The sequence below is a fragment of the Micromonospora sp. NPDC049374 genome, from assembly GCF_040677165.1.
In the GTDB taxonomy this organism is placed as follows: domain Bacteria; phylum Actinomycetota; class Actinomycetes; order Mycobacteriales; family Micromonosporaceae; genus Micromonospora.
Map to the genome: position 1 here is coordinate 1 of NZ_JBFAQH010000020.1, position 95,841 is coordinate 95,841.

Sequence of the window (95,841 nt, forward strand, 5' to 3'; positions counted from 1 at the left end):
CCTGCAACTGCTCTACCAAGGCCGCTCCCCCAACTCCGGCGGCGACTACGGCCTCCTGCCCTACCGCCCAGGAGTACTGACCCTGCAACGCTGACCGACTCTGGGGATTGGTCCGGACCCGACATGGTGTCCGGACCAATTCTCGTCCTGCCGGCTTTGACCTGGCCCGGTGTCGCCGGGCATCGCGATCTGCGCCGCGCCTGCCCTCCGGCCGTCATCAGAAGTCCGCCCAGTCCGGTCACGAACGCCAGACCGTCGGAGGCCCGTCCCGATCGCGCGGCCAGCCGGATTTCGGTACGCCTCCGGCGTGTCCGCCGGCCGCTGGTCGAACAGAACCAGAGCACGCGCCGCGGGTGTCGGATCAGGGCCTCGACCGGTCACCGGTGGGCACGCCAAGCGGCGGGGTGCGGATCGATCCGCACCCCACCGCCGGGTCGTCGAAGGGTCAGGGGTTGGTGATGCCCAGCGAGTAGCTGCCGGAGCCGCTGTACGCGTGCACCTCGAAGCGGTAGTAGCCCGCCGTGCCGTTGTAGGTCAGCGACTCATCCGGCCCGGCGCTGTAGGAGCCGGCCACGTCGACCCAGGCCGATCCGCTCCACTTCTGCAGGTAGAGGTCGAAGTCCACGCCGGTCGGTCCGTCCAGGCAGCCGCGGTGGGTGCCCGAGGTGGACGAGTAGTAGTAGCTGCCGTTCGGCTGGTACCGACTCTGGCCGGAGGAGATGCTGCCGGTGTAGGTCGACTCGTAGCCGCTGCACCCGGTGGGCGGCGGCGGTTCGTTGCCGCCGCCACTGGTGCGCAGCGTCAGGCCGTACGCCGAGAGGATCTCGTTGACCGGCTGGAAGTAGGTGGTCCCGCCGGAGGAGCAGTTGCCGGAGCCGCCCGAGGTCACACCCTGGGCCTGCTGGCCGGACAGCCACGAACCGCCCGAGTCGCCCGGCTCGGCGCAGGCGTTGGTGCGGGTCAGCCCGCTGACCGAGCCCTCGGCGTAGTTGACGGTCTGGTTCTTGGCCTGGATGGTGCCGCACCGCCAGCCGGTGGTCGAGCCGGAGCGGCAGACCGCCGCACCGACGGCGGCTTCGGTGGAACCGGCCACCGTCACGTTGCCACCGGAGTAGTTGTTGACCCACGGCTGCGGCGTCCAGTTCGAGTTGGTCTGGACCCAGCCGTAGTCGTTGCCCGGGAACGACGAGCCGCGGAAGGTGCCCTGGGCCACCTGGTTGTAGCCCTGGGTGGCGGTGCCGGTGCGGCCGCAGTGCCCGGCGGTGACGAAGCCACCGGTCACCGAGAACCCGACCGAGCAGCGCCCGCCCATGTAGTAGGCGTCGCCGCCACGGACGTCGTAGAGCACTCGGGGAGCCTCGGTGGTGCTGACCACCCGGACCGCGGTGGCGTCGACGCGGCTCGTGCGGACGAACTCCGCAGCCGTAGCGGTGTTCCCGCTGGCGAGGACCACGACGGTGTTGGTCGTGACGTCGACGTACCAGCCGGGAACCGCGCCGGCCGGCGCCTTGGCGGCGTGCCGGTCCAGGGTCGCCTTGATCCGGTCCAGCTCGACGCCGCTGCGCTCGACGATCGTCGCCCGCGCACCGGCGGCCTTGACCCGGTTGGCTGCGGCCTTTCCGGTGACGGCGACGACCAGGCCGTCGGCGGTCATCCAGCCACCGGCGTACGACGATCCCAGGGACCGGCGCAGGCTGGCGTCCGTCCTGGTTCCCTTGTCGTCCCGGGCGATCCGGGTGCGCGCCTCGGTCGGGCTCAGGTCCAGGTCACGCTGCATCGCGGCGAGCATCTCCGACGATGCGGCCGCCACGGTGGCGGTGGCGGTGTCGGGGGTGGGCAGCGGGGCCGCTGCGGCGGGGGTTACCGCGACGGCGATGGCACCGACGGGCAGCAGGATCGCTGCTGCCGCGAGGGTGAAGACTCGTCTCATCTAGTTGCCTCCTGTGGAAACGGCGGCGCGGATCGGGGGTGCGCCGCGATCGGGGCGGGGTTGTCCCGCCGCGCTCCGCCCTCGGGGTTTGGGCGACGGTGCTGCGGGTGTCGCAGCCCGTTGACCTGGCCGGTGCCGCTGCCGGGCGCCTCGGTGGGGCGCCAGCCGGATCAGGTGGGCCACCGCCAACCTAACCGGAATCCATAGGATTTGATCTATATCAGTTAACTCATATTAAGGCGAGTAATGCTCGACTCTCTGGCGGACGCCGGCTACTCAGTCGGACCTCACCGCGTGTACGCGTTCGACGGTGCCGGCCTTCGACCGCTCGGCCTCGACGATCGTGAACCCTGCCGCCCGTACCAGTGGCAGCTGGCGGCGGGTGAAGTGCTCGCCGGCCGCGCGTATGGTGAGCCGTTCAAGGAGCCACTGCGCGGCGCGAACCGCTGGCCACGTACTACCGATGTGATCCAACAGGAGCAGCCGGCCGCCGGGCACGAGGACGCGTTTCATGTCGTCGATCGCCCGCGCCGGGTGCGGGATGCTGCAGAGTGAGAGGGTGCAGACCACGGTGTCGAACGATGCGGGTGCGAAGGGCAACTCCTCCGCGTCGCCCTCGCGCAGGTCGACCGCGCGGCCGAGGTCTGCGGCACGCCGCCGCGCGATGTCCAGCATCGCCGGGCTCAGATCGACGCCCACTACCGTCGCGTCCTGGGGGTAGTACGGCAGGTTCCGACCGGTGCCGATGGCGACCTCCAGCACCCGCCCACGCGCGCGGGCACCCAGCCATTCGCGGCCACCAGCGAACTGGACCCGCTCGAAGAACGCGATCTGCTTGTCGTAGCTGGGTGCGGACCTGTCCCACACCCGCCGCTGCTTGGCCGTCGGCGTCTCGGCAATATTCCTCTTGGCGGGGCTGTTCATGATGATGGTCCTACCTGCTCGGCGGGATGGGGAAGGGCGCAGTCCACATCGGAGTTAGCCGCGGCACCGATCACCCCCATGACCGCCTTGCGGACTCGGGTGGCAGCTCTCGCGGGATCGGGCTGACCGGCGTCGAGCCAGGCGATGATGGCCTCGATGGCCACCACCGGTGCAAGCTGCGCAGCCCAGCCCGCCAGTGCCTCGTCCGGTACGACCGCCGAGATCTGCGGGTACGCGGCGACGGTGATGTCGGAGTGGAACTTCTCGATGCGTTCGTTGAACTCTGGCTCGCGTAGGGCGTGCTGAAACAGCAGTCGGAATCCGGCGGGGCACTCGACCGCTGCCCGGATGAGGCCGTCGATGCTGGCGTCGCTGAACCCACCGACCGGCTCGTCGACGTGAGCCTCCAGCCGGGCGCACATCTGGTCAAGGACCGCCTGGTAAAGATCGGTCTTGGAGTCGAAATGCCGGTAGAGGATCACTCGCGTGATCCCGGCCTCGGTGGCGATCTCGTCCAAGCCGGTGGCCGCGAACCCGTTGCGCGCGAACGCCTCGGTCGCGGCGGCCAGGATCTGCTCGCGGCGCTGAGCGCGAGGCAGGCGGCCTACCCGCTCTGGTTGTTCACCGGCCACCTCGACCTCCACCGTTGTCGATGCTCGCGTGTACTTAAGCACGTGTGTACTTGAAAGTACACAACGTGGCGGTGGCCGGTCGTGCCGGCTCCTGTTCGGCGGCGGCGCGCGAAGAAATTCAGCATCTGCTATATATGGGAACGCTTCCAAGCGTGACGCGGTGGGGGCGAGGTGGATCGGGGCTTTCGCGGCCAACCCGGGCTGCCAGGTCTTCCGCCGCTGCCCGTAGCCCTTGGAACGTCACCTGTCCGGCGTCGGACGCCGTAGCCCTGCCACGTCGCCGTGGTGGGAATCAGCTCCTGGAGGAGAACATGCGCAGCCTTCTTGCCACGTTGACCGCCCTGATGGTCGGCGTCACGGTCGGCAGTGTCCCGTCCGACGCCGCGGGTGCCTCCCACCGAGGCTCCTGCGCCCGGCACATGCTCTTCTGCGAGGACTTCGAGCGCCTGCCGCCTGGCGGCGCCAGCACCCTGGACTGGGGCATCGACACACGCAACGGCACGCTCACTGTGGAGCGTGCCCGCCGTGGCAACCAGGTGTTGCACATCCACACGGTCGACAACGGACGTGCCTTCCTGCGCGTCGAAGATTTCGCCGCGCCCGGCAATCGCTTCTACGGCCGGATGCGGCTGCGCGTCGACGCCTTCCCCACCGGCCCCGACTGGGCGCACTTCACCCTCGTGGAGGCGACCGGCACCGGCAGTTCGGAGATCGTCCGTCCGATCGGCGGGCAGTACGCACCCACGGTCCCCGGAATCTTCTGGGGGGTCGGCGCAGACGGCGGGCCGACCGGCGACTGGACCAACTGGCGCGAGTCCGCCCCGGTCGTCGAGGACACCTGGCAGTGCTTCGAGTGGCAGCTCGACCCTGCGGACAACCGCGTCGCGGTGTGGATCGACGGGGTGGCGAACCCGGAGCTGACCGCCTCCACCACCGAACACGGCGGCAACGACGTGCCGTTCATCCTGCCGACGGTGAACACCGTGAAGATCGGTTGGCAGCTCTACCAGGGTGGCACGACCCCGGGCGAGTTCGACCTCTGGATCGACGACATCGCCCTGTCCACCAGGCGTCTCGGCTGCTGACCCGCAGGGCGGGTGAAAGCGTGGTACGGGCCAGCGGATTTTCATCGCCGCTGGCGATCGCGCAGGCTCGCCGAATATTCGGCTGTGCCCGGCACCACGCTTTCTTACGCTGCACCCGGACGGGCGACGAATGGCGCGCTGGCGAGTGCGGTCAGCCGACGATCGGGGGATGCAGTGACGTGTCAGCTGACAGCGGTCTGTTTCGATGCGAGCGGGCCGCTGCGGCTGGCGCAGTTCTGGGCCGGGCTGCTCGGCCGGGAGGTCGTCCACGACGCCGGCGGCGCGTTTCTCCCGGGCACGGACACGCAGCTCGGCCTCCGGTTCGTGGCGAGTCGCGCGGAGCGGGTGGGGGAGAACCGCTTGCACCTGCATCTCACCAGCGCCAGCCTGGCCGACCAGCAGCAGACCGCGGCCAGGGCGCTCGCCCTCGGCGCCGGCCACATCGACCTCGGGCAGCGCCCGGAGGAGGGGCACATCGTGCTGGCCGACCCCGAAGGTAACGAGTTCTGCGTGATCGAGCCGGGCAACAAGTTCCTCGCCGGTTGCGGATTTCTCGGTGAGATCGCCTGCGACGGCACCCGGGAGGTCGGCCTGTTCTGGAGCGCGGCGCTGCGTTGGCCGCTCGTGTGGGATCAGGACCAGGAGACCGCCGTGCAGTCACCGCGTGGCGGCACGAAGGTCGCCTGGGGTGGTCCGCCCGTGGCACCGAAGCAGGGAAGGAACCGGCAGCGCTTCGACCTTGCTCCACCCGCCCACGGTGCTCGGCGGTCGGAGGTCGACCGGCTGGTGTCCCTCGGCGCCACGCGGCTCGAGGTCGGCGAGGACGGCACGGTCATGCTGGCCGATCCCGACGGCAACGAGTTCGGTGTGCTGACGCCCCGATAACCCACCGGGCGGGCGTCGACCGGTTCCTGCCGGCCCAGGCCGCACGGCTGCGGACGGTGGGTCGAATGTCGACAGGGATATCGTCGGTGAGTGGCAGGCCAACTACCGGACGGCGGCGTCGAGGTGTCGCTCGACGAGATCGAGGCCCGCTGGGCCGCCTGCTGGACACCGCAAGAGGTAGCACGGCGCCTGGCCGGGACCGCCGTGCCCTGGTACGTCGCGGGCGGCTGGGCCCTGGACCTGTTCCGTGGCGAGCAGACCCGCGAGCACCACGACATCGAGATCGGTGTGCCAGCCGGAGCGTTCCCGAGCATCCGCGAACACTTTGCCGACTTCACCTTCGACGCCGTCGGTGCGGGGCGGATCTGGGAAGCGGCGACGCCGCAGGTGCTCAGCGCCACCCGACAGACGTGGCTGCGCGAGCCGGCAACGGGACGTTACCTGCTTGACGTCATGCGTGAGCCACACGACGGCGAGGTGTGGATCTGCCGGCGAGACGCGACGATCCGGCTGCCCTATCCCGAGATCATCCGGCGCGGCCCGGACCGGATTCCGTACCTGCGCCCTGAGCTGGTCCTCCTCTTCAAGGCCAAGCACGTACGCCCCAAGGATCAGGCGGACTTCGACGGTGTCGTTTCACTGCTGACCCGTACCCAACGCGACACGCTGTCCCGGCTGCTGGGGCGGGTACATCCGGGACATGCCTGGCTGGCGGCCCTGCGGGTGGGCGACAGCCGGTGAGACGGCGGTCCGGCCGACCGCACCGGGTTGCGCCGGTCAGGAGTGGGAGGCGGACTTCTCGGCGGGATCGGCGGGGCCGGCGCCGTGGGCGGGACGGCGGGTCAGGACCCGGGGGCCGGAGTCCGTGACGGCGACCGTGTGCTCCGAATGGGCGGTGCGGGAACCGTCGGCCGACCGGATCGTCCAGCCGTCCTTGTCGTACCTGATTTTGTCGGTGGACCGGCAGAGCCAGGGCTCGATGGCGATGGTCAGGCCGGGGTCGAGTTTCAGGCCGCGACGGGGGAGGCCGCTGTTGGCCACGTGCGGGGCCTCGTGCATGGTGCGACCGATGCCGTGACCGCCGAACTCGGCGTTGACCCGATAGCCGTAGGAGTGGGCGACCTCGCCGATCGCGGCGGAGACATCGCCCAGGCGGCCGCCGGGCTGGGCGGCCGTTATGGCGGCTTCCAGTGCGACCTCGGTGGCCTCGATCAGCCTCAGGTCGGCCGGGTCGGGGGTGCCGACGATGACGGAGAGCGCGGAGTCGGCGACCCAGCCGTCGATGCCGACCGCCATGTCGATGCTGAGCAGGTCGCCGTCCCGCAGGACGTAGTCGTGGGGGAGACCGTGCAGCACCGCGTCGTTGACCGACAGGCAGAGCACGTTGCGGAACGGACCACGGCCGAACGAGGGGGCGTAATCCCAGTAGCAGGACTCGGCACCGCGTTCGTTGATGCGGCGGCGCGCATGGTGCTCAAGGTCCATCAGGTTGACGCCGACCGCGGCGACACCGCTCAGCTCGGCCAGCAACTCGCCGACGAACTGGCCGGTCACCGCCATCCGATCGATTTCCTCGGCCGACTTGAGCTCGATCATGAAAGCCTCCCTCTTCCCTGCGGTATTTTTATACCACGTCGCGCTGGGGCTGCTCGGGAGGGGATATCCTGCTGGCATGGTTCGCCAACCACTGACCGCCGAACAGATCGCCGCGGGCCAGCGCCTCGGAGCCGCCCTGCGGGCCGCCCGGGCCGGCCGCAGCCTCGTCGACGTGGCCCTGGCAGCCGGCATCTCCCCCGAGACGCTGCGCAAGATCGAGGCGGGCCGGCTACCCGCGCCGGCGTTCGGCACCGTGGTCTGCCTCAGCCAAGCCCTCGATGTCCCCCTCAGCGACCTGGCCGAGGTCTGGCGGGCCGACATGCCCGTCCGGCAGGCGTCCTAGGGTCCCTGCCGACCTTGTGCGTCCGTTGAATCCCCACCGCGCGGGACGGCCCGACGTACCCGTCATCTTCCTGGACCTCGACGGCGTACTGAATCCCTTCGCGGCACCGACCTGCCCTGACGGCTACCAGGAACGTGTCCTCTTCGACGGGGAAGACCCGCAGCGCTACTGCGTGGCGCATGCCGACTGGATCCGGGAACTGGCCGTCGCCGGGGAGCTGTGGTGGGCGACGGGTTGGGGCGAGGACGCCAACGAGCTCTACCTGCCGCTGCTCGGCGTCGGGCCGCTGCCGGTGGTCGGCTTCCCACCGGTGCCGTTCGATCCTGAACTCAAGGTGCCGGCCGTGGATGCCGTGGCCGCCGATCGACCGGCAGCGTGGCTCGATGACAACCACACCGCCGTCGGCCAGCGGTGGGCCGCTGCCCGTTCGGTACCGACCTTGCTCGTGTCGATCGATCCCGCGATCGGTTGGACCCGCGCGGACGTCGAGCGCGTGCTCACCTGGGTGGCATCCCTGCCCAGGTGAGCACGGATCGCACGGATTCCCGAGAGGCCCCCGTCCTACCTCATCGAGCCGTGATTTAGTCGACCGCAGACCCACCCGTCCCGGATCAGGCCGTCAGTGTCCGGCGCAGCTCACGGACGGTGTCGAAGGCCCGGTTGTCGTCATCGGCGAATGCCTCCTGCCACAGGTCGTGCCATTCGGAATTCGCGGACATGATCCGGTCGAGCGCGCTCGCGGCCAGCGCGGGCAGGTCGGCGGGCAGGTCGAGTCGGCCACCGTCGCGGAGGACCTCCGGCGCGTACGGTGAGCTGATGGGTTGCCCACCGGGCAGGTGCGCGGCCACGATCGCGGCCGCGGCAATCGCCTCGCAGGCGATGTCGGCGTCGAGGTAGTCCTGCTCGACGGCGGCCTCGTTCAGGGCCTTGCGGACCAGCGCCGGACGCTGGGTGGCGTCGGCCTTATCGAGGTCGCCACACCAGTCGGCGGCGGTGTCGTTGTCGAACGGTCCGCTGTCCCAGGCACCCATGAAACCTCCCACGATCGGTTGCGCGGCATTCTGGCACCGCCCACCGACAGGCTTCGACACCCGCGATCCGGCACCCGGACGCGGGCAGTCACCCACGGTGCACTTCGTCGTACGCTTCCGTGGCGAGTGACGAACAGGGGGTCGAGGTGGCCGAGACGACGTTGACCGGGACGACGGTGGCGCAGGTGATGGCGGAGCTGGCCGAGCTTGCGGACCCGAGGACGCGCAAGGTGAACGAGAGGCAAGGTGACGACCACGGTGTGAACCTCAGCAAGCTGCGCGCCGTCGCGAAGCGGCTGAAGACGCAGCAGGACCTCGCGTGGCAGCTGTGGCAGACGGGCGACACCGCGGCGCGACTCCTGGCGATCCTGATCTGCCGTCCGAAGGCGTTCGAGCGCGGCCAGTTGGACACCATGCTGCGCCAGGCGCGGCGACCCAAGGTGCACGACTGGCTGGTGAACTACGTGGTGCGGAAGAGCCCGCACTGCGAGGAGCTGCGCCAGACGTGGTTCGTCGATCCGGATCCTGTGGTGGCCAGCGCCGGCTGGGCGTTGACCACCGACCGGGTGGCCGCGAAGCCTGAGGAGCTTGACCTCACCGGGCTGCTCGACATCATCGAGGCGGAGATGAAGGACGCGCCGGACCGTCTGCAGTGGGCGATGAACCACTGCCTGGCGCAGATCGGGATTGCGCACGCCGAGCACCGTGCCCGCGCGATCGACATCGGGGAGCGTCTGGGAGTGCTCAAGGACTATCCGACCTCTCCGGGCTGTACCTCCCCGTACGCGCCCACCTGGATCGCCGAGATGGTGCGCCGACAGCACGGTAGGTGACCAGATCCGCACCATGCGTCGGTCGCCGGATGTTCGGCACACCGCGGTACAGGTCAAGGCTGAGGTGGACCGGCGTGAGCGTGCCGGCAGACATACCACTTAGGATGGTCGGCGGTGTCTGCCGCAGAATGTCGATCACGGTGCGGCGGCGACGCCGACCGAACACGCTTGGGCGCTTGGCTACACTCGGTCCGGCGCTCGGCCCGAGCGGTTCGACCGACTGTGATCCGGTGTGGACGAGGAGACGAACTGTGGCGAATGAAGAGGTGGCACCGTCCGGGGTCGACATGAGCGTGCCGAGCATCGCGCGGGTGTACGACTTCATGCTCGGCGGCAAGGACAACTTCGCGGTGGACCGCGCCGTCGCCGAGCACGCGCTCAGGATCACGCCGGACGGCCCGCAGGCGGGCCAGGCGAATCGGGCCTTCCTGCGTCGGGCGGTGCGCTTCCTCACCGAGCAGGGCATCGGCCAGTTCCTCGATCTCGGTTCCGGTCTGCCCACTCAGGGCAATGTGCACCAGGTGGCCCTGCGCCACGATCCGCAGGCACGGGTGGTCTACGTCGACAACGATCCGATCGTGCTGGCGCACGGTCGGGCGCTGCTGGCCGACGCCGGAACCGCGACGGTGGTCCAGGCCGATATCCGGTCGCCGGAGGCCATCCTGGAACACCCGGAGGTCCGTCGGTTCCTGGACTTCGACCGCCCCGTCGGGCTGTTGCTCTTCGCGATTCTGCACCACCTCACGGACGACGAGGACCCGAAGGCGGTGGCGGCGAGGCTGATCGACGCCCTGCCGTCGGGCAGCTACGTCGCGATCTCCCACTTCCGTGATCCCGGGGACCGGCACCCGGATGCCTCCCGGAAGGCGCGTGAGGTCGAGCGCATCTTCAACGAGTCCCTCGGCACCGGTCGTTGGCGTACCGACGAGGAGATCCTCTCCTTCGTCGAGGGCCTGGAGGTGCTGGAACCGGGCCTGGTGCCGGTGGCCGCGTGGCGACCGGACCCGGAGGAGACCGCACCGGAGCAGAGCGACACCTACCACACCTTCGTCGGGTTGGTCGCCCGCAAGCCGTAGTACCGCGGTGCGGCCGCCTGCGCGGATCCCGTCACCGCCACACGGTAACCTGACTGGCTACCAGTGCCTTCTGTCCTTCGAACGGGCGGTAGGCCGCCGGGTCGGTCAGGTCGTGGCGGGCCGCGAGGCTGCGGTACGAGAAGCGGACCACGGTCCCTTCCACGCTGAGCAACTGCGGCGGGGCCGCCTCCACCGCCTGCCGGGTCAGCACGAGCAGGGTTCCTTCGGTCAGGTCGATGTCTCGTACGATGATCGCGCGCTCGTCGATGATCCGGTCCACCGCCGCGGTCACGGTCAGCGCGGCACCGACCTCGACCCGCGCCAGAGTGTCCGGCGGGCTGGTGCCGGTGGACGGAGGTGGCGGTTCCGCCACCGGCTCGCGGGCGCAGCCGGTGACGGCCAGTACGGCCGCCAGCGCGGTGGCGACCGCCGCGTGCCGGACGCCGTGCGGAACGGCACCTCCTCGGCCGCCCCGCACGACCGGATGGACTGCGAGGTCGCCGGCAGCGCGCACATGTCGCGTGGTCCAGCGGGCAAGAGGTCGGTTGCGCATGTCGTCGCCTCCTCGAGACAGGGCCTTTTCCCAGAGATGCCCTGCGGGATGACGAGTGCCGCGCGAACGTGTGACGGTCGCGTGACATCACGAATCGAGGCTTACCAACTGGTTGACCAGGGGTTTTCCCGCCTCCGGCCGGGGGTAGCGCGATAGTCGACCAGGGCGGTGACCGACGCGATCCGCCGACGGGACACCCCGCCGGGGGTGCGCGACCGGAGCGGGAGGTTGTGGCTCGTGCGTTGTCTGCAGCGGCGTTACCGGCTCGACGAACCGGTCGGCCGGGGCGGCATGGCCACCGTCTGGCGCGGCTACGATCTGCGGTTGCAGCGTACCGTCGCGGTGAAGCTGCTGTCGGCACCGCTGCTGGGCGACCCTGCGGCCCGCGACCGCATCCGCCGCGAGGCGCTGGCCGCCGCCCGGCTGGACCACCCTGGCGTCGCCCGGGTCTACGACTACGGCGAGCAACGGCACCTGACCCGCACACCCACCCCGTTCCTGGTGATGGAGTTCGTCGCCGGATCGACGTTGGCCGCCCGTCTCCGTGCCGCCGGCCCGCTGCCTGCAGACGAGGCGCTGCGGATCGGTCAGCAGGTGGCGGCGGCACTCGCCGCCGCGCACGAGCAGGACATCGTGCACCGGGACGTCAAGCCCGGCAACATCATGCTCACCGACAGCGGCGTGAAGGTGGTCGACTTCGGTATCGCGGCCGGCGCGGGTGACGACCCGGCGGAGCCGGACGGGCAGGTGTGGGGCACCCCGAGCTATCTGCCGCCGGAGTTGACCGCCGGAGCGGAGGCGGTACCGGCGGGTGACGTGTTCGCCCTCGGCGTCGTCCTCGCCGAGTGCCTCACCGGTCAGGCTCCCCAGCGGTCCCCGCACGAACCGGTGTCCGTCCCCAGCGTCGAGGGGCTGTCCGCCTCCCACGCGTACCTGATCGGTCGGTGCCTGGCGACCGATCCGGATCGGCGTCCCGGCGCGGCCGAACTCGCCGAGGCACTGGCCGGAGTGACCGTGACCCTGCGGCCGGCACCGGATTCCGCGCCCAACCCGGTCGCCGCACCCACCCGGGCGGTCGCCGGCCCCACCAGGCCGGCCGACGGCCGGGCCCGGCGGTCGGCCGGCGCCGCGCGGCGTCGCGGGCTGCTGTTCGCCGCGCCTGCCGCAGCGGCGGCAGCGCTGGCCGGGATCCTGCCGGGACTGGTCACCGCCAACGAGGGCTCGGCCGATCCGCAGGCCACCGAGACCGGCTGCGCCGTGCAGTACCGGGCCCAGCAGGCGGCCGACGGTCACTTCATGGCGCAGATCAGGGTGACGGGGACCGGGCAACCCTCAGCCGGGCAACCGGCGCTGACCTTCACCCTGCCGGCCAGCCAACACCTCCTCGACGTGCGGGGCGCTGCCTGGACGCACGACGAGCAGCGGGTGACCCTGCGGCTGGCCGAGCCGTCGGAACCGGGCACGGGCGTGACGGCGACCCTGCACGGCCGCGTCGAATCCGGCGGGCACGAGACACCGGAGCGGTTCAGCCTGGCGGGTGTCGCCTGCGAGCATGCCGACACGCACGTACGGACATCGGTCCTGGCCTCCGCGTCGGCCGAGCCGTCGGCGTCGACGGAGGGGCCTTCCCGGGGCCGGTCGGGTACGCCCGACGGGGACCACCTCTCGCCGAGCGGCGGCGGGGGCGGATCGGGTCGACCCGACGTCCAGCCGTCCGGCGCACCATCGGCGACGCCGTCTGGTACGCCGACCAGCTCGACGCCGACCGCGTCCGGTCCGTCGGACTCGCCGAGCCCGTCGACCACCACCAGCCCCACGTCCAGCCCGTCGGCGACCACCAGCCCCACGCCCAGCCCGTCGGCGACGTCGAGCCCGGCGACGACCTCGCGTCCACCGACGCCGTCCCCGCCGCCGGGCCCGACCTCACCGCCGGCCACGGACCCACCCGAAACCGCAGCTCCGACCCCCGAACAGACATCACCCACCGCCTCGGTGACCTCCGCCACGTCAGCGCCTGCGGACGAGGGTGGGGACACCGGCGACACGAACACCTGATCCCGCGAAAACTTGATTCATTCCAGAAGAGTCGAGTAGGTTCGTGGGCATGACGGCCGACTTCGAGGCGCAGCTGCGGGCGGTCTCGTTGCGCGTGACCCGACCCCGGTTGGCGGTACTCGCGGCGCTTCGCGACCACCCGCACGTCGACACCGACACCGTGATCCGGCTGGTCCGTGCCGATCATCCCACCGTGTCCCACCAGGCGATCTACGATGTGCTGCGGGCACTCACCGACGCCGGTCTGGTCCGGCGCATCCAGCCCACCGGAGCGATCGCCCGCTACGAGTCCCGGGTGGGGGACAACCACCATCATGTCGTCTGCCGCTCCTGCGGCGTGATCGCCGACGTGGACTGCGCCGTCGGCTACGCCCCCTGTCTCACCGCCTCCGACGACCACGGGTTCGTGGTCGACGAGGCGGAGGTCGTCTACTGGGGCACCTGCCCCGACTGCGCGACCGCACGCACCACCAGTGAACCGCCAGGTCGGAAGGAAGCACATTGAGCAACGCAGAGCACGACGCCCCGTCCAGCGCCCAGGGCGTGGACTCCAAGGCGGCGGCCGGCTGCCCGGTCGCGCACGACTCCGTGACCGCCCACGGCAGCGAGAGTGAGAACCCGGCGATCGACTCGCCGACGCCGAAGACCGGCGGTCGTCCGCGTACGAACCGGGACTGGTGGCCCAACCAGCTCGACCTCTCGGTGCTGCACGCCCACTCGTCGAAGGGCAACCCGCTGGGGGAGGACTTCAGCTACGCCAAGGAGTTCGCCAAGCTCGACGTCGAGGCGCTCAAGCGGGACATCGTCGAGGTCCTCACCACCTCGCAGGACTGGTGGCCGGCCGACTTCGGTCACTACGGCGGCCTCATGATCCGGATGAGCTGGCACGCCGCGGGCACCTACCGCATCGAGGACGGTCGCGGTGGCGCCGGTGACGGCGGGCAGCGCTTCGCCCCGCTCAACAGCTGGCCGGACAACGCCAACCTGGACAAGGCACGCCGCCTGCTGTGGCCGGTGAAGCAGAAGTACGGCCAGCAGATCTCCTGGGCCGACCTGCTCGTGCTCGCCGGCAACGTGGCTCTGGAGTCGATGGGCTTCAAGACCTTTGGGTTCGGCTTCGGCCGCGAGGACGTCTGGGAGCCCGAGGAGATCTTCTGGGGTCCGGAGGACACCTGGCTGGGTGACGAGCGCTACGTCTCCGAGAAGGACATGTCGCAGGGCGTCGGCGCGACCGAGATGGGCCTGATCTACGTCAACCCCGAGGGCCCGCGCGGCAACGCCGACCCGCTCGCGGCGGCGCACTTCATCCGGGAGACCTTCGCCCGGATGGCGATGAACGACGAGGAGACCGTCGCGCTGATCGCCGGTGGCCACACCTTCGGCAAGACCCACGGTGCCGGTGTCGCCGACGACCACGTGGGCCCGGAGCCCGAGGGCGCGCCGCTGGAGGCGCAGGGCCTGGGCTGGCTGAGCACGTACGGCAGCGGCAAGGGCGCCGACACCATCACCAGCGGCCTCGAGGTCACCTGGACCGACCGGCCGACGCAGTGGAGCAACCGCTTCTTCGAGATCCTCTTCGGCTACGAGTGGGAACTCACCACCAGCCCCGGCGGTGCCAAGCAGTGGGTCGCCAAGGACGCCGAGGCGATCATCCCGGACGCCCACGACCCGTCGAAGAAGCACAAGCCCACGATGCTCACGACCGACCTGTCGCTGCGCGTCGACCCGACGTACGAGAAGATCTCCCGTCGGTTCCTGGAGAACCCGGACGAGTTCGCCCTGGCCTTCGCCAAGGCGTGGTTCAAGCTGCTGCACCGCGACATGGGTCCGGTCAGCCGGTTCCTCGGACCGTGGGTGCCGGAGCCCCAGCTGTGGCAGGACCCGGTGCCGGCCGTCGACCACGAGCTGGTCGGTGACGCCGACATCGCGGCGCTGAAGGCGAAGGTCCTGGAGTCCGGCCTCACCACCGCCCAACTGGTCTCCACCGCCTGGGCCTCGGCCGCGAGCTTCCGGTACACCGACAAGCGCGGTGGTGCCAACGGCGCCCGGATCCGCCTCGAACCGCAGCGCAGCTGGGAGGTCAACCAGCCCGAGCAGCTCGCGACGGTGCTGAGCACCCTGGAAGGCATCCAGCGGGAGTTCAACTCGGCGGGCGGGGCCAAGATCTCCCTCGCCGACCTGATCGTGCTGGCCGGTTCGGCCGCCGTCGAGAAGGCCGCCCGGGACGCCGGTGTCGAGATCACCGTCCCGTTCCACCCGGGCCGCACCGACGCCAGCCAGGAGCAGACCGACATCGAGTCGTTCCGGGTCATGGAGCCGCGTGCCGACGGGTTCCGCAACTACCTGCGTGCTGGCGAGAAGACCCAGCCGGAGGTGCTGCTGATCGACCGGGCGTACATGCTCAACCTGACCGCGCCCGAGATGACCGCGCTCGTGGGTGGCCTGCGTTCCCTCGGCGCCAACGTCGGCGGCAGCCGGCACGGCGTGCTCACCGACCGGCCCGGCGTGCTCACCAACGACTTCTTCCGCAACCTGCTCTCCCCGGGCACCCGCTGGAAGGCGTCGGAGTCCGACGAGCACGTGTACGAGATCCGTGACGTGGCCACCGAGCAGGTGAAGTGGACCGCGACCGCGGTCGACCTCATCTTCGGCTCCAACTCCCAGCTCCGGGCGTTGGCCGAGGTCTACGCCAGCGACGACGCCCGCGGCAAGTTCGTGGCCGACTTCGTGGCGGCCTGGACCAAGGTGATGGAACTGGACCGGTTCGACCTCGCCTGATCCGACACTCACCCGACGAGCCCCGGGCGATCAGCAACGATCGACCGGGGCTCGTCGCTGCCACGGGACATCACGGCGGGTCGTCTCTATGCTACTAATTGGAGTGACGTTCGTCGCTCCGTCGACTGATCCGTCCCGCAGGCACCGGCATTGAGGGGAGTCACCCGTGGCCCATGCCGCACCCGTCGAGGCCCAGCAGGCGTCAACCGATCTCACTGTCCTTCTGCGCACCCCACTCCGTCAGCTCTCCACCGAGCAGGTCCGGCCCCTCGTACGCCGGATCGTCGAGGACCGCGACCGCGTCGAGGCGGTCGATGTGGCGGCGTTCCAATCGGCGATCTGATGCCTGGTGTCCACCACGCCAGGCGAATCTGATCCGTGGCCGCTTCCACTGGACCAGTACGTCCTCAAGGTGCACAGCCGATGTGACCTGGCCTGCGACCACTGCTACGTCTATGAACACGCCGACCAGAGTTGGCGGGCCCGGCCGCGGGAGATCGCCCCGGAAACCGTGGCGGCCGCCGCCGTCCGCATCGCCGAGCATGCCCGAGAGCACGGGCTGCGCCGGGTTCATCTGGTGTTGCACGGCGGCGAACCGCTGCTGCTGGGGGTGACCGGGTTGGCGATGGTGCTGACCCGCCTGCGTGCCGCCATCGAGCCGGTCGCCGAACTGGACCTCCGGATGCAGTCCAACGGGGTGCTGCTCACTGCGCAACTGTGCGACCTGTTCGTGGAGCACGGCGTGCGGGTCGGCATCTCGCTGGACGGTGACGCCTCGGCGAACGACCGGCACCGACGCTTCGCCAACGGGGCCAGCAGCCACGCGCAGGTACGGCAGGCGTTGGCCCTGCTCCGTCGGCCGGAGTATCGCCGCTGCTACGCGGGCATTCTCTGCACAATCGACGTGCGCAACGACCCCGTCGGGGTCTACCGGGCGCTGCTGGCCGAGGCGCCGCCCCGGATCGACTTCCTGCTTCCACACGCGACCTGGGCCGATCCGCCGCCGCGACCCGACGGTGTCACCTCGTACGCGGACTGGCTGCTACCCATCTACCGACAGTGGGTCCGCGACGGCCGGCCGGTCGACATCCGACTGTTCGACTCGCTGCTGGCCACCGCCGCCGGCGGGCGGAGCGGCACCGAGGCCGTCGGGCTCGATCCGTCGGGTCTCGCGGTGATCGAGACCGACGGCGCCTGGGAACTGGCCGACTCGATGAAGACCGCGTTCGACGGTGCGGCCGGGACAGGTTTGGACGTCTTCGACCACTCGGCGAACGTCGTGACCGCACATCCGGAGTTCGCCCGCAGCCGGCGCGGCCTGGCCGTGCTCTGCCAGACCTGCCGGGACTGTTCCGTCGTCGGCCAGTGCGGCGGTGGGCTGCGGGCGCACCGTTACTCCGCTGCCGGCGGGTTCGACAATCCGTCGGTCTACTGCGCCGACCTGAAGAAGCTGATCGTCACGATGAACCGTGAGTCACCGGAGACCGGCGTGGCCGCCCATCCGACCGACCTTGCCGGGGACCGGCTTCTCGACGGCCTGCCCGCCGGCGACCTGCTGGACGATCTCGGTACCGGCCATGGCTCGGAGGCCAGCCTGCGGCGGCTCGCCGCCGCCCAGCTCGCCTACGTGCGGGGGCTGCTGGTCCAGATCGCCGACCGGGTCTCCGGCACGCCGCTCGCCGCAGCCTGGGAGCTGATCGTCCGGCTCGACGAGGAGGCGACCGACGCGGTCTCGGCCACCTTCGCCCACCCCTACCTGCGGCGGTGGGCCCGGCACTGCCTCGCCCCGGTCACGGGTGAGGCCCCTGACTGGGCGTACCTCGGCGCGCTGGCCGCGGCCGCGGCCGTCCGCGCGGGCGTCGACACGGACATCGAGGTGCCGGTGCGCTCCGGCCTGGTGCATCTACCGGGCCTCGGCGCGCAGGCCATCGACGAGCCGGGTGAACGGAGCGCACGCCTGTCGATCGCTGGCGGCGGATTCACCGCCCGCGCCGGGAAGTCGCTCGTCACGGTGCCACCCGCCGGGGCCACGCCCCCGGCGGGCTGGGCACCCGTACGTCAGGTCGAGCTGGACGGCTGGACGGTCCTGATCGACGACATCGACCCGTACCGGGACTGCTACCAGTGGCCGGTGACCGGCCGGCTCGACCCGGCGCAGCTGACGTCCTGGCGGAGGTCACTGGCTGCCGCCTGGGCCAGGATCGAGCGCACCGTGCCCGGTCAGATCGCGGGGCTGCGGGCCGGGCTGCGGACCGTCACGCCGCTGCGGGTGGATCCGAGCGGCCGGCTGCGCAGTGCCGCCTCCCGGGACGCCTTCGGCGCGCTCGGCACCGTGCCGGCCGCCCCCGACCCGCTGGCGGAGCTGCTGGTGCACGAATTCCAGCACGTCAAACTCGGCGCGGTGCTGGATGTGGGCCAGTTGTACGACCCGGCGTACCGGAAGCGACTCACCGTGCCGTGGCGCGACGATCCGCGACCGCTGGAGGGTGCCCTCCAGGGCACGTACGCACATCTGGCCATCGCCGACATCTGGGGGGCTCGGCCCGGTGCCCTGGCCCGGCAGCGGCACCGCCGATATCGCGGGTGGACGGTGCGCGCCATCGACGAACTGGCCGGCACCGGGGCGCTCACCGAGCACGGGCATCGCTTCGTCCGGCGGATGCGCCAGACCGTGGACTCGTGGTCCGATGACCCGCGTTGACCGAGCGGTCCTTTCCGGCCGCGCCGATCCCGCCGAGGTCGACCGGCTCGCCGCCGACTTGACCGTACTCGGCGTACGGGCCGGGCAGGACCTGTTGGTGCACTGCTCGATGCGGCGGATGGGGCCGGTGGCGGGCGGCCCGGCAACGCTGCTGGCGGCGCTGCGTCGGGTGGCCGGGCCGGAGGCGACGGTCGTCGTCCCGACACAGACGGCCGGCAACTCGCCGACGAGTCCGGCCTTCCGGGCCGCCACCGACGGGCTGGATGCGGCGGGCCGGGCCGCCTACGAGGCTCGGCTACCCGGGTTCGATCCGGCGACCGCACCCGCCGAGGGAATGGGGATCTTCGCCGAGTACCTGCGGCAGCAGCCCCGCGCGGCCCGTAGTGGTCACCCACTCACGTCGTTCGCCGCCCTCGGCCGCCGCGCGGCCGAGTTCACCGCGGTCCACGACCTGGACTGCCACCTCGGGGAGCGCTCGCCACTTGGGCGTCTCTACCGCGCCGGCGCCGCGGTCCTGCTGCTCGGCGTGGGCTACACCAGCTGTACGGCCCTGCATCTGGCGGAGTACCGGCCGGAGGCACGACGGCCGGCGGGCCCACCGCCGGAGCGGGCCTACCGCTGCTATGTGCTGGTGGCCGGGCGTCGGGAGCGGCGCGACTTTCGCGCGCCGTCGCTCGACATGAGTGATTTCTCCACGCTCGGCGCGGCGATCGATGCCGGTCTGCCGGTCGGTCGCGGCCTCGTGGGCAGCGCACCGACCCGGTTGCTCGATCTGCGCGATGCGGTCGACTTCGCGACAACCTGGATGGCCGGGCATCGCCGACCGTAAAGCGGTATAGACCCATCCGTGCCGGTGTGCTTACCTTGGGCGACGGCGCGGTGGCACCTGCGGTCGATGGCGGGGGAGCGACAGTTGGGTGATGACAGGGTGGTGGACGATCCGTTCGCTCCACTGTTCTTTGTCAGCTATGCCGTCATCAAGCCGCCGCTGCGGGCGCCCGGTGGCCGGCGGGAGGCCAACACGAACGCGCTACGTCTCTTCACCGAGCTGTCCATTCACGTGAACGCCCTGGTGAGCCGACCGGCCGGCGCGGATCCCGGCTTCATCAACCGGACCATGCGCGGTGGCGAGAAATGGACCCCGGAGCTACTGGAGGCCGTCGGCACATGCCAGGTCTTCGTCGCCCTGCTGACCCCGGCCTACCTGGACAGCGAGTGGTGCGCGATGGAGTGGGAGTTGTTCGCTCGCCGGACGATCACCCGCCGTGACGGTCGGCCCACCCGCGAGACCTGCATAGTGCCGGTGTGCTGGGCGCCGGAGGATTCGTGCGAGCCGCCCGACGGCCTCGAGTGGTTCTCCCCGGAAGGCACCCCGGACGAGAACGTGGTACCGAGATATCACCAGGAGGGCCTGTACGGGCTGCTCTCCATGAAGGACGACGCCAGCGACGTGGTGATCTGGAAATTGGCCCAGCGCATCGTCGAGTTGACCCGATCGCACTGGGTGGAGCCGCAGGTGCTGACCGCACCCAACCGGCCCCTCAGGAAGTTCTCCGGGAGGGACAGATGAGCGGGATCGGGGCGGCGGCACCGGTGGCGGTCGACCACGGCACCTACTTCTTCCTCAGCTACGCCCATTCCCCGCCCATGCTGGAGGATCCCCGTCTGGATCCCGACAAGTGGGTCAAGGTGTTCTTCGACGATCTGTCGGCGGCGATCCGCGGCCAGATCGCCGCTCCGGACGACCGGCAGGTCGGGTTCTTCGACGCGCAGCTGAGCTCCGGTGCGGACTGGGAAGAGACGCTGACCACGGCGCTCGGCAACACCCAGGTGTTCGTGCCGCTCTACTCGCCCGCCTATCTCAGCAACTCCTGGCCGCTCGGCGAGTTGGAGGCGTTCCGGCGTCGGCTGAAGGCGTCCTCGATAAGTGAGAAGTACCGACACATCGTGCCGGTGCTGTGGATCCCGCTGCCGTCCTGGGACCAGACGGCCGAGACCCGTGAGGCACTCGAACTCGCCGGCGATGTCACCGGGTACGCCGAGAACGGGCTGCGCGCGCTGTGCATGCTCGCCAGCTACCGCTCGGCGTACCGGGAGGTGCTGAGTCGTATCGCGACGGAGGTCACGCAGATCGCGCAGCGGCATCCGCTGCCGGCCTCCGTGGTGCCGAAGGTGGCCGAGGCGCGTCCCACCTCGCGGGCGGACGCCCAGTTCGTGGTGGTCGTCGCCGCACCGACCCGGGCCGAGGTGCCGGCGGAGCGGGCGCCCGGGGTCTACGCCGAGCGCAGCGAGCAGTGGCGCCCGTTCGGGCAGGATCAGGCGTTGCCCGCCGCCAAGTACGTCGCGAGCACGGCCGAGCGGCTCGGGTTGGCCACCCACGTCACCAGCTTCGCCGATGCCGGTGACGTGATGGCCCGCTGCCCCTCGGTGCTACTCGTCGATCCGTGGATCGTCAGTGACAGCGCCGGCGAGCACGATCTGGCGCTCGTGCTGAAGCGGCTGCCGCGGTGGGTGATCCCGTTGGTGGTGCTTGCCAAGGACGATCCGTTGGCCGCGCCCGCAGGCAACCGGTTCGCCGACCGGGTCGCGCGGATGCTGGACCGGGCGAATCGACCGCCGGCGAGGCGGGTCACCCAGCTGTCGGAGTTCGTCCAGATCATGCCGGAGCTGGTGACCGAAGCCCGCCGTCAGTTCCTCAAGAACGCACCCGTCGTGCCGTCGGACCGGCCTCGGGTTCGGCGACCGCAACTGGGTCGGCCCGAAACGTCGGGCGGCAGCAACACTTTTCAGGTACAGAAGAGGACCGATGACTGACGAACGCAGCGGCCAGGTGGTCACGTTCTACTCGTTCAAGGGTGGTACGGGCCGGACCATGGCACTGGCAAACGTGGCGTGGATCCTGGCGGCGAACGGCAAGAAGGTGCTGGTCGCCGACTGGGATCTGGAGTCGCCCGGCCTGCATCGGTTCTACCATCCGTTCATCGACCTGAGTGTCCTGCCCGGCACCGGCGGGGTCATCGACATGATTCGCGATTTCGAGACCCAGGCCTCGGTCAAGGACGACGACGGGCTGCCGAAGAGCCGCCTGCTGCCGAACGGTTGGGAGGCGGAGTTCGCGCGGGTGCAGCGGTTCGCGTTCTCGCTGAACTACACCTTTCCCAACGGGGGCGGTCTCGACTTTCTCTCCGCCGGCCGGCACAACCGGGACTACGCCGCCGGGATCAGTGGCCTGGACTGGGACGTGTTCTACGACGGGCTGGGCGGTGCGGCGTTCATCGACGCGTTGCGCGCGGACATGCGGCGCAACTACGACTACACGCTTATCGACAGCCGGACCGGGCTGAGTGATGTGGCCAGCATCTGCACGATCCACCTGCCGGACGTGCTCGTCGACTGCTTCACATTCAGCGACCAGGGGATCGATGGCGCGGCCCGGGTGGCCCGCGAGGTGACCGAACGGTACTTCAACCACCGGCGGATCCGGGTGCTGCCGGCACCGATGCGGGTCGACCCGGCCGAACAGGACAAGGCCAACGCCGGCCGGGCGCTGGCCATGCACCGCTTTGCCGGACTGCCCGCCGGGATGAGCGAGGGCGACCGTCGCGACTACTGGGCCGAGGTCGAGGTGCCGTACGTGGCCTACTACGCGTACGAGGAGACGCTGGCGACGTTCGGTACCGACCGGGCGATGCTGTCGGCGTACGAGCGACTGACCGCGGCGATCACCGACGGTCAGGTCCGGTCCCTGCCGCGACTGGACGATGCCGTGCGCGGCCAACTGCGGTCGCAGTACGAGCGCAAGAGGTTCCTGCCGCAGGGGGAGATCCTGCTGCGCTACGCCCCGAAGGACGAGGTCTGGGCGGAGTGGGTCGAGCGGATCCTCGGCCTGGTCGGCATCCAGGTCATCGACGGTGGGTCGCCGGCGGCTCGCCGGGAGGTCACGCCGACCCGGACACTTACCGTCGTCTCGACGGCGTACGCGGAGACCACGCCGGGCGCGCTGCCGCCGTCCGAGACCCCCGGCTCGGGCACCCCGCTGGCCGTGTACATCGACGACGTCAAGCCGCTGCCCGAGTTCACGCTTGAGACGTCGGTCTTCCTCAACGGTGTGACAAGGGCGAGTGACGCGGCGGCGAGCCTGCTGCGACTGGTCGGCCGCGTCGAGTTGGCCGGTGAGGACGTGATTGCGGCGACCGGGTCCCGCTATCCGGGTGCCGGTCCGGAGCTACAGCGCACGCCGGTGGCCAACGTCCAGTTCATCGGGCGCGACGAGGAGCTGCGCCGGTTGCGGCGGCTGCTCCAGGCCGGTGCCAGCCGGGGATACTCGCTGGTCGCGCTGCGTGGGATGGGTGGTGTGGGCAAGAGCCAGATCGCCCTGGAGTACGTCCATCGCTTCCGGACGGCGTACGACCTGGTGTTCTGGATCGAGGCCGATCCGAAGGCCCTGGTCGACTCGTCGTTGGTCGATCTCGGTGAACGGATGGGCCTGCCCGAGGCGGTGAACATCCCGGCCGCCATCCGTCAGGTGCACGACACGCTGATCCGCGGCGACCGCTATCCGCGGTGGCTACTGGTCTTCGACAACGTCGCGGACTACCGGGAGATCGAGGAATTCCTGCCGCAGGGCGGTCGGGGCCACATCATCATCACCGCTCGGGAGCGGACCTGGGAGGAGAGCGCGGAGACCATCGAGATCAGCCCGTTCAGTCGGTCCGAGAGCATCGAGCACCTCAAGCGGCAGGTGGCCAGCATCTCTGAGACGGACGCGGACCGCGTCGCCGAGGCGCTCGGTGACCTGCCGATCGCCCTCGCCGTCGGTGGTGCCCTGCTCGCTGTCAGCGGGGGGTCGGTGGACGACTATCTGGTCGCGTTGGCCGAGCACGGCGCGGTCCTGGAGACCTGGGGACCATCGCTGGACCGGCTGAAGCAGGACTCGCCCGGCGCGTACCGCCTGTTGGAGATCTGCTCGGTGCTGTCGGTGAAGGTCTCTATCGAACTGCTCAACAGCAGAGGCATCGCAGACCTGCTGCGGCAGGCCGACCCGTCGGTGCCGACCCGCTCCGGCGCGGCGAGACTGATCCAGCGCATCAACCGGCTGGCGCTGCTGCGGCTCGACACCCGAGCGCAGCAGATCGAGATCCACCGCCTGCTGCGCGACGCCGTCCAGCGTCGGATGACCGAGGAGGAGCGGCAGAGCACCCGCCGGCAGGTGATCAGCGCCCTGGCCGCGGCCCGGCCGGACAGCGACGTGGACGTGGCGGACAGCTGGGAACGGTTCCGGATGCTCTGGCCCCACCTGGAGGAGTCGCAGGTCGCCATGCAGGCGGCGCTCGACTCCGACGATCCGGCCGTGCTGGAGTTGCTTGTCGAGCGGGTGCGTTACATCTGGCTGCGCGGTGTGCTCGGCCAGGCCCGCGAACTCGGCGAGCGGATCCTCAGGGCGTGGACCGACCGGCTCCAGGCGAGCACCGACCCCGACGAGCGTGCGATGCTGCGCCCGCCGCTGCTGCGGCTGCGCTTCAACTTCGGCAACATCCTGCGCTCGCAGGGCCATTTCGAACAGGCCCACGCGTTCGACGAGGAGACCCGCGCGGAGCAGCGGGAACTGCTCGGCGAGACGCACGCCGACGCGCTGATGACCGCGGGTGGGCTCGCCGCCGACCTGCGAGGTCTGGGTCGGTACGCCGAGGCCCTGACCGAGGACGAGCAGACCTACGGGATGTGGTCGCGGGACTTCGGTGAGAACTTCCCGCGTACCTTGACGGCCTTGAACAACCTGGCCGCCTCGATGCGGCTCAACGGCAAGGTTGCGGAGGCACAGCGACTTGATCAGCAGGTTTACGACCAGCGCCGGGTGATGCTCGGCCGCAACAACCACTGGACCCTCGCGTCGGCCGTGAACCTGGCCCGAGACCTGCGGGAGTCCGGCGAGTACGACCGTTCCCTGGTGCAGTCGCAGGAGGCGTTGACCGACTATCAGAACTTGTCCGGCCCCAACGCCCTGGCGACGCTTGGTGCGCAGACGAACCTGGGAGTCGCGCTGCGCACGGTGGGTCGGCCGGCCGAGGCGGCCCAGTTGCTCGACGCCGCGTACGACACGTTGCGGGCGACGTACGGGGAGGACAGCCCGGACACGCTGGCTGCCCGGCTGAGCCGGGCGACCAACCGGCTGGCGCTCGACGACCCCGCCGGGTCCGAGGAGGAACTGCGGGCGGTGCAGGCGCTCTACCGGGCGCTGCTGGGTCCGCGGCACCCGCACACGTTGATCTGCGAGAACAATCTGTCGGTGGCGGCCCGGGCGCTTGGCAACCGGGAGGCCGCTCGGATGTCGGCCCAGGTGGCCGCCAGCGGACTGGGTGAGATGCTGCACCCGGAGCACCCGTTCGTGCTCGCCGCCCAGATGAACCTGGCGATCTGCAAGGCGGACATCGGGGATCTCGCCGGAGCGTTCGAGTTGATGGACGACCTGCGCAAGGTGCTGCGCACCGTGCTCGGGCCGCAGCACCCGGACACCCTGCGGGCCGCGGCCAACCTGGCGTTGATTCGACATCTGCGGGAGCCGGACGCGGCACCGGAGGAACTGGACGCGGCAGTGGCTGAGCTGGTCAAGCGGCTCGGTGGCGGGCATCCGGACGTGCGCGCGCTGGGCCAGCGGAAGCTGCTCGACCGGGTGCTGGATCCGCACCCGTTCTGATCGGTGCGCGGCGACGTTGCCGTGAGTCGTCCGGGCGGTCGGGTCAGACCCGCCCGCCCGGACGGGCGTCGACGAGATCCACCTGGGGGGTGGCGAGCCAGGCGAGGATGTCCGGCAGGATCAGCATCGCGGCGAAATGGCCCACCCCGGGCTGCTCCTCGAACTCCGCGTGCGGGATCTGCGACTTGAGCCAGCGGGCGTGGGAGACCGGCGAGAAGGCGTCGTCGGCACCGTGCCAGAGGCGGACCGGAACGTTTATCGACGACGGGTCGAAGCCCCAGTCCTGGCTGAGCGCCAGCGCGTCGTCGATCCAACCGTCGGCGCCGAAACGGACCGCCTCGGCGAAGCTGGCGGCCAGTTGTCGGCGCATCGCGACGTCCTCGACCACGTTGCGATCGGCGGCGCTCAACTCGCCGTCGAGGAAGCTGACCACGCTCGCCGGATCCCGCCGGGTGCGGTCGGCCCGGATGGTCAGCGACTCGATCAGCCGGCGCTGGTCGGACATCGCTTCGCGGTACGCCTGGACGTTGGAGGGGGCCATGCCGGCGTACCAGTCCAGACCCGGTGCGTCGGTGGGGGCCGGGGAGACCAGCACCGCCGCCCGGGTCAGCCGACCGGTGAACAGGTCACTGGCGGCGCAGGCGAGGGCGTGTGGCCCGCCACCGGAACGGCCGACGACGGCGAAGGCGTCCAGTTCGAGGTGGTCGGCGATCGCGTGGACGTCGCGCACCGCATCGACGACGCGGCGGCGCGGATGGCGGGTCGACCTGCCGTAGCCAGGCCGGTCGTAGCAGATGAGCCGGATGCCGAGCAGGTGCAGGATCATGCTCCGGGGCTTCGGGCCGCTGCGGCTGCCGGGCATTCCGTGCATCAGGAAGATCGGGAAACCGTCCGCCTTGCCCGATGTCTCGACGGCGAGAGTTCGGTCGTCCACCGGGACGTCCCACTCGGTCGGCCGCTCCTGTGACACCCTGTGCCTTCCCTAGGAACCTCGGTGAAGGGTGGCGTCGGCGGGCACACCAGCACACACCGTCTCGGCTGAGGCTCCCCCGTCGATCGCGATGGGGCTGATTACTGAAGAACTCAGGGTATCCCCCGCGAGGCGGGTACACCAGCAGAGCGCAGGATACCCGTCAGATGCCATACCACTGCGGCCGACCCGCCGGTGAACAGTGGCTCTTTCGTGGATTACCGGCGACCGCCGCGACGCGTCGCCAGCAACCGGTGGTGCTCCCGTTTCAACGCGTCGAACGACCTGCGAACGTAATCGACGTACGCGGCACCGGGATGCGTGATCAGGGCCGGTCGTCGGTCGCCCGGTTGGGCCAGCGCGACCTCGTACGCGGCGACGTGGGCGCAGAAGGCCCGCAAGGGTTCCGGCATGCCGTCCTCGATCACCAGGTCGGCGCGGCCGAGGATGAGGTCGCGCATCCGGATGTTCGCCGGCATCAGCGCCTGCTGGACCCACCGCATCCACTGGTCCTGCTGATCCTCGGTCAACGCCGCGTCGGACCTGCGGTGCTGCCGGCCGGGCAGGTTGTCGTCCCGAAGGGCCTGCCAGAGTCGTTCGTTGACGTCGACAAGGGCGTGCAGCGGACCGTAGAGATCACGCAACTGGCTCGCCACCCGGTCGAGGCGGGCGCGCCGACGCTCGGCGCGAACCTGGGCGTACTGGTTGAGCACGAAGACCAGTACCGCGACCACGATGCTGGCGCTGGCTGTGATCACGGCCGCCGTCACGTCACGCTCCCACCCTGGCCCGCGTCCGCTGAGGACTGCCGTCACCACGCAGCATATTGCAGTCGTGCATGGTCGACCCGTCCCGGCGTCCGCGCGGCCCGGCGGATCCGGGCCGCGCGGCGGGGTCAGCCCTTCAGGCCGGTGTGGGCCAGACCTTCGATGAACTGCCGCTGCGCGATCACGAAGATCACCAGGATGGGGATGGCGGTCATCGACGCCGCCGACAGCTGCACGTCCCACATCGGCCCGCCGTACGCGTCGACGAACTGGGTAAGCGCCTGCGGGAGGGTGAACTTCTCCGGCGTGGAGAGGAAGACGATCGGCTCCAGGTACAGGTTCCAACTGTGCAGGAAGGTGAAGATCGCCACCGCGCCGAGCGCCGGGCGGGCCAGCGGCAACGCGATGCGCCAGAAGGTGGCGAAGCGGCCCAGCCCGTCCACCCGTGCCGCCTCTTCCAACTCGGCGGGGAGAGTGATGAAGAACTGCCGCATGATGAAGGTGGCCAGCACGCTCGGCGCGCCGAGGATCGGCACCAGGATCAGCGGCCAGTGGCTGTCCACCATGCCCCACGAGTTGAACATGCGGAACAGCGGGACGATCGTCACCTCGCTGGGGATGAGCAGCCCGACCAGCACCACCACGAACAGCACCTGCTGGCCCCGGAAGCGGATCCGGGCGAAGGCGTACCCGGCCAGCGAGGAGACCGCCAGGGTGCCGACGGTGACCACGGCCGCGATGTACCCGCTGTTGAGGTACTGCTGCGCGAACGGTTGCAGCTCGAAGACCCGACGGTACGCGGAGAGGCTGGCCTCGGTCGGGATCAGCGACGGTGGGAAGGCGAAGATGTCGCCCACCGGCTTCACCGACGAGGTGACCATCCACCAGGTGGGGAAGACGAATGGCAGGGCCAGCAGGCAGAGCACGCCGTAGAGCGCGACCCGGGCCCGTACGGAGAGCCTACTGTTCATGGAAGACCCACTTCCTGCGCATCCGCCACTGCACGACGGTGAGCACCAGCACGATCAGGAAGAGCAGCACCGACAGCGTGGCCCCGTAACCGAACTGGTGGAACTGGAAGGCCCGCTGGTAGAGGTAGTAGACGAGCACCGTGGTCGAGGTGCCCGGCCCGCCCTGGGTGAGCACGGCGATCTGGGCGAACACCTGCAACGACCCGACCACCGTGATGATCGAGGTGAGCAGGATGGTCGGGCTGATCAGCGGGACGGTGATCCGCCGGAACCGGGTCCAGGCGTTGGCGCCCTCGACCCGGGCCGCCTCGTACAGCTCCGCCGGCACGCCCTGCAGCGCGGCCAGGAACAGGACCATGTTCAGGCCGACGTTCTTGACCACCTGCACCACGATCACCGACAGCAGTGCCGTCCAGTCGCCACGCAGCCAGTTCGGCCCGTCCATGCCGACGGTGCCCAGGGCTCCGTTGACGCCACCGTTGTCCTGAAGCAGGAATCCCCACACGATCGTCCAGGCCACAAGCGAGACGACCACCGGGGAGAAGAACAACGTGCGGAACACGACGGTGCCGCGTAGCCGCTGGTTGAGCAGCACCGCGAGCAGCAGGGCCAGGCTCAGGTTGAACACCACCAGGCCGATCGAGAACAGCGCGGTGACCCGCAGCACCGACGGCAGGTTCGGATCGTCGGCCATCGCCTGGTAGTTGCCCGCGCCGACGAACTCGAAGGTGCCGGCGAGCATGTTCCACTCGTGCAGGCTGTACCAGAAGACCAGCCCGAGTGGGATCAGTACGAACAGCACCGAGCCGGCGAGTTGCGGTGCGACGAAGAGCAGCCCGGCGAGCTGGTCGCGGCGGCGGGTCGTCCACCAGCCGCGCCGCCGGTGCGGGGCGGCACCGCCGGGGGCGGACCGGCCACCGGCCCGCCCCACGGTGTCCCTGGTCAGGACCGACATGGCACTGGTCCTACTTCGCCAGCAGCGGGTTGATCGCGGTGCAGACGCCGTCGAGTACGCCCCGCACGTCCGCGTCCGGCCGCCACAGCGGGTCCAGCGCGGCCCGGACCGCCTGGTTCAGCTCGGCCTGGCCGGTGTGGCTGGGCTTGACCACGCCCTCGGCGATCCCGTCGATCACCACCTGTTGCAACTGCTCCGGGCTCAGCAGCGGGCTTGTCTTCGCGAGGGTGTCGGCGGTGAGCAGCGAGGTCCGCGGCGGCGGGAAGAACTGCGCCAGCTTCGCCGAGTTGGCGGGGTTGGTCAGGTAGGCCAGGAAATCGGCGGCGGCCTCGGCGTTGCGGCCCTGCTTGAGCACACCCATGCCGCCCTGGCCGATCACCGCGTACTCACCCTTCGGTCCGGCGGGCAGCGGCACCAGGTCCCAGCCGAACTTCTGCCCCTCCAGCAGGGAGGCGCGGGAGATCTGGGTGATGGTCATGCCGGCGTCGCCGGCGAAGAAGTCGGCGGTGGTACCCGGACCGGGCAGCGCCTTGTCGACGAAGATTCCCCGGTGCAGGGCGGTCATCGCCTCGACCATCTCGGCCGAGTTGAAGCCGCAGGTGCGGCCGTCCTCGCTCCACGCCTGCGCGCCCCAACCGGTCCACACGGTGGACAGGAAGTCCCAACCCTTGTAGTCGAAGTCGCGGACCACCAGACCCGCCTTGCCGGTCTCCGCCTGCACCGCCTTCGCGGTGGTCAGCGCGTTCTGCCAGGTCCACTGGCCGGCGGCGATCAGCTCGGCCGGGCTCTGCGCGCCGGACGCCTTCACCAGGTCGGTGTTGACGAACACCCCGAACGGCGAGGTGGAGAAGGGGTACGCGTACAGCTTGCCGTCGGTCTGCCACAGCTTCGTCGCGGCCGGGGCGAGTTCGTCGAAGCCGTACCCCTCGGTGCCCTTGAGGGTGTCGTCCAGCGGCACCAGCGCGCCGGAGGTGACGAAGTCGGGCGCGGAGTTCTCCAGCACCCAGGCCAGGTCGGGCGGGTTGCCGCCGGCGATCTGGGTGGTCAGGGTGGTGGTGTAGCTCTCGAACGGGATCGGGTCGAAGGTGATCCCGGCGACGTCCGGATTCGCCGCGGTGTACTCGGCGGCGATCTCGTTGAACAGCTTCAGGTGGGCCTCGTTCGCCGACCAGGTGGTCATCCGCAGCGTGACCGGGCCGTCGGATTCGGCGGAGTCGCCGCCGCAGGCGGTCAGGCCGAGCATCGCGGTGAGCGCGACGACAGCCGTCAACCGGTTCCTCATCAGGTCATGTCCTTCCTCAGTAGCCGGCGATGTCGGGCCAGCGCAGCTCGACACCGGATTCGGCGAGGCGGTTCTGGAAGTCGGCCAGCAGGCCGGGGGTGTAGCGCACCGCGCGGGGGGTGACCCGCCGGGCCAGGCAGAAGTCCGCGAGCAGACCGGCGACCTCGCCGACGTTCCACTCCACGGGGTGCAGGCGGTAGGAGCCGTTGGTGATGTGTGTGGTGCCGATGTTCTTGCCGGCGGGCAGCAGGTTCTCCACCCGCCGGGGGATCAGGGCGCCGAGCGGGATCTCGAAGGGGCAGGAGGCCACGTCGATGTAGTTGTCGCCGCCGGTGGAGGGGTGCAGGTCGATGCGGTACATGCCGACCCCGACCGAGTCGGCGTAGCTGACCGCGCCCTTGTCGCCCCGGATCTCCAGCGAGAGGTCCTGCTCGACGACGGTGTACTCGGCGCGGATGCGGCGCGACTCGCGGATGTAGGGGGCCTGGGCCAGGCCGCTGTGGGTGACATCGCCACCGGTGGCGGCGGTGCCGTTGCCGGTGACGTCGCCGCGCAGCCGCAGCCCGGGAAAGCCGGTCCCACCGTCGGTGCGCGGCGCCTCGGTCTGTAACCAGTAGAGCACCGACAGGGACAGCTCCCGGGCCGCCGCGATCCGCGCGTCCGGATCGGGCACGTCGATCACCGGCTGCTCGAAGTAGTCGAGCATCGGCCAGTTGACCAGGCAGATGTCGCTGTCGTAGGAGCCGGGGGCGAAGTTGCGTCGGGCGGCGATCCGGCGGAACGTCCACAGGTTCCCGTCGCCGGGATTGACCCGCTGGTCGGCCTGGACCAGCCAGGGGTCGTCGTCCGGGTTGGGGGTGAAGCTGCGTTCGGAGATCGCCAGGGTGCGCGGGTTGGGGGAGCGGAACGACAGCATCCGGTCGCCCCAGAACGGTGGCCGGTACGCCCGCCAGAAGTCGTACGCCGCCGGCCTGTCGATGGTGTGGTCCCCGTCGACGTGGTCGACCGCGAAGCACACCGACACCGCCTGCATGTTCGCCGGCTGCGCCTGCTCCGGCGCGCTCGGCTCGCCGGTGTCGGCCCGGGACTCGAAGCCGGTGACGTACTCGGTGCCGGTCAGCGGCAGCAGCTCACCGGTCTCGGTGGCGTCCAGCACGTACGGCGCGGTCAGGTGCACCCGCTCACCGGTGTGTCGGTGCGCCACGGTGACACCGGTGACCCGGTCGCCGTCGGTGTCGGCGGCCACCGGCCGGTACGGCTGGAGCACCCGCAGTCGCCCGGATCCCCGGTACGGCCCCAGCATGGCCTCCAGTACCGCCACCGCGACCCGGGGTTCGTGGCAGAGCCGACTGACGTGCCCGGCCCCCGGGTTCAGCGCGGTGGTGCGCCGGGCCCGGTCGGTAAGCGGATACCACCGTCGGTAGTGCTCCCGGATGCCGTCACGCAGCGCTCGGTAGCTGGCGGTGACTCCGAAGTGCTCCACCCAGGAGTGCTCGTCCGGCGGTACGGCCTGGCTGGTGAGCTGCCCGCCGAGCCAGTCGTACTCCTCGGTCAGCAGCACGCTGCGACCGGCGCGCAGCGCGGCCAGGGCGGCGGCCACGCCACCGAGCCCACCGCCGACGATCAGTACTTCGGCCTGCATCTCGGGCACGGTCGGTCCTCCCAGGGGTTGGTCGAGGGTCGCCGGCCGAAGGCGTGGCGACCGGGGGTGAGCTGGTCAGTGTCGGGGCGGCAGGAGGGTGACGCCGTCGACCGGTTGACACGGCAGCAGCCGCTGGGTCGCGGTGCCGGGCACCCCGGCGAGCAGCCCGGTGAGCACCTCCACGGCCTGCCAGCCCATCTCGCGGCGGGGGATCCGGAAGCCGGTGAACTCCAGGTCGCTGGTCGTCGGTCGGGTCGGGTCGCCCAGGGCCAGGATGGACAGGTCGGCGGGCACGGTCAGACCGCGCTCGGCGGCGACGGTGGCCAGGGCGACACCGTCGGCGTACTCCTCCACCATCACGGCGGTGACTCCGGCCGCGAGCAGCGCGTCGAGCAGGTCGGTGGGGGAGCGGTCGGTGGGTTCGTGCCGGGTCGGCAGCCCGGCCGCGTCGAGGGCGGTCCGGTAGCCGGCGAACCGGTCGGTGTGTGATTCCGGGCCGCCCCCTTGGCCGAGGTACGCCAGCCTGGTGTGACCGGCGTCGAGGGCGCGTCGGACCATGTCGGCGGTGGCGGTGGCGTAGTCCGCGCCGACGTACGGCACCGGTCCGCCCGCGTCGTCGCGTCGGCCGACGGAGACGAACGGATGCCCCTCGGCGACCAGCCGGCCCAGCTCGTCGCGGTCGAGCGAGCGGCCGAGCAGGACGCAGCCGTCGGCCAGCCGCAGCCGGTTGTCGTCGTGGAAGATGCGTCGCCGGCCGTCGGTGACCGGGGCGCTGGTGAGCAGCAGCAGGTCGCAGCCGAGTCGCTCGGCGGACTCCTCGATGCCGACCAGGAACGGGTGGTAGAAGTCGCCGGTGCCGGCCGGGAAGACCGGCTCGTAGGTGAAGACGCCGAGGATCCGGTTGTGCCGGGCGGCGAGCCGCCGGGCGACCGGGTCGGCGACGTACCCGGTGGACCGGATGGCGCTCAGCACCCGTTCCCGGGTTTCCGGGGCGATCCGGACGCTGCCGTCGTCGCGGCCGTTGAGCACCAGCGAGACCGTCGCCTGGCTGACGCCTGTCATCCGGGCGATGTCCTGCTGGGTCACCCGCCTGCGCGATCCGGTCACGTTCCGTGTCCAATCGTTTCTTCGCTAATACGCATTAGCTACGTTGGTGTGAAATCCTGCGACCCGCTGCCGCCTGCCGTCAACCCCCGAAGACGGAAAAGTTCTCCGGATTATCGGCGTGATAATTCGTATTAGCGCCTTGACCCGGGCTCGCCGTCGACCGCAGACTCATCGATCACAAGGTTCGCTCCCTCATGGAGCCCGATCTCACGCACGGTCACCGGCATTCGTTGCGGCGGCCGTCTGGCCACGCCTGCCCTCACCGTCCCGTCGCGTCCCAGCCGGCAGCGCGGTCCCACCACCATCCCCAGCTCCGCCATCGACGAGCGTCCCCCTCCCGATCGGAGACCCTCATGAACGACCGACCCCTACCGGAACCCGCCTCGGTGAGCCGCCGTGGCCTGCTGCGCGGCGCGGCCCTGCTCGGTACCGCCACCGCCGCCGGTACCGCCCTCGGCGGCACCCTCGGCACCGCTCCCGCCGTCGCCGGTCCGGCCGGCTTCCCCAGCTACCGGTACGTCCGCGACGCGTTCGCCGGGCCGCTGCGCTACAACCCCACCGGCGAGACGATCTTCCCGTGCGTACGCGGGGTCTACGACAAGATCTCCGGGGCCCGGGGGCGGTACTACCTCTACTACGCCCCGCACGACGCCCCGGGCGGCATCTGCCTGGCCTACGCCGACCGGCTCGAAGGCCCCTACACCGAGCACCCCGCCAACCCGATCGTCGACCGGGTGCTGCCCACCACCACGGTCAGCCACGTCTCCTCGCCGCACGTGGTGTGGAACGCCTCCACCAGGGAGTTCTTTCTCTACTTCCACGGGGAGAACTTCACCACCCGGGTGGCCCGCTCCCGCGACGGCATCACCTTCACCAACGAGACGCCGATCCTGAGCACCCGGCTGGTGCCGAACACCACCGAGACCTCGTACGCCCGGGTCTTCGAACACTCCGTCGCCGGGAAGAACAACAAGTACGTCATGCTCTTCATGGGTGCGCACACCGTGGGCCCCGGCACCCGGAAGATCTTCTGGGGTTGGTCACCGAACGGCTGGGACCAGTGGCAGTTCGCCCCGAATCCGCTGATCTCGCCGGCCGGTGACGGGTTGACCGACATCTCCAGCCCGCACCTGCTCAAGCGCAACGGCACCAGCTACGTCGCCTACCACGGCAACGACGGCCGCATCCGGCTCACCGAGGTCGGCAACAACTTCGACCGGGAGGTGCATCTCGGGGTCTTCCACGCCCCGATCGCCTCGGACAACGGTCGGGTCGCCGCGCCGGCCTTCGGCACCGACGGTGGCGTCTCGTACATGATCTATGAGGCGGGCCCCCGGCTCGACGCCCGCATCTGCATCGCCCGCGCTGTCTGACCGGAGCGGGAAGACCGCCCCGCACCGGTAACTCCGGCCCGCCGCGGGCTGGTCAGTGGCACCGGACGAGGACTTACCCGACGACCGCCACGGCGGCGAAGAGCATGCGGACATGAAGGTGGCGGCCACCGCCCTGAGCGAGCGGTGGCCGCCACCGGAGCTGTCGCACCGTTCGGGCCCGTCGGCTGGGTCAGCCGACAGGCCCGGGCGGGTGTCACAGGTTGGCGCAGTACCCGATGCTGAAGGTGCTGGCGCCGGCGGCCAGGGTCCGGTTCCAGTCGACTCCCCGGATCCGGTAGCTACCGTCGGCCAGCCGCTCCCGCTTGAAGTTCCAGGCGGTGTAGATGTCACCCTCCATATCGAGCACGGCGGTCCACTCGACGGACTTGTCGCCGTTGTTGGTGGCGGTGATGGTGGCGCAGTAGCCACCGCCGCTGTCGGAGTTCCAGCGGGCGATCCGCTCCGTCGTGATCTCCACGTTGGAGCCGGCGACCAGCCGGCCCACACCCCAACGGGCGGTGGTCTGGTAACCCTCGCCGTTCTGCTCGGCCCAGTTGCGGATCGACGTGCGTGCGCCCTCGGCGGCGTCGTTGACCTGGAAGTCCAGGCCGTGGAACGTGCCGAGGCCACCGTATTCGAGCAGGCTGATCGCCGCCTCGACGGTGTAACCGGCGTCGGTACGCACGGCCGCGCTCTCCAGCCGTCCGGCCTGGAACGCCTCGTCGCCGGTGCCGAACGACACGACGTTGTCGGCGTTGATCCGGATCTGCGTGTCGTCGTAGCGGAACGGACCGTTCTTGGCGTTGCCGGCGTCGACGTAGATCTCGACCGAGTCCTGGGTCCACGGGTCGGAGCCGGAGACGTCCACCACCGGGTCGGTGACCTCGGCCAGCACGTACAGTGTCTGGCCCCGCCAGAGGGTACGGACCTCGGCGCTCGCGCCGTCGGTGCCGGAGACCTGCTTGGCGGTGGTGATCGAGGTGGCCTGGGCCCAGCCGGCGTCCACGGTGCCGTCGATGACCGGTGCGGCGGCCGTTTCGCGTACCTCCAGGTACGACAACTCCTCCACCAGGCTCAGGGTGCCCACGGCACCCGGGGTGTTCCAGCCGGAGGTGGTGCCGTTGTCGGTCACCCGCACGTCGAAGGTGCGGGTCTCGCCCTCTGCGGCGTCGGCCAGCGGCAGGTGGGCGACCAGGTGGTAGCCGTCGTCCCGCTCGGCCGCCACGGCCGGCACGTCGCCGCCGCCGTCGCGGGAGACCTGGTAGGTCTCGTCGCCCAGGGTGAAGGTGACCTGGTCGTCGTCGGAGGCCGAAGCGTCGTCGACCGTCACGTACGCGGTCAGGTGGTCCGGCGCCCAGCGCAACTGGAACCGGGCCGAGTCCTCGATCGGGTGCAGTGGCAGTTTGCGCCAGGTCAGGTCCTTCGGCGCGGCGGGCGTGAGGTCCACGTCACCGGCGAAGACGTTGGCGGTACGCAGGCGCGCCGGCAGGTCGCCGTCCACCGCCCCGTAGTAGGCCGGCTTGGCCCGTAGGTTGTCGTCGAACAGCAGCGGCGCGTTGGCCGACCGCCACGAACGGCCGTCGGTGAGGCCCCACACCGTGACCGCGAACAGGTCGTCGGTGTGCTCCCGGAAGATCCGGAAGGCGTCCCGGTAGAAGTAGCCCTGCTCGATCAGCCGCGCCTGGGTCACCGGAGTGCCGGTGGTGACGTCGAGTTCGGTGACGGCCTGGGTCAGCGGCAGGTCGGCGAAGGCATCCAACGTGGCCGCCAGGCTGCTGACCGGCGTGGCCAGCGAGACGTGGAACTGGTGACCCACACCGTCGATCGGCACGTCGCGCTCGACCAGCCGCTGCACAAGCGCCCGGTAGCGGGCCTGCTTGCCACTCTGCTCGGTGTTGTAGTCGTTGATGAAGAGGGGACCGGGTCGCTGCCGGGTACGGCGTGGACGTCGTTGAACGCCTCGTGCGCGTACTCGAACGACAGGTCGATGAAGCTCTCGCCGAGGATCCGATACCACTCGCTACGGCGCAGGCCGTCGGCGTACTCGCCGCTGTCGCTGATGACCTCGTTGACCACGTCCCAGGCGTACAGCGGGTTGGTGGGGGAGCCGAACAGGCCGTAGCGCTCGGACAGTGATTCGGCGACGTCGAAGATGTGGGTGCGTAGCCGGTCCCGCAGCAGCTGCTGGTGTTCCGTCGACGTGGTCAGCGGCTGGCCGTCCGCGTCCTGGAAGAACCAGGCCGGGGTCTGGCTGTGCCAGACCAGCACGTGACCGTAGACGCGCAGGTCGTTGTCGCGGGCGAAGTCCATCACCGTGAGCGCCTGCTCGTGGGGTCGGAAGGTGCGCTCGTCGTCGTACCAGGCCTCGGGCTTCATGTGGTTCTCGTGCGTGACCTGGTTGAAGTGCCGGTTCAGCAACTCGGCGGCGCCGCCGACGGTCTCCCGGGCGTCGATCGCCACGCCGACCGGGAAGTCGGTGGTCTCATGGATGGCGGTGAGATCCTCGATGACCGGCGGCTCGGGCACCCGGACGACGACGTCGTCGACCAGGAAGTCGCTGGTGTTGCCCGCCACGTCCGCGCCCTCCCAGCGGGTCTCGAAGTAGAGCAACGCCTCGTCCGCGGCGGGCATGGTGAACCGGGCGGTCACCTCGGTCCAACCCGTGTTGGTGATGGACTCGAACTGGGCGAGGGTGCTGAACGACTGGCTGTCGCCGGAGGTGCTGGCCAGGCTGAGCCAGATCTGGTCGGTCGGCTGGCCCTCGGCGAACCGCAGCCAGGCGCTGAACTCGTAGGTGACGCCCGCCTCGAACAGGCCGGCCACGTCACGCCCGAGTCCGGCACCCTGGTTGACCCGGTCGGTGACCAGCGCCGCCGCCGTCCCGCCGTGCGCGACGTCGCTGATCTCGACCGTCGGGGCGCCGGGACCGCTGTCGCGCGGGCCCCAGCCGTCCAGCCCGTCCTCGAAGTCGGTGTCGATGACGACGGTGCCGGGCTCGGGTCCGCCCGGTTCGCCGTCCGGTCCGGTGATCAGCACGTCGTCCAGGAGGAACGGGGTGCTCTCCGCCGCCTCGACGTAGAGCGTGGCGGCGCTGAGCTCGTCGGGCAGCGTGTAGGTGCCGCCGATCTGCGCCCAGCCGTCGGCGGTGGTGGGGACGTCGCCGCCGATCCAGGTGTAGGTGTTGTCGCCGCCGTCGGCCGGGGTCGCCTCGACGGTGAAGTGCACCCCGGCGGTGCCCTCGGTGCCGGCCGGCAGCTTCACCCAGGCGGTGACCGAGTACTGCGTACCGGGCCGGAACAGCGCCGTCGCGCTCGTCGCCGGGCCCTGCCAGTTCGCCGTGCGGCCGGTGACCGACAGGCTGCTGTCGCTCTCGTGTCCCTCGTCGGTGATGGCGAGGGTGATGTCGCCGCGCGGTCCCCACGGGGCGTACGAGCCGGACTCGAAGTCGTTTGTGAGAATGACCTCGGCGGCGGCCGCCGGTGCGGGTGCCACGGCGACCGCCGCGACGAGCGTTGCCGAGCAGAGCAGAGCGATGGTTCGGGATCGGCGTCGTGATCGATGGGAGAGGTTCCAGAGGCGCATCGAAATCCCTCTATGTAGTATCGGTGCTGGCGGGTGTGTCTGACGTGGCCCTTCGGACGGATTTAAGCGCGTGCATGCTATGTCGAGACCCTCGCCGTGACCAGAACTTCCGGAAGTTTCCGGTAACGACGCAACGCCGACGGCTGCCGATCGGCGGCGGCCGGCTGCGGTGTTCTTCCTACCGGAGAGGTTGCCCGGCCCGTCGGTGCGTCACCGTGGCGCGGGCAGACGCGCCGACCCGGTACCGGAAGACGTGCCGGTAGGTCTGCGGGTTCATCCCGCTGATCCGACCGAAGTGCTGGCGCAGATTTGCGCCGCTGCCGAAGCCGGTACGGTGGGCGATCCGTTCGACCGGATCGTCGGTGGTCTCCAGCAACTCCTGCGCCAACCGGACCCGCTGCTCCAACAGCCACTGCAACGGCGTGGTGCCGAGGGAGTCGCGGAACCGTCGGGCCAGGGTGCGCGGGCTCAGGTTGGCCGCGCGGGCCAGGTCGTTCACCGCCAGCGGCCGGTCGAGGCGTTGCCGAGCCCACTCAAGCACCGGGCTCAGGTCGGCCGGGGAAACTCCCCGCACCGGCGGCGCCGGATACTGGGTGTGGTCGGCGCCCCGCTGCGGAGCCACCACCATCCGCCGGGCCACCTCGTTGGCAACCGCAGCACCATGGTCCAGCCGCACCAGATGCAGGCACAGATCGATGGCGGCGGCCGTGCCGGCCGAGGTGAAGATGTTGTCCTCCGCCACGTACAGCACCCGGGGGTCGAGGTCGACAAGCGGGAACCGGCCGGCGAAGTCCTGCGCGTTCATCCAATGGGTGGTGGCGCGGCGACCGTCGAGCAGGCCGGCGGCGGCGATCGGGTACGCGCCGGTGCAGATGCCGACGATGCGCCTGCCGCGTGCGTACGCCGTGCGCAGCGCCTCGACCAGCTCTGCCGGGGGATTGACCTGGGCCGGCCGGGCGCAACCGGGCACCAGCACGGTGTCGGCCTCGACCAGATCGTCCAAGTCGTACGCGGGGTCGAGCCACGAGCCACCCGTGGTACGCAGCGGGCCCGGCTCGGCCGCGCACAGTCGCATCTCGTACCACGGGTCGACGATGTCCCGTCGGTCGGTGCCGAACACCTCCTGCGGGACCGCCAGCTCGAAGATCGGCAGGTTGTCGGTCACCGCGACCGCGACGACGTGCGGACGCATGGCAGGAATCTAACGCAGCACGGCGCCAATCCTGCTGTCCCGGTCGGCTGGCCTGGACGACGGTGATCACATGACGCAGACCCGTGCCACGCCGGTGACCGGCGGTCGGCTGACCGCCACCCAGGGCGCCGCGCTATACGTCGGTGCCGTACTGGGTACCGGAGTGATCGCGCTGCCCGCCCTGGCGGCGGAGGTCGCCGGCCCCGCCTCGCTGCTCGCCTGGCTGTTGCTCGTGATCGTCTCCGCTCCTCTGGCGGCCACGTTCGCCGCGCTCGGTTCCCGCCACCCGGACGCCGGTGGCGTCTCGACGTACGCCCGGATGGCCTTCGGACCGCGGGCGGCGGCCGTCGTCGGGTGGTGTTTCTACTTCGCGGCGCCGCCTACGTCGAGGCAGCGATCGGCGGCGGTACGCTCACCGTCGCGGTCACCGCCGTGCTGCTGATGGTCGCGGTCACCGTCACCAACCACTCCGGTGTCCAACTCGCCGGGCGGGTGCAACTCGCGCTCGCCGGGGTGCTTGTCGCGTTCCTGCTGCTGGCGGTGCTGTTGTCGCTGCCGCACGCGGACGCCGCGAACTTCACGCCCTTCGCTCCGTACGGCCTGCCGGCCGTCGGCCCCGCGGCGGCGCTGCTGATGTGGAGCTTCGTCGGGTGGGAGGCGATCACCCATCTGACCGGCGAGTTCCGCCGTCCGGAGCGGGACCTTCCCCGGGCCACCGCCGCCGCAGTCGTCGTGGTCGGTGCGTTGTATCTGGCGGTGGCCTTCGCGACCGTAGCCGTGCTGGGTTCGGCGGCGGCGGGGTCGACGGCACCGCTGGGCGATCTGTTCGCGGTCGCGCTCGGCGGCGACGCCCGCTGGTTGGTCGCCGGGGCGGCGTTGCTGCTCACCTTCGGTGCGATGAACGCCTACTACGCCGGAGCGGCGAAGCTCGGTGCGGCGCTCGGCCGGGACGGTGCGCTGCCCGACTGGCTCGCCCGGGGCAGCGTGGCCGGCGAGGTGCCCCGCCGCAGCCTGGCCGTCACCGCCATCCTGGCGTTCCTCGCGCTGGGCGCGGTACTGGTCACCGGGCTCGGCACCCACCCGCTGGTGCTGCTCGCGACCGGTTCCTTCATCACCGTCTACGTGATCGGTGTCGCGGCGGCGCTGCGGCTGCTACCCCGCCGCAGCGCCGCCTGGTACGCCGCCGCCGCGACCATCGGTGTGGTGCTGTTCCTCCTGGTCATGACCGGCGTCTGGCTGCTCTGGCCGGTGGCGGTGACCGGCGCGGCGCTGCTCTACCTCCGGGTACGCGGCCGAATCCGGTCCTGATCGGCGACACCCGCCGGGGTTCGGGGCTCGGCGGGTGTGTGCCGGTTCGACGCCGACCGGGCCGGCACTTGTTAGGCTTGCCCCTGCGGATCAACCGCCACGTACGGAGCGAGGAGCGCGGCATGCTTTCGGGGGACGACGACATCTCAGGGTGAGCAGCCCTGCCGCCGTGACGGCGGCCTGTCGTGTCGTGGCCCTGTCTGCCTGACCGGGGCGCTGTGTCCCCGGCTTCCCATCCGAGGTCTTCTTCGATGTCCGACGTGTGCGTCGTCTGCACGAATCTGTCCTTTTCCTGGCCCGACGACACCCCGGTGTTCCGGGACCTGTCCTGCACCGTGCCGCCGGGTCGTACCGGCCTGGTCGCGCCGAACGGCGCCGGCAAGTCGACGCTGCTGCGGCTGATCGCCGGTGATCTTGTACCCACCGGCGGTGGCGTGACGGTCGAGGGGGTGCTCGGCTACCTGCCGCAGAACCTTCCGCTGACCGGTGATCTGACCGTGGCGGAAGTGCTGGGTGTCGCCCCGGCCCTGACCGCGTTGCGGGCGATCGAGGCCGGCGACGCCAGCGAGGAGAACTTCGCCGCCGTCGGTGACGACTGGGACGTCGAGGAGCGCAGTCGCGCCGAACTCGACCGGCTGGGTGTGGGCGAGGTGGCGTTGGATCGTCGCCTGCACACCCTCAGTGGCGGGCAGGTGGTCTCCCTCGGCCTGGCCGCGCAGCTGCTCCGGCGTCCCGACGTGTTGCTGCTCGACGAACCGACAAACAACCTCGACATCGACGCCCGGCACCGGCTGTACACGGTGCTGGAAAGCTGGTCCGGCTGCCTGCTGCTGGTCAGCCATGACCGGATGCTGCTGGACCGGATGGACCGCATCGCCGAGCTGGACGGCGGGCAGCTGCGCATGTTCGGCGGGAACTTCACCGCCTACGAGGAGGCGTCACGGGCTGCCCGGGAGCTGGCGGAGCGCCAGGTCCGCAGCGCCGAGTTGGAGGTCAAGCGGGAGAAGCGGGAGATGCAGCAGGCCCGCGAACGCGCCGAGCGGCGGGCCGGCAACGCTGCCCGGAACCTCGGCAACGCGGGCCTGGCCCGGATCGTGGCCGGTGGGCTCAAGCGCAGTGCCCAGGAGTCCGCGGGTCGGGCCCAGCAGGCGCACGCCAGCCGGGTCAGCGACGCACAGTCCCGCCTCGACGAGGCCGGCCGTGCGCTGCGGGAGGATCAGACGTTGGCGTTGGAACTGCCGGAGACCGACGTCCCGGCCGGCCGCACCCTGGTCGAGGGGCAGCGGATGCAGGTCCGGTACGGCGGCCGGGCGCTGTTCGCCGGGGACGGCGTCGACCTGACCATCCGTGGCCCGGAACGGATCGCGCTTACCGGCCCCAACGGCGTCGGCAAGTCCACCCTGCTGCGGCTGCTGCTCGGCGACCTGGATCCGGAGGGCGGGCAGGTGCGTCGAGCCGACGGTCGGGTGGCGTACCTGTCGCAGCGGCTGGACCTGCTCCACGCGGACCGCACCGTGCTGGAGAACCTCACCGCGTACGCCCCGGACCGTCCGCAGTCGGAGCGGATGAACCTGCTGGCCCGGTTCCTGTTCCGGGGTGCCCGTGCCCAGCTACCGGTCGGCGTCCTCTCCGGCGGTGAGCGTCTGCGCGCCACCCTGGCCTGTGTCCTGTACGCCCAGCCGGCACCGCACCTGTTGCTGCTCGACGAGCCCACGAACAACCTCGACCTGGTCAGCGCGGGCCAGTTGGAGAACGCGTTGCACGCCTACCGGGGTGCCTTCGTGGTGGTCAGCCACGACGAACGTTTCCTGCGCGACATCGGCGTCGAGCGGTGGCTGCGCCTCGACGAGGGTGGTCTCCGCGAGATCCCGGCCCCCGAGCCCGACTGAGGGCCGAAGGCGGATCGACTCTGAGGTCTCGTGTCAGTGGGACATATTCATGTCCGAGTGACACGAGACCTCAGAAGGTGAGTGACTCTTCGGAGCTGACTGTCAGTGACTGGCCGGTTCGCCCTCTGCCGGATCACCCTCGGCCGGGCCGTCCCTGGCCTGGGGATCTGCGACGGGCAGCACGAACCGGCGGAGGGTGACCGCCGAGCCGTCCGGGGCGCACCAACTGGCGGTCTCGGTGGCGGCGTGTCGCCAGCCCTCGCGCTCGTACAGCGCGACGGCTGGTGAGCGGCCCTGGTCGACGACCTCCAGGAACAGGCCCAGCCGCCGGTCCGCCGCCCACTCCCGCGCCTGACGAAGCAGGTTGGCACCGACCCGACGGCGGCGGAGGTCGGGCGCGACGAACAGCCGGGCCAGCTCCACCGACGCACGGGCGGGAGCGTCGTGCGCGGTCGGTGGGGTGCGATGGGCGGCAAGGTGCCCCACCAGAGCGCCGTCGTCGGTCGCAGCGACCCACGCATGCCACAGCTCCGGCGGGCACAACCAGCGCGTCGGATCGCTCGGCCAGTTGAGCGGATAGCCGTCGACGCGGTGCACCTCGGCCAGCAGGTCGACGCATCCGGGCAGGTCGGCCGGCTGGCGTTCGCGGATGGTGAGCGAGCTCATCAGGTCATTCTCAGGGATTGCGGTCGCCGGGCCTTGCCGGGTGATTGAACAAGTGTTTAATCTGGTGTTGTGACGTCCTTGGGCGGAGCTTCGGAGGAGCGCGGCGGCGAGTTGGCCACCGCGAGCCGCATCCGTGACGCCGCTATCGTCCGATTCGGCCGCGACGGCTTCCGGGCCGGGCTGCGCACCATCGCCGCGGACGCCGGGGTGACCGCCGGTCTGATCGTTCATCACTTCGGCTCGAAGGACGGGCTGCGCCGCGCCTGCGACGAGCGGGTGCTGGAGTTCATGCGCCGGGAGAAGAAGAAGGCGCTGACCGACGGCACCGGGACGATGCTGCTGGCGCAGATGGCCCAGGTCGAGCAGTTCGCGCCGATGGTGTTGTACCTGCTGCGCAGCATGCAGGCCGGCGGGGAACTGGCGGCCGAGCTGATCGGGCACATGATCAGCGACGCCGAGGCGTACCTGTCCGCGGGGGAGGCGGCCGGGGTCGTGCGGCCCAGCCGTGACCGGGCCGCCCGCACCCGTTACCTGGCCTACCAGGCGACCGGCAGCATGCTGCTCTGGTTCACCCTGCACGGTGGCGACGCGGAACCCGAGAAGTTCCCCGCCCTGTTCCGGCGCTACATGGAAGAGCTCACCCTGCCGGCGCTGGAACTGTTCACCGAGGGGCTGCTCGCCGACCGGTCGATGCTCGACGAATACCTGATGTACGTGCCGGACCCGCCGTCGGCCTCCCCGAACGCCGCCGACCCGGACGGTACGGCGAGCTGAACCGCCACCACGCTGCGGCGTGGCCCACTCATCCGCGTACCACCGCGAACCACAACGGATCCCGTGCGGCGCTGCCCCGGATCCGTCGATCGACCACATCCCACCCCGGGACGCCTCGGGGCTTCCTCGAACGAGGTCAACGACCATGACTGCTGCCATCGACATCCACCACCTCGACAAGTCCTTCGGCCGGGTCAAGGCACTGGACGGGCTCGACCTGCGGGTCGAATCCGGCACCGTGCACGGCTTCCTCGGCCCCAACGGCGCCGGCAAGTCCACCACCATCCGGATCCTGCTCGGGTTGCTGCGCGCCGACGGGGGCCGGGCCCGGCTGCTCGGCGGCGACCCCTGGGCCGACGCGGTCGCCCTGCACCGACGGCTCGCCTACGTGCCCGGCGACGTGGAGCTGTGGCCCAACCTCACCGGCGGCGAGGCGATCGACCTGTTCGCCCGGCTGCGCGGCGGCACCGACCCGGTCCGCCGGGACGAGCTGTGCCAGCGCTTCGACCTCGACCCGAGCAAGAAGGGCCGCACCTACTCCAAGGGCAACCGGCAGAAGGTGGCACTCATCGCGGCACTGGCCAGCGACGTCGAGCTGCTGCTGCTCGACGAGCCGACCGCCGGGCTGGACCCGCTGATGGAGGCGGTCTTCCAGGAGTGCATCCGCGAGGTCAAGGACGCCGGGCGCACCGTGCTGCTGTCCAGTCACATCCTCGCCCAGGTCGAGGTGCTCGCCGACCAGATCTCGATCATCCGACAGGGAAAGATCGTCGAGACCGGCTCGCTGACCGAGCTGCGCCACCTCACCCGTACCTCGGTCGAGGCCGTCACCGACCGGCCGGCCGACGGTCTGGCCAACCTGGCCGGCGTGCACGGCCTGCGCACCGACGACGGTCAGGTCCGCTTCGAGGTCGACGGCGACCAACTCGCCGTCGTGGTACGCGAACTCGGTGACCTCGGTGTACAGGGACTGACCGTCCGGCCGCCGACGCTGGAGCAGCTACTGCTGCGGCACTACGGTGACCAGCTCGTCCACAACGGAGCCGGGGAGGTGGCGTGATGACCGCGACGACGCTCGACCGCGCGGCACCGGCCGGCACCGGCACGGGCACCGCCGTCACCGGGACCGGTGGCCTGCTGCGGTTCATGCTGCGCCGCGACCGGATCCGGCTGCCCGCCTGGACGCTCGGTCTGCCGCTGCTGATGACGTACTTCGCCGCCGCGCTGGACACCATCGCGCAGACTCCGGAGGATCTGGCGGGGCTGACCGCCTTCACCAGCAGCCCCGCCGGAGCCCTGTTCGGTGGACCCGGCTTCGGTTTCGACGACCTGACCATCGAACGTTTCCTCGCCGGTCAGTACGGCCTCTACGTGCTGATCGGTGCCGGTCTGATGGGCCTGCTCACCGTGGTCCGGCACACCCGCACCGAGGAGCGGACCGGCCGCGCCGAACTGGTCCGCGCCAACGTGGTCGGTCGGCACGCCCAACTGACCGCCGCACTGACCCTCACCGCCGTGATGGCGGTGCTGGTGGCCCTGCTGATCGGTGTGATGATGGCGGGCCGCGGCTTCGACGCGGGTGGGTCGATGCTGTTCGGCGCTTCCGTCGGTGCGGTGGCGCTGGCCTTCGCCGGCATCACCGCGGTCACCGTCCAGTTGTCGGAGTACCCGCGCGCGGCCTCCGGCATGGCCGGGGCGGCGCTCGGTGCCGCGTTCGTGCTGCGCGGTCTCGGTGACATGGCGGCGGTGCAGGGCAGCGGGCCGTCCTGGCTGTCCTGGCTGTCGCCGATCGGCTGGTCCCAGCAGACCGCCGCGTACGTCCACGATCGCTGGTGGCCGTTGGCCGTGTCGCTGGCCTTCGCGGCGGCGACCGCCGTCACCGGCTACGTCCTGTCGGCGCGGCGCGACTTCGGCGCCGGCCTGGTGCCGCCCCGCCCGGGTTCGCCACGGGCCGCGAGCTGGCTGGCCGGTCCGTTCGCGTTCGCGTTCCGGCTGCACCGGGCGAGCCTGATCGGCTGGAGCGGGGCGCTGCTGGTGGCCGGCGTGGCCTACGGTTCGTTCACCCAGCCCCTGCTCGACGGCTTCGAGAACGCACCTGAGGATCTGGTCGAAGTCATGGGTGGTGGTTCGGGTGACCTGCTCGCCGGCTACCTCGGCATGATGGGCCTGACCATGGCGCTCGTCGTCGGGGTCTACGCGGTACTCGCCGTGCAGTCGCTGCGTGCCGAGGAGACTGAGGGACGGGCCGAGCCGGTGCTGGCGACCTCGGTCAGCCGGACCGCCTGGATCGGCAGTCACCTCGCCGTCGTGGCGCTCGGCGTACCGTGGCTGCTGCTGGTCGCCGCTGCGGGCATGGGCGTCGGCGCGGCGGCGAGCACCGGCGACGCGGGTCTGCTCGGTGACGTGCTGGTCGGCCATCTCGCGCACACCCCGGCGGTCTGGCTGGTCCTCGCGGCTGCGGCCCTGCTCTACGCGGCGGCACCGAGGACGCTGCCGGTGATCTGGGTGGTGCTCGGCTACGGGCTGATCGCCGGCTACTTCGCCCCGATCCTGGAGCTTCCCGAGAGCGTGCTGCGGCTGTCGCCGTTCGAGCACGTGGGGGAGTACCCGCTGGAGGACGTCAGCGTGGTCGCGGTGGTGGTGCTGACCGTGCTCGCCGGCGCCTTCGCCCAGGTGGCCGTGGCCGCCTTCCGCCGGCGCGACCTGGCCGGCGGCGCCTGACCCGGCACCGGCCTGCCGACGTGGCGTGCGCCGCGTCGGCAGGGCCGCCACGGTGGGTGGGCCGGGCCGCCGAGGGTGGACGGGTGGCTGGTTGTGGTGCTCAGTCCCGGTGCGGCATCGGGAAGCCGGCCACCACGATGCCGTACAGGAGATGGTCGGCGACCAGGGCCAACTGTTCGTGCCAGTCGGTCAGCCGCCGGTCGATGCCGAGGGCCGGCGCGATGGTGGCGTGGAAGCCGAGCAGCAGCACCATGCCGTAGAGCGGGCCGACCCAGATCCGATGACGTAGGCGTTTCGGAAGTGCGCCGAAGGCCAGCCCGGCACCGAGCCCGTAGCTCCAGTGGGCCACCGCCAGGGCCGCCGGGTGCTGATCGCCGGGCAACCGGTCGAGTAGTCCGGGCACCAGCTTTTCCATCACCGACTTCGGCGGCGAACTCTGCACGAGATTCAGGGAGGTGGTGGCCTGGCGTAGCCCGGACATCGCCATCGCGGCGATGACCCCTCGGATACCACTCCGCATGATGATCGTCGTGCGCGCCGACAACTCCATGACCCGTTCCAATCCGTAGCCGCAGTACCGCGGCTACCCGGACCTCGCTGCGGCAAACGTGCCGCTCACCGCCGGACACACGCTGTGGATCGGCCCGGGATACGACGGTCAGAGGTTGTCCCGTACCCAGCCGGCGAGCAGCCGGGCGCAGCCGTCGACGGACTCCCGCCAGCTGCGTTCCGCCCCGGCCCCGGCCTCGTCGCTGACCTGCTTCACCATGCGCACCGGTACGCCGAACGCGTGCGCCGCCGACGCCACCGCGTACCCCTCCATGTCCACCAGGTGGGCACGGCGGCCCAGGGCCGCGCGGGCCTCGTCGTCGGCGATGAACTGGTCACCGGTGGCCAGCGTCGGGCCGTCGCCCAGGGTCAGCGGCGCGCCGACGGTCTGGCCGGTGAGCCGACGGATGAACTCGGTGTCCAGGTCGTGCTGGAGGACGCTGCCGACCTCGTGGGTGCCGGTCCAACCCGGGTGCAGTGCGCCCGCGGTGCCGAGGTTGACCAGTACCGACGGCAGCGGGAAGCGGGCCAGCGTCGCCGCGACCGCGGCTGCGGCGTTGACCTTTCCCATCCCGGTCAGCAGCACCGGAAGCTCCGCTTCGAGGTACGCGGCCTCCTCGGCGATGGCCAGGACGAGCAGCGGACGGTCCGGGCTGATCGTGCCGCGAAGATCCATCGGGCGATGGTAGCCGCTACCCGTGACGGTCCCGTACCGGCGCGGTGCCACCTGCCCCGGCCCGGTCACGTCCGCGCCGACGTACGCTGCCCGGGTGGAGCATGAGGACCGGATCGCCCTGTTTCTGGACTACGAGAACCTGGCACTGGGGGTGCGCGACCACCACGGTGGGGCGATGTTCGACTTTCGACCGATCGCCGACGCGCTGGCCGAGCGTGGCCGGGTGGTGGTGCGTCGGGCGTACGCCGACTGGTCGTACTTCGACGAGGACCGGCGGATGTTGACCCGCTCGCATGTCGAGCTGATCGAGATTCCGCAGCGGATGGGTGCCACCCGTAAGAACGCCGCCGACATCAAGATGGCCGTCGACGCGATCGAGTTGGCCTTCGAACGCGGGTACATCTCGACCTTCGTCCTCTGCACCGGCGACAGCGATTTCACGCCGCTTGTGCACAAGCTCCGCGAACTCAACAAGCAGGTGATCGGTGTGGGGGTGGAGAACTCCACCTCGGCCCTGCTGCCACCGGCGTGCGACGAGTTCCTCTTCTACGACCGCTTGGAGGGCGTCGAGACCCTGCCGACGCGGGGCCGGCGCACCCGCCCGACCCGGCTGGCCGAGCCGGAGCCGCAGCCCGTCGAGCAGGTGGAGATCGAGGCGCCGCCGACCGAGGAGCCGGCCCGCGACGCGGACGCGCTCGCCGTCCTCGTCGCGCAGACCGTCGCGGGTCTGCAGGGCAGTTCCGGTGGGGAGGTGACCGCCTCGCGGTTGAAGCGGACCCTGTTGCGTAAGGATCCCACCTTCAGCGAGTCCGACCACGGGTTCCGCACCTTCGGTGAACTGCTGCGCCACCTGGCCGAACTGCGGGTGATCGAGCTGGCGGAGGGCCCGGCCAAGGGCGACCCGGAGGTCTCCCTGCCGGAACACGGCGACCGGGAGACGGCGTTCGCGCTGCTCGGTTCCGTGGTCCGCGATCTCGGTGGCGAGACCGGCGAGGTGGCCCTGTCCGGCCTGAAGAATCAGCTCCGTCGGGTGCGGCCGGACTTCAGCGAGAAGAAGCTGGGCTACCGAGGCTTTCTGCAGTTCTGCAAGGCCGCCGCCACGGAAGGGGCCGTGGGCCTGCGGTGGAGTACCGAGGCGGACGACTACCTGCTGACCGCTGAGCCGTCCTGACCGACCGGCCCGGCCGTCCGGCCGCCGTCCGGCGGGACCGTGACGGGTCACTCCCACCGGAACAGCAGACCCGCGACCACGGCTCCGACGACGACCGTCGCGCCGAGGCCGATCAGGTTCGCCGCCGGCACCGCGGTGCCGGCCCATGCGGACGACAGGGCCTCGACGGCTGCGCCGAACGGCAGCCAGCCGCCGACCTCGGCGAGCCCCTCGGGCAGGGCGTCGCGGCCGCCGAACATGCCACCGAGGGCGCCGAGGATGAAGAAGGCGACCAGGCCGATGGCGACGGCGGAGTTGGGAGTGGGCGCGACCGCCGCGACGATCATCCCGGTGCTGTACATCGCCGCCATCGCGAGCGCGACCACTCCGACCGCCGTGCCGAGGTTGGCGGGCGGGTCGGCGCCGAAGGCCAGGAACGCCACGACCAGGGCGGCCGTGATGCCGACGAGCGCCTGGAGGACGCTGACGACGGCCTGGGCGGCGAGGACCATGGCCGGCGACGCGGGGGTGACCCCGAGCCGCCGGAGGATCCCGGAGCGTCGGTAGTAGGCGAGAAAGCTCGGCATGTTGATGATGCCGATGATCGCGATGACCATGGCGAACACGAGCGGCAGGACGTAGAGGTCCAGCGCGGTGCGCCCGTTGGCGACGACCGTCCGGCTCGCGGAGGAGGCACTGGTCAGCATGATCAGTAACGGCAGGCAGAGGGGGACCACCAGCCCGGCCGTGTCCCGGACGACCATCTTCGCCTCACACCCGATCAGGGTGACCAGCGAGCGCAGCCCGGGCCGACGGGCCTCGACGAGTGTGCTCATGCGGTTTCCTCCGCCAACTGCCGGCCGGTGAGCGCGACGAACGCGTCGTCGAGGGTGGTGGTGCCGGCGCGTGCGATCAGGCCCGCCGGGGTGTCTAGCGCGACGACCCGGCCGGCGTCGAGCACCACGACCCGGTCGCAGAGCCGCTCGACCTCCTCCATGGTGTGACTGACGAGCAGCACGCTTACCCCTTCGGATCGGAGTCGTTCGACCGTGCCCCACATTCGGCGTCGTGCCGTCGGGTCGAGCCCGGTGGTCAGTTCGTCGAGGATCACCACCCGGGGTCGCCCGGCGATGGCGAGGGCGATGGAGAGTCGCTGCTGTTGCCCGCCGGAGAGCTTGTCGAAGCTGGTCCGGCGCTGTCCGGTCAGCTCGACCAGGTCGAGCAGTTCACCGGTGGGCCGGGGATCGGGGTAGAAGCTGCGGTAGAGGTCGACCAACTCGGTGACCCGGAGCGCGTGATGCAGGTGGGCCTGCTGCAACTGCACGCCGAGGACCTGCCGCAGCCGCGCCCGGTCCCGGCGCGGATCGAGGCCGAGTACGCGTACCCGCCCCCGTTCGGGTACGCGTAGCCCGGCGATCATCTCGACGGTCGTCGTCTTGCCCGCGCCGTTGGCGCCGACCACCCCGACCGCCTCGCCGACCTCGACCCGCAGGCTCACGTCGACGACCGCCCGGGTGCCGCGGTAGCTCTTGGCGAGCTGCTCGGCGAGGATCGCCGGTTCGGTGCTGTTCATGCCTCGACGCTACGAACGGGCCCGGCCGGTGTCGCGTCCCGAAAGTCATCACCTGCGGGCATTACTTTCGGCACAGGTGGGCGCGCCACGGCCCGACCTAGAGTGGGGATCATGCGACGCGTCGGGACAGACGAATGGTCCGGCCTCGCGATGCTCGTGGTCGCGGTCGCCGTCGCCGGCCCCGGGATCTTCGGAGCTCTCGGTACCACAATCCCGCGCGGCTGGTGGATCGCGCTGTTCGCCGCGTACCTGGCTGCCCTGCTCGTCTCGGTCGCCACCCGCGTGTCCCGGGTGGTGCGGTACGCGGCGTTCGCCGTGACCGTCGCCGCCGCCTGGGCCCTACTGCTGACCGCATCGAACCTGGGACTCCTGCCGGTGCTGCTGGTCCTCACCGCCGCGGTGAGTGTGTACGTGGTGCCGCTGCCGGTGGGTCTGGCGGTCGTGGTCGCCAACACTTTGGTGATCACGTTCGGTGCGGCGTCGATGACGCGGGCTCCGGCTGACGCCGTCATGCTCCTGATCTTCTATCTGCTCATCCAGGTGGCGACGTTGCTCAGCTCGGTCACCCTGCTGCGGGAGCAGCGGATGCGCCGTGAGTTGGCCGAGGCGCACGTCGAGTTGCAGGCCGCCAGCGTCCTGCTCTCGGACTCGGCCGCCACGGCGGAACGGCTGCGCATCTCCCGCGAACTGCACGACCTGATCGGCCACCAGTTGACCGTGCTGACCCTGGAGCTGGAGACCGCCCGTCACCTGGAGGGTCCGGCCGTGCGTACCCACCTTGAGCGGGCCGACCAGGTCGCCCGGGACCTGCTCGGCGACGTGCGGGCCACGGTCGGGCGGCTGCGCACCGAAAGCCCCGATCTGGAGCAGGCGTTGCGTCGGGTGACGCAGGACCTGCCCGGTCTCGACGTGACCATCGACGTGTCCCCGGCGATGCGGATCGACGAGGACGACAGCGCGGCGTTCGTCCGGGCCACCCAGGAGATCGTCACGAACACGATCCGGCACGCCGACGCGCGTACCCTGCGGATCTCGGTGACCGGTGACGAACGGGAGACCGTGCTGGACGCCCGCGACGACGGTCGCGGAGCACCGGAACCGGCGCTCGGCAACGGGCTGCGTGGCCTGGGCGAGCGGTTCGCCGCCCTCGGCGGTGAGTTGTCCGTGGACGGGGGCGACGGGTTCCGGGTGACCGCACGGGTGCCGGCGCGATGACCCGGGTGGTGGTGGTCGACGACCAGACCCTCATCCGGCAGGGCATTCGCGGGCTGCTGGAGGTCGCCGGGATCGACGTGGTCGGCGAGGCCGACGACGGCCGGGCCGCGCTCCCGGTCGTCGCGCGTACCGCCCCCGATGTGATCCTGCTCGACCTGCGGATGCCCCGGTTCGACGGGATCTGGGCGCTGGAACGGCTACGCGCGGAGGGCGTCGACATCCCGGTGCTGGTGCTGACCACGTTCGACGACGACGAACTCGTGCTCGCGGCGCTGCGCGCGGGTGCCCGGGGCTACCTGCTGAAGGACGTCACGCTGGACCAGCTCACCCGGGCCATCCGTACGCTCGCCGACGGCGGCACGCTCATCGCCCCGTCGATCACCGACCGGATGCTGCGGGCGATCCGCTCCGGGCCGTCCCCGGCCGGACCGCAGGCGCCGCCGGTGCAGAGCCTCACCGAACGCGAACAGGAGGTGCTGCGGCTCGTGGCGCACGGCTACAGCAACCGGGAGATCGCCGAGGGGCTGTTCCTCGCCGAGGGCACCGTCAAGAACCACGTCTCCACGATTCTCACCAAGCTCGGCGCGCGGGACCGCACGAACGCGGTGCTCCGCGCGCTGCACGAGGGCATCCTCGGGTGAGCGCCCGCCGCCCGACCGCCGCCGGTGCGCGACGGCGGCCGGGGAACGGTACGGCTATCGGGTGGTGAGTCCCAGGCTGATCGTCCTGGTCAGGGTGGCGTGGTCGTCGTCGCCGTCGAGTGACCAGATCATCGCCCCGCCGAGGCCGGCCCGGCGGATGTACAGCGTCTTCTGCAACACGACCACCGGATCGTCGTACGTCCAGAAGGTCGTGCCGTCGAACAGCCAGGCGTGCCCGGCGCGCAGGTCGCGGTGGACGGTGAAGCCGTCCCGGGCCAGGTTCTTGAGTTGCTTGTAGTCCTCGAACCCGGCGGCGTGGGTGGCCGGAGCGGGCCCGGTGGCCGGCTGGAACAGCCCGTTGCCGCCGCCGGTGACGCCGGTCCAGCCCTGGCCGTAGTAGGGGATGCCGAGGACCAGTTTGTGCCGGGGCGCCCCGCGGGCGATCCAGCCGTCGATCGCCACCTCCACGGAGAAGTCCGGGTCGTCCGGTGCGCCCTTCGGTACGCGCAGCGCCGACTGCTGGTTGGTCACCGCCTCCCAGGTGCCGTGGAAGTCGTAGCCCTGCACGGTGGCGAAGTCGAGGTACTTGAAGATCTTGCGTCCCTCGTAGCCGGCGTCCATGGTGGCCGGGTTGGCCGGGAGGAAGGCGGTAAGTGGGTGGTGGCGTCGCGTCTGCCGGCCGTACGCGTCGAGCTGCCGGCGGAACTCGGCGAGCAGCTTGGTGAAGTTCTTCCGGTCCTCGGGGCGGATGACGTTGCCGGGTTCACCGGGCCAGTTGGGCCACTCCCAGTCGAGGTCGATGCCGTCGAACACACCTGCGGCGGCACCGGGGCCGCCGCTGCCACCGTCGAGGATCGGCAGGTTGCCCTTGAGGTAGAGGTCGATGCAGGAGGAGACAAAGGCTCGACGGGAGGCGTCGGTGCGGGCGGCGTTGGAGAAGTACGTGGACCAACTCCACCCACCCAGCGAGATCATCACCTTCAGGTCGGGGCGCTTGGCCTTCAGCTTGGCCAACTGGCCGAAGTTGCCGTTGAGTGGTTCGCCCCAGGCGTCGGCGACCCCGTCGACGCTCTCCTCCGCCGGTACGGGACGCTGGTAGTCGGCCCAGGCGTCGCCCTCACCCGGGCCGCCGTCCACGTAGCACCGGCCGTCCTCGCTGACGTTGCCGAAGGCGTAGTTGACGTGGGTGAGGCGGCTCGCCGCGCCGGAGGTGTCGAGCTTCTTCACCGGGAACGCCCGGCCGTAGATGCCCCACTGGGTGAAGTAGCCGACCCGGTGGTAGCCGCTGCTGCGATCCGGCTTGCCGCTGGCGTTGGCGGCGGCCGGCGGCGCGGCGGTGACGAGCAGGGTGGTCAGGGCGACGAGGGCGGTGAGGCGGCGGGGACGGGATGATCGCATCGGCACTCCCAGGCGGGGTGGGCGAAATCAGTTAAGATACCTTCCTGATCGATGAAGCTAAGCCGACCACGGTCTGCGGTCAAGGGCCACCGCCGGGCGCGTGCGTAGGGCCGACCAGCCCCGGGCGTCCCGGGACGAGGCCGGAAATGCCAGGTCCGAGTCGTACGCGCTCCCGCTTCGCCGGCCTCGGCCCTCCCGTTGCAGGTCAGTCCCGCGCTAACATCCCGCCAACCTCGACCGACGGCGGGAGTCACGTGGTGCTTGGTGTACGGGTCCGGGAACTGCTCGGACGATCGCGTATGTGGGTGCTGATCGAGCTGGTGGTGCTGGCCGTGCTGGCCGTCGGGGTGACGCTGGTTCTCCGGTGGCCGGACGGCGACCCGCAGCCGGCGGCGACGTCGAGCAACCCCGCGCCGATCGAGCTGCCGGGTATCCCGGACGCCACCGCGCCGGTGCTGATGCCTGGACGCCCCGGCGAGCCGGCGAGGTCGCTGCCGGCGAACGAGATGTCGGCGAGGCCGCGCCCACCGCACAACAACGCGGACGTCCGTTTCGTCACTATGATGATCCCGCACCACGAGCAGGCGCTCGTGATGGCCCGGTTGGCACCGGAGCGGGGTGAGAACCCGCAACTGAAGATCATCGCGGATCGGATCCTGGCCGCCCAGGGGCCGGAGATCAAGGTGCTGGAGGCGTGGTTGGCCGACCGGGGCCTCGACCGGGACTCCGGTGGCGACCATCGGCACGGCATGTCCGGCATGCAGTCGGCGGAGGCACTGAACCGGCTCACCGCTGCCCGCGGCGCCGAGTTCGATCGCATGTTCGTCGACATGATGACCGACCATCACCAGGGCGCGATCGACATGGGCAAGGAGGCATTGACGCTCGGCTCCGACGTGACCGTCAACGAACTGGCGGGCAGCGTCGTGGTGGAGCAGGGTGTCGAGATCAACCGGATGCGCCAGGCGCTGGTTGAGGGGACCGCCGGTGGTGGCCGATAGCATCGTCCGGCTCCGGTCCGGTCGGCCGGCGGTTGTATCGAGGAACGTCGACTGAGAGACTCGGCTCATCGACCGCATCTGGGAGCCGATGCGGTCGCTCGACGGGCGTGGGCGCGCCGTTGCTGCCACGCGTCCGGGCAGCCCTGTCGTGCGCGTGCCGTCGCCGTGACGTCTGCTGTCGACGCCGTCAGCGGTCCGGCGGTCGGCGCCCGACAACCTACCGGCCGTCGGCTGGCTCAGCCGATCCTGCCGGTCGCCGTCCCTTCTGGAGGTAACGGATGCTTCGTACGTTCGGCGTGGTGCTGACCGCGGTGACCCTGGCTGCTGTCGCCGGGATCACGGCGGCCGGTGCCGCCGACACCCCGGCCGCCCCGACCTCGGCCCCCCTGTGGACCCCGAGCCCGAGTCCGCCCTCGACTCCGACCCCGAGCTCGAGTCCGCCCTCGCCCCCGACCCCGACCCCGACCCCGACGGTGGCGTGCCCGCCGGCACTGCCGATCACCGGCATGGTCACCGGGACCACCGCCACCACCGTCACGATCAGCTACTCCCTGATGTTCAGTGGCCCACCCTGCGGTTACGACCTGCCGATGACCGTCCTGCTCTTCACCAGCCGTGACGACGCGGCGAAGTGGCAGAACCCGGTGGCCGAGGCGGTCACCGGGCTGGAGCGCAACGGTCAGGTGACGCTCGACGGACTGACCCCGGACACCGAGTACTGGTTCCGGTTCAGTGACGTCGAGGCCCGGCGTGACCCGTACGTGATCGGGGGGCCGGCGCGGACGGAACCTCTGTCCGGGTGCGGCGCGACGGCCACGATCGACGCCCGTTGGAGCAGCGGCTTCGTCGCCACGGTCACCGTGAGCAACACCGGCAGTGAGGCCCTCGATGGTTGGCTCGTGCGGTGGCGGTGGTCCGGCGACGAGCGGATCCAGTCGGTATGGGGTGGCGTGCCCGACAGCGAGGGCGCCGACGTCACGGTCCGGAACGCGCCGTACAACGGCACCGTGGCGCCGGGCGGCACCACCACGTTCGGGCTGCTCGCGTCGGCCAGCACGGTGCCGCAGGGGATCACCGTGACCTGCGGACGCTGACACGGGATCACGTTGGGCTGCGGACGCCGACCGGTCCGCAGCCCAACGCGGTGCGCCGGGTCCGCGGGTGAGGCCGCCGTCGGCACGCTTGACTTTGCATCTTAAAGTAGTTTGCGTGATCACCGACGATGACCTGCCACCCGAGGACCCGGCCGCCGCCCTGCGACTTATCGACGAGCAGCGGGCGACCGCCGCCCGCCAGTTCGAGCCGGACCCGCGCGCCTACTACTGGCCCTGGGGGCTGGCCTGGCTGATCGGCTTCGGGCTGCACTTCCTCTATTACTCGCCGGGTGACGCGCCCCTGGTCGAGATGCCCTCCTGGCTGCCACTGACCACGTTGTTCGTCCTGCTGGCCGCCGCCGGTGCCGTCACCGCGATGGCCGGAGCGCGGGCGTACGGGCAGGTGACCGGGGACTCCGCCCGGCGCGGCGCCTGGTACGGCTGGTCCTGGGGCCTGGGCTTCCTGTCCCTCTTCGTGCTCGCCGGCCGGCTCTCCGACAGTCTCCCGCCGGACCTCGTCGGCCTGCTCTGGTCGGCCTTCGCGGTGGGACTGACCGGCATCCTGCACATGGCCGGCGGCGCGATCTGGTTGGACCGTCCGCTGTTCCTGCTCGGTGTCGGGATCACCGTGGTCAACCTGCTCGGCACCGTTGCCGGCCCCGGCTGGCACGCCCTTGTCGTCTCGGTGGCCGGCGGCGGCGGGATGCTGCTCGCCGGGATGCTCGGCTGGCTGCGTCGCCGAGGCCGGCAATGACCGAACTCGACCCGGTCATCCACGCCCAGGCGCGGCTGCGGGTGGTCGCTTCCCTGTCCGCCCTGCCCGAGTGTGACCAGGTGACCTTTCCCCGCTTGCAGGAGGTCCTCGGGATGACCGCCGGGAACCTCTCGGTGCATCTGCGACGGCTGGAGGAAGCCGGCTACGTCGCTGTCACCAAGACCCACCGAGGTCGTACCCCGGTCACCCTGATTGCTCTCACCCGTCGCGGTCGCCTGGCCTTCGAGGAGTACACGGAGGCGATCCGTGCGCTGCTCGCACCCGCCGATTCCAAGGAGACACCATGATTCTCGCCCGGGCCGAGCAGGCCACCCGACGCTACGGTGACGTCCTGGCCCTCGACCGGGTCGACCTGGACGTGCCGGCCGGGGAACTGGTCGGCCTCCTCGGGCCGAACGGAGCCGGCAAGAGCACCCTGCTCAACCTGCTCGTCGGGCTGCGCCGCCCCACCGGTGGTCGGGTGCTGCTGTTCGGCGGCGATCCCCGCGACCCCGCCTGCCGGCGGTCGGTCGGGGTCACTCCACAGGAGACCGGGCTGCCCGGTTCGCTACGCGTCGGTGAGGTGGTCGACTTCGTCGGCGCGCACTTTCCCGACCCGGTTCCGCGGGCCGAACTGCTCGACCGGTTCGGACTGACCGATCTGGCCCGGCGGCAGGCCGGCGGGCTGTCCGGGGGGCAGCGGCGGCGGCTGGCGGTGGCGCTGGCCTTCGTCGGTCGGCCCCGGCTGGTGCTGCTCGACGAGCCGACCACCGGCCTCGACGTCGAAGCCCGGCACGCGCTGTGGGACGCGATCCGCGCCTTCCACGCCGACGGCGGCACGGTCCTGCTCACCAGCCACTACCTGGAGGAGATCGAAGCGCTGGCCCAGCGGGTGGTGGTCATCGGGCAGGGCCGGGTGCTCGCCGACGACAGCGTCGCCGCCATCCGCGGCGTGGTCGGCCTGCGCCGGGTCAGCCTGACCGCCGACGACCTGCCGACCCTGCCGAACGTGGTCCGGGTGGAACGGGACCGGGAGCGGATCCACCTGCTCACCGGCGACGCCGACCAACTGGTCCGCGATCTGGTCACCGCCGGTGTGGCCTTCCGCGACCTGGAGGTCCGACCCACCTCACTGGAGGAGGCGTTCCTCACCATCACCGCCGACAGCCGCCCGGCGGCAGCCGGCGTACCGACCACCGCCTGAGGAGACCGCCGTGCAGTACGCCCTGGCTCACGCCCGCTATCAACTGCTGGAACTCGCCCGGACCCCGGTCGCGGTGTTCGGCAGCGCCTTCTTTCCCGCCGTCGCGATGCTCTTCTTCGTGGTGCCCGCCGTCGGCGACAACGCCGTCGCCGCCACCTACGCCACCGCCGCCATGGTCACCTTCGCGGTGCTCAGCGCGAACGTCTTCCAGTACGGCGTCGGGGTCGCCGAGGACCGGGCTCAGCCGTGGGATCCGTACCTGCGGACCCTGCCGGTCGGGCCGGCACCCCGGTTCGCCGGCCGGGTGCTGGCCGGCCTGACCCTGACCTATTTGTCGCTGCTGCCGGTGGTGCTCATCGCGGCGCTGCTCACCGAGGCGCGAACCACCGCGGCGGGGTTCGCGCTCGCCGCCGTCACCGTCGCGCTGGTGTCGGTGCCGTTCACGCTGATGGGGCTGGCCATCGGGTATGCCCTGCCGAGCAAGGCGGCGATCGTGGTCGCCCAACTGGTGTTCTTCCCGCTGGCCGTCGGCGGTGGTCTGCTCACCGCACCCGGGCAGGCCCCCGCGTTCATCGAGGCGATCGCACCGTTCCTGCCGACGCGGGGCGCGGTCGAGCTGATGTGGACGGCGGTGGGTGACTTCCGGCCCGAGCCGCTTTCCATGATCATGCTCGGGGTGTGGATCGTCGGGCTGGCGGCACTCGCCGGCTGGGCGTACCGGCGCGACGAGGGACGACGCTTCTCCTGACCCGCTCGCAGCGTCCGGCATAGAGTCGGGAAATGCCGGAGATCGTCGAGTTGCTGGCCTCGCCCGTGCACCGGTTCGTGGGCCGGCCGGCGGACGGGCCGGAGCCGGCGCCGGCCGATGAGCTGGTGGACGAGATCCAGGTCCGGGCCGAATTGGGCATCGTGGGGGACCGGTACTTCGGCAAGGCCGCGCACCAGCAGGCGAGCGTCACCGTCATCGCGGCCGAGTCGCTGCCGCCGGGGACCGGCCTGGCTCAGGTCCGGCGCAACATCCTGACCAGGGGAATCACCGTGGACGACCTGGTCGGCTCGGTGCTGGTGCTCGACTCGGGCCAGGGTCCGGTGCGGCTGCGGATGAACCGGGCGGCACACCCCTGCGCCTGGATGGACGTGACCATCGGCCCCGGCGCGTGGCGTGGCCTGCGCGGCAGGGGAGGCGTCCGCTGCACCCCGTTGACCGACGGCATCCTGCGGGTCGGCCCGGTCGACGTGACTATCGCGGACGAGCCGGAGCGGCGGAGTTGAGCCACTCACCCGCGACCGGACGCTTGGTGGCCCGCTGCCCGCGGGGCGTCGCCGAGTGCGGCGGCGAGGTCGTCGAGGTGACGGGCGACCGGGCCGAGGGTGAGCACCCCGCTGCCGGCACCGGCCAGCTCGCCGTCGGCGGGCAGCAGGTCGGCGTACGTGGCACGGATGCGGGCCCGGTCGTCGAGCGCGACGGCGGCGCGGGCGACGAGGCAGCCGCGGGCCTCGCGCAGCAGGTCGTGCGGCGAGTCCGGCACGGCCTCCAGGGCTTCGGCGGCCTCGGTGCGGTGACCGGCGGCGAGCAGCAGCAGCGGGCGGACCCAGGGTTCGTACGGGCCCCAGTCCTCGCCCTGCCAGCGGGCCGTCTCGCCCGGTGTCAGGTCACCGCCGGTGGTCAGGCGCAGGCAGAACAGCGCCAGCGGGGCCAGTCCCTGCGCCATGCCGGGCAGCTCGTCGGCGGGCAGGGCCTGACTCGCCTCCCGATAGGCGTCCTTTGCCTCGGCGGGTCGTCCCTCGATGGCCAGCCGCAGGGCCGCGTACCACCGGGTGAAGAGACCGACCAGGGGCAGCTCGTAGCGTCGGGCGAGGCGGTCCGCGGCCGTGGCGCTGGCGTCGGCCGCGGCCAGGTCGCCGACCGCGCAGTAAGCCTGCATGGCGATGAGGTGGCCGAGCACCTCGAAGGTCACCAGATGCCGTGAACGGGCCACCTCCGCCAGCTCCACGCCGATCCGGGCCCGCTCCGGCGCCAGCCCGGCCCGGTGGAAGGTGTGCAGGTATCGGGCGTTGAGCGCCAACGCGAGCAGCGGTACGTCGCCGGTCTGCCGGGCGATGTCCTCCGCCTCCCGGGCGGCCCGGTCGCCGCGGTCGCCGGTGCTGCCGCGCAACTCCAGCGCCAGGGTGGCCAGCAGGTGACCTCGGCGCGTGCCTTCGTCCGGGGGCAGGGCCGCCAGCGCGGTCTCGACGGCCAGCGCGACCTGCCGGGACAGTGGCTCGTCATCGTTGCGGGTCCAGATCGCCGGTACGTCGAAGGCGGTGAGCACGTCCGCCAGCAGCTCAGGGTCGTCGAGGCGTTGCGCGGTGGTGATCGCCGCGGCCCGGTGCCGGCGGGCCTGCGCCAGCCGACCCGTGACCGCGAGGGACCGTCCCAGACCCATCTGCGCCGCCAACCGGCCGTGCACGTCGCCGTCGGTGGCCCGGTCGTACGCGGTGACCGCCTGCTCCCACAGCCGGACCGCGTCGTGCGGGGCGGCCCGCGCCTCGGCCTGCTCGGCGGCTGACCGTGCGTAGCGGGCTGCGCGGCCCGCGGTGGCCCGGGTCCCGGCGGCGGTGAAATGGTGGGCGAGGGCGGCGGCCTGGTGCGGGTGCAGCCGTTCCATCGCTTCCCCGGCGGCGGCGTGCCACCGGGCGCGGCGGGCTTGCGGCAGGTCGTCGTAGAGGGTGTCGCGGACCAGCATGTGGGTGAAGCGCAACTGCCCGGCCGGCCCGTGCGCGCTGAGAAAGCCGGCCTGTTCGGCCTGGTCGAGGGCGTCGAGGACGAGCGGTTCCCGCTCGCCGGTAAACGTCGAGAGCACCTCCGGGTCGACGTCACGCCCGACGACCGCCGCCTGCCGTAGCAATGTGCGGGTGGCCTCCGGCAGTTGGGTGAGGCGGTGCCGGATGACGTCCCGCACCCCGGCGGGTACCCGCTGAAGCGCCTGCGGACCCTCGGCGGCGAGCAGCCGGGCCAGTTCGCGGACGAAGAACGGGTTACCGCCGCTGCGGTGGTGGATCGACCTGAGGGTGGCGGCGTCCACGTCGAGTCCGACGACCGCCCGGGTCAGTTCGGCGGTCGCCACCTCGGACAGGCCCGTGAGGTAGACCCGGGTCGGTTCGCGTGGTGCGAGTCGGGCCAGCGTCGCCGTCAGCCCGGCACCGACCTGCGACGTGCGGTACGCGGCGACGACCATGAGGGGGCCGCTGGCCGGTTCGGGCTCGGCGAGCAGCCCGGTGAGCAGATCGAGGGTTCCCTCGTCGGCGCGGTGCAGGTCGTCGAGGACCAGCAGCACCGGGGCTTGCCGGGCTGCCGCGTCGACAAGCGCGACCGCCTCGCGTCGCAGCCGGAACCGCAGCGTCTCGAGGCTCGGGCCGTCGCCGTCGCCGTCGCAGTCGTCCGGCACCGGTCCGGTGCCGACCGGCGGTGGTGGCGCGGCCTGCCGTGCCGGCCCGATCGTCGCGGTCAGCGCCTGGCTGATCTGCGTCCAGGGCCAGGCGGTCGGCGCCCCGTCGTACTCGGGGATGCGACCCCAGGCGGTCAGCCAGCCGTCGGCCGACAGGCACCGGGTGAGGGTGTCGAGCAGGGCGGTCTTGCCGGCGCCCGCGTCGCCGGAGATCAGGGCGACGGCCGGCACGCCGTCGCGGGCCACGCTGGCGGCGACTCGTACGAGGCGGTCCAGTTCCGGTTCGCGGCCGACGAACGGACGCCGCCCCGGCGGTACATCGGGACGTTCCGGGGTCGCGCCGCCGCCCCCGGCCGGAGCCTCGGCGGAGGTGGCCGGCACCGGTGTCGGCATCGCGGTGGGCGTGCTCGGGGCGAGGTGCGGCGCCTGCCGGAGAATGTCGGCTTCGAGCTGACGCAGTCGGGGCCCCGGGTCGATGCCGAGTTCGTCGACCAGCGTGTCGCGGACCCGGCGCAGCGCGGCGAGGGCTTCGCCCTGCCGGCCGGAGCGGTACAGCGCGACGATCCACAGCCGCCAGATGTCCTCGCGCAGCGGGTGTGCCTCGGCGTCGCCCCGCAGGACGGCGGCGGCCTCGACGTCGCGCCCCAGCGCCATCAGTGCTTCGGCCCGCCGCTGGCCACCGAGCAACCGGAGGTCGTCGAGGCGGTTGATCTCCCCACGGGCCCAGCTCTCGCCGTCGTACCCGGCGTAGGCGGGGCCCCGCCACAGGGTGAACGCGTCGTCCAGGCCGGTCAGTGCCCGCTCGGGGCGGCCCTGGTCGAGCAGCCGCCCGGCTTCCACCACTGCCGTTTCGAACCGCCAGGCGTCGACGGCGTCGGCGGGGGCGCGCAGCGCGTACCCGGGGGGTGTGGTGATCAGTAACCGGGCCGGTCGGCGGGCCGGCCGCTCCGGTTCCAGGGCCCGTCGCAGATCGGCCACGAAGGTGCGGATCGCCGCGATCGACCCTTCCGACGGCGCGTGCCAGAGGTCGGCGAGGAGTTGGTCGACGGGGACCACCCGGCCCCGGGCGATCAGCAACCGGGCAAGCACGGCGCGGTGCCGGGGGCCCTTCAAACCGACCGGTACGCCACCGGCCCACGCGGTGACCGCACCGAGCACCCCGAAGGACACCGCCGGGGCCGTGTCCTGCCTGGTCATGTGACCACTCTAGGACGAGTGCCGATCATGGCGACGGTTCGCCGGCACTCATCGGGCACTCATCCGATGCTGATCCGGCGCGGCGAACCTCGGTGTCGACGACCGGCAACCGCCGATCGACACATCCATGTGATCCGGAGGACCTGGAATGACCCCGCGCATCAGCGGCTTCGACCAGCAGCGCGTTCCCGTCGCCGACGGGGTGGAACTGCACGCCGCGGTCGGCGGCTCCGGCAGCCCGATCGTACTGCTGCACGGCTTCCCGCAGACCCACCTGATGTGGCGGCACGTCGCCGCCGACCTGGCCGCCGACCACACGGTGATCGTGCCGGACCTGCGTGGCTACGGCGCCAGCGACAAGCCTGCCGACCTGGACGGCACCGCGTACGCCAAACGAACCATGGCCGCCGACGTGGTCGCGCTCGCCGGAGCGCTCGGTCACGACCGGTTCGCGTTGGCCGGCCACGACCGGGGTGCCCTCGTGGCGATTCGCGCCGGCCTCGACCATCCGGAACGGATCACCCGTCTCGCCATCCTCGACGTGCTGCCCACGCTCGACATGTGGGACGTGCTGCACGGCGTCGACGCGGCGGTCGGCTTCCACCTTTACCTGATGGCGCAGCCACCCGGCCTGCCCGAACAGATGATCGCGGCGAGCGCCGACGCCTTCTTCGGCCACTTCCTGGACGCCTGGACCCGTGACCCGGGCGCGATTCCCGCCGACGTCCGGGCGGCGTACCTCGCGGCGTCCCGCGCGTCGGTGGACTCGATCGTCGCCGACTACCGGGCCACCGCCGGCATCGACGTCGTCCACGACTGGGCCGACCGGGCGGCCGGCAACCGGCTGCGGATGCCGGTGACCGTGCTTCAGCAGGACTGGGGTGCCGCCCTCGGGTACGACGCCGCCGGGCTGTGGCGCGGATGGGCACCGGACCTGGTGCACGAGACGGTCACCTGCGGTCACTTCATGGCCGAGGAGGCCCCGGCCGACGTGGTCCGGGCGCTGCGTGCGCTGCTGTCCCGGGAGCCGGCCCGCCAGGCGTGACGGCGCGGGCCCAACCGGGCCGAGACGACGGCGGGCCCGGCCGGACCGAGGCGACGGCGCGGCCCCGGCCGGGCCGGAGCAGCCGGCCGGGCCGCCGCCGGCCCTGGGAGAGCCGGACCGGCGCGGCCTGGGCGGTGGCCACGCCGAAGATCGGAACCAGCGCGGCCACCAGAGCCATCGCCCGGCCGGCACGCAAGCCCCTGGTACGCGGTCTGCGAAAGTCATCCGATTGATGCGCTGAGTAATCCTCACCCAGCGTGTCGCCCGTGACCTCCCCGCCGATATGCACCCGCCAAGCTTTGCTCTGCTTCAACCCACGCAATAGCCGCTGACCAGCCGCGGCGCATCGACGGTGAACCGCTGTTCGGCCGGTAGGCGACACGAAGCGTAACCGTTGCGTCGGTTGAAGCAGAGCAAAGCTTCGGAGTAGGTGAGTTCCTGGTCGGGTCGATGTTGCTTACGGTGACGGTCGGCGGGGTGGTCGTCGGTGCCGATGGTGGCGCGGATGGTGCGGTGAGTTCAGTGGCGCAGTGACGCAGTGACGCCGGTCAGTCGCTGAACTCGGCGCGGTCCACGGTGAAGAGGGTGCCGGCGCCGCCGGTGAACACCAGGTAGAGGTCGTGGAAGCCGTTCGCCGACTGGGGGCTGGTGTCGATCCAGGTCGTCGCGGTCACCCAGTCGGTGCCGGACCCCGGCGGTACGGTCATCGAGCCGACCAGTGGGCCGTCGGGGCTGTCGATTCGTGCCTCGATGACGCCGCCCGCCTTCGGGGCCACGGTGGCGTGCAGGCGCAGCTGGCCCTTCTGGTCGGCGAAGCCGGCCGCCGAGCCGTCCGCGAAGTTGACGTTCGCCCAGCGGAGGTGGCTGCCGTCGCGTACGCGCGTGACGACCTTGCCGTGCTCGGGCGTCGTGGCCACCCTCAGCCCGGCGGACTGCCCGTCGTTCTCCTCGGCCAGGTAGGTGGAGAAGACGTCCCTGCGGTCGGGGAGTGCGGGCAGCTCGGACCACTTCGGTACGAAGGTGGTCACGCTGCGGCCACGGAGGTGGGTGCTGAAGGACCCGCCGTGGGTGCGGATGTCGGGCAGCTTCTTCATGTTCTCGTTGGCCGACGTGCGGTACGGCACCACCGACGGACGTGGACCCTTGCCGGCGGCGACGTGGGAGACGCACTCGCCCTGGCTCCGGAAGGTCGGGTTGAAGAAGTGGGTCCACCCGCCTCGCTTGCAGTCCCGCCTGCTCTCCGGCGGCAGCGGGAAGCCGCCGGTGAGGTCGACGGTCAGCGGGACGTCATCGGGGTTGTTGTTGACGACGACGATGGTGAAGTCGTGCGTGGCCTCATCCTTGTACGCGGTGAGCGTGACCCCGGGCGAAGGGGTGCTGGTGGCGTCGATCATCACGTCGCCGGGGTCGAGGAAGCGGCTGTACTGGCCGAACGTGTAGTAGCGCTTGAAGACGCGGTACTGGCCGTTCTCGGTCGGGTTGCCGCTCTGCGGGGTGCCGGTGTTGACCAGGCGGATCAGGTCCGAGCCGTCCGCGCCGTTGTTCGCCACCGGCCACCACCAGAAGTACGCGCCCAGCCGGGTCTCGTCGAACAGGTTGCCGATGAGGGTGGCGTAGCGCAGGCCGTCGCTGATGGTGTTGTTGACGAACAACCGGTCGCGCGGCGCGCCCTGGTTCATGTACTCCGTCTGCCAGATGGTCTTGCCCAGCGCGTGGGACGTGGTGAACGCGGTGGGCGCGGCCCGGGTGGCGTCGTCGATCAGCCCGGCGTAGCCGTGCGCCGCGACGACGTCGACGTGCCGGTTGGCCGCCGGGTCGGTGATCGTGGGCAGCGCGTACCCCTCGTGGAAGCCGACGCCCTCGCCGAGCACGATCTTCGCGGTCACGCCCCGCCGTTCGAACGTGGGACCGAGGTGGTCGCGTACCAGGACGCGTAGTTCCTCGGCGGTCCACTGGCAGCTGGAGTACCCGGTGGAGATGTCGGGTTCGTTGGTCGGCGAGATGTGCGTGATCCTGATTCCGAACTCGCGCTCGTAGCCGAGCACGTACTCCGCGAGGTAGTCCGCGAACGCCTGGTACATCTCGGGTCGCAGCTTGTTCGGCGGGCCGGAGGGGCCGGACGAGGTCACGCTGTTGTTCTGTTTCATCCACGCCGGTGGGCTCCACACGCTGGCGAGGATCGTCTCGACGCCGCGCGCCTGCGCCTGCCGCATCAACCAGACCTGGTACGCGTCGAAGTCGGCCTTGCGCTGTGCCCAGTCGGGCCGGTCCCACACGAAGGTGCCCGGCTCGGGGGCGATCGTCTGCGTCGGGCCGTCGTAGAGCTGGTCGCCCCACACTCCGCCGTCGCCGACCATCACCCGCACGATGTCCAGGCCGATCCCGGCCCGGTCGTCGAAGATCATGTCAAGCATCTGGGAGGTGAGTGGCTCGCCGAGCCGCTTGATGCCGCCGGCCTTGTGGAACGCGAAGGAGCCGCCGAAACCGTCGATCCGCTGCCGCTCGACGCTCCAGTCGACCACGGCGGTGGGCGCGGTGGCGGGCCGGTGCGCGGTGCTGCCCACAGCCGTCGAGGCCACCAGGCTTCCCGCTGCGACCAGGGCGGTGGCCAGCCGGATCGTCCACGTCGTCGGTCGTCGCATGAAGGATGCCCCCGTCGCTGCAACCACCCGGCGGTAGGGCCAGCGGGAACGCGGGCGGCCACACCATCGCGACGCCGCGGGTGGTGATCCATTGACGTCCGCGAATCAAGGCTAGGGGTTCGTCCATCGACGGGCAAGGCAGGGCGGCTACGCGGATCAGCGACGTCGCACCTCCGCGCTACTGTCGCCGCGATTCGTTGACGGGAGGAGTCCGAATGGTCCAGGAGCAGAAGGCCGAGTTCGTCGACCGGGACCTACAGGGGGCACGGTTCATCAGCTCGACGTTGGCCGGGGCGGTGATGCGCGGCGTCGAGGTGCGGGGGCTCGATATCGACGCACCCTGGCTGGCGGAGGGATCGCTGCTGGTCAACGGGGTCGACGTCGTGCCGTTCGTCGAGGCCGAGCTCAACCGGCGGTTCCCGGGGCGGGAGCTGAGGCAGGCCGGGGATCCGGAGGGTCTGCGGGCGGCGTGGGCGGCGCTCGAACGGGCCTGGGCGGCCGTGGTCGACCGCGCGTCCTCGATGCCGGCCGACGCCGTCGACGCCTCGGTCGACGGCGAGTGGTCCTTCACGCAGACCCTTCGCCACCTCGCGTTCGCCGCCGACGCCTGGCTCGGCAAGGCGGTGCTGCGCCTGCCGCAGCCCTTTCATCCGCTCGGGCAGCCGCACGTCGAGTACGCGACGGACGGCTTCGACACGTCGATCTTCGCAACGGAGCAACCGACCCTGGCCGAGGTACTCGACCTGCGTGCCGAGCGGCAGGCCATGGTCCGCCAGTTCCTCGCCACCGTCACCCCGGAAGTGCTCGCCGAGCCTCGACGGAACCCGTGGTCAGCCGAGACCGAGGTGTCGGTCCTGCACTGCCTGCACGTGATCCTCGGCGAGGAGTGGGAGCACCTGCGCTTCGCCCTGCGCGACCTCACGACGATCAGCACTGCCCGGCCCGGCGGCTGACGCGATCTACGTCGTCATCCCGGGGTGGGGCTGGCGGGCCGCCCTCTTCACCGCGCACGCCCTCGGCCTGAGCGGGTAGCTGTGCGGCAGCCGGTCAATCGGTCCGCCGGGTGAGGGCGTCTCGAAGGAGATCCAGGTGCCCGCGGTGCTGGGCGGTCTCCTCAATCATGTGCACGAAGATCCACCGGAGACTCACCGGACCGCCGCCGAACGACGGTTTGGCGGCGCGGTCGCTGAGATCCGCGAAACCGGCGGCGGCGCGGCGGCTCCGCTGGCACACAGCCGCGTACAACGCACACAGGTCGGCGGGGGAGTCCTCGCCGGCGGAGTGGAAGTCCCAGTCCGGGTCGGCGTCCAGCGGCGCCGACGCCCAGGGCTCGGGCACCGGGGCGCCGAGAAGCTTCTCCTGGAACCAGAGATCTTCCACGCGCGCCAGGTGCTTGACGATGCCGCCGATGGTCAGCTGGGTTGCCGGCAGCAGCCTGGCCGCCGCGTCGTGATGACCGAGTCCGTCCAACGTGTCGAGGACACATTGGCGATGGAAGTCGAGGAACTGTTCCAGGGTGCTGCGTTCGTCCGCTGCCACGTCAGGGAACTTGACCACCAGGTGAGCCTGCCATCCCTACGCGAGCGCGTCTATCCGGGCAGGATCTCCACGTAGCCGTCGGTGGCGTGCACGCGGATCCGCTGCCCGTCGGGGATCAGCCGGGTGGCGTCTGCCACCCCGACGACGGCCGGGAGGCCGTACTCCCGGGCGATCACCGCTCCGTGGGTCATCTGTCCGCCGATCTCCGTCACCAGGCCGGCGACCGCGACGAACAGGGGCGTCCAACTGGGGTCGGTGTGGGCGGTGACGAGGATGTCGCCCGGTTCGAGGTCGGCGTGGGCGAGGTCCAGGATGACTCGGGCGCGTCCCTCCACGGCCCCGGTGGAAACCGGCAGGCCCACCAGGGCGCCGGCCGGCACGTCGTCGCGTCGGTACGCCCCGTTGACGGTCTCGCCGTCCGAGGTGAGCACCCGGGGCGGCCGGAGTGCCTCGTACGACCGGAACTCCGCCCGGCGTCGACGGACGAGTCGGTCGTCGACCTGGTTGGTGCGTACGGCGTGGTGGAACTCCTGGAAGGTGAGGAAGAAGACGTCCTCCTTCTCCCCGATCACCCGTGCCCGCGCGAGGCGCTCGGCCTCGGCCAGCAGGGCCTGCTTGTAGAGGAAGTAGCGGCTGATGATGTCGTACTTCGGGTACTCCCGGTAGCCGGTGAAGGTCCGGACCCGGTCGATCATCCGCTTGGTCTCGGTGGCCTTGCGCTCCCCGTCCGGTAGGGCCCGCAGCCGGGACAGCACCTCCTGCGCCTTCTGCTCCGCGGCCTGCCGTCCGTGCTCGAAACGCCGCGCGGCGGCACCCGGCTCGGCGTTCCTGACGTGTTCCAGCAGCACCGGCAGCAGCGTGGTGGGACGTTCGCGCCACCGTGGCCTGGTGATGTCGATCTCGCCGACGCAGCGCATGCCGTACCGGTCGAGATAGGCCTCGATGGCGTGCCGCGCCTCGGTGCCGCCGGGAAGCTTCGGCAACTCGTCCAGGAAACTCTCGTCCTCGACGCTGTGCAGGAACGCCACCACCTCGGGATGCGGGCGGATCACATCGGCGACGTCCAGCAGGGCCAGGCCCATCTCCGACGTCACGTTGCCAGGAGCGGACAGGGTCAGCGTGTCAGCCGCGTTCTTCTCGCCGAGCCACTCCCACAACTGGTCGTTGAGCCACCAGGTGGCCTCCATGCCCGCCATGATCGCTTGCATGCTCAGCGGGTCACTGAGGACTCGCTTGTGCTCCGCGAACGCGGTCGTCAGGAAGTCGAAAAGTGCCGTGCCGGTCTTCGTTCGGATGTCGCGCCGCAGGGCGGCGATGGAGGCTTGGCTGCGCTCGACCAGCCCGGCGAGGATGGCCGGGTCCGTGTCGATCGGGGTGGCCGCTGGGCCGGCTGCCGCCCCGGCGGCCCGTGCCCCACCGACCGCCGCGTCCGGGCGCGTCGGGATGAAATCGGTGCGGTCGAGGACGGTCTCCAGTGCATCCCTCACCAGCGGATCGCCCTTACCCATGATCTCCAGCAGGGCGGCGCGGATCGCGGGCGACGCCAGGCGCTGGGTGACGTCGACGAACAGCCTTCCGCCGGCCGCCTGCATCGGTGCCATGGCCGTCAACTGCCACATCGACAGTCCCAGCGGCTTCATCGCGTCGGTCATCATCTGCTGGTGGCCGACCGACACGTAGACGTGGTTGTCCCGGTCGCCGGCCGTCGGGACCGGGAACAGTGTCGTGATGGGCCGGCTCTGCACGATCTGGAAGGCGTCGCCGGCCAGGCACCACTCGATGTCCTGGGGGCGGCCGAAGTGTGCCTCGATCCGTCGGCCGAGTTGCACGAGTCGTACGACCTGGTTGTCCGTCAGCGCCGGCTGGTCCTGCCGCTGCGGGTCGAGCGCCTGTTCCCGGGTACCTCCGGCGGGTAGGGCGTGGACGGCCTGCCGCTTGGTGGCGATGACCCGACCGACGATCTCGTCGTCGCGCACCGTGTACACGTCCGGGTTCACCAGACCGGAGACCAGGGCCTCGCCGAGACCGAAGCTGGCGTCCACGGAGGAGACCTTCCGGTTGCCGGTGACCGGGTCGGCCGTGAACAGGATGCCGGCCACGTCCGGGAAGACCATCCGCTGCACGACCACAGCCATCCGGACCGTACGGTGGTCGACGCCGTTGCGCTGGCGGTAGGTCACGGCCCGCTCGCTGAACAGCGAGGCCCAGCACCGGCGGACATGCTCGACGACGGCGGTCGGACCCACCACGTTCAGGTACGTGTCGTGCTGGCCGGCGAAGGAGGCCGTCGGCAGGTCCTCGGCGGTGGCGCTGGACCGGACGGCGTACGCGGCCCGCCCGTCGAGTGCTTCGACGGCGCCGGTGATCGCCGCTGTCAGATCATCCGGCAAGCGGATCCCCTCGATGGCGTGCCGGATCTCGGCGCTGCGTGCCCGGATCGCCTCCCGGTCGTCCGGGTCCAGCCGCGCCAGCTGATCGAGTCGAGCGTCGATCGACGGTACCTGCGCCATGGCCCGTCGGAACGCGGCCGTGGTCACGCAGCAGCCGGCCGGCACCCGGAGGCCGTCGATCCGTGTCAGCACGCCCAGGTGGGCAGCCTTACCGCCGACGACGCGGAGCTGCGCTCCATCGATGTCGTGCAGGTCCACCACGTACTGCCCGGTCGTCTCGTACGTCGACAGCTCCCGCACGGTGTGCCCCCGTTTCCTCGTCCGGCCGACGATTCTGCGGCAGAACCCGGGTCTTGCCACAAGCCCCCCGGTGCGCTATACGTTAGGAGTGGCAGGGAGGTGACTCTCTGCCTTTTGTCTTTGTCGCCCGTTGCGGGGCTCCGCCGCCGATCGGACGGGGAGGCCCAGCATGGATGTCACCTCGCGTCGCGAGCCGGCCCGGATCGGTCTGGACGGGCCGTTGGGCGGCAACGCCGCCTCGATGCAGGCCACCGCCCGCGCTCTGGCGCAGGCCGAGTCCGCCGTGGCCGTGATCCTCGTCGAGGGCATCAGCGACCAGATCGCCCTGGAGACGCTGGCTGTCGGTCGTGGTCGCGACCTCGCCGCAGAGCGGATCGTCATCGTGCCGATCGGCGGTGCCCACGCGATCGGCCGCTTCCTGACCAGGCTCGGCCCGCCCGGCGTCGGGTTGCGGCTCGCCGGCCTGTGCGACCTGCGCGAAGAGGAGATCTTCCGGCGTGGACTGACCGAGGCGGGTGTCGGTGCGCCTCGCAGTCGAACCGAGATGGCACAGCTCGGGTTCCAGGTCTGCGTCGACGACCTGGAGGACGAGCTGATCCGAGCCGTCGGCAGCGCGGGGGTCGAAGCCCTCTTCGAGGCCCAGGGCGACCTGCGGCTGTTCCGTGGGTTCCAGAGCCAGCCCGCCTGGCGTGGCCGGGATCCCGACGCGCAGCTGTGGCGGTTCCTGCGCAGCAGTTCGCGCCGCAACCTGCGCTACGCCCGCCTGCTCGTCGAGGCCGCCGTCGCCCGGGACACCGTGCCCCGACCCCTCGACGCGCTGCTCGCCAGCGCGTGATCGGCGCGGCGGCGATGCGGGCGCTCCGCATGTGCCGCTGGCCATGCTGGCCGTCCCACCCGTCACCTGACCGCGCCGCCGGCAAAGCCGGGGGAATCTACCGATTCAAGTTTCGGCTGGTCGTGCTGGAGTTGGTCATCGGCGGCAAGCGGTGCCGCGGCGGAGGGATGACCCATGGAGATCCTCAGAAGGCTGGCCCGGGCTGCGGTCGTCGGTGGGACGCTCGCCATGCTCGTGGCGTGCGGAAGCGATGTCGGCTCAGGCTCGTCGACGCCGGGGGAGACTCCGGGCGCGGCGGGGAGCGTGGCGGCTCCGGACGATGCCGCCGGGTCGCTGACCGAGCCGAAGGGCGAGGAGTGCGAACGCCTCACCACCGACGAGGTCGCGGGCGTGATCGGGGCGCACGACGGTGGCCAGCATGACTACCAACTCGGCGGTTGCGTGTGGACGGCGACCTCCGGCGGAGAGGCGATCCACGCGTCGGTGCTGTCCAAGGACGAGTACGAGGCGGTGGCCGAGATCGGGGAGCAGGTGAGCGGATCCGCCGACGGCGCCGTCTACGACGACATCCATGGCGAGCTGTGGTTCCCGTGCGGCAACGGTGACTTCTGTGGCGTCAAGGCCAACATCGGCGAGTCGGACCGGCGCAAGGAGGTCGCGTTGCGAATGGGCAAGATCCTGCAAGGCCGGATGTAGCACCCGCCGCACGCGGTGGCGCTACCGCCTGACGCACCGGCGCGCCCGGTTCGCCCCGGTCAGACCTGAGTCTGGACCGGGGCGAACCGGGCGCGCCGAGGAGTTGCCGCCGTGTCCGCTGACGAATCAGCCCTTCACGGCTCCGGTCAGTCCGCCGACGATCCGGCGCTGGAACAGGCTGAAGAACACCAGTGCCGGGATCATCGACAGCGAGGTGAACGCCAGGACCTTGGCCGTGTCGACCGAGTACTCCGAGGCGAAGGCCTGCACGCCGAGGGGCAGCGTGAAGGTCTCCTCCCGGTTCAGGATGAACAGCGGCAGCAGGTACCCGTTCCAGCTCTGGATGAAGGTCAGGATGGCCACGGTGATGACGCCCGGCATGGCCAGCGGAAGCACCATCCGCCAGAAGAAGCCCAGTCGGCTGCAACCGTCGATCGACGCGGCCTCCTGGATCTCGTCGGGGATCGCCCGTACGAACGGCACCAGGATGATGATGGTCAGCGGGATGCCGAACCCGATCTGGGGCAGGATCACCCCTGGCAGCGTGTTCATCAGCCCGAGGTTCTTGACCAGGATGTACAGCGGGGTGATCGCCACGGTCAGCGGGAACATCAGACCGGCGGCGAACAGTGCGTACATCGCCCCCCGCCCCCAGAACCGGTAGCGCGCGATGATGAAGCTGGTCATCAGGCCGAGGGTGACCACTCCCGCCGTGGTGGCCAGCGCCACGATGGTGGAGTTGAAGACCTGCTGCCAGAAGGTGCCGCCGGTCAGCACATCGAGGTAGTTCTGGGTCTGCCAGGTGCTGGGCAGTCCGGCGGGGTCGGTGGTGATCTCCGCGTTGGTGCGGAAGCCGCCCAGGATGATGTAGATGACCGGGGCCAGCATCGTCGCGATGAGCAGCAGCGCGACGAAGTACACCGACGGGTCGGTCCAGCTCATCGGCTTTCTGGACCGGGACGACCTGCGCGGTGCCCGGCGCCCAGCTACGGCGGTCACGGCCATCAGCGCCTCCCTCCGGTGATCGCGCCCTCGGTGTCCCGGCGCAGGACGAACCGCTGGTAGAGCAGGGCCGCGAAGAGCGAGACGAAGAACAGGACCACGGCGACCGCGTTGCCGTACCCGTACTCTCCCGCGTTCCGCCCGTTGGCCACCATGTAGGTGGCCATCGTCGACGTCCCCGCCGTCGCCGCCACGTACTGGCCCCAGATGATGTAGACCAGGTCGAACAGTTGCAGGGCACCGATCATCGACAGGAAGGCCCAGATGCGGATCGTCGGCCCGAGCAGCGGCAGTGTGATGCGTCGTTGGATCTGCCAGTACGAGGCTCCGTCGATCGCCGCGGCCTCCGTCAGCTCCTCCGGGATGCCCTGCAGCCCGGCGAGGAAGAGGATGACGGCGAAACCGATGTACTTCCAGGTGAGGATGCCCATCAGCGTCCAGATGGCGATCTTCGGATCGGACAGCCAGTCGGCCTGCAGCCAGCCGAGCCCGATCTTCTCGAGGACGGCGTTGACCACGCCCTCCCCGTGCAGCATCAGGCTCCAGCCGGTACCGACGACCACCTCGGCGATCACGTACGGGATGAAGACCAGCACCCGGATGATCGTCTGCCCCCGCATCTGCCGGTTCAGCAGCAGAGCGAGCAGGATGGCGGCTGGCCCCTGGAGCAGCAGCGACAGCACCACGATGATGCCGTTGTGGCGCAGGGCGTCGATGAAGGTGCCATCTTCGAAGATCAGCAGGTAGTTGCGGAAGCCGACGAAGTCCTCGGCGGGCCCGTAACCCTGCCAGCTGAAGAAGCCGTAGTAGGCGGCCATGGCCACAGGCAGGATGACGAACGACAGGAAGACGATAAGTGTCGGCCCCGTCATCAGCGCGATTTCCAGCCGGGCTGGCCAGCCGATGCCCTTGGGTCGGCGGCGCCGGGCCGGGGGCGACACGACCGGCGTGTCACCCCCGACCTTCGTCAGACCCGGTGACGGGTCCGGCGCGAGCCGTACGCTCTCGTGTTGCGTTTCAGACATGGCGTTTGGACTACTGCGCCCTCTTGGCGGCGGCCTTGACCGCGTCGACGATGCCCTGCGGGTCTCCCTTGCCGGCCAGCATGTTCACCACGGCGGTGTTCAGGGCGTTGCCCACGTTCTGCCCGTAGACCGTGTCGAGCCACTGGGAGACGAACGGCGCCTGGTTGTAGGCGGCGAGGATGGACTGCAGGTGCGGCTCGGTGACCGCGGCCTGCGCCTCGCTGTTGACCGGCGGCGCGTTGAACGCCTCGTAGTAGGCCTTCTGCACGTCGGTCTTCGCGATGTAGTTCAGGAAGGCGGTGCACTCGGCCTTCGGGGCCTGGGCCGAGCAGGAGTAGCCGTCGACACCACCGAGGATCGCACCGGGCTGACCGGCACCGCCCTCGATGCTGGGGAAGGGGAACCAACCCAGGTCGGGCAGCGGCTTCTGGTCCGGGGTCAGGGAGGCGATGACGCCGGGGTTCCAGGCGCCCATCAGCTCCATCGCCGCCTTCTTGTTGGCGAGCAGACCGGCGGAGCTGCCGGCACCCTGCTGGGCGGAGGTGGTCAGGAAGCCGTTGTTGAACGGCTCGGACGCGGCGAAGTTCTGCACGTCCTGTCCGGCCTTGAGCCAGCAGGGGTCGTCGAAGGTCATCGTCTGACCGGCCTGGGTGATCGTCTCCGAGCTGCACTCACGCAGCGCGAAGAAGTAGTAGTAGAAGGCGGCCGGCCAGGCGTCCTTCGCACCGAGGGCGATCGGCTGCACGTCCGCGGCCTTCAGCTTGGTCACGGCATCCTGAAGCTCGGCGAGGGTGGCCGGGGGCTGGGTGATGCCCGCCTTGGTGAACAGGTCCTTGCTGTAGAAGAAGCCACCGGGCAGGACCGCCACCGGCATGGCGTAGACCTTGCCCTCGATCGTCTGCGCCGTGAACGACCCTTCCGAGATCACCTTCTTGGTGTCGTCGGTGATCGAGTCCGTGAGGTCCATCAGCTGGCCGGCCTTGACCATCGCGGCCATCTTGCCGCCGCCGCGCTGCATGAACACGTCGGGGGCGTCGCCGGAGTTGAGGGCGGTCTGGAGCTTGCCGTCCAGGTCCTCGTTCTGGATCGACTGAATCTCGATCTTCACGTTCTGGTTGGCGGCCTGGAAGTCCGCGACCGTCTTCTCCCAGAACGCCTTACCCGGCCCGGTGCTGGCGTTGTGCCAGAAGCTCATCGTTACCGAGCCATCGCTGTTGCGGCCATCCGATTCGTCGCCGCCGCAGGCCGCCGTCGCCAGGACGCCCGTTGCCAGGGCTACCGACACAGCCAGTAGTTTTCTCGCCCTCATCAATCTTCCTCTCTGCCAAGTCCGCCCACCTGAAACATCCCTGAACGAGCCGCCGGCCAGGACGTGCACCATGGCGGCGCCGGAGGGTTGTCTCCCTGTCGACAGGCGCTGGTCCGGGCTCGGCTCGCGGTCACATCGCGATCAACCTCGGAGTGACCCAGGCCACCGACGGCCAAAACGGTCGCAGACTTGTCCGAAAAAAACAAGACACGTTTCCGAAACTTCCGTGACCTAGTGCCGGGGGTGAAGACGTCGCTGGTCAGCCGGGCTTATCGGCGGCAGTAGCAGGGCGGCTACCTGCGTGGCTCTGCGTGACAGGGTGTTTGCGCTAACAAGCACTGGCCGGTAATGGCGTCCGAATCGTCCGGTAGCTGGGCAGGGAGCTCCGCCGAGCCACTCCGGCGACCTGGTCGCTCGCATACTGGTCCCGGAAAAATCCCGGTAGGTGTCCGGGCGCCGTCATCCGGCTCGCCCGGAAGGAATCGTTGTGGGCCCGTTACGAAGGCGATACCGGACCACGGTGTGCGGAGGAGCCGGGGCAACATCGGGCGGCGCTGGTTGATCACGCTTACACCAACAATTCGACCGAGGCGTCATCGACATCGCATGACCGTGACGAAACGCGGAAAATCGGCACTGCGGCGTCACGCCAGGGTGGTGGCGATGGTGACCGCCTCGGCCATCGTCAGCTCGCCCTCCAACCGATACGTCACCCCGGCGTCCTCCCAGATCAGGGTCGCCGCCGCGAGACGGGCGCTCTCCTGGCGGACGATCCCGTGGCGGTCGGTGTAGGAGACCGGGTGCGGGCCACCGACCCAGATCGCCTCAGCCGCACCCACCTGCGTCCACTCGGCGTCCGACCCGCCGGCCTGCTTGAAGAAGACCGGATCGAGACGGCCGTCGAAGGTGTCCAGACGCAGGGCGCCGGCCCGGTAGAACAGACTCGCCACCCGGTGCCCGCCGGTGTCGTCCGGGTCGGCCAGCAGTACCTGCTCGGGTGGACCCAGCACGGTCGGCGTCCGGATCGGGAAGCGCACCAGCCGGCGCGCCTCGTCCAGGGTGGCGGTGCGCTGCCCCGGCGGCGGCGACGGGACGCCGGTCGGCGGTGTCCGGGCAGGGGAGGTGCTGATGGTGATGCCGGCGAAGCGCAGCAGTCCCGCCATCGCGTCGGCGAGCGCGGCCCGTCCCGGCGGCAGCACCGCCACCAGCAGCGCGGCCAGCGCCGCCGCCAGCGCGTACCGCCAGCGTCGTCGGACCGCGACGCGGCGGGCGGGTGGTGCGGCGGCCAGCCGGGCACGGACCCGGGTCGTAACGTCCGGCGGCTGGGGGGTCTCCAGCCAGCCGGACAGGTCGCGTAGCTCCCGCTCCAGGTCATCCACGGCTGACCTCCTCGACGGCGAGCAGGCCGCGTAGTTTCACAAGTGCCCGCGAGGTACGCGACTTCACGGTGCCCCGCGGCCAGCCCAGCATGGTGACCGTCTCGTCCTCGCTGAGGTCCAGCAGGAACCGGCAGACGATCACCTCCCGGTCCCGGGACGGCAGCGACCGCAGGGCCCGCACCAGAGCGGCCCGGCGCTCCCCGGCGAGGACCGCGCCGACGGCGTCGTCCTCGACGATCTCCGCGCCCGACGCCACCCGAGCCGCGCGCAGCACCAGACCGTTGCGCCGCTCCCGGGTGCGGTGCAGGTTGCGCGTCTCGTTCGCCACGATCGCCAGCAGCCAGGAACGGAACGACGACTCGCCACGGTAACGGTCGAGCTTGCGGTACCCCTTCACGAACGCCTCCTGGATGACGTCCTCGGCATCGGAGCCCGCGCCGAGCAGCACCGCGGTCCGGTGCGCGGCCGCGGTGTGCCGCGCGACCAGGGACTCGTACGCCTCCAGGTCACCTGCCTGCGCGCGGGTGACGAACTGCTCGTCGTCCAGGGCTACCTCCGGTGGAATCACCCCTACTGACACCGCCCGCGCCGCGTGGGTTCCATCGCGCCGAGTGGGAACCCGGGACGCCCCGGAGGTGTCACCGGGTCATGATGGCGAACACGACGATCTCGCGGCGTACCCTGCTGACCGCGCTGGCCGGGGTCGGAGCCGCGACCCTGGCCGGTTGCGAGCCGACCTCGGCGGTACCGGCCGCCGCCGACCCGCTGCCCGACCCACTGCTCGTCGCCCTCGACGGTGGCCTGACCGTGTTGCGGGGCACCGACCGGCAGCCGATCGGCGCCGGGGTGGCCACCGCAGACGGGCGGCTGGTGTGGACGGTCGCCGCCGCCGGTGCCGACACCGACCTGTGGCGCGTCGACGCCGGCCGGGGCGCCGCCTCCGAGCGGGTACGGCTGCCGGGCCGGTGGGTGCCGCAGACCGCCTCCACCGACGGCACCCGGCTGGCGCTGACCACCGAACGTCTCAGCGCCACCGGGGACCGTCCCGCCGGCCGCGACGAGACGCTGGTGTTGATCGCCGACGCCGGTGGGGTGCGGCAACGGCTGCGGTTGCCGGGCAACGTCGTGCCGGAGGCGTTCACCCACGACCTGGCCGGGCTGTTCGTGCTGGAATGGCTGCCGCCGGCCGCGCCGGACCGCTACCGGGTACGCCTGGTCGACCTCGCCACCGGGGTAGCCGGGCCGCTGCTCACCCGCGCCAAGACACCGGTGCCGGAGGGCGGGGAGGAGGAGATGCGCGGCGACGGACGGCAGGCGGTGCTGTCCCCGAACCGCACCGTGCTCTACACGCTCTACACCCACCAGCCCGACCACCAGCACACCCGGGACCGGATCAGCGGCCGGCCGGGCAGCGACGTGCACGCCTTCGTGCACACACTGCACCTGGAGCAGCGGTGGGCGTACTGCGTGGACCTGCCGCACCCGTTCGGGGAGGGCGCCGCCGACGGCCACACCATGGCGATCAGGCCGGACGGCGGCCGGCTCTACGTCGCCGACGTCGGTTCCGGCGCCGTCGCCGAGATCTCCACCGAGGAACTGACCGTACGCCGCGTCGCCGCCCTCGCCACCGGGGCCGGTCCGGCGTACGCGGCGGCCTCCGCCGAGCGGCTGTTCGTCGGCGCCGGCACCGCCGTACGGGCCGTGGACCTGGCGGGTCTCGCCGTCACCGCCGAGCGGGCGACAGCCGACCCGATCACCGGTGTCGTGCTCAGCCCGGACGGCTCTCACCTCTACCTGGGCCAGCGGGCCGCGGTGAGCTGGCAGGATCCGGTCACCGGCGGCGAACTCGGCCGCGCCGCCGTGCCCGGCCTGGTCGGCCTGCACGGTCCCGCCCGGCCCGCCTGACCGGGTAGCGGTCCCCGGCGCGGCCGGTCGTCGGCGGGCCCGCCGCGGGCCGACACGGAACTCGACCCGGGGCCTAGCGGGCGTGGGCGGCGGCCAGGTCGGCGAGCAGCCCCTCACAGCTGCGGGCCACCACCTGCGCGCCCCGCCGCTGCAGCAACGCGAGCCCGGGATCCTCGGCGTGTTCCCGCCACCGCCACCGCGCCTCGGCGGCGGTCTCCCACAGCCACGCCAGTGTCGCGTCGGGCGCGATCCCCAGCCGGGCCGCCGGTTCGTCACCGTCGCCGCCGACCAGCCGCCGCGCCTCGGCGGCCAGCTCGGCGTCGAACCCGAGCCGGCCGTCGCGCAGCGCCGCCAGCAGCCGCGACTCGGCGAACTCGTGCGCACCGGCGAGCAGCTGCTCCAACACGGCGAGCAGGTCGCCGGTGGCCGGACCCGGTTCGTCGCGCAGCAGCGCCTCCACCGCCGTCAGCGCAGACCGGGCCTTGAGCACGTGTCGGCGGTCGACGAAGAGGCGGTTGAGGGACTCGCGTAGCTCACCGAGCCCGCTGCGGCGGACCAGCTCGGTGGCGAGGGCCACCCGGTTGTCGCAACCGGTGCGGACGAGGGTGGTCGCCAGGCGGATCCCGACCACACCGAGCCGCTCCAGCAGCGCGCCGCGGGTGGCCGCGTCCAGTCCGGCCGGCGGCTCGCCGCGAGCGAACCGCTCGGCGGAGAGGAGGTACGGCTCGAGCTCGGCACGCGGCACCCGGGCCAGGGCCGCCAGCGCGGCGAACTCGGTCTCGCCGAGCACCCGGCCGGCCAGGCCGAGCAGCCCGCTGCACGGCACCACCGCCACGCACAGCGCGTCCACGTGCGGGTCCCGCAGCGCCCGCCGGGCGAGCTGACGGGCGCCGAGCAGTGCGTCGACCCGACCGCCACCGGACTCGTCCACCCGGGACAGCACCATGATCGTGTGCACCGGTGCGGCCTGCCCGACGACGCCCTCCCGGGTCGCCCCCAGGATCCGCAGGTCGGCGCCCCGGGCGTCGCGGGTCAGGTACAGCAGCGCGTCGGCTTCCCGCCGCACCCGCGCCAGCACCGGATCCGCCGCCTGTTCGTCGGCTGCGCCGATCGCCGGTGTGTCCAGCAATGTCACCTGCCGCAGCGAGCGTGCCGGCCACCGCACCACGATGTCGCGCAGCTCCCCGGCGCGCCAACCTGTGAGGTCGACCCGCATCCCGGTGCCGGAGCGCAACACCGCCAGCCGCTGCGGCGGATGACTGGTGGAGTACCCGGTGGCGTCCGGCTGCGGCCCGTCCTCGTACCAGGTGAAGGCGCTCCCGTCGACCGGGGCCACCTCCTCACCCATCAGGGCGTTGAGCAGGGTCGACTTGCCGCTGCGCCACCCGCCGACGACGGCGACCCGCAGCGGCTGGTCGTAGCGGGCCAGCTGGTGCCGCAGCAGCTCGGTGACCCGGGGGTTGTCGCGGTAGCCGTGCAGCGCCCGGTGCAGCAGGTCCCGGACCTCCGCGTCCAGCCGCGCGCCGGTCATGCCAGCGGCGCCAGTGGCGCCGGGCGGGCGGCGGTCACCTGCTGCGCCTGCTCGTACAGCTCGGCCAGCCGGATCATCCGCTGCTGGATCTCCCGCTGGCGTCGCTCACGTACCGCCGCGTCGGTGTCGGCCGCCTCCTTGGCGCTGCGCAGCGACTCGATGATGGCGGTCTGCAACTCGTCGGTCAGCGCGGCGAAGTGGTCCCGCAACACCCGCTGCGCCCGACGGGCCGCGTCCCGGCTGTCCTTGCTGACCTGGATGAAGAAGTCGTCGACGTGCCGCTGTACCGCCGCCTTGACCGTGGCCTGCCGGCGGCGCAACAACTGTTTGCCCTCGTCGCGGATGCTCTTGCCGCCGAACAGGGCGCCGGCGCCGATCGAGATCGGGTTGATCATCGGCATGCCGGCCAGGGTCAGCGCCAGGCCGAACATCAGCAGCCCACCGTAGGAGCCCTTCATGCCGGTGAACACCTTCTGGCCGACGGTGAACCGGTCGACGTTGGGGCGTTCCAGCTCCGGCACCGGTGCGCCGTACTCCACCGAGGCGGTCAGCGGCCAGGGTGGCAGCGACCCGTGGCCGTACCGGGCGAACGACTCGGCGACCCGCCGGGCGATCCAGTCGCACCGCTGAACCAGCCACCGTCGGTTCGCCGCGGCCGCCTCGACGAGGCTCTCCTCCAGCCACTGCGCGACGGTGTCCCACGCCACCAGCGGGTCGGCGGTCTCGAACGCCTCGTCGACCATCCGCAGGATCTGCCGGGTGCGGTCGCGCAGGTCGTGCTCGATGTCGGAGATGAGATCGGCCATCTCGTCGGTCAACGTGTTCTGCCATCGGGTGGCGCACCGACGCAGCTCGTCGACCTCCCGTTGTGCCGCGTGCAGCCGGGCCATCGGCGCGGACTCCTCGGCCGAGCGCTGGTCGGTCAGTTCCGCCCGCAGCGGCGCGGCGAGCTGTTCCACCACGGTGCGCGCGGTAAGCACCACCGCGGCCCGGGCCAGGGTGTCGGGCTTGGCTGCCAGGTGTCGCCGGAGCAGGGCGATCAGCGCCGGGAAGCCGGACTCCGCGTTGAGCGCGTGGTCGTCGGTGGCGGCGGCGTGCAGGCGCAGCGCGGCGGACACCGGGATCAAGGGCGCCGGCACCCCGGCGTCGGCCAGGTGCCGCCGGTTGCGGTCGGCCACGGCCCGCCAGTCCGGGACCAGGTCCGTCTTGGTCTGCACCACGGCCACGTTGGAGTGCGACCGGGTGAGGTGCAGCAGCATGTTCAGCTCGTTGACCGACAGGTCCCGGGTGGAGTCGGTGACCAGCAGCACGGTGTCCGCGCGGGCCAGGGCGGCGACCGGGGTGCCGGCGCCCACGGCGGCGACGTCACCGCCGCCCGGCATGTCGACAAGCACCACGCCGGCGCCGAGCAGCGCCCGGGGCAGACCGATTTCGATGTACGCGGGGCCGCCGCCGGGCAGCCGACCGGTGCTGCCACCGACTCCGGCGGCGATCTGATCGGTCGGCACCGGCGTCCGTTGCACGGCCGGCGGGTCGGCGGCCGGCGTTCCCGGCCTCGTCAGCGGCGTCTGCACCACCGTCGCCGAGGCGACCTCGGCGTGCCGCAGCACCGTCGGCAGGACGGTCGTGGTCCCGTCACCGACGGGGCAGACCGGTGCGTTGACGATCGCGTTGACCAGTTGACTCTTGCCCTGGTTCGGCTCGCCGACGACCAGCACGGTCAACGTCGGATCGAGCAGGTGGGCGCGCTTGAGGCGGACCGCCTGAAGCAGGTCGCCCCGACCGTGTTCCTGGCACGTGCGGGCGATGTCGTCGAGCGCGTCGAGCCAGATTCCCGCCATCACCGCACCAAGTGTGCTGAATTCGGCTCAATTTTCAAGTGCGAAGAGGCGGGCGGGGCCGGCACCGAACGGTGCCGACCCCGCCCGCCGACGGGCGTCAGAGGAGACCGTCGGTGAGGCCCAGCACCCCGCCGGTCGAGGTGGAGGCCTCGCCGTGGGTTGCCGTGTCCCCGCTCACCGAACCACTGACCCCGCCGTCCAGAAGCCCCTTCGTGCCACCGGTGACGGTGCCGGTGACACCGCCCAACAGGCCGTCGACCTGCCCGGTCACACCGCCCACAGTGGAATCGAGGTCCAGCGACGGCACCACGCCACCCGTGTCGCCGGTCAGGCCGAGCCCGCCCAGGGTGTCACCGACACCGAGCGAACCGACCAGATCGCCGACCTGACTGGTGGTGCCGGGAAGCAGACCGGAGGTGGTGTCCAGCAGCCCGGAACTGGTGCCGTTCACCGCGGACACGGGGTCACCCACCGCGCCGGTGACGTCACCGAGCGCCGGCTCCGTGGCGCGGTCGAGCGGGGCGACCACGTCCGCGTCGAGGGTGTTGGCCACGTCGTGTACGCCGGACAGGTCCGCGCCCACCCCGGTGGGGGTCACACCGACGCCGACTCCCGGGAAGACGGTCGCCCCCGCGGTCACCGTCGACGGGTCGACGGCGATCGTGCCGAGCACCCCGGCCTTGACGTCCACCCCGGAGTGGGAGCTGCCGACGCTGATCTGCTGCGCCACGCTCTGCAACTGGCTGATCGCGTCGGTGGCGTCACCGACCAGCGGGTCGAGGCCGAGCTGCCCGGTCACCGGGGCGACCGGGGCGAGCCCCTGCACCGGGGCGTAGTCCACCACCAGCGGCACCACGTCCTGGACATCGGCGGCCGTGATGTCGCCGAGGCCGGCGGCCCGCAGCGCGCCCTCCGGGTCGAGGTCGAACGCCGACCGGGCATCCGCGTCGGTCAGCAGGTTGAGCACGAAGTCGTGCAGGGTCTGGTCCATGTCGGGGGTTCTCTCCTCGGCGAAACGTCAACGACCGGTGATCGCCGATGACGCTACGGGCGGTGCCCGGGACCGGGCATCGGGGACGATCCCGCAATCCGACCCGTTCGATTAGGGGCATCCGGGCTCTCGTACGTTAGGGGGAGTGGGGGACCGGCGCCCGCCGAAGTTGGGGCTCCTGATGCCGGAGTGATCTCTGGTACGAACGTAGGAGCCCACGGGGTCCCCCGGGGCGGCCCGCATCGGTGGGCCTGTCCGGCCCACCCCACGGCCGACGCGGTCAAGGAAGAAAGCAGATGGCCTACGTGCTCGGGATCGACATCGGCAACACCAGCACCGTCGCCGCGGTCGCCCGGCACCGTGACGGGCACTGGGGTCACCCCGAGCCGGTCGCCCTGCACCCAGGACCGGGGGCGCTGCCGTCGACGTTGCTGCTGTCCACCGACGGCACGTTCGCCCTCGGTGAGGGTGACGAATCGGAGCGTACCGCCCGGGGGGTGTTGAGCCGGGTCGGCGACGGCGTGCCGCTGCTGCTCGCCGGTGAGCGGTACCGGCCGGAGACCCTCGTCGCGCTGCTCGCCGCGCACGTGGTCGACCAGGTCCACGGTGCCCGGGGCGCGCCGGCCGAGACGATCGTGCTCAGCCACCCCGCCTCCTGGGGGCGCTACCGCCGCGACCTGCTGCACAACGCGCTGTGGGACTACGGCCTGGGCGCGGTGACGCTGCTACCCCGCACGGTCACCGTGGCGGAGGGACACGCCGCCCGGGGCTTCGCCGGTGGAGTCGCCGCCGTCTACGCGCTCGGCGGCAACACCTTCGAGACCGCACTGGTCCGGCGCAACGCCCGGGACCGGTACGAGACCGTCGGCGTCCCCGCGACGCTCGCCCGGTTCGGCGGCGCCGACTTCGACGAGGCGCTGGCCGCACACGTGCGGACCGCGCTCGCCCGGGACCTGGCCGCCGCCGGCCCCGGTGCCCGTACCGCCCTGCGTCAGCTGCCCGTCGAGTGTGAACGGGCCAAACGGGAGCTGACCGTCGGGTCGCAGACCGACGTGGCGTTGTCGCTGCCGACCGGACCCGTCCGGGTGCCGGTGACCAGGCTGGAGTTCGAGGAACTGATCCGGCCGGCCGTGCAGACCACAGTGGAACTGCTGTCGCAGGCCGTCCGCGCCGCCGACCTGGCACCCGGGCAGCTCGACGGCGTGCTGCTGGCCGGCGGCGCCAGCCGGGTACCGCTGGTCGCCGAGCTGCTCGCCACGGCCGGCTTTCCGGTCGAGACCGCACCCGACCCGCAGAACACCGCCGCGGCCGGCGCGGCCGCCGCCGGCACCCGGATCCTGTCCCCACGTCCGCTGCCGACCGGCCCGCCCCCACCGGCCGGCCCACCCGCGACCGTCGGAACCCCCGCGACCGTTGCGACCGCGTCCGCCGGGTCGATGGCGCACACCGCCGGCCCGCCCCTGGGCCCGGCCGACGACCTGACCCCCCGCGACGAGCCACCGCCCCGCCCGCCGATCCGCTACCCGCCCCTCGAACTGCCGACACGATCCCGCCGAAAGCTGGCACGCAGCCGGGGACACGAAGGATGACCGCCATGATGACGAGCGCCGTGGCGGACAGCCCGCTGGTCCTCGACGCCGAACCGACCGACCTGCTCGACGCGATCACCGCAGACCCGGCCGCGCCGCTCACCCTCGGGGTGATCGGGCCGGGCGGCCACGGCCGCACCACCTACTTGCAGGAAATGGCCGGTCGGTACGCCCGGGCCGGCGTCACCGTCCACACCGAAGCACCGGCCACCGACGACGCGTACGCTCCCGACACGGTGCTGCTGATCGACGACGCGCACCTGCTCGACGAGGCCCGGCTGCGCACGCTGCGGCGGCTGGTGACCGACCGCCGGCACCGCATCGCGATCAGCTACCGACCGTGGCCCCGACCGGCGGCCCTGATCGAGCTGACCGACACACTGCGCCGTGAGGGACGCCAACTCCTGCTCACCCCGTTCACCCGGGCGCGCACCGCCGCGTACCTCGCCGCCGTGCCCCGCCTCGGCCGCCGCCCGGACCTGGTCGACTTCGTGCACAGCCAGACCGGTGGGGTGCCCCGGCACGTGGGATGGCTGGTCGACGGGCTGCGCGAGCAGGAGACGGCCACCGGCGTACCGACCGAACCGCCCCGCCAGGTGGTCCTGCACCTCGGTCCCGACCTGGAACACCTGCCCTCCGACGTGCGACGGCTGCTGATCGCGCTGGCCGCCGGCGTCCCGCTGCCCACCGAAGCGCTGCGCCCACTGCTGAACCGCGAACCGGCGGAAATCGACGACCTCGTGGCCGAAGCCCGCGCGGCCGGGCTGCTCGGCGCCGACGGCCGCCCCACCCCGCTGGTCCGTCGGGCGGTGACCGCGCTGAGCCCGGCCGCCGACCGTACCGCCGTCTGGCATCTGCTCAGCGACCTCGCGCTCAACCGCGGCGCACCGGTGTTGCCGCTGGTGCGCTCGCTGCTGGCGGCCGGCGTCGCCGGTGACTGCCCGGCCGCCACCCTGGAGGCGGCGGCGGAGGAGGCCCTCGGCGGCGAGCCGGCGCTGGCAGCGCACCTGTTCGCCGCGGCGGGCGCCGCCGGTCGACCCACCGGCGTCCGGCAGGCGGTCGCCGCCGCCCTCGCCGGTGACCTCGACCTCGCGCTGCGGCTGGCCGACCGGCTGCTCACCACCGCACCGCCGGACGCCCGGGCGGAGGCCGCCCTCGTGGCCGCCACCGCACTGGCCCACCGTGGACAGACCGACCGCAGCGTGGAGCTGTACCGCTGGTCCGGCGGGGTCAGCGCGCACGCCTTCGCCGCGGTCGGCGCGCTCGCCACCGCCCGGCCCAGCGACCACCCCGAACCCGTCCCGGACAGCCCACCGACGTTGCAGGCCGGTGCCGCCCGACTGATGGCCGACGGGGTACGCGAAACTGTCCACGGCACCCCGTCGGCGGCGCTGTCCACCCTCGTGCAGGCGGCGGCCCTGCTGGAACCGGACGGACGGGCGGTGCTGCTGCCGGACAGTCCCGCCGCCCTGGCGGCGCTGACCGCCGTGCACTGTGGCGAGCTGGACATCGCCGAGCGGGTCCTCGACCGGGCCCTGGCCAGCGGCATCGGCGGGCCGCTGCTGACCGCCCGGCACCGGCTGCTGCGCGCCTGGATCCTGATGGCGCGGGGGCGGATCGCCGCCGCCGGCGAACAACTCGCCGAGGCCACCACCGGCGTCGGGCTGGAGTCCCGCGACCTGCTCTTCGCCGCCGGGTTGACCATGGGCATCGCCCGGCGAACCAGCGACCTCGGCGCGTTGCAGCGCGGCTGGGTGCCGGCGCTGGAGGCGGTGGTCCGCCACCCCGTCGACCTGTTCACGCTGCTGCCGCTGGGCGAGCTGGCCATCGCCGGTGCCCGGCTGGGTGACCTCAGCCGCCTCCAGCCCTACCTGCGGGCCGCCCACGAACTGCTCGGCCGCCTGGACGATCCGCCGCTGTGGCGTACGCCGTTGCACTGGAGCGGACTGCACGCGGCGATCCTGTCCGACGACCCGGTCGCCGCCGACGGGCACGTCAGCGCCCTGCTCGCCGTCGCCGGCCACAGCCGGTACGCCGCAGTGGTGGCCGCCGCGGCCGAGTGCTGGCTGGAGGTGCTGCGCGGCACCGTCGACCCGGTCCGGGTCGAGGCTGCCGCCCGGGGCCTGCACGACACCGGCCTGTGCTGGGACGGCGCCCGGCTGGCCGGGCAGGCCGCCATCCGCACCGCCGACCGGCGGGCGATGACGGCGTTGCTCGACTGCGCACGGGCGCTTCAGGGCCGGTCCGCCGCCGAGGACCGCAAGCCGGCAGCCGGCACCGTCTCGCACCGGCTCAGCGACCGGGAGCGGGAGGTGGCCGAACTGGTCGTCGCCGGTCTCACCTATCGGGAGATCGGGGACCGCTTGTTCATCTCCGCCAAGACTGTGGAGCACCACGTGGCTCGGATGCGCTCGCGGCTCAACTGCGCCAACCGCACCGACCTGTTGGCCCTGCTTCGAACCATTCTGGCTGACCCGTCGTACACCACGAACGGACAGCCGTGGCCCCGACGGGCCGCGAACTGAGCCTCGGACCGGCCCTCACCCGCCGGTTCCGCCAACGAGAGGACCTGCCATGACTTCTGCGGTGGCCACCGCCGACAACCTCAGCCGCGCGCTCGACAACATCGTCGACCGCGTGCCGGGTGCCCAGTTCGCGGTGGTGCTCTCCCCGGACGGCCTGCTGCTGGGCGCCTCGCGGGGCATCGACGACGAACTCGCCAGCCAGCTGTCCAGCATGGTCTGCGGGCTTCAGGCGCTGGGCCTGGCCGCCGCGCGGGTCTGCGGGGACGGCGAACTGCACCAGGTGGTGGTGCAGATGTCCCGGGCGTTCCTGTTCCACGCCACCACCGGAAACGGTGCGGTCCTCGCCGTCGGTATCGACGGCGACGCGGAGGTCGGCGACATGGCGTACGAGGTGGCCATGTTCGTCGCGCAGGCCGGCGACCACCTTCCGGTGTACCTGGAGCCGGTGGTGCAACGCGTCGCGCTCCGGTGATCGCCGGCGTCGCGGTCAGCCCCGGTCGCGGTGTGCGTCGTACTGCGGTGCCGGGTTCGCCACCTGCCAGAACTCGGCGGGCAGGAACGTGATGACATCGTCGTACTGACCGGCTTCGACGGCCTCGCGGATGGTGTCGAGGACCGCCCGGATGCCGGCCGCCGCCAGGTCGGGGTCGACGTCTGCCCGCCCACCGACCCGCTGCACGAACACGTCGAGGCCGAAACGCTCGGCGTCCTCATGTGGGCCGAACGCGTACGCCCGCAACCCTTCCGGGAGTTGCCCGGCGAGGTCGCGCGCCTCGCCGCCGTCGATCCGCTCCGCCAGGGTGGTAAGCGTGGCCCGCGCGATGGCGGTCGCCTGCTCGGCCGAGGTCCCGGTGCGGCTCGCCACAGAGTCGATGAACTGGTCGTCGTCCACCTCGCCGTACCCCTCTCGCCGCGGATCCGGCGTCTACCCGCCCACCGGCGTCCCAAACGAACGCGTCCTGCGCCGCCGCCCGCTCCCGCATGATCGGATCGGGCCAGGACGATCGGGCGCGACAAGGGGCGCGCGGGCCAGCCTTGGAGGCGAAAGGAGGCCTCATGATCTCGGCACTCAACCGGCTTGTCGACCTCGTCGAGGAGCACCTCACCGCGGAGATCGACGTCACCGGGGCGGCCCGGGCGCTCGGCACGACCGAGTACCACCTGCGCCGGATGTTCTCGTCGCTGGCCGGCATGCCGCTGTCGGAGTACGTGCGTCGGCGGCGCATGACCGTCGCCGCCGCCGACGTCGTCCGCGGCGAGGACGACCTGCTCACGATCGGTGTGCGGTACGGGTACGGCTCCACGGAGGCGTTCGGACGCGCGTTCCGGGCCGTCCACGGCGTCGGCCCCGGTGACGTACGCCGCGACGGAGGCCCCCTGCGTACCCAACCGCAACTCAGGTTCCGCCTGACCGTCGAAGGGAGCATCCCTGTGGACACCCGCATCGTCGACCGCCCCGCGTTCCGACTCATCGGACACGCCACCCGGGTCCCGCTCATCCACCAGGGCGTCAACCCACACATCCAGCGGCACGTCACCGCGCTGCCGGCCGAGGAGCACCAGCGGCTCAAGGAACTCGGCGACATCGAGCCGGGAGGTCTGCTCCAGGTGACCGACGATGTCGACCCCGACGCCGTCGAAGGCACCGAGCTGACCTACCTGCACGGGGTCGCTGTCGCCCGCGACACCTCGGTTCCCGACGACCTCGACAGCATCGAGGCGCCGGCCGGTACGTGGGCGGTCTTCCGCACCGCCGGACCGTACCCGCAGAAGCTGCAACAGGCCTGGGCCGCGACCGCGTCCGAATGGTTCCCGTCGAACCCGTGGCGGCTGCGGCCGGGTCCGTCGATCGTCGCGATCCTCGATCGTGCGGCCGATTTCAGCACCGCCACCTGTGAGCTGTGGCTGCCCGTCGAACCAAGCTGACGGGTACGGGCTCGGGATCCTGGTGACAGCCGGTGGGCCCGCCGCACAGGTGGGCCCACCGGTGGCCGGGACTTCCGGAAGTATCTTGACGTGTTTGGTGGGATCGTTACGATCTGCGCAATGACCGGCCCTGCCCCGACCGACGTCCACCCCGCCTGGTTGCCGCCTGAGGTGTTCCGCGCCGTCGGCTCCCGGCACTGTCTCGTACTCGGCGCCGGAGGGCTCGTCGACACGGTCGTCGCCGAGGTCGAGCGGGCCTGCGCCGAGCACGGCGGCAGCGTCCGGCGGGAGGTGGCGGGGCCACCGCCGAGCCTGGTGCTCGCCCTGGTCCCGGCCGTCGGCGACGGCGGCCCCGCCGAACTCGACGCCGCCCTGGCCGAGCTGGAAACGGCAGGCGGTGGGCCGCTCGGCGCGGAAGGCTACGCCCTGGCCCGCCACGGCGAGGTCACGGTGCTCCTCGCCGACCAGCCGGCCGGGCTGCTCTACGGGCTGTTCCACCTGACCCGCCTCGGCGAATCGGCATTCGGCGCACCGTACGCGGCGCAGCCGCACCGTCCCGCGATGCGCCGCCGCATGCTCGACCACTGGGACAACGTCGACGTGCACCCGGTGATGGGGCAGGTCGAACGCGGCTACGCCGGCGGGTCGATCTTCTGGCAGGCCGGCCACCCCCGGCGGGACCGCGGCCGGGTCCGGGCGTACGCGCGCCTGCTCGCCGCCTGTGGCATCAACGCGGTGACGGTGAACAACGTCAACGTCCACGCCACCGAGGCACGGCTGCTCACCGAGCGGCTCGACGACGTCGCCGAACTCGCCGACGAGTTTCGCCCGTACGGCATCCGGGTGCACCTGTCGGTCACCTTCGCCGCGCCGGTCGTGCTCGCCGGCCTGTCCACCGCGGATCCCCTCGACGACGCGGTGCGGGCCTGGTGGGCCGAGACCACCCGGGCGGTGTACGCCCGCATCCCCGACTTCGGTGGCTACGTCGTCAAGGCCGACTCGGAGGGACAACCGGGCCCGTTCAGCTACGGCCGCGACCACGCCGACGGAGCGAACCTGCTCGCCGAGGCATTGGCCCCCCACGGAGGCGTGGTGCACTGGCGGGCCTTCGTCTACAACCACCGGCAGGACTGGCGTGACCGCTCCACCGACCGGGCCCGGGCCGCGTTCGACCACTTCGCCCCGCTCGACGGCCGCTTCCGGGACAACGTCATCGTGCAGGTCAAGCATGGCCCGATGGATTTCCAAACCCGGGAACCGGTCTCTCCGGTGATCACGGCGATGCCCGGCACCCGGATGGCGGTGGAGTTCCAGGTGACCCAGGAGTACACCGGCCAGCAGCGGCACGTGTGTTACCTGGCTCCCTGGTGGAGCGAGGTGCTGCGGTTCGGCTGGAGCGATGACGGACATACCGTCGCCGGCGTGGCCGCCGACGGCGGCGGCCTGGTCGCCGTCTCCAATGTGGGCGACGATCCGTTCTGGACCGGGCATCCGCTGGCCCAGGCCAACCTGTACGCCTTCGGCCGGCTGGCCTGGGATCCGCAGCTGCGACCGGCGGAACTGCTCGACGAGTGGATCGAGCTGACCTTCCACCCGGACACCAGCGCCGACCCGGACCTGCTCCGCCGCACCCTGCACGAGATCATGGACGATTCGTGGCGCACCTACGAGCGCTACACCGCCCCGCTGGGCGTGGGATTCATGGTGCGACCGGGACTCCACTACGGCCCCGACGTCGACGGATACGAGTACAGCCGGTGGGGCACGTACCATTTCGCCGACCGCGACGGCGTGGGCGTGGACCGCACCCGGGCCACTGGCACCGGCTTCACCGGCCAGTACCCGCGGCCGTGGTCCCGGGTGTATGAATCCCCGGACACCTGCCCCGACGAGGTGCTGCTCTTCTTCCACCACGTGCCGTACGAGCATGTGCTGCACAGCGGTCGCACCGTCATCCAGCACATCTACGACACCCACTTCGACGGGGTGGCCGAGGTGGAGGCGGCCTGCCTGCGGTGGAAGTCGCTGGTCGGCCTGGTGGACGCGGCGGTGCACGCCCGGGTGACCGAGCGGCTCGACGAGCAGCTGCGCTGCGCGCGGGAGTGGCGCGACCAGATCAACGCCTACTTCCACCGCAAGTCCGGGGTGCCCGACGCGCACGGCCGGCCCCTGCACTGAGCTGGGCGTCGGCGACGCCGAGCTGCGGCGACGGGGCTCGTCGACGGCCGGTGTCGTCCGCCTCAGGCCGCCTCGGCGCGGTAGAAGGCGAAGCGGCCGAACCACGCCTTACCCCCGCCGTTGCTCGCGACGCCGGTCAGGCCGGCGTCGCCCAGCGCGGCCAGCACCCGCTCGGGGAGACTGGCGGCCACCCGGGCGTTGCGGTGAGCCATCCCGCCACCCCGCCCGGACGGTGTGCCGTCGATGTCGAGCAGGTGCAGTTCACCGCCGCGCCGCAGCACCCGCCTGACCTCTCGCAGCGCCCTGATCCGCTCGTCGTCGTCCAGGTGGTGCAGCATGAACGCGGACAGCACCCGGTCGACGCTGTCGTCTGGCAGCGGCAGCGCGCCGGCGAACGCCTGCTCGTACCGGATCGGCAGTCCGCTCCGGGCCGCCTTACGGCGGGCGCGGCGCAGCGCGGCCGGGTCGGGGTCGATGCCCAGCGCGTCGGTGTCCCGGAGGCGACGCCCGAGCGCGGTCAGGAGGTTGCCGGTACCACAGCCGATCTCCAGGATCCGCTGGCCGGGCCGGAGGTTCGCCCGGTCCATCAGCTGCCCGTGGATACGCCCGACACCGGCGAGGCGGGAGAACGGATCGTAGAGCGGGAGCAGCCAGTGCTTACCCATGCCGGGCAGGTACTGCTGTGCGTCCGTGGGGTGGGGCTGTCCGGTCATGTGACGCTCCGATATCAGATGAAGTTCGGTCGTACTCTCAGCGTCATGGCGCACGACACCGTGGACAATGGCGCAACTGTGGACCGGATGCGACGAAGTTCGGTTCCAGCGTCCCGCGCCGTCGGGGTGACCGGGCAGGGCGTGCCGGTCATCGGGTTCGGTCGGGTGCCCGGCCTCGCCCCCGTCGCCGTGGCCCGTGTCCCACAGGGCACGCCGATCCTGGACCCGGTCGCCGGCGGTGCCCACGCCCACGACTTCCTGGTGCTCTTCTACGCGCATCGGGCCGATGGCAGGCTGGTGATCGACAGCCGCAGGTGGACGGTGACCGACGGGGACCTGTTCGTCATCGCGCCAGGGCAGGTCGTTTCTCTCCTCGACCCGATCGAGACGACGGTCACCGACGGGTGGGTGGTGTGGTTCCCGACCGACGTGGTGCGGCCCGGAAGGTCGGGGGCCTACTCGTCGTGGCGGTCGCACCCGTTGCTGCTCCCGTTCGCCCACGGCATCCACCGGGCACAGCGGCTGCGCATCCCACCGTCCGACCGGGCGGGCTGGGTCGAGCGCTTCGCCGCACTGGACACCGAGCTGCGCGCCCGGCGCGACGGGCACCAGGAGGCCGCCCTCGCCCACCTGACCCTGCTGCTGGTGGCCGCGGCCCGGTTGCCGACCGGCGTCGCCGACCAGCTGCGATCGGCGGAGGAGCCGATGCTCGCGGCCGTCTTCGACGTCATCGAGCGGCGCTACCAGGAACCCATCTCGCTGGCCGATGTCGCCGTCGAAATGGCGCTCACCGCCGGGCATCTCACCACCGTGGTACGCCGCAAGACCGGCCGGACCGTCCAGCAGTGGATCGCGCAGCGCCGTATGCAACAGGCCCGCCTGCTGCTCACCGACACCGACCTGACCGTGGCGACGATCAGCCGCCGGACCGGCTACCTCGACGTCAGCTACTTCATCAAACGCTTCCGCGCGGAACACGGGGTGACCCCGACCCAGTGGCGCGACGCCACCCCCGGCACGCCGTGACCGACCGTCGTCACGGATTGTCTGTCGGTCCCGGCGCGTAGCGTGCGGAACGTTCGCGACGAAGGAGCAGAGATGATCCACAGTAACGGCAGCCCGGATTTCGAGCCCGCAGCCCGCGCGCTGAAGGCGCTGCTGCCCGGGGTGACCGATGACCGGCTCGCCGCGCCCACTCCGTGCCAGAGCTGGGCGGTCGGCGAGCTGCTCGACCACCTCATGGGGCTGACGCTCGCGTTCCGGACGGCGGCCGAGAAGGGACCGGATCCCGCGCCGAACGGTCCGGGTGACCCCTCCGCCGACAGGCTCGACCCCCAGTGGCGCAGCCGGCTACCGGTGCAGCTCGACGAGTTGGTTGCCGCGTGGCGCGGTTCGGCCGCCTGGACGGGCGAGACCGCGGTCGGCGGGGTGATGCTGCCGGCCGAGATCATGGGCGTCGTCGCGCTGAACGAACTGGTCGTTCACGGATGGGATCTCGCCAGCGCGACCGGGCAGCCGTACGACATTGACGACCAGACCCTCGACACGGTCCATCGCCTGGTGTCCCAACAGGCCAGCAGCGACGGCACTCCCGGCCTGTTCGGCCCGTCGATCACCCAACCCGCCGACGCTCCGCTGCTCGACCGGGTTCTCGGGCTCACCGGCCGCAGCCGTGAATGGACGCCCTGACGATCGGTGACCGGCAGCAACTTGAGGCATAGGAAGCCCGAGCCTCAGGTTACGCCGACTGTCCGCAGTGAGGGGCGACGAGCGGCGTAGATCCGTCCGGCGATGCCCGGTGGTGTCGGATATCTGATGGCGTTCACGTGTTGATCCGTCAGATATCGATCGCGAGGATGGTCACCTGATTCGAGACGGCGGTCGCGTCCGTTTTATTAATTCTGACTGGTCTGGCCGGGTATGGGGTCTGATTTCTTCATCAGCTATACGGGTGCGGATTCCGCGTGGGCCGAATGGGTCGCGGTCGAGTTGGAGGCGGCGGGCTACTCCACTGTGCTCCAGGCGTGGGACTTCACTCCGGGCACGGACTTCCTGCACAAGATGCAGGAGGCGACCACCTCTGCGCGGCGGACCGTGGCGGTGTTGTCGCCGGACTACCTCGGCTCCGCGTTCGGCGAGGCGGAGTGGCGGGCGTCGTTCGCCAAGGACCCCAGCGGTGAGCTGGGGCTTCTGGTGCCGGTACGGGTACGCGATTGTCGGCCGCCCGGGTTGCTGGCGACCCGGGTGTGGGTGGACCTGGTCGGCACCCACGAGGCGCAGGCCCGCGAGCGACTGTTGACCGGGGTGAACCGGAACCGCCCGCGACCGACGTCGGCGGTTTTCCCGGGCGAACAGTCTGCCCCGGCTGCACTGCCGGCCAGATCTCCGCGGCCGTTTCCCGGACCGCCCGACGCTACGCCGGCGGTAGTGTCGAACCTCCCGCCCGCGAATCCGGGCTTTGTCGGCCGGGGAACCCAGCTGACCCAGATTCAGCAGGGACTGGAACGGCGAGGGCGGGTGGCGCTCTGTTCACGTGACCGAATGGCCGGTATCGGCAAGACGCAGCTCGCGTTGGAGTTCGCCAACCGCCACGGCGACGCCTACGAGGTGGTCTGGCTGGTGCCCGCCGAGCAGGCCGATCTGGTCGGCGGGCAATTGGCTCAGGCGGCAGCGAAGGCAGGGCTGGTCGCCTCCGACGTGACCACCCCCGCGGCGGTGCAGGCGATACACACCGCCTTGGAGGGGGGCCGACGATGGTTACTGATCTTCGACAACGTCGACGACCGGCAGCAGGTGGTGAGGTGGCTACCACCACGCGGCGGACACGTGATCATCACGTCCCGCAATCCCGGATGGCACGAGGATGCTGTCCCGGTCGAGGTCGGCCTGTTCGACCAGAACGAATCCGCCGACCTGCTGCGGCGGCGGGTCCCCGCCCTCGGCGAATCGGACGCTGGCCGCTTGGCAGAGGCACTTGGGCACCTGCCGCTGGCCGTGGCCCAGGCCGCGAGCGTGATCGCCGAGACCGGCATGTCCGCCCGGGAGTATCTTGACCTGCTCGACAAACACTCCACCGTGATCCTCGACCAAGGCCGCCCGGCGACCTACCCGGTGTCGCTGGCTGCCGCCGTCAACCTGGCTGTCGACCGTCTCGAACAGCACGAACCCGCTGCGGCACACCTGGTGACGCTGCGCGCGACGATGGCACCGGAACCTGTCCCGCTGACCGTGTTCACCCAGTCCCTCAACAGACTTGCCCCACCGCTGCGCGAACTCGATCCGGTCGGCTTCTACCAAGTCGTGTCCACTCTCACGGCGCATGGGTTGGCCGGTGCCAGCGCCGACGGGCTGCACATGCACCGGCTCACCCAGGCGGTGGTCCGCCACCGCGCACACGGCACGATCGGCGAAGCGCGGACCTACGCCAGCGTGTCGCTGGCCGCGGCCACGCCCACCGACACCGACGACCCCGCCTTCTGGCCACAATGGGCAGCCCTGGCACCACACCTCATCGCCGCCGACCCCGCAACCAGCACACACCCGCCGCTACGGGAGGCCGCCTGCCGGCTCGTGCTGTACCTGCTCCGCCGCGGGGAGTTACACACTGCACACGCCCTCGTCCGGGACCTGTATCAGTCCTGGCAACGCCTCCTCAGCCCAGACCACCCGCACACCCTCAAGGCAGCCACCGAATACGCCCACGCCCGGTACGCCCTCGGCGCGATCCGCGAAGCGCACGACATCATCACCGACACCCTGCCCCGCTACCGCCGTGTCCTCGGCGAAGACCACCCCGACACCCTGCGCTCCGCCCACGACCTCGCCACCACCCTGCACTCGCTCGGTGACTACACCGAGGCCCGGGCCCTGTCGGAGGACACCCTCATCCGCTACCGTCGGGTGTGCGGCGATGATCACCTCGACACTCTGCGCGCCGCCCATGGCCTCGCCACCACCATGCACTCGCTCGCTGACCACACTCAGGACCGGGCCCTGTCCGAGGACACCTTGGCGCGCTGTCGCCGGGTGCTCGGTGACGACCACCCCCAAACCTTGCGCTCCGCCCAGGGTCTCGCCACAACCCTGCATACGCTCGGTGATCACAACGGGGCCCGTGCCCTGTCCGAGGACACCTTGGCACGCTGTCGCCGGGTGCTCGGTGACGACCACCCTCAAACTCTGCGCTCCGCCTATAGAGCCTGTTTCTGATCTATGTGGCTGGGCTCGTGGTACGGGTACGAGCGTGGCGGCGGGTCATCTGGAGGATCGCGGCCCAGTAGATGAT

General features: G+C 71.2%; 79 protein-coding genes and 3 pseudogenes. 45 read left to right on the top strand and 37 right to left on the bottom strand.

The window, feature by feature from the left end; translation table 11 throughout:
- Positions 1–445 precede the first annotated feature (445 nt).
- From AB0J93_RS26295 to AB0J93_RS26305, 3 genes are all read right to left on the bottom strand, one after another.
- Positions 446–1,930, bottom strand: coding sequence for a S1 family peptidase (locus tag AB0J93_RS26295; RefSeq protein WP_363924998.1), 1,485 nt, complete (start codon positions 1,928–1,930; stop codon positions 446–448).
- Positions 1,931–2,206: 276 nt separating this feature from the next.
- Positions 2,207–2,854 carry a methyltransferase domain-containing protein gene (locus tag AB0J93_RS26300; protein WP_363924999.1) on the bottom strand — a complete coding sequence of 216 codons (648 nt, stop codon included), beginning with the start codon at positions 2,852–2,854 and terminating at the stop codon, positions 2,207–2,209.
- Positions 2,851–3,498 carry a TetR/AcrR family transcriptional regulator gene (locus AB0J93_RS26305; RefSeq protein ID WP_363925000.1) on the bottom strand — a complete coding sequence of 216 codons (648 nt, stop codon included), beginning with the start codon at positions 3,496–3,498 and terminating at the stop codon, positions 2,851–2,853. Before AB0J93_RS26305 ends, AB0J93_RS26300 begins: the two co-directional genes overlap by 4 nt.
- A gap of 299 nt (positions 3,499–3,797) precedes the next feature.
- On the opposite strand from AB0J93_RS26305, the gene AB0J93_RS26310 reads away from it, so the two are divergent.
- From AB0J93_RS26310 to AB0J93_RS26320, 3 genes are all read left to right on the top strand, one after another.
- The gene (locus AB0J93_RS26310; RefSeq protein WP_363925001.1) at positions 3,798–4,571 is read left to right on the top strand and encodes a hypothetical protein; all 774 of its coding nucleotides are present in this window, start codon (positions 3,798–3,800) and stop codon (positions 4,569–4,571) included.
- 174 nt (positions 4,572–4,745) lie between these two features.
- Entirely contained in the window at positions 4,746–5,456 is a 711-nt protein-coding gene (locus AB0J93_RS26315) for a VOC family protein (RefSeq protein WP_363925002.1), read from the top strand.
- 90 nt (positions 5,457–5,546) lie between these two features.
- A complete protein-coding gene (locus AB0J93_RS26320; protein WP_363925003.1) occupies positions 5,547–6,197 on the top strand; it encodes a hypothetical protein in 651 nt (216 codons plus the stop codon).
- 36 nt (positions 6,198–6,233) lie between these two features.
- Here the strand turns inward: AB0J93_RS26320 and map are convergent, their stop codons facing one another.
- Complete coding sequence (gene map, locus AB0J93_RS26325; protein WP_363925004.1) at positions 6,234–7,052, bottom strand: type I methionyl aminopeptidase; 819 nt, start codon at positions 7,050–7,052, stop codon at positions 6,234–6,236.
- A 76-nt stretch (positions 7,053–7,128) separates the two neighbouring features.
- On the opposite strand from map, the gene AB0J93_RS26330 reads away from it, so the two are divergent.
- Together AB0J93_RS26330 and AB0J93_RS26335 are read left to right on the top strand one after the other, a co-directional pair.
- A complete protein-coding gene (locus AB0J93_RS26330; RefSeq protein WP_363925005.1) occupies positions 7,129–7,395 on the top strand; it encodes a helix-turn-helix transcriptional regulator in 267 nt (88 codons plus the stop codon).
- A 25-nt stretch (positions 7,396–7,420) separates the two neighbouring features.
- On the top strand, positions 7,421–7,921 hold the full coding sequence (locus AB0J93_RS26335) for a hypothetical protein (protein WP_363925006.1): 501 nt from the start codon (positions 7,421–7,423) through the stop codon (positions 7,919–7,921).
- A gap of 85 nt (positions 7,922–8,006) precedes the next feature.
- On the opposite strand, the gene AB0J93_RS26340 is transcribed toward AB0J93_RS26335, so the two are convergent.
- Positions 8,007–8,426 (bottom strand): DUF4259 domain-containing protein, encoded by a 420-nt coding sequence (locus tag AB0J93_RS26340; RefSeq protein WP_363925007.1) that lies wholly within the window; start codon positions 8,424–8,426, stop codon positions 8,007–8,009.
- A 146-nt stretch (positions 8,427–8,572) separates the two neighbouring features.
- On the opposite strand from AB0J93_RS26340, the gene AB0J93_RS26345 reads away from it, so the two are divergent.
- Together AB0J93_RS26345 and AB0J93_RS26350 are read left to right on the top strand one after the other, a co-directional pair.
- A complete protein-coding gene (locus AB0J93_RS26345) occupies positions 8,573–9,259 on the top strand; it encodes a DNA alkylation repair protein (protein WP_363925008.1) in 687 nt (228 codons plus the stop codon).
- A 251-nt stretch (positions 9,260–9,510) separates the two neighbouring features.
- Positions 9,511–10,335, top strand: coding sequence for an SAM-dependent methyltransferase (locus tag AB0J93_RS26350; protein ID WP_363925009.1), 825 nt, complete (start codon positions 9,511–9,513; stop codon positions 10,333–10,335).
- A 31-nt stretch (positions 10,336–10,366) separates the two neighbouring features.
- Here AB0J93_RS26350 and AB0J93_RS26355 read toward each other — a convergent pair whose 3' ends face one another.
- On the bottom strand, positions 10,367–10,888 hold the full coding sequence (locus tag AB0J93_RS26355) for a hypothetical protein (RefSeq protein WP_363925010.1): 522 nt from the start codon (positions 10,886–10,888) through the stop codon (positions 10,367–10,369).
- A gap of 237 nt (positions 10,889–11,125) precedes the next feature.
- Between AB0J93_RS26355 and AB0J93_RS26360 the strand changes: the two genes are divergently transcribed.
- Genes AB0J93_RS26360 through katG form a run of 3 tightly spaced genes read left to right on the top strand, consistent with a single transcriptional unit; the run spans position 11,126 to position 15,721 of the window.
- The gene (locus AB0J93_RS26360) at positions 11,126–12,943 is read left to right on the top strand and encodes a serine/threonine-protein kinase (protein ID WP_363925011.1); all 1,818 of its coding nucleotides are present in this window, start codon (positions 11,126–11,128) and stop codon (positions 12,941–12,943) included.
- A gap of 49 nt (positions 12,944–12,992) precedes the next feature.
- On the top strand, positions 12,993–13,448 hold the full coding sequence (locus AB0J93_RS26365) for a Fur family transcriptional regulator (RefSeq protein WP_093407101.1): 456 nt from the start codon (positions 12,993–12,995) through the stop codon (positions 13,446–13,448).
- Complete coding sequence (katG, locus tag AB0J93_RS26370; protein WP_363925012.1) at positions 13,445–15,721, top strand: catalase/peroxidase HPI; 2,277 nt, start codon at positions 13,445–13,447, stop codon at positions 15,719–15,721. Before AB0J93_RS26365 ends, katG begins: the two co-directional genes overlap by 4 nt.
- 202 nt (positions 15,722–15,923) lie before the next feature.
- Here katG and AB0J93_RS26375 read toward each other — a convergent pair whose 3' ends face one another.
- Positions 15,924–16,052, bottom strand: a complete 129-nt coding sequence (locus tag AB0J93_RS26375) for a hypothetical protein (RefSeq protein WP_363925013.1) — start codon at positions 16,050–16,052, stop codon at positions 15,924–15,926.
- A gap of 18 nt (positions 16,053–16,070) precedes the next feature.
- Here AB0J93_RS26375 and AB0J93_RS26380 point away from each other — a divergent pair, with 18 nt between their 5' ends.
- The 5 genes from AB0J93_RS26380 to fxsT (AB0J93_RS26400) all read left to right on the top strand — a co-directional run bounded on the left by AB0J93_RS26380 (position 16,071) and on the right by fxsT (AB0J93_RS26400) (position 25,116).
- A complete protein-coding gene (locus AB0J93_RS26380; protein WP_363925014.1) occupies positions 16,071–18,422 on the top strand; it encodes an FxsB family cyclophane-forming radical SAM/SPASM peptide maturase in 2,352 nt (783 codons plus the stop codon).
- The gene (locus AB0J93_RS26385) at positions 18,409–19,251 is read left to right on the top strand and encodes an AAC(3) family N-acetyltransferase (RefSeq protein ID WP_363925015.1); all 843 of its coding nucleotides are present in this window, start codon (positions 18,409–18,411) and stop codon (positions 19,249–19,251) included. Before AB0J93_RS26380 ends, AB0J93_RS26385 begins: the two co-directional genes overlap by 14 nt.
- Positions 19,252–19,335: 84 nt before the next feature.
- Positions 19,336–19,992, top strand: a complete 657-nt coding sequence (locus AB0J93_RS26390) for a TIR-like protein FxsC (RefSeq protein WP_363925016.1) — start codon at positions 19,336–19,338, stop codon at positions 19,990–19,992.
- On the top strand, positions 19,989–21,236 hold the full coding sequence (locus tag AB0J93_RS26395; RefSeq protein WP_363925017.1) for a TIR-like protein FxsC: 1,248 nt from the start codon (positions 19,989–19,991) through the stop codon (positions 21,234–21,236). Before AB0J93_RS26390 ends, AB0J93_RS26395 begins: the two co-directional genes overlap by 4 nt.
- Positions 21,229–25,116 carry an FxSxx-COOH system tetratricopeptide repeat protein gene (fxsT, locus tag AB0J93_RS26400; RefSeq protein ID WP_363925018.1) on the top strand — a complete coding sequence of 1,296 codons (3,888 nt, stop codon included), beginning with the start codon at positions 21,229–21,231 and terminating at the stop codon, positions 25,114–25,116. Before AB0J93_RS26395 ends, fxsT (AB0J93_RS26400) begins: the two co-directional genes overlap by 8 nt.
- Before the next feature lie 43 nt (positions 25,117–25,159).
- Here the strand turns inward: fxsT (AB0J93_RS26400) and AB0J93_RS26405 are convergent, their stop codons facing one another.
- The 7 genes from AB0J93_RS26405 to AB0J93_RS26435 form a co-directional block, all read right to left on the bottom strand.
- Positions 25,160–26,050: an alpha/beta hydrolase gene (locus tag AB0J93_RS26405; protein ID WP_363925019.1), complete on the bottom strand. Its 891-nt coding sequence runs from the start codon at positions 26,048–26,050 to the stop codon at positions 25,160–25,162.
- 254 nt (positions 26,051–26,304) lie between these two features.
- Positions 26,305–26,856, bottom strand: a complete 552-nt coding sequence (locus AB0J93_RS26410) for a hypothetical protein (RefSeq protein ID WP_363925020.1) — start codon at positions 26,854–26,856, stop codon at positions 26,305–26,307.
- 125 nt (positions 26,857–26,981) lie between these two features.
- Positions 26,982–27,824, bottom strand: coding sequence for a carbohydrate ABC transporter permease (locus AB0J93_RS26415; protein WP_363925021.1), 843 nt, complete (start codon positions 27,822–27,824; stop codon positions 26,982–26,984).
- A complete protein-coding gene (locus tag AB0J93_RS26420; RefSeq protein ID WP_363925022.1) occupies positions 27,814–28,779 on the bottom strand; it encodes a sugar ABC transporter permease in 966 nt (321 codons plus the stop codon). Before AB0J93_RS26420 ends, AB0J93_RS26415 begins: the two co-directional genes overlap by 11 nt.
- A gap of 10 nt (positions 28,780–28,789) precedes the next feature.
- A complete protein-coding gene (locus AB0J93_RS26425) occupies positions 28,790–30,061 on the bottom strand; it encodes a sugar ABC transporter substrate-binding protein (protein ID WP_363925023.1) in 1,272 nt (423 codons plus the stop codon).
- Positions 30,062–30,077: 16 nt separating this feature from the next.
- Positions 30,078–31,703, bottom strand: a complete 1,626-nt coding sequence (locus tag AB0J93_RS26430; RefSeq protein ID WP_363925072.1) for an FAD-dependent oxidoreductase — start codon at positions 31,701–31,703, stop codon at positions 30,078–30,080.
- 75 nt (positions 31,704–31,778) lie between these two features.
- Positions 31,779–32,789, bottom strand: coding sequence for a LacI family DNA-binding transcriptional regulator (locus AB0J93_RS26435; RefSeq protein ID WP_363925024.1), 1,011 nt, complete (start codon positions 32,787–32,789; stop codon positions 31,779–31,781).
- Positions 32,790–33,163: 374 nt separating this feature from the next.
- Between AB0J93_RS26435 and AB0J93_RS26440 the strand changes: the two genes are divergently transcribed.
- Positions 33,164–34,183 carry a hypothetical protein gene (locus AB0J93_RS26440; RefSeq protein ID WP_363925025.1) on the top strand — a complete coding sequence of 340 codons (1,020 nt, stop codon included), beginning with the start codon at positions 33,164–33,166 and terminating at the stop codon, positions 34,181–34,183.
- A 214-nt stretch (positions 34,184–34,397) separates the two neighbouring features.
- On the opposite strand, the gene AB0J93_RS26445 is transcribed toward AB0J93_RS26440, so the two are convergent.
- The 3 genes and pseudogenes from AB0J93_RS26445 to AB0J93_RS26455 all read right to left on the bottom strand — a co-directional run bounded on the left by AB0J93_RS26445 (position 34,398) and on the right by AB0J93_RS26455 (position 38,957).
- Positions 34,398–36,200, bottom strand: a complete 1,803-nt coding sequence (locus AB0J93_RS26445) for a sugar-binding protein (RefSeq protein ID WP_363925026.1) — start codon at positions 36,198–36,200, stop codon at positions 34,398–34,400.
- Positions 36,140–37,765 (bottom strand): annotated as a pseudogene (locus AB0J93_RS26450) (carbohydrate binding domain-containing protein); the annotation flags it as partial. The gene AB0J93_RS26445 and the pseudogene AB0J93_RS26450, both read right to left, overlap by 61 nt.
- A gap of 178 nt (positions 37,766–37,943) precedes the next feature.
- Positions 37,944–38,957, bottom strand: a complete 1,014-nt coding sequence (locus AB0J93_RS26455) for a helix-turn-helix domain-containing protein (protein ID WP_363925027.1) — start codon at positions 38,955–38,957, stop codon at positions 37,944–37,946.
- Positions 38,958–39,027: 70 nt separating this feature from the next.
- Between AB0J93_RS26455 and AB0J93_RS26460 the strand changes: the two are divergent.
- Both AB0J93_RS26460 and abc-f read left to right on the top strand, forming a co-directional pair.
- Positions 39,028–40,265, top strand: a pseudogene (locus AB0J93_RS26460) (amino acid permease).
- Between the two features lie 251 nt (positions 40,266–40,516).
- The gene (abc-f, locus tag AB0J93_RS26465; protein ID WP_363925028.1) at positions 40,517–42,154 is read left to right on the top strand and encodes a ribosomal protection-like ABC-F family protein; all 1,638 of its coding nucleotides are present in this window, start codon (positions 40,517–40,519) and stop codon (positions 42,152–42,154) included.
- Between the two features lie 102 nt (positions 42,155–42,256).
- Here abc-f and AB0J93_RS26470 read toward each other — a convergent pair whose 3' ends face one another.
- The gene (locus tag AB0J93_RS26470; RefSeq protein ID WP_363925029.1) at positions 42,257–42,820 is read right to left on the bottom strand and encodes a GNAT family N-acetyltransferase; all 564 of its coding nucleotides are present in this window, start codon (positions 42,818–42,820) and stop codon (positions 42,257–42,259) included.
- A gap of 69 nt (positions 42,821–42,889) precedes the next feature.
- Here AB0J93_RS26470 and AB0J93_RS26475 point away from each other — a divergent pair.
- From AB0J93_RS26475 to AB0J93_RS26490, 4 genes and pseudogenes are all read left to right on the top strand, one after another.
- Positions 42,890–43,075 (top strand): annotated as a pseudogene (locus AB0J93_RS26475) (TetR family transcriptional regulator); the annotation flags it as partial.
- A gap of 33 nt (positions 43,076–43,108) precedes the next feature.
- Positions 43,109–43,594: a hypothetical protein gene (locus tag AB0J93_RS26480; protein ID WP_363925073.1), complete on the top strand. Its 486-nt coding sequence runs from the start codon at positions 43,109–43,111 to the stop codon at positions 43,592–43,594.
- Positions 43,595–43,739: 145 nt separating this feature from the next.
- On the top strand, positions 43,740–44,654 hold the full coding sequence (locus AB0J93_RS26485) for an ABC transporter ATP-binding protein (protein ID WP_363925030.1): 915 nt from the start codon (positions 43,740–43,742) through the stop codon (positions 44,652–44,654).
- Positions 44,654–46,315: an ABC transporter permease gene (locus AB0J93_RS26490; protein WP_363925031.1), complete on the top strand. Its 1,662-nt coding sequence runs from the start codon at positions 44,654–44,656 to the stop codon at positions 46,313–46,315. Before AB0J93_RS26485 ends, AB0J93_RS26490 begins: the two co-directional genes overlap by 1 nt.
- Positions 46,316–46,415: 100 nt before the next feature.
- On the opposite strand, the gene AB0J93_RS26495 is transcribed toward AB0J93_RS26490, so the two are convergent.
- Complete coding sequence (locus tag AB0J93_RS26495; protein WP_363925032.1) at positions 46,416–46,835, bottom strand: hypothetical protein; 420 nt, start codon at positions 46,833–46,835, stop codon at positions 46,416–46,418.
- 138 nt (positions 46,836–46,973) lie between these two features.
- Positions 46,974–47,540 carry a nucleosidase gene (locus tag AB0J93_RS26500; RefSeq protein ID WP_363925033.1) on the bottom strand — a complete coding sequence of 189 codons (567 nt, stop codon included), beginning with the start codon at positions 47,538–47,540 and terminating at the stop codon, positions 46,974–46,976.
- A 94-nt stretch (positions 47,541–47,634) separates the two neighbouring features.
- Here AB0J93_RS26500 and AB0J93_RS26505 point away from each other — a divergent pair, with 94 nt between their 5' ends.
- A complete protein-coding gene (locus AB0J93_RS26505; RefSeq protein ID WP_363925034.1) occupies positions 47,635–48,711 on the top strand; it encodes a PIN domain-containing protein in 1,077 nt (358 codons plus the stop codon).
- Between the two features lie 47 nt (positions 48,712–48,758).
- On the opposite strand, the gene AB0J93_RS26510 is transcribed toward AB0J93_RS26505, so the two are convergent.
- Together AB0J93_RS26510 and AB0J93_RS26515 are read right to left on the bottom strand one after the other, a co-directional pair.
- Positions 48,759–49,526 (bottom strand): ABC transporter permease, encoded by a 768-nt coding sequence (locus AB0J93_RS26510; protein ID WP_363925035.1) that lies wholly within the window; start codon positions 49,524–49,526, stop codon positions 48,759–48,761.
- Positions 49,523–50,263, bottom strand: a complete 741-nt coding sequence (locus AB0J93_RS26515; RefSeq protein WP_363925036.1) for an ABC transporter ATP-binding protein — start codon at positions 50,261–50,263, stop codon at positions 49,523–49,525. The genes AB0J93_RS26510 and AB0J93_RS26515 overlap by 4 nt, the downstream gene beginning before the upstream one ends.
- 111 nt (positions 50,264–50,374) lie before the next feature.
- Here AB0J93_RS26515 and AB0J93_RS26520 point away from each other — a divergent pair, with 111 nt between their 5' ends.
- Both AB0J93_RS26520 and AB0J93_RS26525 read left to right on the top strand, forming a co-directional pair.
- Positions 50,375–51,478 carry a histidine kinase gene (locus AB0J93_RS26520; RefSeq protein WP_363925037.1) on the top strand — a complete coding sequence of 368 codons (1,104 nt, stop codon included), beginning with the start codon at positions 50,375–50,377 and terminating at the stop codon, positions 51,476–51,478.
- Positions 51,475–52,119, top strand: a complete 645-nt coding sequence (locus AB0J93_RS26525) for a response regulator transcription factor (protein ID WP_363925038.1) — start codon at positions 51,475–51,477, stop codon at positions 52,117–52,119. The genes AB0J93_RS26520 and AB0J93_RS26525 overlap by 4 nt, the downstream gene beginning before the upstream one ends.
- Before the next feature lie 54 nt (positions 52,120–52,173).
- On the opposite strand, the gene AB0J93_RS26530 is transcribed toward AB0J93_RS26525, so the two are convergent.
- Positions 52,174–53,517 (bottom strand): glycoside hydrolase family 18 protein, encoded by a 1,344-nt coding sequence (locus tag AB0J93_RS26530; RefSeq protein ID WP_363925039.1) that lies wholly within the window; start codon positions 53,515–53,517, stop codon positions 52,174–52,176.
- A gap of 257 nt (positions 53,518–53,774) precedes the next feature.
- On the opposite strand from AB0J93_RS26530, the gene AB0J93_RS26535 reads away from it, so the two are divergent.
- The 7 genes from AB0J93_RS26535 (at position 53,775) to AB0J93_RS26565 (ending at position 58,842) form a co-directional block, all read left to right on the top strand.
- Complete coding sequence (locus AB0J93_RS26535) at positions 53,775–54,518, top strand: DUF305 domain-containing protein (RefSeq protein ID WP_363925040.1); 744 nt, start codon at positions 53,775–53,777, stop codon at positions 54,516–54,518.
- 278 nt (positions 54,519–54,796) lie between these two features.
- Complete coding sequence (locus tag AB0J93_RS26540) at positions 54,797–55,612, top strand: cellulose binding domain-containing protein (RefSeq protein WP_363925041.1); 816 nt, start codon at positions 54,797–54,799, stop codon at positions 55,610–55,612.
- A 115-nt stretch (positions 55,613–55,727) separates the two neighbouring features.
- Positions 55,728–56,366 (top strand): transporter, encoded by a 639-nt coding sequence (locus tag AB0J93_RS26545; RefSeq protein WP_363925042.1) that lies wholly within the window; start codon positions 55,728–55,730, stop codon positions 56,364–56,366.
- Complete coding sequence (locus AB0J93_RS26550) at positions 56,363–56,674, top strand: transcriptional regulator (RefSeq protein WP_363925043.1); 312 nt, start codon at positions 56,363–56,365, stop codon at positions 56,672–56,674. The genes AB0J93_RS26545 and AB0J93_RS26550 overlap by 4 nt, the downstream gene beginning before the upstream one ends.
- Positions 56,671–57,570: an ABC transporter ATP-binding protein gene (locus AB0J93_RS26555; protein ID WP_363925044.1), complete on the top strand. Its 900-nt coding sequence runs from the start codon at positions 56,671–56,673 to the stop codon at positions 57,568–57,570. Before AB0J93_RS26550 ends, AB0J93_RS26555 begins: the two co-directional genes overlap by 4 nt.
- Positions 57,571–57,580: 10 nt before the next feature.
- Positions 57,581–58,318: an ABC transporter permease gene (locus AB0J93_RS26560; protein ID WP_363925045.1), complete on the top strand. Its 738-nt coding sequence runs from the start codon at positions 57,581–57,583 to the stop codon at positions 58,316–58,318.
- A 32-nt stretch (positions 58,319–58,350) separates the two neighbouring features.
- Positions 58,351–58,842 (top strand): molybdenum cofactor biosysynthesis protein, encoded by a 492-nt coding sequence (locus AB0J93_RS26565; protein WP_363925046.1) that lies wholly within the window; start codon positions 58,351–58,353, stop codon positions 58,840–58,842.
- A 5-nt stretch (positions 58,843–58,847) separates the two neighbouring features.
- Here the strand turns inward: AB0J93_RS26565 and AB0J93_RS26570 are convergent, their stop codons facing one another.
- On the bottom strand, positions 58,848–62,195 hold the full coding sequence (locus AB0J93_RS26570; RefSeq protein WP_363925047.1) for a BTAD domain-containing putative transcriptional regulator: 3,348 nt from the start codon (positions 62,193–62,195) through the stop codon (positions 58,848–58,850).
- 148 nt (positions 62,196–62,343) lie between these two features.
- On the opposite strand from AB0J93_RS26570, the gene AB0J93_RS26575 reads away from it, so the two are divergent.
- Positions 62,344–63,240: an alpha/beta hydrolase gene (locus tag AB0J93_RS26575; RefSeq protein ID WP_363925048.1), complete on the top strand. Its 897-nt coding sequence runs from the start codon at positions 62,344–62,346 to the stop codon at positions 63,238–63,240.
- Between the two features lie 548 nt (positions 63,241–63,788).
- Here AB0J93_RS26575 and AB0J93_RS26580 read toward each other — a convergent pair.
- A complete protein-coding gene (locus AB0J93_RS26580; RefSeq protein ID WP_363925049.1) occupies positions 63,789–65,882 on the bottom strand; it encodes a glycoside hydrolase in 2,094 nt (697 codons plus the stop codon).
- A 215-nt stretch (positions 65,883–66,097) separates the two neighbouring features.
- On the opposite strand from AB0J93_RS26580, the gene AB0J93_RS26585 reads away from it, so the two are divergent.
- Positions 66,098–66,835: a DinB family protein gene (locus AB0J93_RS26585; protein WP_363925050.1), complete on the top strand. Its 738-nt coding sequence runs from the start codon at positions 66,098–66,100 to the stop codon at positions 66,833–66,835.
- 94 nt (positions 66,836–66,929) lie between these two features.
- On the opposite strand, the gene AB0J93_RS26590 is transcribed toward AB0J93_RS26585, so the two are convergent.
- Both AB0J93_RS26590 and rph read right to left on the bottom strand, forming a co-directional pair.
- A complete protein-coding gene (locus tag AB0J93_RS26590; protein ID WP_363925051.1) occupies positions 66,930–67,439 on the bottom strand; it encodes a DinB family protein in 510 nt (169 codons plus the stop codon).
- A 32-nt stretch (positions 67,440–67,471) separates the two neighbouring features.
- Complete coding sequence (gene rph, locus AB0J93_RS26595; protein ID WP_363925052.1) at positions 67,472–70,111, bottom strand: rifamycin-inactivating phosphotransferase; 2,640 nt, start codon at positions 70,109–70,111, stop codon at positions 67,472–67,474.
- Between the two features lie 169 nt (positions 70,112–70,280).
- Between rph and AB0J93_RS26600 the strand changes: the two genes are divergently transcribed.
- Together AB0J93_RS26600 and AB0J93_RS26605 are read left to right on the top strand one after the other, a co-directional pair.
- The gene (locus tag AB0J93_RS26600; protein ID WP_363925053.1) at positions 70,281–70,946 is read left to right on the top strand and encodes a TOPRIM nucleotidyl transferase/hydrolase domain-containing protein; all 666 of its coding nucleotides are present in this window, start codon (positions 70,281–70,283) and stop codon (positions 70,944–70,946) included.
- Between the two features lie 174 nt (positions 70,947–71,120).
- Positions 71,121–71,642, top strand: coding sequence for a hypothetical protein (locus AB0J93_RS26605; RefSeq protein ID WP_363925054.1), 522 nt, complete (start codon positions 71,121–71,123; stop codon positions 71,640–71,642).
- 126 nt (positions 71,643–71,768) lie between these two features.
- Here AB0J93_RS26605 and AB0J93_RS26610 read toward each other — a convergent pair whose 3' ends face one another.
- From AB0J93_RS26610 to AB0J93_RS26630, 5 genes are all read right to left on the bottom strand, one after another.
- A complete protein-coding gene (locus AB0J93_RS26610; protein WP_363925055.1) occupies positions 71,769–72,584 on the bottom strand; it encodes a carbohydrate ABC transporter permease in 816 nt (271 codons plus the stop codon).
- 62 nt (positions 72,585–72,646) lie between these two features.
- A complete protein-coding gene (locus tag AB0J93_RS26615) occupies positions 72,647–73,669 on the bottom strand; it encodes a sugar ABC transporter permease (RefSeq protein ID WP_363925056.1) in 1,023 nt (340 codons plus the stop codon).
- A gap of 10 nt (positions 73,670–73,679) precedes the next feature.
- Positions 73,680–74,978, bottom strand: a complete 1,299-nt coding sequence (locus AB0J93_RS26620) for an extracellular solute-binding protein (RefSeq protein WP_363925057.1) — start codon at positions 74,976–74,978, stop codon at positions 73,680–73,682.
- 644 nt (positions 74,979–75,622) lie between these two features.
- Complete coding sequence (locus AB0J93_RS26625) at positions 75,623–76,357, bottom strand: hypothetical protein (protein ID WP_363925058.1); 735 nt, start codon at positions 76,355–76,357, stop codon at positions 75,623–75,625.
- The gene (locus AB0J93_RS26630; protein ID WP_363925074.1) at positions 76,350–76,922 is read right to left on the bottom strand and encodes an RNA polymerase sigma factor; all 573 of its coding nucleotides are present in this window, start codon (positions 76,920–76,922) and stop codon (positions 76,350–76,352) included. The genes AB0J93_RS26625 and AB0J93_RS26630 overlap by 8 nt, the downstream gene beginning before the upstream one ends.
- Before the next feature lie 83 nt (positions 76,923–77,005).
- Between AB0J93_RS26630 and AB0J93_RS26635 the strand changes: the two genes are divergently transcribed.
- Positions 77,006–78,262: a hypothetical protein gene (locus AB0J93_RS26635; protein WP_363925059.1), complete on the top strand. Its 1,257-nt coding sequence runs from the start codon at positions 77,006–77,008 to the stop codon at positions 78,260–78,262.
- A 73-nt stretch (positions 78,263–78,335) separates the two neighbouring features.
- Here the strand turns inward: AB0J93_RS26635 and AB0J93_RS26640 are convergent, their stop codons facing one another.
- The 3 genes from AB0J93_RS26640 to AB0J93_RS26650 form a co-directional block, all read right to left on the bottom strand.
- On the bottom strand, positions 78,336–79,793 hold the full coding sequence (locus AB0J93_RS26640) for a hypothetical protein (protein ID WP_363925060.1): 1,458 nt from the start codon (positions 79,791–79,793) through the stop codon (positions 78,336–78,338).
- Positions 79,790–81,634, bottom strand: coding sequence for a dynamin family protein (locus AB0J93_RS26645; protein ID WP_363925061.1), 1,845 nt, complete (start codon positions 81,632–81,634; stop codon positions 79,790–79,792). The genes AB0J93_RS26640 and AB0J93_RS26645 overlap by 4 nt, the downstream gene beginning before the upstream one ends.
- 97 nt (positions 81,635–81,731) lie before the next feature.
- Positions 81,732–82,625, bottom strand: coding sequence for an IniB N-terminal domain-containing protein (locus AB0J93_RS26650; RefSeq protein ID WP_363925062.1), 894 nt, complete (start codon positions 82,623–82,625; stop codon positions 81,732–81,734).
- 296 nt (positions 82,626–82,921) lie between these two features.
- Here AB0J93_RS26650 and AB0J93_RS26655 point away from each other — a divergent pair, with 296 nt between their 5' ends.
- Genes AB0J93_RS26655 through AB0J93_RS26665 form a run of 3 tightly spaced genes read left to right on the top strand, consistent with a single transcriptional unit; the run spans position 82,922 to position 87,211 of the window.
- Complete coding sequence (locus tag AB0J93_RS26655) at positions 82,922–84,214, top strand: Hsp70 family protein (protein WP_363925063.1); 1,293 nt, start codon at positions 82,922–82,924, stop codon at positions 84,212–84,214.
- Positions 84,215–84,219: 5 nt separating this feature from the next.
- On the top strand, positions 84,220–86,739 hold the full coding sequence (locus AB0J93_RS26660) for a helix-turn-helix transcriptional regulator (RefSeq protein WP_363925064.1): 2,520 nt from the start codon (positions 84,220–84,222) through the stop codon (positions 86,737–86,739).
- Between the two features lie 49 nt (positions 86,740–86,788).
- Positions 86,789–87,211 (top strand): roadblock/LC7 domain-containing protein, encoded by a 423-nt coding sequence (locus tag AB0J93_RS26665; RefSeq protein ID WP_363925065.1) that lies wholly within the window; start codon positions 86,789–86,791, stop codon positions 87,209–87,211.
- A gap of 15 nt (positions 87,212–87,226) precedes the next feature.
- Here the strand turns inward: AB0J93_RS26665 and AB0J93_RS26670 are convergent, their stop codons facing one another.
- On the bottom strand, positions 87,227–87,631 hold the full coding sequence (locus tag AB0J93_RS26670; RefSeq protein WP_363925066.1) for a DUF2267 domain-containing protein: 405 nt from the start codon (positions 87,629–87,631) through the stop codon (positions 87,227–87,229).
- 164 nt (positions 87,632–87,795) lie between these two features.
- On the opposite strand from AB0J93_RS26670, the gene AB0J93_RS26675 reads away from it, so the two are divergent.
- A complete protein-coding gene (locus AB0J93_RS26675; protein WP_363925067.1) occupies positions 87,796–88,665 on the top strand; it encodes an AraC family transcriptional regulator in 870 nt (289 codons plus the stop codon).
- A 120-nt stretch (positions 88,666–88,785) separates the two neighbouring features.
- A complete protein-coding gene (locus AB0J93_RS26680) occupies positions 88,786–90,843 on the top strand; it encodes an alpha-glucuronidase (RefSeq protein WP_363925068.1) in 2,058 nt (685 codons plus the stop codon).
- A 62-nt stretch (positions 90,844–90,905) separates the two neighbouring features.
- Here AB0J93_RS26680 and AB0J93_RS26685 read toward each other — a convergent pair whose 3' ends face one another.
- Positions 90,906–91,556 (bottom strand): methyltransferase domain-containing protein, encoded by a 651-nt coding sequence (locus tag AB0J93_RS26685; protein WP_363925069.1) that lies wholly within the window; start codon positions 91,554–91,556, stop codon positions 90,906–90,908.
- Between the two features lie 141 nt (positions 91,557–91,697).
- Between AB0J93_RS26685 and AB0J93_RS26690 the strand changes: the two genes are divergently transcribed.
- From AB0J93_RS26690 to fxsT (AB0J93_RS26700), 3 genes are all read left to right on the top strand, one after another.
- Positions 91,698–92,582, top strand: coding sequence for an AraC family transcriptional regulator (locus AB0J93_RS26690; RefSeq protein ID WP_363925075.1), 885 nt, complete (start codon positions 91,698–91,700; stop codon positions 92,580–92,582).
- 72 nt (positions 92,583–92,654) lie between these two features.
- Entirely contained in the window at positions 92,655–93,245 is a 591-nt protein-coding gene (locus AB0J93_RS26695; RefSeq protein ID WP_363925070.1) for a TIGR03086 family metal-binding protein, read from the top strand.
- Positions 93,246–93,476: 231 nt separating this feature from the next.
- Positions 93,477–95,765: an FxSxx-COOH system tetratricopeptide repeat protein gene (fxsT, locus tag AB0J93_RS26700; RefSeq protein ID WP_363925071.1), complete on the top strand. Its 2,289-nt coding sequence runs from the start codon at positions 93,477–93,479 to the stop codon at positions 95,763–95,765.
- The last annotated feature ends 76 nt before the right edge of the window (positions 95,766–95,841 follow it).

Coding starts and splice junctions, on each gene's coding strand:
- AB0J93_RS26395 (WP_363925017.1), top strand. CDS start 19,989: ATGAGCGGGATCGGGGCGGCGGCACCGGTGGCGGTCGACCACGGCACC.
- AB0J93_RS26540 (WP_363925041.1), top strand. CDS start 54,797: ATGCTTCGTACGTTCGGCGTGGTGCTGACCGCGGTGACCCTGGCTGCT.
- AB0J93_RS26610 (WP_363925055.1), bottom strand. CDS start 72,584: ATGAGCTGGACCGACCCGTCGGTGTACTTCGTCGCGCTGCTGCTCATC.
- AB0J93_RS26355 (WP_363925010.1), bottom strand. CDS start 10,888: ATGCGCAACCGACCTCTTGCCCGCTGGACCACGCGACATGTGCGCGCT.
- AB0J93_RS26550 (WP_363925043.1), top strand. CDS start 56,363: ATGACCGAACTCGACCCGGTCATCCACGCCCAGGCGCGGCTGCGGGTG.
- AB0J93_RS26300 (WP_363924999.1), bottom strand. CDS start 2,854: ATGAACAGCCCCGCCAAGAGGAATATTGCCGAGACGCCGACGGCCAAG.
- AB0J93_RS26615 (WP_363925056.1), bottom strand. CDS start 73,669: ATGTCTGAAACGCAACACGAGAGCGTACGGCTCGCGCCGGACCCGTCA.
- AB0J93_RS26455 (WP_363925027.1), bottom strand. CDS start 38,957: ATGCGTCCGCACGTCGTCGCGGTCGCGGTGACCGACAACCTGCCGATC.
- AB0J93_RS26675 (WP_363925067.1), top strand. CDS start 87,796: ATGATCTCGGCACTCAACCGGCTTGTCGACCTCGTCGAGGAGCACCTC.
- AB0J93_RS26525 (WP_363925038.1), top strand. CDS start 51,475: ATGACCCGGGTGGTGGTGGTCGACGACCAGACCCTCATCCGGCAGGGC.
- AB0J93_RS26580 (WP_363925049.1), bottom strand. CDS start 65,882: ATGCGACGACCGACGACGTGGACGATCCGGCTGGCCACCGCCCTGGTC.
- AB0J93_RS26635 (WP_363925059.1), top strand. CDS start 77,006: ATGATGGCGAACACGACGATCTCGCGGCGTACCCTGCTGACCGCGCTG.
- AB0J93_RS26420 (WP_363925022.1), bottom strand. CDS start 28,779: ATGTCGGTCCTGACCAGGGACACCGTGGGGCGGGCCGGTGGCCGGTCC.
- abc-f (WP_363925028.1), top strand. CDS start 40,517: ATGTCCGACGTGTGCGTCGTCTGCACGAATCTGTCCTTTTCCTGGCCC.
- AB0J93_RS26385 (WP_363925015.1), top strand. CDS start 18,409: ATGACCCGCGTTGACCGAGCGGTCCTTTCCGGCCGCGCCGATCCCGCC.
- AB0J93_RS26660 (WP_363925064.1), top strand. CDS start 84,220: ATGATGACGAGCGCCGTGGCGGACAGCCCGCTGGTCCTCGACGCCGAA.
- AB0J93_RS26575 (WP_363925048.1), top strand. CDS start 62,344: ATGACCCCGCGCATCAGCGGCTTCGACCAGCAGCGCGTTCCCGTCGCC.
- AB0J93_RS26640 (WP_363925060.1), bottom strand. CDS start 79,793: ATGACCGGCGCGCGGCTGGACGCGGAGGTCCGGGACCTGCTGCACCGG.
- AB0J93_RS26310 (WP_363925001.1), top strand. CDS start 3,798: ATGCGCAGCCTTCTTGCCACGTTGACCGCCCTGATGGTCGGCGTCACG.
- AB0J93_RS26655 (WP_363925063.1), top strand. CDS start 82,922: ATGGCCTACGTGCTCGGGATCGACATCGGCAACACCAGCACCGTCGCC.
- AB0J93_RS26485 (WP_363925030.1), top strand. CDS start 43,740: ATGACTGCTGCCATCGACATCCACCACCTCGACAAGTCCTTCGGCCGG.
- AB0J93_RS26620 (WP_363925057.1), bottom strand. CDS start 74,978: ATGAGGGCGAGAAAACTACTGGCTGTGTCGGTAGCCCTGGCAACGGGC.
- fxsT (WP_363925071.1), top strand. CDS start 93,477: ATGGGGTCTGATTTCTTCATCAGCTATACGGGTGCGGATTCCGCGTGG.
- AB0J93_RS26645 (WP_363925061.1), bottom strand. CDS start 81,634: ATGGCGGGAATCTGGCTCGACGCGCTCGACGACATCGCCCGCACGTGC.
- AB0J93_RS26470 (WP_363925029.1), bottom strand. CDS start 42,820: ATGAGCTCGCTCACCATCCGCGAACGCCAGCCGGCCGACCTGCCCGGA.
- AB0J93_RS26685 (WP_363925069.1), bottom strand. CDS start 91,556: ATGACCGGACAGCCCCACCCCACGGACGCACAGCAGTACCTGCCCGGC.
- AB0J93_RS26680 (WP_363925068.1), top strand. CDS start 88,786: ATGACCGGCCCTGCCCCGACCGACGTCCACCCCGCCTGGTTGCCGCCT.
- AB0J93_RS26330 (WP_363925005.1), top strand. CDS start 7,129: ATGGTTCGCCAACCACTGACCGCCGAACAGATCGCCGCGGGCCAGCGC.
- AB0J93_RS26520 (WP_363925037.1), top strand. CDS start 50,375: ATGCGACGCGTCGGGACAGACGAATGGTCCGGCCTCGCGATGCTCGTG.
- AB0J93_RS26695 (WP_363925070.1), top strand. CDS start 92,655: ATGATCCACAGTAACGGCAGCCCGGATTTCGAGCCCGCAGCCCGCGCG.
- AB0J93_RS26295 (WP_363924998.1), bottom strand. CDS start 1,930: ATGAGACGAGTCTTCACCCTCGCGGCAGCAGCGATCCTGCTGCCCGTC.
- AB0J93_RS26650 (WP_363925062.1), bottom strand. CDS start 82,625: ATGGACCAGACCCTGCACGACTTCGTGCTCAACCTGCTGACCGACGCG.
- AB0J93_RS26555 (WP_363925044.1), top strand. CDS start 56,671: ATGATTCTCGCCCGGGCCGAGCAGGCCACCCGACGCTACGGTGACGTC.
- AB0J93_RS26340 (WP_363925007.1), bottom strand. CDS start 8,426: ATGGGTGCCTGGGACAGCGGACCGTTCGACAACGACACCGCCGCCGAC.
- AB0J93_RS26425 (WP_363925023.1), bottom strand. CDS start 30,061: ATGAGGAACCGGTTGACGGCTGTCGTCGCGCTCACCGCGATGCTCGGC.
- AB0J93_RS26480 (WP_363925073.1), top strand. CDS start 43,109: ATGCGCCGGGAGAAGAAGAAGGCGCTGACCGACGGCACCGGGACGATG.
- map (WP_363925004.1), bottom strand. CDS start 7,052: ATGATCGAGCTCAAGTCGGCCGAGGAAATCGATCGGATGGCGGTGACC.
- AB0J93_RS26365 (WP_093407101.1), top strand. CDS start 12,993: ATGACGGCCGACTTCGAGGCGCAGCTGCGGGCGGTCTCGTTGCGCGTG.
- AB0J93_RS26430 (WP_363925072.1), bottom strand. CDS start 31,703: ATGCAGGCCGAAGTACTGATCGTCGGCGGTGGGCTCGGTGGCGTGGCC.
- AB0J93_RS26500 (WP_363925033.1), bottom strand. CDS start 47,540: ATGGATCTTCGCGGCACGATCAGCCCGGACCGTCCGCTGCTCGTCCTG.
- AB0J93_RS26600 (WP_363925053.1), top strand. CDS start 70,281: ATGGATGTCACCTCGCGTCGCGAGCCGGCCCGGATCGGTCTGGACGGG.
- AB0J93_RS26565 (WP_363925046.1), top strand. CDS start 58,351: ATGCCGGAGATCGTCGAGTTGCTGGCCTCGCCCGTGCACCGGTTCGTG.
- AB0J93_RS26605 (WP_363925054.1), top strand. CDS start 71,121: ATGGAGATCCTCAGAAGGCTGGCCCGGGCTGCGGTCGTCGGTGGGACG.
- AB0J93_RS26510 (WP_363925035.1), bottom strand. CDS start 49,526: ATGAGCACACTCGTCGAGGCCCGTCGGCCCGGGCTGCGCTCGCTGGTC.
- AB0J93_RS26665 (WP_363925065.1), top strand. CDS start 86,789: ATGACTTCTGCGGTGGCCACCGCCGACAACCTCAGCCGCGCGCTCGAC.
- AB0J93_RS26495 (WP_363925032.1), bottom strand. CDS start 46,835: ATGCGGAGTGGTATCCGAGGGGTCATCGCCGCGATGGCGATGTCCGGG.
- AB0J93_RS26440 (WP_363925025.1), top strand. CDS start 33,164: ATGAACGACCGACCCCTACCGGAACCCGCCTCGGTGAGCCGCCGTGGC.
- AB0J93_RS26415 (WP_363925021.1), bottom strand. CDS start 27,824: ATGAACAGTAGGCTCTCCGTACGGGCCCGGGTCGCGCTCTACGGCGTG.
- AB0J93_RS26515 (WP_363925036.1), bottom strand. CDS start 50,263: ATGAACAGCACCGAACCGGCGATCCTCGCCGAGCAGCTCGCCAAGAGC.
- AB0J93_RS26570 (WP_363925047.1), bottom strand. CDS start 62,195: ATGACCAGGCAGGACACGGCCCCGGCGGTGTCCTTCGGGGTGCTCGGT.
- AB0J93_RS26585 (WP_363925050.1), top strand. CDS start 66,098: ATGGTCCAGGAGCAGAAGGCCGAGTTCGTCGACCGGGACCTACAGGGG.
- fxsT (WP_363925018.1), top strand. CDS start 21,229: ATGACTGACGAACGCAGCGGCCAGGTGGTCACGTTCTACTCGTTCAAG.
- AB0J93_RS26530 (WP_363925039.1), bottom strand. CDS start 53,517: ATGCGATCATCCCGTCCCCGCCGCCTCACCGCCCTCGTCGCCCTGACC.
- AB0J93_RS26490 (WP_363925031.1), top strand. CDS start 44,654: ATGACCGCGACGACGCTCGACCGCGCGGCACCGGCCGGCACCGGCACG.